The organism is Clostridium sp. CM027 (assembly GCF_024730565.1).
Taxonomy (GTDB): domain Bacteria; phylum Bacillota; class Clostridia; order Clostridiales; family Clostridiaceae; genus Clostridium_AD; species Clostridium_AD estertheticum_B.
The window spans coordinates 2,932,501-3,047,843 of the sequence record NZ_CP077725.1 but is presented as its reverse complement, the minus strand read 5'-3'; the positions used below and the strand labels follow the sequence as shown (position 1 = coordinate 3,047,843).

Annotated in this window: 112 protein-coding genes, 6 tRNA genes, 6 rRNA genes, 1 pseudogene, 4 riboswitches and 2 other annotated features (2 of these 131 only partly in view); of the genes and pseudogenes, 15 read left to right on the top strand and 110 right to left on the bottom strand. The window is 33.7% G+C overall.

Features of this window, described 5'->3' with window-relative positions; translation table 11 throughout:
* The 3 genes from KTC92_RS14530 to KTC92_RS14520 form a co-directional block, all read right to left on the bottom strand.
* A protein-coding gene (locus KTC92_RS14530) for a cell wall metabolism sensor histidine kinase WalK (RefSeq protein WP_258280609.1) crosses the window boundary here: on the bottom strand, nt 1-1,113 show its 5' portion. 309 nt of this gene lie to the left of the window's left edge; only the first 1,113 of its 1,422 coding nucleotides appear in the window; it begins with the start codon at nt 1,111-1,113; its stop codon lies beyond the left edge, outside the window.
* Between the two features lie 3 nt (nt 1,114-1,116).
* A complete protein-coding gene (locus KTC92_RS14525; RefSeq protein ID WP_165413827.1) occupies nt 1,117-1,797 on the bottom strand; it encodes a response regulator transcription factor in 681 nt (226 codons plus the stop codon).
* 633 nt (nt 1,798-2,430) lie between these two features.
* The gene (locus KTC92_RS14520; protein ID WP_220286315.1) at nt 2,431-3,498 is read right to left on the bottom strand and encodes an NlpC/P60 family protein; all 1,068 of its coding nucleotides are present in this window, start codon (nt 3,496-3,498) and stop codon (nt 2,431-2,433) included.
* Between the two features lie 310 nt (nt 3,499-3,808).
* Between KTC92_RS14520 and KTC92_RS14515 the strand changes: the two genes are divergently transcribed.
* From KTC92_RS14515 to thrS, 3 genes are all read left to right on the top strand, one after another.
* Nucleotides 3,809-4,063 (top strand): hypothetical protein, encoded by a 255-nt coding sequence (locus KTC92_RS14515; RefSeq protein ID WP_165413829.1) that lies wholly within the window; start codon nt 3,809-3,811, stop codon nt 4,061-4,063.
* Nucleotides 4,064-4,201: 138 nt separating this feature from the next.
* Entirely contained in the window at nt 4,202-5,125 is a 924-nt protein-coding gene (locus KTC92_RS14510; RefSeq protein WP_258280608.1) for a polysaccharide deacetylase family protein, read from the top strand.
* A gap of 102 nt (nt 5,126-5,227) precedes the next feature.
* Nucleotides 5,228-5,430 (top strand) — a binding site (T-box leader).
* A gap of 134 nt (nt 5,431-5,564) precedes the next feature.
* Nucleotides 5,565-7,502: a threonine--tRNA ligase gene (gene thrS, locus KTC92_RS14505; RefSeq protein WP_165413831.1), complete on the top strand. Its 1,938-nt coding sequence runs from the start codon at nt 5,565-5,567 to the stop codon at nt 7,500-7,502.
* A gap of 53 nt (nt 7,503-7,555) precedes the next feature.
* Here the strand turns inward: thrS and KTC92_RS14500 are convergent, their stop codons facing one another.
* The 12 genes from KTC92_RS14500 to KTC92_RS14445 all read right to left on the bottom strand — a co-directional run bounded on the left by KTC92_RS14500 (nt 7,556) and on the right by KTC92_RS14445 (nt 21,005).
* The gene (locus KTC92_RS14500) at nt 7,556-9,214 is read right to left on the bottom strand and encodes a glutamine--tRNA ligase/YqeY domain fusion protein (protein ID WP_216302407.1); all 1,659 of its coding nucleotides are present in this window, start codon (nt 9,212-9,214) and stop codon (nt 7,556-7,558) included.
* Between the two features lie 201 nt (nt 9,215-9,415).
* Nucleotides 9,416-10,453, bottom strand: a complete 1,038-nt coding sequence (locus KTC92_RS14495) for a Gfo/Idh/MocA family protein (RefSeq protein WP_220286313.1) — start codon at nt 10,451-10,453, stop codon at nt 9,416-9,418.
* 117 nt (nt 10,454-10,570) lie between these two features.
* The gene (locus tag KTC92_RS14490; protein ID WP_258280780.1) at nt 10,571-10,813 is read right to left on the bottom strand and encodes an HAD family hydrolase; all 243 of its coding nucleotides are present in this window, start codon (nt 10,811-10,813) and stop codon (nt 10,571-10,573) included.
* A 185-nt stretch (nt 10,814-10,998) separates the two neighbouring features.
* On the bottom strand, nt 10,999-11,904 hold the full coding sequence (locus KTC92_RS14485) for a metal ABC transporter substrate-binding protein (protein ID WP_258280779.1): 906 nt from the start codon (nt 11,902-11,904) through the stop codon (nt 10,999-11,001).
* Between the two features lie 324 nt (nt 11,905-12,228).
* Complete coding sequence (locus KTC92_RS14480; RefSeq protein WP_165413835.1) at nt 12,229-13,911, bottom strand: ribonuclease J; 1,683 nt, start codon at nt 13,909-13,911, stop codon at nt 12,229-12,231.
* A gap of 607 nt (nt 13,912-14,518) precedes the next feature.
* The gene (locus KTC92_RS14475) at nt 14,519-14,950 is read right to left on the bottom strand and encodes an arsenate reductase ArsC (RefSeq protein WP_220286312.1); all 432 of its coding nucleotides are present in this window, start codon (nt 14,948-14,950) and stop codon (nt 14,519-14,521) included.
* 96 nt (nt 14,951-15,046) lie between these two features.
* Entirely contained in the window at nt 15,047-15,289 is a 243-nt protein-coding gene (locus KTC92_RS14470; protein ID WP_165413837.1) for a hypothetical protein, read from the bottom strand.
* Nucleotides 15,290-15,710: 421 nt separating this feature from the next.
* Nucleotides 15,711-16,892 carry a sodium:proton antiporter gene (locus tag KTC92_RS14465; RefSeq protein ID WP_220286311.1) on the bottom strand — a complete coding sequence of 394 codons (1,182 nt, stop codon included), beginning with the start codon at nt 16,890-16,892 and terminating at the stop codon, nt 15,711-15,713.
* A gap of 64 nt (nt 16,893-16,956) precedes the next feature.
* Nucleotides 16,957-17,022, bottom strand: a riboswitch (Fluoride riboswitch).
* 89 nt (nt 17,023-17,111) lie between these two features.
* Nucleotides 17,112-18,854 (bottom strand): arsenical pump-driving ATPase, encoded by a 1,743-nt coding sequence (gene arsA / locus KTC92_RS14460; protein WP_220286310.1) that lies wholly within the window; start codon nt 18,852-18,854, stop codon nt 17,112-17,114.
* 205 nt (nt 18,855-19,059) lie between these two features.
* Nucleotides 19,060-19,455, bottom strand: a complete 396-nt coding sequence (arsD, locus tag KTC92_RS14455; protein ID WP_165413840.1) for an arsenite efflux transporter metallochaperone ArsD — start codon at nt 19,453-19,455, stop codon at nt 19,060-19,062.
* A 93-nt stretch (nt 19,456-19,548) separates the two neighbouring features.
* The gene (arsB, locus tag KTC92_RS14450; RefSeq protein ID WP_220286309.1) at nt 19,549-20,613 is read right to left on the bottom strand and encodes an ACR3 family arsenite efflux transporter; all 1,065 of its coding nucleotides are present in this window, start codon (nt 20,611-20,613) and stop codon (nt 19,549-19,551) included.
* Nucleotides 20,614-20,660: 47 nt separating this feature from the next.
* Entirely contained in the window at nt 20,661-21,005 is a 345-nt protein-coding gene (locus KTC92_RS14445) for a metalloregulator ArsR/SmtB family transcription factor (RefSeq protein ID WP_216302399.1), read from the bottom strand.
* Between the two features lie 308 nt (nt 21,006-21,313).
* Here KTC92_RS14445 and KTC92_RS14440 point away from each other — a divergent pair, with 308 nt between their 5' ends.
* Together KTC92_RS14440 and KTC92_RS14435 are read left to right on the top strand one after the other, a co-directional pair.
* Nucleotides 21,314-22,255 (top strand): YncE family protein, encoded by a 942-nt coding sequence (locus KTC92_RS14440; protein ID WP_220286308.1) that lies wholly within the window; start codon nt 21,314-21,316, stop codon nt 22,253-22,255.
* Nucleotides 22,256-22,328: 73 nt separating this feature from the next.
* On the top strand, nt 22,329-22,871 hold the full coding sequence (locus KTC92_RS14435; protein WP_216302397.1) for a DUF1003 domain-containing protein: 543 nt from the start codon (nt 22,329-22,331) through the stop codon (nt 22,869-22,871).
* Between the two features lie 105 nt (nt 22,872-22,976).
* Here KTC92_RS14435 and KTC92_RS14430 read toward each other — a convergent pair whose 3' ends face one another.
* The 6 genes from KTC92_RS14430 to KTC92_RS14405 all read right to left on the bottom strand — a co-directional run bounded on the left by KTC92_RS14430 (nt 22,977) and on the right by KTC92_RS14405 (nt 28,482).
* Nucleotides 22,977-23,300 (bottom strand): hypothetical protein, encoded by a 324-nt coding sequence (locus KTC92_RS14430; protein ID WP_216302396.1) that lies wholly within the window; start codon nt 23,298-23,300, stop codon nt 22,977-22,979.
* Between the two features lie 200 nt (nt 23,301-23,500).
* Nucleotides 23,501-24,085 carry a rubrerythrin gene (gene rbr / locus KTC92_RS14425; protein WP_165414776.1) on the bottom strand — a complete coding sequence of 195 codons (585 nt, stop codon included), beginning with the start codon at nt 24,083-24,085 and terminating at the stop codon, nt 23,501-23,503.
* A 148-nt stretch (nt 24,086-24,233) separates the two neighbouring features.
* Entirely contained in the window at nt 24,234-25,763 is a 1,530-nt protein-coding gene (locus tag KTC92_RS14420) for a sodium:alanine symporter family protein (protein ID WP_220286307.1), read from the bottom strand.
* Nucleotides 25,764-25,986: 223 nt separating this feature from the next.
* A complete protein-coding gene (locus KTC92_RS14415; RefSeq protein ID WP_220286306.1) occupies nt 25,987-26,790 on the bottom strand; it encodes a MetQ/NlpA family ABC transporter substrate-binding protein in 804 nt (267 codons plus the stop codon).
* A gap of 50 nt (nt 26,791-26,840) precedes the next feature.
* The gene (locus KTC92_RS14410; protein WP_216302393.1) at nt 26,841-27,485 is read right to left on the bottom strand and encodes a methionine ABC transporter permease; all 645 of its coding nucleotides are present in this window, start codon (nt 27,483-27,485) and stop codon (nt 26,841-26,843) included.
* Nucleotides 27,475-28,482: a methionine ABC transporter ATP-binding protein gene (locus tag KTC92_RS14405; RefSeq protein WP_220286305.1), complete on the bottom strand. Its 1,008-nt coding sequence runs from the start codon at nt 28,480-28,482 to the stop codon at nt 27,475-27,477. The genes KTC92_RS14410 and KTC92_RS14405 overlap by 11 nt, the downstream gene beginning before the upstream one ends.
* A gap of 117 nt (nt 28,483-28,599) precedes the next feature.
* A riboswitch (SAM riboswitch) is annotated at nt 28,600-28,703 on the bottom strand.
* Between the two features lie 93 nt (nt 28,704-28,796).
* Nucleotides 28,797-28,915: riboswitch (SAM riboswitch) on the bottom strand.
* A gap of 543 nt (nt 28,916-29,458) precedes the next feature.
* Between KTC92_RS14405 and KTC92_RS14400 the strand changes: the two genes are divergently transcribed.
* Entirely contained in the window at nt 29,459-31,915 is a 2,457-nt protein-coding gene (locus KTC92_RS14400) for a transglycosylase domain-containing protein (protein WP_220286304.1), read from the top strand.
* A gap of 248 nt (nt 31,916-32,163) precedes the next feature.
* Here the strand turns inward: KTC92_RS14400 and KTC92_RS14395 are convergent, their stop codons facing one another.
* Nucleotides 32,164-33,510, bottom strand: coding sequence for a radical SAM protein (locus KTC92_RS14395; protein WP_220286303.1), 1,347 nt, complete (start codon nt 33,508-33,510; stop codon nt 32,164-32,166).
* 350 nt (nt 33,511-33,860) lie between these two features.
* Between KTC92_RS14395 and KTC92_RS14390 the strand changes: the two are divergent.
* Nucleotides 33,861-34,682 (top strand): annotated as a pseudogene (locus tag KTC92_RS14390) (sensor histidine kinase); the annotation flags it as partial.
* 375 nt (nt 34,683-35,057) lie between these two features.
* Here the strand turns inward: KTC92_RS14390 and glmS are convergent.
* From glmS to cdaA, 7 genes are all read right to left on the bottom strand, one after another.
* Nucleotides 35,058-36,884, bottom strand: a complete 1,827-nt coding sequence (glmS, locus tag KTC92_RS14385) for a glutamine--fructose-6-phosphate transaminase (isomerizing) (RefSeq protein ID WP_220286301.1) — start codon at nt 36,882-36,884, stop codon at nt 35,058-35,060.
* A gap of 479 nt (nt 36,885-37,363) precedes the next feature.
* The gene (gene glmM, locus KTC92_RS14380; protein WP_220286300.1) at nt 37,364-38,713 is read right to left on the bottom strand and encodes a phosphoglucosamine mutase; all 1,350 of its coding nucleotides are present in this window, start codon (nt 38,711-38,713) and stop codon (nt 37,364-37,366) included.
* 381 nt (nt 38,714-39,094) lie between these two features.
* Nucleotides 39,095-39,508, bottom strand: a complete 414-nt coding sequence (locus KTC92_RS14375; RefSeq protein WP_165414278.1) for a hypothetical protein — start codon at nt 39,506-39,508, stop codon at nt 39,095-39,097.
* Nucleotides 39,508-39,894, bottom strand: coding sequence for a DUF2089 domain-containing protein (locus KTC92_RS14370; RefSeq protein ID WP_220286299.1), 387 nt, complete (start codon nt 39,892-39,894; stop codon nt 39,508-39,510). Before KTC92_RS14370 ends, KTC92_RS14375 begins: the two co-directional genes overlap by 1 nt.
* 358 nt (nt 39,895-40,252) lie before the next feature.
* Complete coding sequence (locus KTC92_RS14365) at nt 40,253-41,851, bottom strand: NAD(P)/FAD-dependent oxidoreductase (protein ID WP_216302386.1); 1,599 nt, start codon at nt 41,849-41,851, stop codon at nt 40,253-40,255.
* Nucleotides 41,832-43,106: a YbbR-like domain-containing protein gene (locus tag KTC92_RS14360; RefSeq protein ID WP_216302385.1), complete on the bottom strand. Its 1,275-nt coding sequence runs from the start codon at nt 43,104-43,106 to the stop codon at nt 41,832-41,834. The genes KTC92_RS14365 and KTC92_RS14360 overlap by 20 nt, the downstream gene beginning before the upstream one ends.
* A complete protein-coding gene (gene cdaA, locus KTC92_RS14355) occupies nt 43,076-43,924 on the bottom strand; it encodes a diadenylate cyclase CdaA (RefSeq protein ID WP_165414282.1) in 849 nt (282 codons plus the stop codon). The genes KTC92_RS14360 and cdaA overlap by 31 nt, the downstream gene beginning before the upstream one ends.
* 235 nt (nt 43,925-44,159) lie before the next feature.
* Between cdaA and KTC92_RS14350 the strand changes: the two genes are divergently transcribed.
* Together KTC92_RS14350 and KTC92_RS14345 are read left to right on the top strand one after the other, a co-directional pair.
* On the top strand, nt 44,160-45,194 hold the full coding sequence (locus KTC92_RS14350; protein ID WP_216302384.1) for a hypothetical protein: 1,035 nt from the start codon (nt 44,160-44,162) through the stop codon (nt 45,192-45,194).
* Between the two features lie 78 nt (nt 45,195-45,272).
* Nucleotides 45,273-45,394, top strand: a riboswitch (cyclic di-AMP (ydaO/yuaA leader).
* Nucleotides 45,395-45,949: a cell wall hydrolase gene (locus KTC92_RS14345; protein WP_216302383.1), complete on the top strand. Its 555-nt coding sequence runs from the start codon at nt 45,395-45,397 to the stop codon at nt 45,947-45,949.
* A gap of 130 nt (nt 45,950-46,079) precedes the next feature.
* On the opposite strand, the gene KTC92_RS14340 is transcribed toward KTC92_RS14345, so the two are convergent.
* Together KTC92_RS14340 and trxA are read right to left on the bottom strand one after the other, a co-directional pair.
* A complete protein-coding gene (locus tag KTC92_RS14340) occupies nt 46,080-46,949 on the bottom strand; it encodes an NAD(P)/FAD-dependent oxidoreductase (RefSeq protein ID WP_216302382.1) in 870 nt (289 codons plus the stop codon).
* A gap of 210 nt (nt 46,950-47,159) precedes the next feature.
* The gene (gene trxA, locus KTC92_RS14335; protein WP_216302381.1) at nt 47,160-47,477 is read right to left on the bottom strand and encodes a thioredoxin; all 318 of its coding nucleotides are present in this window, start codon (nt 47,475-47,477) and stop codon (nt 47,160-47,162) included.
* 558 nt (nt 47,478-48,035) lie between these two features.
* Between trxA and KTC92_RS14330 the strand changes: the two genes are divergently transcribed.
* Complete coding sequence (locus KTC92_RS14330; protein ID WP_216302380.1) at nt 48,036-48,815, top strand: DUF3048 C-terminal domain-containing protein; 780 nt, start codon at nt 48,036-48,038, stop codon at nt 48,813-48,815.
* Between the two features lie 179 nt (nt 48,816-48,994).
* Here the strand turns inward: KTC92_RS14330 and cwlD are convergent, their stop codons facing one another.
* Entirely contained in the window at nt 48,995-49,708 is a 714-nt protein-coding gene (cwlD, locus tag KTC92_RS14325; protein WP_220286298.1) for an N-acetylmuramoyl-L-alanine amidase CwlD, read from the bottom strand.
* A gap of 224 nt (nt 49,709-49,932) precedes the next feature.
* A complete protein-coding gene (locus tag KTC92_RS14320; RefSeq protein WP_220286297.1) occupies nt 49,933-51,549 on the bottom strand; it encodes a Na/Pi cotransporter family protein in 1,617 nt (538 codons plus the stop codon).
* A 393-nt stretch (nt 51,550-51,942) separates the two neighbouring features.
* Between KTC92_RS14320 and KTC92_RS14315 the strand changes: the two genes are divergently transcribed.
* A complete protein-coding gene (locus KTC92_RS14315) occupies nt 51,943-52,587 on the top strand; it encodes a superoxide dismutase (protein ID WP_220286296.1) in 645 nt (214 codons plus the stop codon).
* Between the two features lie 115 nt (nt 52,588-52,702).
* On the opposite strand, the gene rpsI is transcribed toward KTC92_RS14315, so the two are convergent.
* From rpsI to KTC92_RS14005, 62 genes are all read right to left on the bottom strand, one after another.
* Nucleotides 52,703-53,095, bottom strand: a complete 393-nt coding sequence (gene rpsI / locus KTC92_RS14310; protein WP_165414269.1) for a 30S ribosomal protein S9 — start codon at nt 53,093-53,095, stop codon at nt 52,703-52,705.
* Between the two features lie 24 nt (nt 53,096-53,119).
* Nucleotides 53,120-53,554 (bottom strand): 50S ribosomal protein L13, encoded by a 435-nt coding sequence (rplM, locus tag KTC92_RS14305; protein WP_165414268.1) that lies wholly within the window; start codon nt 53,552-53,554, stop codon nt 53,120-53,122.
* Nucleotides 53,555-53,718: 164 nt separating this feature from the next.
* Nucleotides 53,719-54,459 carry a tRNA pseudouridine(38-40) synthase TruA gene (gene truA / locus KTC92_RS14300; protein ID WP_165414267.1) on the bottom strand — a complete coding sequence of 247 codons (741 nt, stop codon included), beginning with the start codon at nt 54,457-54,459 and terminating at the stop codon, nt 53,719-53,721.
* Nucleotides 54,460-54,521: 62 nt separating this feature from the next.
* Nucleotides 54,522-55,325 carry an energy-coupling factor transporter transmembrane protein EcfT gene (locus KTC92_RS14295; RefSeq protein ID WP_216302376.1) on the bottom strand — a complete coding sequence of 268 codons (804 nt, stop codon included), beginning with the start codon at nt 55,323-55,325 and terminating at the stop codon, nt 54,522-54,524.
* A 78-nt stretch (nt 55,326-55,403) separates the two neighbouring features.
* Nucleotides 55,404-56,258 (bottom strand): energy-coupling factor transporter ATPase, encoded by an 855-nt coding sequence (locus KTC92_RS14290; RefSeq protein ID WP_220286295.1) that lies wholly within the window; start codon nt 56,256-56,258, stop codon nt 55,404-55,406.
* On the bottom strand, nt 56,243-57,088 hold the full coding sequence (locus KTC92_RS14285) for an energy-coupling factor transporter ATPase (RefSeq protein WP_220286294.1): 846 nt from the start codon (nt 57,086-57,088) through the stop codon (nt 56,243-56,245). Before KTC92_RS14285 ends, KTC92_RS14290 begins: the two co-directional genes overlap by 16 nt.
* 80 nt (nt 57,089-57,168) lie before the next feature.
* Nucleotides 57,169-57,510 carry a 50S ribosomal protein L17 gene (gene rplQ / locus KTC92_RS14280; RefSeq protein ID WP_165414263.1) on the bottom strand — a complete coding sequence of 114 codons (342 nt, stop codon included), beginning with the start codon at nt 57,508-57,510 and terminating at the stop codon, nt 57,169-57,171.
* 12 nt (nt 57,511-57,522) lie between these two features.
* Complete coding sequence (locus KTC92_RS14275) at nt 57,523-58,470, bottom strand: DNA-directed RNA polymerase subunit alpha (RefSeq protein WP_216302374.1); 948 nt, start codon at nt 58,468-58,470, stop codon at nt 57,523-57,525.
* A 63-nt stretch (nt 58,471-58,533) separates the two neighbouring features.
* Nucleotides 58,534-59,154: a 30S ribosomal protein S4 gene (rpsD, locus tag KTC92_RS14270; RefSeq protein WP_165414261.1), complete on the bottom strand. Its 621-nt coding sequence runs from the start codon at nt 59,152-59,154 to the stop codon at nt 58,534-58,536.
* Nucleotides 59,155-59,211: 57 nt separating this feature from the next.
* Nucleotides 59,212-59,604: a 30S ribosomal protein S11 gene (gene rpsK, locus KTC92_RS14265; RefSeq protein ID WP_165414260.1), complete on the bottom strand. Its 393-nt coding sequence runs from the start codon at nt 59,602-59,604 to the stop codon at nt 59,212-59,214.
* A gap of 15 nt (nt 59,605-59,619) precedes the next feature.
* Nucleotides 59,620-59,988 carry a 30S ribosomal protein S13 gene (gene rpsM, locus KTC92_RS14260; protein ID WP_216302373.1) on the bottom strand — a complete coding sequence of 123 codons (369 nt, stop codon included), beginning with the start codon at nt 59,986-59,988 and terminating at the stop codon, nt 59,620-59,622.
* Between the two features lie 129 nt (nt 59,989-60,117).
* The gene (gene rpmJ / locus KTC92_RS14255; protein WP_021122033.1) at nt 60,118-60,231 is read right to left on the bottom strand and encodes a 50S ribosomal protein L36; all 114 of its coding nucleotides are present in this window, start codon (nt 60,229-60,231) and stop codon (nt 60,118-60,120) included.
* A 15-nt stretch (nt 60,232-60,246) separates the two neighbouring features.
* Nucleotides 60,247-60,465, bottom strand: a complete 219-nt coding sequence (gene infA, locus KTC92_RS14250) for a translation initiation factor IF-1 (RefSeq protein WP_125002904.1) — start codon at nt 60,463-60,465, stop codon at nt 60,247-60,249.
* Between the two features lie 7 nt (nt 60,466-60,472).
* Nucleotides 60,473-60,754 (bottom strand): RNA-binding protein, encoded by a 282-nt coding sequence (locus tag KTC92_RS14245; RefSeq protein WP_216302372.1) that lies wholly within the window; start codon nt 60,752-60,754, stop codon nt 60,473-60,475.
* A 14-nt stretch (nt 60,755-60,768) separates the two neighbouring features.
* A complete protein-coding gene (gene map, locus KTC92_RS14240) occupies nt 60,769-61,515 on the bottom strand; it encodes a type I methionyl aminopeptidase (RefSeq protein ID WP_216302371.1) in 747 nt (248 codons plus the stop codon).
* Nucleotides 61,512-62,165: an adenylate kinase gene (locus KTC92_RS14235; protein WP_216302370.1), complete on the bottom strand. Its 654-nt coding sequence runs from the start codon at nt 62,163-62,165 to the stop codon at nt 61,512-61,514. Before KTC92_RS14235 ends, map begins: the two co-directional genes overlap by 4 nt.
* Before the next feature lie 22 nt (nt 62,166-62,187).
* The gene (secY, locus tag KTC92_RS14230) at nt 62,188-63,468 is read right to left on the bottom strand and encodes a preprotein translocase subunit SecY (protein ID WP_220286293.1); all 1,281 of its coding nucleotides are present in this window, start codon (nt 63,466-63,468) and stop codon (nt 62,188-62,190) included.
* Complete coding sequence (gene rplO, locus KTC92_RS14225) at nt 63,469-63,909, bottom strand: 50S ribosomal protein L15 (RefSeq protein WP_165414254.1); 441 nt, start codon at nt 63,907-63,909, stop codon at nt 63,469-63,471. It lies immediately after the preceding gene.
* Nucleotides 63,910-63,927: 18 nt separating this feature from the next.
* Entirely contained in the window at nt 63,928-64,107 is a 180-nt protein-coding gene (gene rpmD / locus KTC92_RS14220; RefSeq protein WP_216302368.1) for a 50S ribosomal protein L30, read from the bottom strand.
* A 12-nt stretch (nt 64,108-64,119) separates the two neighbouring features.
* The gene (gene rpsE / locus KTC92_RS14215) at nt 64,120-64,617 is read right to left on the bottom strand and encodes a 30S ribosomal protein S5 (RefSeq protein ID WP_165414252.1); all 498 of its coding nucleotides are present in this window, start codon (nt 64,615-64,617) and stop codon (nt 64,120-64,122) included.
* Nucleotides 64,618-64,634: 17 nt separating this feature from the next.
* A complete protein-coding gene (gene rplR / locus KTC92_RS14210) occupies nt 64,635-64,997 on the bottom strand; it encodes a 50S ribosomal protein L18 (RefSeq protein WP_165414251.1) in 363 nt (120 codons plus the stop codon).
* A 20-nt stretch (nt 64,998-65,017) separates the two neighbouring features.
* A complete protein-coding gene (gene rplF, locus KTC92_RS14205; RefSeq protein WP_216302367.1) occupies nt 65,018-65,557 on the bottom strand; it encodes a 50S ribosomal protein L6 in 540 nt (179 codons plus the stop codon).
* 201 nt (nt 65,558-65,758) lie between these two features.
* Nucleotides 65,759-66,157, bottom strand: coding sequence for a 30S ribosomal protein S8 (gene rpsH / locus KTC92_RS14200; protein WP_165414249.1), 399 nt, complete (start codon nt 66,155-66,157; stop codon nt 65,759-65,761).
* Nucleotides 66,158-66,189: 32 nt separating this feature from the next.
* Complete coding sequence (locus tag KTC92_RS14195; RefSeq protein ID WP_165414248.1) at nt 66,190-66,375, bottom strand: type Z 30S ribosomal protein S14; 186 nt, start codon at nt 66,373-66,375, stop codon at nt 66,190-66,192.
* A gap of 15 nt (nt 66,376-66,390) precedes the next feature.
* Nucleotides 66,391-66,933 carry a 50S ribosomal protein L5 gene (rplE, locus tag KTC92_RS14190; RefSeq protein ID WP_165414247.1) on the bottom strand — a complete coding sequence of 181 codons (543 nt, stop codon included), beginning with the start codon at nt 66,931-66,933 and terminating at the stop codon, nt 66,391-66,393.
* A 22-nt stretch (nt 66,934-66,955) separates the two neighbouring features.
* Nucleotides 66,956-67,279: a 50S ribosomal protein L24 gene (gene rplX / locus KTC92_RS14185; RefSeq protein ID WP_216302366.1), complete on the bottom strand. Its 324-nt coding sequence runs from the start codon at nt 67,277-67,279 to the stop codon at nt 66,956-66,958.
* A 17-nt stretch (nt 67,280-67,296) separates the two neighbouring features.
* The gene (gene rplN, locus KTC92_RS14180; protein WP_165414246.1) at nt 67,297-67,665 is read right to left on the bottom strand and encodes a 50S ribosomal protein L14; all 369 of its coding nucleotides are present in this window, start codon (nt 67,663-67,665) and stop codon (nt 67,297-67,299) included.
* A gap of 36 nt (nt 67,666-67,701) precedes the next feature.
* The gene (rpsQ, locus tag KTC92_RS14175; protein WP_165414245.1) at nt 67,702-67,956 is read right to left on the bottom strand and encodes a 30S ribosomal protein S17; all 255 of its coding nucleotides are present in this window, start codon (nt 67,954-67,956) and stop codon (nt 67,702-67,704) included.
* A gap of 21 nt (nt 67,957-67,977) precedes the next feature.
* Entirely contained in the window at nt 67,978-68,190 is a 213-nt protein-coding gene (gene rpmC, locus KTC92_RS14170; protein ID WP_165414244.1) for a 50S ribosomal protein L29, read from the bottom strand.
* A complete protein-coding gene (gene rplP / locus KTC92_RS14165; protein WP_165414243.1) occupies nt 68,180-68,623 on the bottom strand; it encodes a 50S ribosomal protein L16 in 444 nt (147 codons plus the stop codon). Before rplP ends, rpmC begins: the two co-directional genes overlap by 11 nt.
* 25 nt (nt 68,624-68,648) lie before the next feature.
* Complete coding sequence (gene rpsC / locus KTC92_RS14160) at nt 68,649-69,314, bottom strand: 30S ribosomal protein S3 (RefSeq protein ID WP_216302365.1); 666 nt, start codon at nt 69,312-69,314, stop codon at nt 68,649-68,651.
* 16 nt (nt 69,315-69,330) lie between these two features.
* Nucleotides 69,331-69,666, bottom strand: coding sequence for a 50S ribosomal protein L22 (gene rplV, locus KTC92_RS14155; protein ID WP_165414241.1), 336 nt, complete (start codon nt 69,664-69,666; stop codon nt 69,331-69,333).
* Between the two features lie 20 nt (nt 69,667-69,686).
* On the bottom strand, nt 69,687-69,968 hold the full coding sequence (rpsS, locus tag KTC92_RS14150) for a 30S ribosomal protein S19 (protein ID WP_165414240.1): 282 nt from the start codon (nt 69,966-69,968) through the stop codon (nt 69,687-69,689).
* 63 nt (nt 69,969-70,031) lie between these two features.
* Nucleotides 70,032-70,865, bottom strand: a complete 834-nt coding sequence (rplB, locus tag KTC92_RS14145; protein ID WP_165414239.1) for a 50S ribosomal protein L2 — start codon at nt 70,863-70,865, stop codon at nt 70,032-70,034.
* 56 nt (nt 70,866-70,921) lie between these two features.
* Nucleotides 70,922-71,215 carry a 50S ribosomal protein L23 gene (rplW, locus tag KTC92_RS14140; protein WP_165414238.1) on the bottom strand — a complete coding sequence of 98 codons (294 nt, stop codon included), beginning with the start codon at nt 71,213-71,215 and terminating at the stop codon, nt 70,922-70,924.
* Nucleotides 71,215-71,835, bottom strand: a complete 621-nt coding sequence (gene rplD / locus KTC92_RS14135) for a 50S ribosomal protein L4 (protein ID WP_216302364.1) — start codon at nt 71,833-71,835, stop codon at nt 71,215-71,217. The genes rplW and rplD overlap by 1 nt, the downstream gene beginning before the upstream one ends.
* A 23-nt stretch (nt 71,836-71,858) precedes the next feature.
* Entirely contained in the window at nt 71,859-72,488 is a 630-nt protein-coding gene (rplC, locus tag KTC92_RS14130) for a 50S ribosomal protein L3 (protein WP_165414236.1), read from the bottom strand.
* A 119-nt stretch (nt 72,489-72,607) separates the two neighbouring features.
* Entirely contained in the window at nt 72,608-72,916 is a 309-nt protein-coding gene (rpsJ, locus tag KTC92_RS14125; RefSeq protein ID WP_071614633.1) for a 30S ribosomal protein S10, read from the bottom strand.
* 409 nt (nt 72,917-73,325) lie between these two features.
* The gene (gene tuf / locus KTC92_RS14120; protein WP_216302359.1) at nt 73,326-74,519 is read right to left on the bottom strand and encodes an elongation factor Tu; all 1,194 of its coding nucleotides are present in this window, start codon (nt 74,517-74,519) and stop codon (nt 73,326-73,328) included.
* 45 nt (nt 74,520-74,564) lie between these two features.
* Nucleotides 74,565-76,628: an elongation factor G gene (fusA, locus tag KTC92_RS14115; protein ID WP_216302363.1), complete on the bottom strand. Its 2,064-nt coding sequence runs from the start codon at nt 76,626-76,628 to the stop codon at nt 74,565-74,567.
* 74 nt (nt 76,629-76,702) lie between these two features.
* The gene (rpsG, locus tag KTC92_RS14110) at nt 76,703-77,173 is read right to left on the bottom strand and encodes a 30S ribosomal protein S7 (RefSeq protein ID WP_165414408.1); all 471 of its coding nucleotides are present in this window, start codon (nt 77,171-77,173) and stop codon (nt 76,703-76,705) included.
* A 143-nt stretch (nt 77,174-77,316) separates the two neighbouring features.
* Nucleotides 77,317-77,697: a 30S ribosomal protein S12 gene (gene rpsL / locus KTC92_RS14105; protein WP_165414407.1), complete on the bottom strand. Its 381-nt coding sequence runs from the start codon at nt 77,695-77,697 to the stop codon at nt 77,317-77,319.
* A 117-nt stretch (nt 77,698-77,814) separates the two neighbouring features.
* Entirely contained in the window at nt 77,815-78,057 is a 243-nt protein-coding gene (locus KTC92_RS14100) for a ribosomal L7Ae/L30e/S12e/Gadd45 family protein (protein ID WP_165414406.1), read from the bottom strand.
* Nucleotides 78,058-78,178: 121 nt separating this feature from the next.
* Complete coding sequence (gene rpoC, locus KTC92_RS14095; protein WP_216302362.1) at nt 78,179-81,712, bottom strand: DNA-directed RNA polymerase subunit beta'; 3,534 nt, start codon at nt 81,710-81,712, stop codon at nt 78,179-78,181.
* 20 nt (nt 81,713-81,732) lie between these two features.
* Nucleotides 81,733-85,446 carry a DNA-directed RNA polymerase subunit beta gene (gene rpoB, locus KTC92_RS14090; RefSeq protein WP_165414404.1) on the bottom strand — a complete coding sequence of 1,238 codons (3,714 nt, stop codon included), beginning with the start codon at nt 85,444-85,446 and terminating at the stop codon, nt 81,733-81,735.
* A gap of 258 nt (nt 85,447-85,704) precedes the next feature.
* Nucleotides 85,705-86,064, bottom strand: a complete 360-nt coding sequence (gene rplL, locus KTC92_RS14085; RefSeq protein WP_165414403.1) for a 50S ribosomal protein L7/L12 — start codon at nt 86,062-86,064, stop codon at nt 85,705-85,707.
* 117 nt (nt 86,065-86,181) lie between these two features.
* Nucleotides 86,182-86,682 carry a 50S ribosomal protein L10 gene (gene rplJ, locus KTC92_RS14080; RefSeq protein ID WP_165414402.1) on the bottom strand — a complete coding sequence of 167 codons (501 nt, stop codon included), beginning with the start codon at nt 86,680-86,682 and terminating at the stop codon, nt 86,182-86,184.
* Nucleotides 86,683-86,716: 34 nt separating this feature from the next.
* Nucleotides 86,717-86,853, bottom strand: a sequence feature (ribosomal protein L10 leader region).
* 37 nt (nt 86,854-86,890) lie between these two features.
* Nucleotides 86,891-87,580, bottom strand: coding sequence for a 50S ribosomal protein L1 (rplA, locus tag KTC92_RS14075; RefSeq protein ID WP_216302361.1), 690 nt, complete (start codon nt 87,578-87,580; stop codon nt 86,891-86,893).
* A gap of 58 nt (nt 87,581-87,638) precedes the next feature.
* The gene (rplK, locus tag KTC92_RS14070; RefSeq protein WP_071614644.1) at nt 87,639-88,064 is read right to left on the bottom strand and encodes a 50S ribosomal protein L11; all 426 of its coding nucleotides are present in this window, start codon (nt 88,062-88,064) and stop codon (nt 87,639-87,641) included.
* Nucleotides 88,065-88,140: 76 nt separating this feature from the next.
* Complete coding sequence (gene nusG / locus KTC92_RS14065; RefSeq protein ID WP_216302360.1) at nt 88,141-88,662, bottom strand: transcription termination/antitermination protein NusG; 522 nt, start codon at nt 88,660-88,662, stop codon at nt 88,141-88,143.
* A gap of 46 nt (nt 88,663-88,708) precedes the next feature.
* On the bottom strand, nt 88,709-88,933 hold the full coding sequence (gene secE, locus KTC92_RS14060; RefSeq protein WP_165414399.1) for a preprotein translocase subunit SecE: 225 nt from the start codon (nt 88,931-88,933) through the stop codon (nt 88,709-88,711).
* Between the two features lie 38 nt (nt 88,934-88,971).
* Nucleotides 88,972-89,121, bottom strand: coding sequence for a 50S ribosomal protein L33 (gene rpmG / locus KTC92_RS14055; RefSeq protein WP_125002828.1), 150 nt, complete (start codon nt 89,119-89,121; stop codon nt 88,972-88,974).
* Between the two features lie 191 nt (nt 89,122-89,312).
* Nucleotides 89,313-90,506: an elongation factor Tu gene (gene tuf / locus KTC92_RS14050; RefSeq protein WP_216302359.1), complete on the bottom strand. Its 1,194-nt coding sequence runs from the start codon at nt 90,504-90,506 to the stop codon at nt 89,313-89,315.
* Between the two features lie 81 nt (nt 90,507-90,587).
* A tRNA-Thr gene (locus tag KTC92_RS14045) sits at nt 90,588-90,663 on the bottom strand.
* A gap of 9 nt (nt 90,664-90,672) precedes the next feature.
* Nucleotides 90,673-90,747, bottom strand: a tRNA-Gly gene (locus KTC92_RS14040).
* Nucleotides 90,748-90,816: 69 nt separating this feature from the next.
* Nucleotides 90,817-91,434 (bottom strand): RNA polymerase sporulation sigma factor SigH, encoded by a 618-nt coding sequence (sigH, locus tag KTC92_RS14035; protein ID WP_165414377.1) that lies wholly within the window; start codon nt 91,432-91,434, stop codon nt 90,817-90,819.
* 99 nt (nt 91,435-91,533) lie between these two features.
* Nucleotides 91,534-92,043: an NYN domain-containing protein gene (locus KTC92_RS14030; RefSeq protein ID WP_216302358.1), complete on the bottom strand. Its 510-nt coding sequence runs from the start codon at nt 92,041-92,043 to the stop codon at nt 91,534-91,536.
* Nucleotides 92,044-92,051: 8 nt separating this feature from the next.
* A complete protein-coding gene (rlmB, locus tag KTC92_RS14025; RefSeq protein WP_258280778.1) occupies nt 92,052-92,837 on the bottom strand; it encodes a 23S rRNA (guanosine(2251)-2'-O)-methyltransferase RlmB in 786 nt (261 codons plus the stop codon).
* Nucleotides 92,838-93,149: 312 nt separating this feature from the next.
* On the bottom strand, nt 93,150-93,956 hold the full coding sequence (gene thyX / locus KTC92_RS14020; RefSeq protein ID WP_220286395.1) for an FAD-dependent thymidylate synthase: 807 nt from the start codon (nt 93,954-93,956) through the stop codon (nt 93,150-93,152).
* Nucleotides 93,956-94,378 (bottom strand): Mini-ribonuclease 3, encoded by a 423-nt coding sequence (locus tag KTC92_RS14015; RefSeq protein ID WP_216302356.1) that lies wholly within the window; start codon nt 94,376-94,378, stop codon nt 93,956-93,958. The genes thyX and KTC92_RS14015 overlap by 1 nt, the downstream gene beginning before the upstream one ends.
* 548 nt (nt 94,379-94,926) lie before the next feature.
* A complete protein-coding gene (locus tag KTC92_RS14010) occupies nt 94,927-96,033 on the bottom strand; it encodes a PIN/TRAM domain-containing protein (protein ID WP_216302355.1) in 1,107 nt (368 codons plus the stop codon).
* 117 nt (nt 96,034-96,150) lie between these two features.
* Complete coding sequence (locus tag KTC92_RS14005; protein ID WP_216302354.1) at nt 96,151-96,624, bottom strand: CarD family transcriptional regulator; 474 nt, start codon at nt 96,622-96,624, stop codon at nt 96,151-96,153.
* A 146-nt stretch (nt 96,625-96,770) separates the two neighbouring features.
* On the opposite strand from KTC92_RS14005, the gene KTC92_RS14000 reads away from it, so the two are divergent.
* The gene (locus KTC92_RS14000) at nt 96,771-97,175 is read left to right on the top strand and encodes a DUF1573 domain-containing protein (protein ID WP_216302353.1); all 405 of its coding nucleotides are present in this window, start codon (nt 96,771-96,773) and stop codon (nt 97,173-97,175) included.
* 37 nt (nt 97,176-97,212) lie between these two features.
* On the opposite strand, the gene disA is transcribed toward KTC92_RS14000, so the two are convergent.
* A complete protein-coding gene (gene disA, locus KTC92_RS13995; RefSeq protein WP_216302352.1) occupies nt 97,213-98,277 on the bottom strand; it encodes a DNA integrity scanning diadenylate cyclase DisA in 1,065 nt (354 codons plus the stop codon).
* 14 nt (nt 98,278-98,291) lie between these two features.
* Nucleotides 98,292-98,429: a hypothetical protein gene (locus tag KTC92_RS13990; RefSeq protein ID WP_216302351.1), complete on the bottom strand. Its 138-nt coding sequence runs from the start codon at nt 98,427-98,429 to the stop codon at nt 98,292-98,294.
* 598 nt (nt 98,430-99,027) lie between these two features.
* Between KTC92_RS13990 and KTC92_RS13985 the strand changes: the two genes are divergently transcribed.
* The 3 genes from KTC92_RS13985 to KTC92_RS13975 are packed head-to-tail and all read left to right on the top strand — an operon-like array spanning nt 99,028 to nt 101,615.
* On the top strand, nt 99,028-99,924 hold the full coding sequence (locus tag KTC92_RS13985) for an ABC transporter permease (protein WP_220286292.1): 897 nt from the start codon (nt 99,028-99,030) through the stop codon (nt 99,922-99,924).
* Entirely contained in the window at nt 99,887-100,642 is a 756-nt protein-coding gene (locus KTC92_RS13980; protein ID WP_216302349.1) for an ABC transporter ATP-binding protein, read from the top strand. The genes KTC92_RS13985 and KTC92_RS13980 overlap by 38 nt, the downstream gene beginning before the upstream one ends.
* A gap of 13 nt (nt 100,643-100,655) precedes the next feature.
* Nucleotides 100,656-101,615, top strand: a complete 960-nt coding sequence (locus tag KTC92_RS13975; RefSeq protein WP_220286291.1) for an ABC transporter substrate-binding protein — start codon at nt 100,656-100,658, stop codon at nt 101,613-101,615.
* Nucleotides 101,616-101,892: 277 nt separating this feature from the next.
* Here KTC92_RS13975 and KTC92_RS13970 read toward each other — a convergent pair whose 3' ends face one another.
* The 13 genes from KTC92_RS13970 to KTC92_RS13910 all read right to left on the bottom strand — a co-directional run.
* Nucleotides 101,893-104,334, bottom strand: coding sequence for an ATP-dependent Clp protease ATP-binding subunit (locus KTC92_RS13970; RefSeq protein ID WP_220286290.1), 2,442 nt, complete (start codon nt 104,332-104,334; stop codon nt 101,893-101,895).
* A 299-nt stretch (nt 104,335-104,633) separates the two neighbouring features.
* Nucleotides 104,634-104,870 carry a hypothetical protein gene (locus KTC92_RS13965; RefSeq protein ID WP_216302346.1) on the bottom strand — a complete coding sequence of 79 codons (237 nt, stop codon included), beginning with the start codon at nt 104,868-104,870 and terminating at the stop codon, nt 104,634-104,636.
* A gap of 280 nt (nt 104,871-105,150) precedes the next feature.
* Nucleotides 105,151-107,229, bottom strand: coding sequence for an elongation factor G (gene fusA / locus KTC92_RS13960; protein ID WP_216302345.1), 2,079 nt, complete (start codon nt 107,227-107,229; stop codon nt 105,151-105,153).
* Between the two features lie 276 nt (nt 107,230-107,505).
* Nucleotides 107,506-107,580 (bottom strand) — tRNA-Asn (locus tag KTC92_RS13955).
* Between the two features lie 5 nt (nt 107,581-107,585).
* A 5S ribosomal RNA gene (gene rrf, locus KTC92_RS13950) occupies nt 107,586-107,702 on the bottom strand.
* A gap of 89 nt (nt 107,703-107,791) precedes the next feature.
* Nucleotides 107,792-110,717, bottom strand: a 23S ribosomal RNA gene (locus KTC92_RS13945).
* Between the two features lie 292 nt (nt 110,718-111,009).
* Nucleotides 111,010-112,527 (bottom strand): 16S ribosomal RNA (locus KTC92_RS13940).
* A gap of 686 nt (nt 112,528-113,213) precedes the next feature.
* Nucleotides 113,214-113,289 (bottom strand) — tRNA-Ala (locus tag KTC92_RS13935).
* Nucleotides 113,290-113,294: 5 nt separating this feature from the next.
* Nucleotides 113,295-113,371: transfer RNA gene (locus tag KTC92_RS13930), tRNA-Ile, on the bottom strand.
* A 6-nt stretch (nt 113,372-113,377) separates the two neighbouring features.
* Nucleotides 113,378-113,494 (bottom strand): 5S ribosomal RNA (rrf, locus tag KTC92_RS13925).
* Between the two features lie 39 nt (nt 113,495-113,533).
* Nucleotides 113,534-113,608: transfer RNA gene (locus tag KTC92_RS13920), tRNA-Asn, on the bottom strand.
* A gap of 5 nt (nt 113,609-113,613) precedes the next feature.
* Nucleotides 113,614-113,730 (bottom strand): 5S ribosomal RNA (rrf, locus tag KTC92_RS13915).
* 89 nt (nt 113,731-113,819) lie between these two features.
* Nucleotides 113,820-115,343: ribosomal RNA gene (locus KTC92_RS13910) — 23S ribosomal RNA — on the bottom strand; it runs 1,402 nt beyond the window's last position.
* The 16S, 23S and 5S rRNA genes sit together here with 4 tRNA genes alongside, the layout of an rRNA operon.

Below are 115,343 nucleotides of genomic sequence, written 5' to 3'. Positions count from 1 at the left end.
ATTTGAAAGCAAGTTAATAATTACCTGTTTTATTTTATCTCTGTCTCCTAAAATGTTGCATTGTTTACTTGTGTTTAACTCTAAGGTCATGTTAATATTCTTATTTTCTGTTATTAATTCAAATTCTTTTACAACTGAAGAAAGGATATCTTTCAAAGAAATTTTCTCCGTGTTTAATGCTATTTCTTCTCCTTCAACCTCTTTTAATGCATTTAAGTTGTCTATAAGCTTTCCAAATCTAATAACTTCTTCATTAAGATAAGTCAATCTTTCATTATCTACGGGGAAAATACCATCAATCATAGCTTCAAAATTATTTTGTAAAATATTAAGAGGCGTTCTGACTTCATGAGATATATCTGATATTAACCTCTTTCTAAGGACATCCTGATGCTGAAGCTTTTCTCCAAGTGTATTTATGCTATTTCTTAAATCTTCAAGTTCTAAAATGCTACTCTTATCATTTGCCCTTGCATTATAGTTTCCATTTGAAAGATTGACTGAAATCTTTGAAACTTGCCTAAGCGGAGTAGAGAATTGCTTCGAAATAAAAAGACTAATTAATATTGTTATTAAAATTGAAAGTACGACACTTAAAATAATACTCTTATTTATTGAGAGTTTAAAATCCACATCTTCTTTGGATAATAGAACTGGTGCGTATTGCCCTATTTCTATGTATCCTACAATCTTGTCCTTAGATTTTATTTCAAAGGTACTTGTAGTATAAACCCCTTCATTTTTGACGTGCATAGTGATATTAGTATTGTTAACTATGTCATTAGCGTTCATTCCCCAAACGGCTTTTTTATTTTCATCCTTAAGAGTAAGGCAGTATCTACTCATATAGGCTTCATGCATAATTTCTATTCCTGAAGTTTCTGACCACTTACCATTTTTTTTATATACTTCTTCTAAATATTTTACTATTCTAATATCCCTCTTATTTTGTATTTCGACTAAGTACCTGTTGAAGGTTCTTGATATTGTTATATTCACCAAAAGTGTAGACAAAAAAAGCGCTAATATAGAGGTGCATACCAAAATAATACTTAACCTTTTTCTTATGCTTTGCGTAAATTTTATACTTCGCATAAAGTTTATAATTCTCATAAATTAATCACCACCAAATTTATAACCAATTCTAGTTACGGTTATTACATATTTAGGATTTCTACTGTCTTCTTCTATTTTTTTACGTATATTTTTAATGTGTACATCTATCGTTCTATCAAAACCTTGAAAATCTATTCCCATTATTCTCTCAATAAGCTGCTCTCTTGTGAATACTTTTCCCCTGTTAGATGAAAGAATATGCACTATGTCAAATTCATTTGGTGTAAGAGCTATTTCTGTCCCGCGTACCTTAATTATCCTTTTGTCATAATTAATTTCTAAATCTCCATTATTATAAACTTTTGTTTCAAACTTATTTACATTAATCCTTCTAAATAAAGCATTTACTCTTGCTGTTAGTTCTCGCGGGCTGAAAGGCTTAACAAGATACTCATCTGCTCCAAGGTTTAATCCTTGTATTCTATCTTCTAATGTACCCTTTGCCGTAAGCATAAATATATGCACTTCAGAAATCTTTCTTAGCACACCGCACACCTCTTCGCCAGATATGTCCGGTAGCATTAGATCCAAAATAACTAATCTGAATTCAATTTTTTCGAAAAGTTTTATGCCTTCCAGTCCCTTTGTGGTGCAATGTACTCTATAGCCTTCTTTTTCAAGATATGCTTTTAATATTTCTGAAACCTTTTCTTCATCTTCAATAATCAATATATTATCCATGTTTAATTACCCCTTCTTTAATCCTAATAGTTGATAGTTACACATTTTTATATTATAAAAGCTAAAAGGTTGTTAACCGTCCCCACTTATTTCTTCAATTAAAAGACAAATAATTGTTAACCGTCCCTACTTGTTTAAATTAAATTCCGATCATTATTATATTCCCCTAAGGTTTAGCATAATCGATATATAAAGGAATTATAATATGAAAGTGAAATTCTGCAAGAAAAAATCAATTGTCTAATGCTGTTATTACTATGATAACCGAAACTCATCCTAATATAAAGATATCCAAATAAAATGTCTTTAAAAATCCATAAATTCAATATTCATCCTATTCAAAGGTTAATAAAGAGCTATTAGTAATCATGGATACTAAGATTTGTAATATGATAAAGTAAATTATAATCATAGAAAAAATTTATCAAAAACTTATGTAGTTGTTGTGAAGATTATCAATTTGGAATTATTTTGTGAAAATAAACTCCTCGTAAAACTTCAAAAACGGTTAACAATTATAACTAATAATTGTTAACCGTCCCCACTATGTTGTATGGTAAACATAAAATTCTCTTTCGTTTGCACGTCACAAAGTAGAAATTTTATGCTTTACTATTTTTAATTATGTATTTTCTATTTCACTCGTCTAGCTGATATAAAATCTGATCTTGTCATAGCTGAAACTTTAACCACATCTCCTGTACTAGGAGCATGTATATATGTATTATTCCCTACATATATACCTACATGATGGGGATTACCAACGCTTCCAAACAACACCAAATCTCCGGATTGAAGGCTATTTCTAGACACTTGTACGCCATCATTTATCTGATCAAAGGTTGTCCTTCCTATGGATACTCCAAAATGTGCATATACATATTGCGTAAATCCTGAGCAATCAAATCCCGCTGGCGATGAACCGCCCCATAAATATGGTGTGCCAAGAAAGTTAGAAGCATAGGCTATTACAGCATTACTTGATGGAGTAGCTGCGCCTCTTGAAGGTGTAAATTTAGGTGATGCTTCCTTTGCTTTTGTTATGTTTTTAGTTGCTAATATTTGTGGATTGCTTGTCCCTCCTGGAAGAAGATTTTCCTTGCTATTTCGCTCAGCCAGTAATTTGTTTTGTGATTCTTTAGTTGCAATCATCTTATTTAACTTCTGCTTATTTTCTACTTGTAAACTCAATAATACCTTCTTTGTCTTGTTTAAATTTTGCTGTTTTTCATTTAATTCTTTTCTGGTATCTTCAAACTCATCCATTACTTTTTTATCATATTCTATAACGGTTTTTATATTTTCTACTCTTGATACAAAATCACCGAAACTCTCTGAATCAAGTATTATGCTCGCATACCCATTAAACCCGTTTATGTACATGGTTCTCATCCTACTATTAAATACCTTCTGTTCTTTTTCAGACTCTTTTTCGACCTGATTAATCTCCACTGCGGCACTTTCAATTGCCTTTTCAGTTTTAGATATTTTATCTTTATTCTCTTCTGTTTTAGCCATGTTTTGTTGAATTTCATTATCAAATTCTTCTATTTTCATTTCGATTTTTTCTCTTTGTCCTTCAATTTTAGATAATGAGTCATTCTTCTGCACCTCTGCATTTGGTCCAACAGCTAATACAGTTACGTTTGAATTAAAAATTAATATCATCATAACTGCAAGATTTCTTAATGCATTCTTCATTAGTACATCCCCTTCATTTGTTTAGAATTTATAACTTCCTAAGAAATATACCACAGTTTTATGTATTTGTTATGAAAATTGTCCATTTTTATGCAATTGGGAAACATTACATAAAATAAACTTCTCGTGAAACCTGACAAAACGGTTAACAATTATATTAATAATTGTTAACCGTCCCCCACTTTGTCTGCAAAAACATTACCTTATTTATTAAAAAAATCCATTATTTATTAATGCAGAAGTTGAGTTATAACACATTGCAGTGTATAATATTGTCGATTGGTAAGTTTTACAAGGAAGGAGAGTAAGAATGAAAAAGAAAAATATTATTTCCATAATGCTTGTTAGTGCCCTATTTTTAAATTCAATATTTTTTTATTTCTTTAATAACAGTAAAATAAATGCTAATAAACTCAAAATTGAATCTTTAAGAATCGAATTTGATTCTCTAAAAGGTGAAAATCAGACTTTAACAAAGACAAACTATCAATTGATTGAAACAGCTTCTAGCGTTTCAGAAAAAGTTAATAGGTTTAAATCATCTCCTTCGGAGCTGAAGTATTAACGACTTCAGAAGGAGCTTTATACTTCCACTGAAGTCCTCTGTTTGTTCGGGGGGTGTAACTCCCACTTATAGAAGTTGGAGACTTCCTTCTGAAATGTCGTTAAACCTATTACAAACTGATATAGATAATATATGTACATGAATATAAAAAAGGAAGGTATTACTATGAGAATTTCAATCATAGAAAAAAAGCACTCATTAAAATTCCTAATAGTAAAAATTTCTATTTTTACTTTATGCATTACTTCGTTTTTAGGAGTCGCAGTTAGCCAAGTAACCGTAGTTTCAAGTGAACATCAACATAGTTTATTGTCGCATCAAATAGCTCAGATTCATGAGGACAATAAGAAGTTAAAATCACAAAATAAGATCCTCGAAAGTACTATCAAAAAGGATGAAGTCTTATATAAATCCAAATTAGATAATACTAAAATAGCTTATTTAACCTTCGATGACGGGGTATCTAGCAACACTTTACAAATTTTAAAAGTCCTAAAAAAATATAATATTAAGGCTACTTTTTTTGTAAATGGTCACCCTGAATCAAGATTTTTGTATAAACAAATTTCTGACGATGGGCACACTTTAGCTAATCACACTTACAGTCATGATTATAATAGTATTTATGCATCGCCAGATAATTTTAAAAAAGACGTAAAAAAATTAGATTCGTTCCTTACTGAAATTACAGGTAAAAAGCCTAGTCATATTTTAAGATATCCTGGTGGCTCTAATAATACTATTAGTCACAGTTACGGTGGCATGGAAATAATGAGCACTGTAATTAGTGAAATGAATAAGGATGGTTATAAATACTTTGATTGGAATGTTGATTCTAGTGATGCTTCCGCTTTTTGTCAGCACAAACATAAGATTATAGAATCAGTTTTAACTCAATCTAGTCGGACTAAACACGCCATTATATTAATGCATGATTTAAATCCAAAAACCACAACAGTTGAAGCCTTACCTGAAATTATTGAGGGTCTTACAAATCAAGGTTTCATCTTTGATGTACTCTCTGAAAATACTTATCCACCACAATTTAAAGTAGTAAAATAGAAAATCTTACCTACTATTTATTTTGTTGAAAACGCCTAAATAACTTTATTTGCTACCTTGACATCTTTAGTGCAAGTGCTATAATTAATATAAATATAATAATTTAATTCTACGAAGAGAAAAGTAAGCCATGGCACATTTACAGAGAAAGGATACCTTAGCTGGAAGTATTCTTAAATGAAATTGGCTGAAGACTGCCTCTGAGTGACTTCAATAAAGTCCGGTAATTCCGTTATAATTATTAAGTGGTTTATTTTATAAACAATTTGGGTGGAACCGCGGGAAATTATAATCTCGTCCCAATTCTATAATTAGAATTGGGACGGGTTTTTTTTGTTTTATAAAAATATAGGTTTAAAGAATTGCGCATAATATTTATGCTAGTGTTATTTCTCAAATATGACTTAACCCTATAAGATAAAAGAAAGGAGCAATACATATGATAAACATTAAATTAAAAGATGGTTCAATTAAAACTTATGAATCTGAAATGACTGTAATTGAAATTGCGAAAGATATTAGTGAGGGCCTTGCACGAGTTGCTTGTGCTGGAATGGTTAATGATGAAATCGTAGATTTACGTTATAAAATCACTAAGGACTGCGATGTTAGTATATTAACTTTTGATAGCGAAGAAGGTAAAAAAGCCTTTAGGCATAGTGCTACTCATATTTTAGCTCAAGCAGTAAAGAGATTGTTCCCTAGTACAAAACTTGCCATCGGACCTGCTATAGATGGGGGTTTCTACTATGATTTTGATAAACAAGATTCTTTCTCAGCAGATGAAATTAAACAAATCGAAGTAGAAATGAAAAAGATTGTTAAAGAAGATCTTCCAATAGAAAGATTCGAGCTTGAAAGAGATGAAGCTATTGCTTTTATGGAAGAAAGAGATGAAAATTTCAAAGTTCAATTAATTGAAGACCTACCAGTTGACGCAAAATTATCATTCTACAAACATGGCGAATTTACAGATCTTTGTGCGGGACCACATTTAATGTCTACAAAGTATGTAAAGGCATTTAAACTTACTCAAGTTGCAGGAGCTTACTGGAGAGGTAACGAGAAAAACAAGATGCTTAGCCGTATATACGGAACTGCCTTCACTAAAAAATCCGATTTAGATGCTCATATAGAGAAGATGGAAGATGCTAAAAAAAGAGACCATAACAAGCTTGGCCGTGAACTAAAATTCTTTACAACATCAGATGTTATAGGTCAAGGTTTGCCTCTACTTATGCCTAATGGCGCAAGGGTAATCCAATTATTACAACGTTTTGTTGAAGATGAGGAAGAAAAAAGAGGTTATGTTTTAACTAAGACTCCTCTTATGGCTAAGAGCGATTTATATAAAATGTCTGGTCACTGGGATCATTATAAAGATGGAATGTTTGTCCTTGGTGATGAATCTAAAAATGAGGAAGTCATGGCACTTCGCCCAATGACATGCCCATTCCAATTTACAATTTATAATGCAGATCAAAAGAGTTATCGTGACCTTCCAATTAGATATGGGGAGACTTCAACTTTATTTAGAAATGAATCTTCAGGTGAAATGCATGGTCTTATGAGAGTACGTCAGTTCACTATTTCAGAGGGTCATTTAGTTGTTACCCCTGAGCAATTAGAAGAAGAATTTAAAGATGTTATAAATTTAATTAACTATGTAATGAAAACACTTGGAATCGAAAATGATATTACTTACAGATTCTCTAAATGGGATCCAAAAAATAAAGATAAGTATATTAACAACCCTGAGGCTTGGGCAGAAACTGAATCGAAGATGAAAGATATACTAGATCACTTAGGAATAAATTATAAAACAGCTATCGGTGAAGCTGCTTTCTACGGTCCTAAGCTTGACCTTCAATTCAAAAATGTTCATGGTAAAGAAGATACTATAATTACAGTGCAAATTGACTTCGCACTGCCAGATAGATTTGACATGACTTATATTGATAAAGATGGAGTTAAAAAACGTCCATATGTTATCCATAGAACTTCTATTGGTTGCTATGAGCGAACACTTGCAATGCTTATAGAAAAATATGCTGGTGCCTTCCCAACTTGGCTTGCACCACTACAAGTTAAGGTATTACCTATTTCTGAAAAATATCATGATTATGCAGAAAAGGTAGTTGCAAAGCTTAAGGAATCAAGAATCAGATCCTCTGCAGACTTTAGAGCAGAAAAAATTGGCTACAAGATTCGTGAAGCTCGTAATGAAAGAGCCCCTTTCCTATTAATAGTTGGTGAAAAAGAGGCAGAACTAAATGAAGTCTCTGTTAGAAGCCGCAAAAATGGTGATGAAGGTGCAACTTCTTTAGACTCATTTATTTCAAGAATTAAAGAAGAAATAGAAACTAAGCTATTATAATTAAAAAAAGCAAGTACAGGATAAAATCTTGTACTTGCTTTTTTTATTAACTTTTATTTATTAATTTTAAATGAACTTTTTAAAGATGCTATTCTGTTAAACACTATTTTATCATCGGTTGTGTATCTAGAATCTACATTAAAATATCCATGTCTGAAGAATTGAAATTTATCTTGTGGTTTTGAATTCTTCATATTTGGTTCTATAAACCCTTGTAATATTTCTATAGAATCCGGATTTATTTGATCTATGAAAGTTTTTCCTTCTTCTTGCTTCTCATCTAAAATTAAAGGCTCATATAACCTAAATTCTGCAGGCACTGCATTTACTACATCTACAAAGTGAATTGTTCCTTTAACTTTTCTCCCTGTAAATCCACTACCACTCTTAGTTTCTGGGTCATAAGTACAATGAATTTCACATATATTTCCGTCAGCATCTTTAATCATTTCATTACATTTTATAAAGTATGCTCCCTTAAGCCTTACTTCGTTACCTATGAACAATCTAAAGTATTTCTTAGGTGGATTTTCCATGAAATCTTCTCGTTCTATATATATTTCTCTTGAGAATGAGACTTGGCGAGTTCCCATTTCTGGATTTTCTTGATTATTCTCAATTTCAAGCATTTCCACTTGAGCTTCTGGGTAATTTGTAATAACTACTTTTAATGGTCTTAAAACTGCCATAGTTCTAAGCGCCTTTGGACTTAAATCTTCTCTTATAAAGTGCTCTAGCATTTGTCCATCTACAGTGCTGTTACCTTTTGCAACGCCAATTTCTCTGCAAAAATTGCGTATAGCTTCTGGTGTGTAGCCACGACGCCTTAGTCCTGCTATAGTTGGCATACGTGGGTCATCCCAAGCATCTACAATTCCTTCGTCTACTAATTGCTTAAGATTTCTTTTACTCATTACTGTATTTGTTATATTTAATCTTGCGAACTCTATTTGTCTTGGCTTACTTTCCATTTCGCATTGATTTACTACCCAATCATATAATGGACGATGATCTTCAAATTCTAAAGTACAAATCGAATGTGTAATACCCTCAATTGCATCTTCTATTGGATGCGCATAATCATACATAGGATAAATACACCATTTATCTCCTGTATTATGATGCACCGCATGAGATATACGATAAATTATTGGATCTCTCATGTTTATATTAGGAGAACTCATATTAATTTTAGCTCTTAGAACCTTGGATCCATCAACGAATTCACCTTTTCTCATACGGTCAAATAGATCTAGGTTCTCTTCCACAGTTCTATTTTTGTATGGACTTTCTTTACCTGGCTCTCTTAAAGTACCTCTGTACTCTTTCATTTCCTCAGCTGTAAGATCGCACACATAAGCCATATTCTTTTTTATTAATAATACAGCACGTTTATACATTTCATCAAAATAGTTTGATGCAAAAAATAAATCATCCCACTTGAATCCAAGCCATTTTACATCTTCTTCTATAGATTTAACGTACTCTTTGTCTTCTTTTGCTGGGTTAGTATCATCAAAACGTAAGTTTGTCTTACCTTTAAATTCATCTGCTAATTCAAAATTTAAAATAATTGACTTTGCATGCCCAATATGCAAATATCCGTTTGGCTCTGGTGGAAAACGAGTAATTATTTTTTTGTGTTTTCCGCTTTCTATATCTTCCTTAACAATATTTCTTATAAAATTTGATGAAGTCGTTTTATTTTCCATATTTGACACCTTCCTTTTAATCTAGCATACTTTATGCTAATCATATCTTGTATGCTTATCATACCTTGTATACCTCACATACCTTGTAAGTTTTACCTATATGCTAATAAATATATCACAAAAACAGTTTTTTTTCTACGTAGCGCGGTATTAAATGTTATGCTTTTTAAGTATCCCGTTTTGTTTATAGTGGTTTAATGCCTATCTCCCATACACCTTATCAATTATTCTCTGGCATTTTAATGCATCTGAGAAATCGCCATCAATGCCATCGCTGCAATTATTAAAAATTTTATTAGCAAAATTTATAAGTGAAGCTGTATGACAATTTTGGAAAAATCCTAGGGAGTTCCTTTTGTCAGCATAATATTTTAATAGACTATCTCCTGATGCTACATTTTTAATTTCTGTTGAGCTACTTTCATATCTATATATTTCAATTTCATAAGGATTGTTAAAATTAATTTTTATACTACCTTTGCTACCATAAACTACGAAATCATCTGTTTGTTCTCTTTCAGTAAATACTCTTGAAACCTCTAGACTTCCGAAAGTTCCATCTTTTAATGTAAAATCACAATTTGCAATTTCATCAACCTCTGCTCTTTCCTTAAAATAAATCCTAGTCTTCGCTTCTACTTCTTCTATATCTCCCATAGTAAATTGTATCATGTCAATTAAATGAACACCTAAATCCAGTAGTGCTCCTCCGCCAGAATTTTTCCCAGTTCTCCAAGTGCCCTTTTTCTTTTCATTTAAATAACTGTCATGATAAGTTCTAACTTTAAAATCTATAATCTTCCCTATGGTCTCTTTTTCAAGTTCTCTTTTTAATAGAGAGAGAGCGGGCATAAATCTATAAACTAAGGCTACAGAATTTATTATATTATTTTTCTTAACAAGTCTCTCCATTTCCATAGCATCAAAAATATTCGTTGCTAGAGGCTTTTCACAGTAAATAGCTTTTCCATACGCAGCTGCTTTTTTTACAATATCAAAATGTGAATCATTCGGGGTACATATATCTATAAAATGAACTTGTTCATCCTTAAGGACCTCTTCAATGTCCGTAACATTTCTCACACAACTTATGGGTATGTTTGTAGGCTTTCTAGTTACAATATGTGTTAAATTTAACTCATAAGGGAGTGAAAACCTTACGTTAGCGTCGTAAACTGCTAATAAGTGAGTTTTTGCTATACCACCATATCCTATTATCGCAAAGTTTATTTTTTTCATAGATTTATACCCCGCTTTCATTTTATGTAAGCTCTACGTTTGTCTTTTCTACAATTTCCTCTGCAAACATAGTATCTCCACCTTACTATATATAATGTATACATAATGTAGCTCATATTATTTTTGATAGAACTTGTCTATCCCAAGATAGAACTGATCAATTATCACATAATCAGCGTTTTTTTTAATTTCCACAAAGGCATTCCCCATTACCACTCCAAGTCCTACATACCCAATCATTTGTTTATCATTCCCTAAAGCCCCTATGCATATAATTTCATGTGGCTTTATTTCTAATTCCCCTGCAAGCTTTTCTATGCCTGACCTTTTACAAGAGCTTTTGTTCATAACTTCTACAATAAAAGGTGCTACTTTTCAAACAGTGAATTTTGTAATTATATATTAAATTCTTGTTAGTTTAATTATACAATAGGAACAAACAATAGACTATAGACATCAAATAGTATATAAGGTTATCTGCTGATAACATTAAGAAATTAAAATTAATTAACCCCACCTTAATTAATCTAAGATGGGGTTAATTATTATTTTAAGCTATTATATATATTGGATAGATTTTCTTTCATACTCTCTATATATGTTTTATTTCCTTCATTACTTTCTATTGTGTATATTTTTTGCACCTTAGCACCTGAATCTTTTGCAATGGCTTCAGATACTCTTGCACTTGCAAGTTCTTCCATAAAAATAACTTTTATTTTATTTTTCTTGGAAAAATCTATTATCTCCTTTAATTTTTGAGGGGTAGGCTCACCTCCTGCAAATACACCTTCTACACTATTTTGCTTTAAACCAAAATCTCTGCACAAATACCCAAAAGCAGCATGACTTGTAACAAAATTCTTATTTGTTACCGCATCAAATTTTACTTTATATTCGTTATAAAGCTTATCAAGTTCACCTGAGAATTCTTGGAAATTTTTCTCATAAAAATCTTTATTTTTTGGATCAGCCTTAACTAATGCTTCTTTTATGTTTTTAGTTTGAATTTTCGCTTCTCTTAGACTCAGCCATATATGTGGATCATATTGACCATACTCCTTAATTTTTTCGCCCTCGTTTTTTATTGGATTTACCCCAATAGATGAATCAACTACAACTAAATTTTTATTATCTATAGCCGTTAAAGTTTTATCTACCCAGGATTCCATTCCAAATCCCGTATAGACGAACAAACTAGCTTTACTTATGTTTTCCATATCCTTTATTTTCGGTTCAAATTCATGTGGTTCAGAACCTTCCGGTACTATTGTTCTCACTTCTACTTTATCTTTTCCAATAGCCTGCACAAATCCCTTTAATGGATTAAAAGACACTACCACTTGTAGTTTTGACTGGTCACTTTGCTTACTGCTTGTAGCATTTGAACACCCAACTAATGTACCTATCATACATGTTAAAAGTATGGCATTAATAATTTTTCTCAATATTTTTTCACTCCTTAAACCTTCACCTGTAGTGCTGTTATATTATTGTTGCTTGTTGCAAATGATTTGCATTTACCTTTATACTATATCCAAGTATTTGCAATCTGTCAACATTTTATTCGACTTTAACAAAAAGTATATAAAAAAAAGTATGTATTATTATAATACATACTTTTTTACTTATTTAAATCATCTCCTGCGAAGCTGAACAGCTGCAACGGAGCTGAATTAACGACTTCAAAAGGAGATTTATACGCCCACTTATAAAAGTGGGCGACTTCCTTGTGAAATATCGTTAAAAATAAAGAACATAAAAATTTAGTTTTCTTAAATTTCCATTATTATTGGTATAATTATAGGTCTTCTCTTAGTTTTTATATATAAGAACTGGCCTAAAGCGTTTCTGATACTAGCTTTTATTACTACCCACTCTTTAATCTTATTATTTAAGCACTGTTCTAATTCTTTTCTCACAATGTCTCTGGCCTCATTAATAAGTTCATTGGATTCTTTCATATATACAAACCCTCTAGTTATTATATCTGGTCCTGCTACTATACTATAAGTTTCTCTTTCTATAGTAACTACCACGGTAAGTATACCTTCTTCTGCTAAATGCTTTCTATCTCGAAGAACAATATTCCCAACGTCCCCTACTCCAAGTCCATCTACCATTACGGCTCCCGTTTGAACTCTTCCTGCTATTCTACATTCGCTTGGGGATACTTCTAATATTTGTCCTGTTTCTGCAATAAAAATCTTTTCAGAATCCATTCCTAATTTCTCTGCAAGCAACGCATGTTGTTTAAGATGTCTATATTCACCATGAACTGGCATAAAATATTTAGGACGAACTAGCGTATGGATTAATTTTAATTCCTCTTGACACGCATGCCCGGAAACATGAATTTCCTCTGTAGTATTATATATTACATTAGCTCCCTTTTTGAATAGTTCATTTATAACATTGTATATGAACTTTTCATTCCCTGGAATAGGAGATGCAGATAAAATAATCAAATCACCTTTTTGTATTTGGATACTTCTATGAGTTGATGATGCCATTCTTGTTAATGCAGCTAGCGGTTCACCTTGACTACCAGTAGTTACTATTGTTACCTTATCATCAGGGTAATTATGAAGATCTGATACAGTAATTATAGCTTCCGGCGGTATATGTAAATATCCGAGATTCATAGCTACTTCAGAAATTCTCTCCATACTTCTTCCACTAAATGCTATTTTTCTTCCATTCGAAACTGCAGCATTAGCAATTTGTTGTATTCTATGAATATTTGATGCAAATGAAGCTACTATTACTCTGCCTTCTGCCTTATAAAATATTTTATTTAGAGTTTCTCCAATTACTTTTTCAGATATAGTAAATCCAGGGCGTTCTACATTAGTACTATCAGCCATTAGTAGTAGTACTCCTTGCCCACCTAATTTTGCAAATCGCTCTAAATCGATAACTTCTCCATCAATTGGAGTATAGTCTATCTTAAAGTCACCTGTGTGTATAATTCTACCAATAGGCGTGTGTATACAAATGGAGCAGGCATCTGCTATGCTATGACTAACCCTTATAAATTCTACACTGATTTTATCTAGCTTTATAATATCTCCCGATTTTACTACATTTAGGGTGCAATCTGCCAATATTCCATGTTCTTGCAACTTATTTTCTACAAGTCCGAGCGTTAGACGTGTTCCATACACTGGAACATTCATTTGTTTTAAAACATATGGTAATGCGCCTATATGATCTTCATGGCCATGGGTTAGAAAAATCCCTTTTATCTTATCTTTATTCTCTAAAAGATATGTTATATCAGGAATTACTAAATCCACTCCATACATATCCACGTCTGGGAATGCTATTCCACAATCTATTATGATAGTTTCTTCTTTGTATTCTATCGCAGTAATATTTTTTCCAATTTCTCCAAGTCCACCTATTGGAATAACTCTAATTTTATTTTTACCTTTACTTTTATAATTATTATTCAATACTTCCCTGATTCCTAAATATTTGGCAATCTATCCATCCAATATTTTCGTTTTGTCGACTAAACATAATGACAGTATCACAGGACTCAACTACTTAGGTCAGTACCACTATACTAATATTAACTTACTATTCCAAGTATTCTCTTCCTATTACCTAGCCATAAATCAGGTTTTTCACCTACCTTTTCTTTTATATTTTTAATAAAATTATATTTCAAAGCGCCGCTTATTATATAAACACCACTCTCTTTATTTAACTATATATTTTATAACACTTTTCTTATCATACTAAACGTTAAATCATCTCCTGCGAAGCTAAACATCTTTGAAGAAGATGAATCGTCGACTCCGGAAGGATATTTATACTCCTACTGAAGTTTTCTATTTGTTAGGGTACGTAACTTCCACTTATAGAAGTGGGAGCCTCCCTTTTGAAATGTCGTTAAAATAATAAAATGTTTGTAATTTCCTAATAAATACATTAACCAATGTTACCTTTACTCTAGTTAAATATAATTATACCATATAACAATTGATTATATCCAATTATTATATAAAAAAGGTTGAGAAGTAATTTCTCAACCTTAAATCATCATCTACGGTGCTATTAAATTATCATCTTTAATGCTGTTAGATCAATTTCGTTATTTTCTATTCTTTTCTTTAGGCTTTTAACCTTTTCTTCGATTATTTTCGCCACTATTATAAATTCTTCATCAGCTTTCCCAGTGGGATCTTCTAGACCCCAATCTTCTTCATACTTGTGTGCCATAATTGGACATGATACATTACATCCCATTTTTATTACAATATCAGCTTCTGGTATATCATCTATTAATTTTGATGCATGAGTTTCATTCATGTCTACATTGTATAAATTCTTTATTATTCTTACCGCATCTTGGTTAATTTGGGGCTTAGTTTCAGTACCTGCTGAATAAGCTTCAAACACAGATGACCCAAATATCTTTCCGAGCGCTTCTGCCATTTGTGATCTACAAGAATTATGAACACATATAAATGCTACTTTTAGTTTCATAACATCATTCTCCTTCTAAAATTTCTATATATAAATATAAGAAAATAACTAGTATAATCACTAGTCATTTTCTTAAAAAATTTTATTCTAAGTTAGTTATTTATCTAACATTATTTGCTTTTTAAATATACCGCCTTGCTTAGTGTAGTGCAAAATATATTCTTTGTCATAAACATTATGTATTTCTAAATTAATAATTCCTTTTGTTACTAGGACTAATTTTATTTTTTTAAATTCATCAAGTTCTTCTTTTTCAAGCATAGTGTAGATAAGCTTTTGTGAATACATAGCCCATGTTTTTAACAGGTCATCTGTTGGCGTGTTTACGTCTATATTCATTTACATTCCTCCTCGTATAATACTAATAATATTATTATATATATTATGATTTTTATCCTACACTCTATTATATATAATTGTTCATATATAATCAACTTTCATTGATATATTATATTGTATTTATTATAATATTTTTTTATAAAGTTAATAGTTATGGTACCCATTTATAATTATTAACCATATTTTTAAAAATAAAACAATTATTATTTAATTTTTATTCTAAAATCTATAAATAGGACGTCTTTTAAGGACATTTCAGAAGGAAAGTTTTCCACGTCTATAAGTGTGGGTTACCTACTCTAACAAATAGAAAACTTCAGTGGGATTATAAATCTCCTTCTGGAGTAGTCAATCCATCTTCTTTGAAGCTGTTCAGCTCCGCAGGAGATGATTTAACACAGTAGTAATATAAATATGAAATCTAGTCGTCTGGCAATAACTTTTCCCCTGCTACTTTAATACCTATAGCTCCAAGTGGTGCGGTTACAAATATGGACAATACAGCAATTGCCAATATAAGTTCTCCGGATTTAACTCCAGCAGCTAATGGTACTGCGCCCATGGCCGCCTGCACAGTCGCTTTAGGAATATATGAGATCACACAAAACAGTCTCTCTTTTGCATTTAAATCAGTACCCATTAATGATACTAATACCCCTATACTTCTTGCTACTAGTCCACCTGCAATAATAATTAAACCTAATACACCTGATGATGAGGCAACATATATATTGACCTCCGCTCCAACTAATACGAAAAGTAAAATTTCTGCAATTACCCAGACCTTATTAAGTTTTAATGACATTCTATTAGCTACTTTAGCGTATTTTTCTAAAAGGATAAAACCAATAGTCATTACGCCTAAAAGACTTGCAATGGGTACTATATTTTTAAAAACATCTTCAATTCCTGTTAGCATAATTGCTGCAGCAATTATTATTAAAGTTTTTTTAGTATCTCTCATGTGATATTTTTTAAATGTCACTACTAATAAAGCTCCTACAATGACACCAATTGCTATTCCAATAAAAATAGATATGGGAATATCCAATATTTTCATTGGTATATTTACATTTTTACCGCCATATGAACCTAAGAAAGTTGAAAATATAGTTATCGCAAAAACATCATCAATAGAAGCTCCTGCGAGTATTATGGTTGGTATGCCTTTTTTTTCTCCTTTCCCTCTAGATATAAAATTAAGCATAGGTGGAACAACTACTGCTGGTGAAACTGCAGCTATTATAAATCCAAGCATTCCAGCCTCAACTTTTGTTATTCCAAGTACATAGCTTGCTATAAACATAATACTAAGCCCTTCAAAAATACCAGGTATGCAACTCATTTTTAAGGCAGGAACCCCGACTTTGTTTAAAGTATCCTTTCTAATCCCAAGGCCCGCTCTTAGCAGGATAATAATAAGTGCAATTTTTCTTAAATCTGGTGAAATTCTAAGTATATCCGAACTTATTATATTTGTACCATAAGGTCCTAGTAACACCCCCAAAATTAGCATTCCAAGCAGTCCTGGAAGTTTTAATTTTTCAAATAATTTATTGGCCATTAGTCCTAGAATAATTATAATCGCTAAACTCATTGCCATATTACAATCCCTCCCTTTTCTTTGATGTTTTTTACAAAACAAAAGACTCCTACTTAGCATAAACCACTAAGTAGGAGTCATTAATTGCAAAATTGCAATGGTTAAGGTGAACTCCATCACCTATCTTATAAATATATTATACTCCACAAATAAATTAAATCAATAGTTAGACAAATGAAAATGAATACCAATCCCACCGAAGTTCCTGCTATCTAGAATTTATAGTAATAACTCATTTAACTTGTCACCTTTAATTTCATCAGGACTCCACGCGATGAGCGCAAATTTACCGTTTGCATGCGCATCAACCTTGTTAATCCATTCAATTTCATTGCTTGCCTTTGCGGCTAACAATTTATTGGTTGTACCTGTCGCATGTAGTGATGAGTTTATAACCCACCATTTTGTCGCAATTTTTGCACGTTTTAAATCTTCTTCAAGACGAATTGCTTCATATACAGGTGTAGCTTCAGCAAGAGTTACAATGATGACTTCAGTTTCATCAGCATTTCGGAGCCTTGGCAACAGTTTTTTCACAGATTGTGGAATATCGCCTTGTGAGCGTTTGATTTCTTGGTTATAGCTTTGAGTTGACTCAAGTAGCAGTAAAGTATGCCCTGTTGGAGCGGTATCGATGACAACGATCTGATCGACCGCTTTTTCTACTATTTCTGCAAATGCTCTAAATACTGCAATCTCCTGTGTACATGGAGATCGGAGGTCCTCCTCAACATAAGCAATATCATCATCTGCCATAGTTTCTCTTGCCTTAGACAGCACTTCATCCTTATATTTTTCAAGTTCAGCCTGCTCATCAATGTGGCTCATCGTAATATTACTACTCTCATTAATAACAAATTTGAGATGGGCTGCAGGGTCAGTTGTGGTAAGGTGTACTTTTTTACCCTTTGCTGATAATCCCAAAGCAATGGCCGCCGCAATTGTAGTTTTACCTACGCCACCCTTGCCCATAGTGAAGATTACCTTTTTGTTGCTTTTATACAGTTCTTCAATAACATCTTTTAACTGAGGAATGGTTTCAGCGTTTATCTTTTCATTGCTGACACTATAATTATCTTTGGTAAGAAGTGCCCTGACATTTTCCATACCTGTTATATTGTAAGCTCTGAGGGGTACCATGTAGGTAGTAATTCCCTGAAGTCCCTGTGGCATTTCCTTAAGTGACTTTTGCTGTTTTTGATACAGACTTTCGGACACGCTGTCATCATAAGAGCTCATCACACCATTAATTATCATTGTTTGATTGTTTATACCAATCTGCGAAAGTTCTTTTGATGCTCTTTCCGCCTCTTTAAGTGGTGTCATTTCAGGCCTAGAGATAATCATAAGTGTTGTTAATTCTCCATCGGATAATGTTTCTACTGCTTTTTTATAGATTTCTCTTTTACTCTCTAGACCAGAAAGCTGGCCTAAACAGGATGCACCATGTGTGTTTTCGCTAATAAAATTACTCCAAGCCGATGGTAATTGAAGCATTCTAAGTGTGTGACCAGTAGGCGCAGTATCAAATATAATATGGTCATATTCCTCCTGCAATCTTTCATCGGTTATGAATTTTGAAAATTCATTGAACGCTGCGATTTCAACAGTGCAGGATCCAGAAAGTTGTTCTTCCATGTTTTTAAGCACTGCATCTGGCAACTTACCACGGTAAGGTGCGATTACGCTCTCTCTGTGCTGGGCTGCCGCTTGAATTGGGTCAAGATTAGCAACAACGAGATTTGGAACTCCCTTAATTGGGATACCTTTATTTGTCAGCTCAGTGTTAAAAACATCCTGCAAATTTGATGCAGGATCAGTGCTTATAAGAAGCACCTTTTTCCCACTGTCTGCAAGGATGACTGCTGTAGCGCAAGCGGTTGAAGTTTTACCTACACCACCTTTGCCTGTGTAAAATAAATATTTTGTAAGTTTAATATTTTGCGGATTAAAAATTTCCATGTTTATTTACCTCCAGCTTCATTATTAAGTACTTTTGTAATTTGGCTTGTATTTGATACGCTTCGGTTACATTATTAAATCATCTCCTGCGGAGCTGCATATTAACGACTTCAGAAGGAGATTTATACTCCCGCTGAAGTTTTCTATTTGTTAGGACATGTAACTCCCACTTACAGAAGTGGGAGACTTCCCTTCTAAAATGTCGTTAACAGCATTTCCCACCAGAACAGCCACAATCCCCTGATTTAGGAGTTACTTTTATTTTGAAAGTCTTTCGCTCTTGGCCTAAAAAGCTAACTTCTATATTTAGAAATTTAACTAGTTCTTCATTGCTTGGGTACTTACCTATTAACACGATTTCACCGTCCAAAACAGTAACCGGCAACCCATCAATGCCCTTTTCATTTATAAAGTCATTAACTACTTTGTTATTCACAAATTCCTGTGGTGAACTTGTGAGGTTAAACCTCTCAACCTCAACTCCATTTTTCTTTAATGCACTAAGGACAGTCGAAATCCTAAGAAGCTCTGGATCTACGCCTACGCCGCAAAGTCCTGTTGAGCAACACATAGCTGGTTCAAATATTTGCATTTTTTTCATTAATAATCTCTCCAATCATTTTTATTATTTTAATACTTTTTATTATTTTATTACTTTTTATTATTATTATCACTTTTAATATTTTTAATATTCTTAATTATTATGAACTACTGGTTGTGGAAACCACTGCTTGGTTTTGTTTGCTATTCTTACAAGAATCAGCATTACTGGCACTTCAACTAACACTCCTACCACTGTAGCTAGAGCTGCAGGAGAATCCATGCCAAACAGAGAAATGGCAACAGCAACTGAAAGTTCAAAAAAGTTTGATGCCCCAATCATTCCAGCAGGTGCGGCAATATCATGCGTTAGTCTTAATTTTTTACTTGTTAAATAAGCAATAAAGAAAATCAAAAATGTTTGAATAGTTAGTGGTACAGCAATTAGTAAAATGTGCATTGGATTGTTTATTATAGTTTCACCTTGGAATGAGAATAACAATACCAACATAAGTAGCAATCCAACGGTAGTTGCATTATCAAACTTGTGGAGGAATGTATTTTCAAAGTACTCTGTGCCTTTTTTCTTTGTTACCGTAATTCTAGTTAAAATGCCCCCAACTAGTGGAACAACAACAAACAAAACAACTGATAAAATGAGTGTATTCCAAGGAACTGTGATGTTACTGACACCTAAAAGAAATTTCACGATAGGTATAAATGCAACCAGAATGATTAAATCATTTGTGGCTACTTGCACAACAGTATATGCAGGATTACCTCTAGTAAGGTGGCTCCACACAAATACCATGGCAGTACATGGAGCGGCCCCAAGTAATATGGTTCCTGCAAGATATTGTGTAGCTAGTTCCGGTGTTATAAATGCTTTGAATACTACAAAAAAGAAAAATGAAGCTATTGCATACATACTAAATGGTTTTATAAGCCAATTCGTTATCCATGTTACATATAACCCTTTAGGGTTCTTTCCTACATTTTTAACGCTTTGAAAGTCTACCTTCATCATCATGGGATAAATCATTACCCAAATGAGTATAGCAGTGGGGATGGAAACCCTGGAGTACTCAAACTTATTTAAGAATTCCGGAATCCCTGGAATAAACTTGCCAATAAGCACACCTACGCTCATACAAATAGCTACCCAAACAGTCAAGTATTTTTGAAAAAATCCAATCTCTGGTGTTTTAACTTCACTCATAATTAATCACTCCTCCTAAGATCATCACCTGTGGTACTGAAATGTCGTTAACTTTGTGTTTTACAATCACATAAATTTTGTAGTTTACATTTATCCCGTTTTTCACAATCGCTATTATAACAAGATATCTGTTTGAGTTCCTTTATTAAATAAGCAAATAAGTCTGGGTTTTTCTCTATAAATTTATTATCTATTTTGTAGTATGTCCATTGTGCCTTTTTGTAACTTTCTAATATCCCACACTTTTTAAGTGATGTTAAATGCCGTGAAACATTTGACTGCGTCATATTTAGACACTCTTCGATTTCGCATACACACATTTCACCTTGAATAATAAGTGCCATTATACGAAGTCTGTTTTCTTCCGCTAATGCTTTAAATATATCAACCACTCTTTTCCCTCCTACTTTTTCTTGTATCTTTATATGTTCCTATAATCATATAGTATGTCTCTAAAACCCCATTTGTTACAATGGGATCTAACCGAATATTATTTTGTTACTAATTCGTACATGAACATCTACTCATATACTATACCAAATAGAATTTATTGTCAATAGCTTCTATGTGATTATTTAATACATATTAAATAATTTACTTTCCTAACATTCCCACAGTTGTCAATTATTTAACAATATAGTATAATCTAATATTGTCAGCATCGCTAAGCAAACCCAAAGCAAAAGGAAGGGGTTTTTAAATGAAAGTTTGTAAAATATGTATATTTATCTTAGCTTTATTTTTTATTATAATAGAATGTTCTATTAAGCCAAAAGAAGCACTAAAAATGACGGCACAGGTAGCTGTGCATACAACGGATCCCATTAATTGTAAGGTAAAAAAATTAGACTCATCAAATGCTATTTACGATAAGCCATTATCTAACCATATTCCTATTACAACTAAAAAAAACAAATATGAACTACTATTTGATTTACCAGATACAGGTGTTATGCAAGGGCTTACATTCCATAATGGATATTTTTATTGTAGTTTTGATTTAAAAAATGGAAGTGGGAAAATAGTTAAATATAATCTAACAGGAAATAAAATCTCTGAAACAGACCCTATGGCTATGGGTCATTCTGCCGAAATTGCATATAGAGCTAGTACAGGAAAAATTTATGTTGCAAATGGAGGCGGCATTAATCCAACTCATGTTTATGTAGTTGATTATGATTCAAGTACAATACAAGCTGATTTAAATTATTCAAGTTTAGGAACATCGGCATTACTTGCAATAGATAATGTCCATGATTATTTAATATTGCATACCGTTTTAAATGGTGGTGATAATGGAACCCCTATGTTTACTATTATAAATTTAGCTGATATGAGTACAGTGACTACCTTTCGTATTCCTAATCAAGGCGTTCCACAAGGTTTAGATGTTGATGGGATGTATATTTATTTATATACAGATAATAAAGTTACAGTATTTAACTATGAGGGTAAAATAATTACCTCTTATCCTATAAATAAAGCAGGAGAAAGTGAAGGCTTAACAATGGCAACAGATCACGGAACTTCATATCTATCTATGGGATATAATCACCCAAATAGAATTTATATTCTAAGAAGCAACGAAAATAAAAAACTTCATAATTCGCAAATACTTAATAAATCAACGCGAAAAATCTAAAGGAACATATCTTTAATTTATATCAATTTCCCTATTAAAATAGGGGTACTTAGACAACTAAGGGGGTATTACTATGTCAAATGGAAATGATACTTTAGATACAGAAATAATTGTAAACGAAATATTAGAGCAAGGAGAGATTTTTAACGATATTGAAGAAGATCTATTGCATGACTTAATAGGAAATAAGATATCCAAAGATACTACGATTACTCATAAACAAACTCTTACTTTTGGAAACAAGATGGCTGATAAAATAGCCGCATCAGTAGGCAGCTGGGGTTTTATAATTGCAGCATTAGCAATTATAGGAATATGGATAGTATTAAATATCATCTTAAAGAATTCATTTGATCCCTTTCCATTTATACTTCTTAATCTAGTACTATCGTGTACTGCCGCTATACAAGCACCTGTAATAATGATGAGTCAGAATAGACAGGAAGATAAAGATAGAATAAAATCAAAAAATGATTATAAAATAAATCTGAAATCAGAGTTGATCGTTCAAGATTTGCATAAGAAAATAGATTTATTAATTGAAGATCAAAAAATGTTAGTTAAGAATCAATCTATAATGCTTGAATATATTGAAAGTTTACAAAAAACAAAATAACTGAGTAAAAACCCAAAATTTCTTGAAAGCGATACTCGCATTGTTGATACAAGTTTAGTTCAGTGTTTACTTTAAATCTATTGAATTCATATTTTGAGTTATATTTTAATTTTTAAAATCTTCATCAGATCTATTTTTTATAATTTTTTCAAGTTTGTCTGCACGTTCATTGTAATTACTACCAATTGTGTTTTTAACATAATAAGCAAACCGTTTTTTCATGCCTTTCTCATAGCCAATTCCATCCTCTGGATATTTATGATTGGTAATTTCAATTCCATTCTTACCATTCTTGATATATAGAACTACGGGAATTGCTATTCCACTTTCTAGGATTAGCTTATCTCCCTCTTTAAAATAACCTTCCTTTAATAACCAAATATATATTTTATCTTTATCTTTCCCCAGAACCGTAAATGCACTGTACATTTTCCCTTCTCTTGCTACATTAATATATGTCGTTAAATAATTTACACTGAATATTTATACATTACAACTACCAAGTCAAAGCGTGATATAGAACAACCCCCAAATTAATTAAATCAAAATGGGGGTTGTTTTTATTTTTTATATTAAGAATCCACGAAGGTTGCTACGGCATTTTTAATACTGCATCATTTGAAATGCTATTAATATTTTTCAGAGAATATTTCAAAATATGCTTGAGGATGTACACAAGCTGGGCATATTTTCGGAGCACTTTTTCCCTCAAAAATATAACCACAGTTTCTACATTTCCAAATAACTGATTCTTCTTTATTAAATACTGTATTATTTTCTATATTACTTAATAGTTCTCTATATCTTTCTTCATGATGCTTTTCAACATCAGAAATTTTTCTAAAAACAAACGCGATATCATCAAAGCCTTCCTCCTGCGCAACTTTCGCAAATGCTGGGTAAAGATCTGACCACTCTTCATTTTCTCCATTTGCTGCTGACAATAAATTTGCTTTAGTATCTCCAAGACCTACAGGATATGTGGCATTAATTTCTACCACTTCTCCATTTAAACTTTCATTTAAAAACTTAAAAAATCTTTTAGCGTGTTCTTTTTCATTATCTGCTGTTTCTATGAATATATTAGCTATTTGTACATACCCCTCTTTTTTCGCTATAGATGAATAATAAGTATATCTATTCCTAGCTTGTGATTCACCTGCGAATGATTTCATAAGATTTTCAGCTGTTTTTGTACCCTTTAATGTTTTCATAAAATGCCTCCTTGTTTTTCTACTTAAAGAAAATAATTACCTCTATTAGAGTATACCCTAAATAGTATACTTTGCTTCTTTTAATCCATACTATTTTAAGAAAGTTTACTAAATTACCTATTAATTAAGTTTATTCTAAGTATGTACCTTATTTCCAAACATCAGTATCAACACCAATAGATTTTGATTTGAATTTAGTTCCATCGGTTTTTTTATAATTTTTCAATATTTTTAATGCATAGTTAGACCCAATTAATATAATTGGAACATTTACATAAACTAAAACAATATTTACAAAATCACCTATGTACCATAAATTTGTAAGTTCTAAACCAGCAAGAACTGTTAATGCGCCAAATGGAACAAAGAATAATGCACCAACCAAACGTATTCCCATAATAAATTTCTTATTTCTAGATATTAAATTTGCGGAGACTTCTGCAAACAATATTAAACCGAGCAATGTTGTAAATGCAAACATTCCATAGCATAGCGAAACAATAATTGTAACTGTTCCATCTAATGCAGTACCAGGAACTAAGTATTTGATTGAGGATAGGTAAACTGTAAGTTTCGACGCTTCTATACTTTCCCATGAAACTCCAGCAGTGCCTGTCCAAACATGTGCCATAACAATAACAAATCCAGTCATACTACATATTACCATTGTGTCAAGAAAAACTCCTAGACATTGTACAAAACCTTGTTCTGCAGGATGTTTATTCTCCGCTGTAGCAGCCGCCATTGTAATTGTTCCTTGCCCAGCTTCATTGGACATTAACCCACGCTTAATTCCTTGAGCTAAAGCTACACCAAATGCCCCACCAAATAATGCATTGGGCTTAAATGCTCCACCAATCACTTCTTTAAAGAAATACGGAACTTTATCTAAATTAACTAATATTATTAAAATAACTATAAGTGTATAAATAACTGCCATAATAGGTACTAGTATATCTGTAACTGCAGTAACTCTTTTTATTCCTCCAATTACAGTCAAAAGAACAGTAATTATTAAGACTATTGCTATACCATAATAAACTGTAGATTGACGTCCAAAGGTTTTTCCAGCTATAGTATCAGCTATTGAACCGAAACTTGTAAATAAATGAAAAGCTTGAGATGGGATAACAAACAGTGCATATATTATAAAAAGTGAAGACAGTACAATACCTACCCACCGTTTATTGCCCAAAATCTTTTGACCATAAAATGGAAGTCCACCTACGAACTCCTTGCCATTTTTCTCTTTAAAAAGCTGTGCAAGTACAGATTCTACAAAAGCCGTGGACATACCAAAGAAAGCTGAAACCCACATCCAAAATAGTGCCCCTGGTCCGCCAACAGATATTGCACCTGTAACCCCCATAATATTACCTGGACCTACACGCATAGCAGAACTTAGTAAAAATGATGCTAATGAACTAACCCCAGTATCTGTTTCCTTTTTTGTAGCAAGAATCTTAATTCCTTTTTTAAATGCCATAACTTGAATAAATCCAGTTTTAAATGTAAGATAAATTCCTGTTCCTAAAAGTAAAATAACTGCAAAGGCAAAATTACCTAAAACCGGGATGTTTTGATACCACTTAAAATTAGTTGGAAATTCCCATAGAAAATCCGCAATAGGAACTATAAAATCAAAAAAATTATTTATTGCTTGAAATAATACACTCATTTTTAAACCTCCATATTATAATGTTATCCTTATTTGCATTTTAGAATTAATTACTCCAAAAATTATTTGCATACGGTAATTATACACTAATAAGGTATAAAATGAATTTTTTAAAAAATAAAAGTATAAAAATGTCGTTAAACTTTATGCTTTACTATAAAAAAATCATCTTACTTTCGACTATTACGCCCAAAGCAAAATGATTAATGGTTTTATATTTTTTTTAGAAAGCAGGAATTATATCTCCTTTATATTTATCTTCAATAATTTTTTTAACTTCTGGAGAATTTAATGCCTTTGAAAGTGCTTCTATATGAGGTTTAGTTTTATCTTCTTTTCTAACTGCAAGCACATTTGCATAAGGCGAATCTTTTGATTCAATTGCTAGTGCGTCTTTTGTCGGATTTAAATTGGCTTCTATTGCAAAATTTGAGTTTATAACTGCTGCATCCACATCTTTTAAAATCCTTGGAAGCTGAGGAGCGTCTAATTCAGTTATTTTAAAATTCTTTTTATTTTCAGTAATATCAAGTTTAGAAATAAGATCTCCACTTTTTAGTTTTAATAGCCCTTCCTTCTCAAGCACTCTAAGTGCTCTTGCTCCATTTGTAGGATCACTTGGAATGGCTATTTTAGCTCCATCTTTTAAATCACTTAGCTTTTTATATTTATTAGAGTACACACCCATAGGTTCAAGATGAACCTTTACAGTATAGTCTAGGTCCACTCCCTTTTCTTTACTAAAGGATTGCAAATAAGGAATATGTTGAAAGAAATTAGCATCTAATTGTCCCTCGGCTAGTGCAGTGTTTGGTGTTACATAGTCAGTAAATTCTACTATTTCGAGAGTATATCCCTCTTTTGCGAGAATCGGCTTTATAGCCTCTAATATTTCTTTATGAGGCACTGGTGACGCACCTACTTTAATGATTTTTTTCTCAGTTACATCCGCCTCTTTTTTTGCTCCACATCCACTCAGTGTAAAAATCACAACTATTGTTAATAATATGCTTAATATTTTTTTCATTTTTAATTTCCTCCTCTTATTTTTCTTTTAATATTTTTATAATTCAAAACTTATTTAATCATTTTTCTGTACAATATATTTCCTAAGGCTTGAATTACTTGCACAACTGCAATTAATATAATTACAGTGTATATCATGATATCTGACTTAAATCTATAGTAACCATATTTTACGGCTACATCTCCAAGTCCCCCTCCACCAATTGTCCCAGCCATAGCTGAGTAACCTATAATGTTTATTATTGTTAACGTAACTCCAAGAACTATAGACGGCATTGCCTCTTTTAACATAACCTTAAATATAATTTGATAGGTTTTTGCACCAAATGACTTAGCTGCTTCAACAATTCCATAATCCACTTCTAAAAGTGCAGATTCTATTATTCTTGCAGCAAAAGGTGCTGCACCAAGCGTTAGAGGAACTATAGCTGCATTAGTACCTATTGTTGTTCCAACTATAAGCTTAGTTAAAGGGAATATAGATATCATTAGTATAATAAACGGAAAAGACCTAAGTACATTTATTACTAAATTTAAGATTTTATAGATTAAAGTGTTTGGCCTTAGGCCAATAGGTCCAGTTATAATTAATCCTACTGCTGAAATAAACCCTAAAATAACTGTAAAAATCGTGGATAATGTTACCATATATATAGTTTCTTTTAGTGCAGGTAATAAAATATCTTTAAATAGCATTTATACTCTCTCCCTTGTGCTTCTCAAGCTGCACAGAATAATTAATGAGCTCCCACTCTATAGATTTTTCATCTAAATAATTTAATATCTTCTTCTTATTCTCTTTACTTGCATTTATTATGAGACTTCCCATTACGTTATCCCTAAATTTTTCAAGCCTGCCCCATACTATTGAAAAATCAATATTTAACTCCCTGGCAATTGATGTTATAAGGCAACTCTGGGTAATTTCCTTTGTAAAAAATATTTTAATGTTATATCCAGTGCTAGGCAGTAATTCTTCCTCTCCCATAAGTGTTTGCATTTCCTTTGTTGGCCTAATAAATAGTTCATCGGTAATGCCATGGCTTTTAATTTCCCCTCCTTCTAAAAGAATAAATTTATTACAAATTTCTTTGACCACTTCCATCTGATGGGTAACTACAATAATTGTTATATTAAATTTGTTATTGATAGCTCTTAAAAGCTCTAATATAGATTTTGTAGTTTTAGGATCTAGTGCAGAGGTAGCTTCATCACAAAGTAATATTTTCGGATTAAGTGAAAGCGCTCTTGCAATTCCAACTCTTTGCTTCTGCCCTCCGCTAAGTTGTTTTACATTGGTGTTTGCTTTATCCTTAAGTCCTACTAACTCTATTAAGCTATCTACTCTTTTTTTAATAAAATTTTTATCGTTTCCCCATATTTCTAGTGGAAATGCTATGTTTTCAAAAACATTTTTACTGTTAATAAGATTAAAACTTTGAAATATTATGCCTACATTTTTCCTAAACTCGCGAAGTTCTTTCAAACTTAGCTGTTTCACCCCTTTTTCCATTATATTAATGGTACCTGTATCATAGGTTTCAAGCCCATTAAAGCATCTAAGTAAAGTGGATTTACCAGCTCCACTGTGACCAATAACACCATAAATATCACCCTCCTCCACTGTAAATGAAACATCATTTAACACTTTAACCCCTGAAAAACTTTTACTTACACCTCGAACTTTAATCATGATATCCCTTCTCCTTTTCATTTCTTATAATTCATCTTTACCTTTTGATCCTTTCTTTAAACATCACTCTAAAAAAATAGAGCCCAAGAATAAACTTGGGCACTACTTCCAAACTTATTCTTATCTTGCAGCAATGCTGCAGGAATTAACACCATGTATCATAATATGATACTGGTTGTCGGGGTTCATAGGGCCAGTCCCTCCACCTCTCTTGATAAGACACTATTAAATTTTATTTACATCTATTCAAAAAAACAAAAACCTCTTTCATCATTATATAATGATGAAAGAGGTATAAAATTACAAAGACACCTCTCTCATCTTCCGCTAATTTACAATGAAATTAACGCAGGATTTAGCACCTATTCAGACAATACGTCTGATGGTTGCCGAGATGTCATCGGGCCAGTCCCTCTATCTCTCTTGATGAGAATTAACTTATTTATTAAATTAGATTTATAATATCACTATATGAATGCTATGTAAAGAAGTTTTTATATACACCTTCTCCAAACATCATACAACTGTCTAATGATGTTTCATCATAATATATATTTTGTTCATACTTTATATATAACATAAATATTCATGTTACATTATTTATGTTATAATATATTGTAATAATTATATTGTTCTAGGAGGATACATTGTATGGCTAATGTTTGAAATGCCAATAAGAAATAATTAACATCAATAGAAATCACATCATATAACTTGGTGTTATTGACAAAATTGTAAAATAATTGTATTATACACACATAAACTAAGCACTTTTTTAATAGTATAAGAGAGACCCATAAGGTCTCTTTTATGTGACCTAGTATTAGAATTCAGTAATAACAATTGAATATAGGACTAAAAACAGGAAATACTTATGGCGACCAAGTAAGCCCCCCCTTTACAGTATGTATGAAGCGTGGTCATTTAGGGCTAACCCTGGACATTTTTTGTATAATAAAAAAAGGAGGAGATATTAATGGATGATAATAAAAATGTAGAACCCATAAAAACAGCACCGGTTAAAAAGAAACTTTGGAAAAAAATCGTTAAAGGTTTATTGATATTTTCTGCAATAATTTTCGTATCGGCTACGATAACTTTAGGATATGGTTATATTAAATATGGGCCTAAAATAGAGGCAACTATAAAAGATGCTAACAATATAGCACAAACCATAAACGAAACCTCCTTTAATACCCGAAAACCAACACAATTTTTTGATACTAATGGTAAACTATTAAAAGAATTTAAGACCAATACATATTATTACACAAAAGAAGCAGACTTAAATCCCTATGTAGGTAAAGCTGTCACTTCAATAGAAGACCAAAGATTTTATAAACATGGTGGTATAGATTATAAAGGTATAAGGAGAGCTGTCTGGGTATATATAAAATCCAAGGGAGCTATCGTACAAGGTGGTTCAACAATAACGCAACAACTTGCAAGAAATGTATTCCTTACATTTGACGTAACCTTGTCGAGAAAATTGGAAGAGTCTGTTATAGCAAATAAATTAGAAGAAAGATATTCAAAAGATCAAATATTAGAGTTTTATGTAAATAATATAAACTTCGGCAATGGATGCTATAGTATTGAAAGTGCTTCACAATTTTACTTTCAAAAGAATAATAAGGATTTAGATTTATCTCAAATAGCTATGCTTGTTTCAATACCTAATAATCCATCTGTTTATAACCCCGTGACTCAGCTGGACAATGTTATAAAGAGGAGAGACTTAGTCTTAGATAAAATGCTAAGCTTAGAACAAATTTCACAAAATGATTTTGATACAGCAAAAGCAGAAGTTATTAAATTAAATATTAAACCTCGTACAGCACCTGAACCTATGAGCTATGATATTCAATATGCTGTTCACAATGCAACCTTAAAGTTAATGGAGCAAAATGGTTTCGTTTCTAAATATTCTTTTAGTAATGATAATGATAGAAACACTTATTTCACTAAGTATAATGATGAATATGAGTCTAAAGAAAAACAACTTCTTAGTGGAGGATATAGAATAGATACATCTATTGATACTGCAAAACAAGAAAAATTACAAAGTGTAGTAGATAGTCATTTGGCTCAATATACAAGCACCAATAACAAAACAGATTTATATGAAAAGCAAGGTGCAAGCGTTACTATAGATAATAATACTGGAGAAGTAGTAGCTATAGTTGGAGGTAGAAGCCAAGATGGTAACACCTTTAACAGAGCCTTCTTAGGTGTAAGGCAGCCAGGTTCCGCTATAAAGCCATTAATCGCATATACCCCTGCATTTGAAAAAGGCTACATTCCCGCTAGTGAATATGAAGACAAAGCCTTTGATAATGGTCCCGCTAATGTTGATTTTAAATACAGAGGTTCTGTATCTTTAAGATATGCAGTTGAGATATCTATAAACACTATCCCGGTTAGATTAGTGGGAGAAATGGGCGTAAAGAATTCGTTGAAATATTTACAAAACATGGAGTTTAAATATACAACTCCTCAAGATATTTACCCTATAATTGCTATAGGTGGTTTTACAAAGGGTGTTACGCCAGTTGAAATGGCTTCAGGTTATTCAACCCTTGCAAGAAACGGCGAATTTATAAGTCCGACTAATGTACGTAAAATAACAAATACAATAGTTAATGAAGTATTATTTGAAAATAAACATAAGCAAACTACAGTGTATGATAGTGGTGCCTCTTATCTTATGACAGATACTTTAAAGGGTGTACTAACAAAAACAGAAAGTCATGCAAATTTAGCCCTTAGTAACTATCCCTTTACTGCAGGTAAAACAGGAACTACAGATCAATCAAAAGATGCTTGGTTTGTAGGATATACACCTTATTATACAACCTCTGTATGGGTAGGAGATGATATTCCAGCGCCACAAAACATGTATGGAGCTCAAGAACCAGGTCAGATATGGAAAGAATATATGGAGTACCTACACCAAGGTCTAGAACAAAAAGACTTTACTCGTCCTAATACAGTAGTTGATAGAAATGGGGTATTAATGAATACTCTATATATCAAATTAAATGAAAATGGTAAAATAAAAGCAGAAAAGAAAGTCATAGAAAAACCAAGTGATGATGATGTAAAAAAAGCAAATGATGATGCTGCAAAAAAAGCAAGCGATGATGCTGCAAAAAAGACAAGCGATGATGCTGCAAAAAAAGCAAGCGATGATGCTGCAAACAAAGCAGCTGCGGATAAAGCAGCAGCAGACAAAGTAGCTGCTGACGCAGCAGCTGCAAATGAAGCCGCAGCAAAAGCAGCTGCAGACAAAGCAGCTGCAGACAAAGCAGCTGCAGACAAAGCGGCTGCAGACGCAGCCGCAAATGAACAACCACCAGCCCCAACCCCAGCTCCAGACCCAGCTCCAGCCCCAACCCCAGCCCCAGACCCAACCCCACCCCCTGCACAATAAACCAGCGCGAACGTTAAATCATCACCTACGCTGCTGCACTATTAATGACTTTCCTTCTGAAGTGTCATTAATCAGTAATTATATTTTATTTTAAAAGAGGGGAAGTATTTAAAAATACTTCCCCTCTTTTTTTACCACTATATTTAAGCATACCGTTGATATCCTATATACAAATCCTTTCTTAAACAATCGTATTGGAAGATTATGAGTTTGCCTTCTTTTCTCAAAATTTTATTAGTTTCCGCCACCTACTTTGTTCTATAAGCCAACCAGCTAGAAAATCTTCCTATATTTTTAAAAGAAACTATATTGCACAAGATCTCAGTTAGTTTTCCAAATTTTCTATAACAAAAATTAAATGTTAAAAATGGAATCCATTGTTTTTTGGATTTCGGCAGTCTTTTCATTATGTTTTTAAACGTGTACACCTCTTTATATATCCATAGATAGCCATTATATAATTCTTCTGCTGTCATACTCCTGGGTTTATATACAACTTGGGCAGTATTATAATTAGACAAATTAAAATCTACTATTCTATTTTCCTCGAATAATGATAAGTATAACTTTGTGCCAGGATAGGGGGTAAGAATATGGGATGTTACCGTTTCTATTTTATTTTTAACTACCCATTCTAATGTACTCTTAAATATTGAGGCATCATCTTCATCTAATCCGAAAACAAAACTAGCATTTATCATTATTCCTCTTTTATGAATTTCATCCACAAGCTTCTCATATCTATTCACACTATTTTGTACTTTATGAACACTTTTTAATGACTTACTGTTTATACTTTCAAAACCTATAAAAAGGCTTTGACAGCCTGCCGCCTTCATTTCATCTAATAGTTCAGGCATGTCAACTATATTAGAAGTAACTGCTGCATTCCACTTTAATTTAAGAGGTTTCATTTCCTTTAATAATTCTTTTGTCCATTTTGGATTTCCAACAAAATTATCATCAATAAACATTATATGTCTTGTTTTTAATTTATTTATATCTTTAATTACATCATCTATAGGTCTATTAATATAGGTTTTAAGGACATTTTTGCAACTATTATAGCAGAAATCACATTGAAATGGGCATCCCCTGCTTGTGCTAATTATATTAGTATATAAATATTTTTTATTATCAATAATATCATAATTAGGTGATACTATTTCTTCTCCCGAAATATTTTCCATATCATAATATATCTTTTTAAGCGAATTGTTTTCTTTATCCTTAAGTATCTTTACCCAAACTCTCTCAGCCATTCCCACACTTATTGCGTCAAAACTATCAACAGTTCCCTCTGGATCTGATGTTATGTGTATCCCCCCCGCAATTACTGTTACACCACGCTTTTGGAACTCCTTTGATATTTCTACTGCTCTATTCATAACATCTACAGTAACAGTTATAACCACCAAATCTACCAGCTCATTGAAATCTATCTTTTCAACATTTTCATTCTCAATATTAACTTCATGCTCTTTTGGCGTAAGATTTGCTATTGTTAATAAAGCTAACGAAGGAGACATTCTTGTTTTTAATTTTGTATCCATAGGTCTTTGTACCATTGCAGGTTGAATTAATTTGATTTTCATATAATCCTCCTCAAATAAAGCGATATCGCATAATATTCTACGCTAGTGAGACGACCCTAATAAATTATACCATTACATACCATAATTAACTTACTATTTTTTCTATTTTCCCCGCCCGTATAACTTTCTCCTGCGTGACTCCACATAAGAGATTGAAACGTGGGATTTCTGCTCTTCTTATTTGGAGTCACTTCTCGAGTATGTATTAATCTTGTTTTCAAAGTTAGAATAGGGATAAGTCTTTAGAAAATCTTTAGAATTACCCCAACATTATCTTTAAAAGTTAAGAGTGTCATAAAGATATGAAATTGAGAGAGGTGGTAAGAAAAATTTATAATGAGATGACCTACAAATATAATAAGCTTTTTGAAGCTACATGTAAAATAGCGGAAGGCAATTTAGATGTAACTATTGAAGAAAATTTAGGTGTATTCAATGATTTTAAGAAAGAAATCGAAAGTATACAAAAGGGCTTTAAAAAGGCAGTTATCGAAGAGGTAAAGAGTCAAAAAATGAAGACAGAGCTTATTTCCAATGTATCTCATGATTTAAAAACTCCTTTAACATCTATTATTACTTATACAGATTTATTAAAGGATGAAAATCTTTCAGCAGAAAAGCATAAGGAGTATTTAGATACATTAGATAGGAACTCACAAAGATTACAGGAATTAATTGAGGATTTATTTGAAGTGAGCAAGGCTACAAGTGGAAATATAAATTTAAATTTAGTTGATGTGGATGTTGTGGCCTTAATGAAACAAACCTTATTAGAACTAGATGATAAAATATCAGCAGCATCACTAGTAGTAAAAACAAAGTATCCAGAAGGAAAAGTAATATTGCATTTGGATAGCCAGCGTATGTTTAGAGTGTTTGAAAACCTTATAATCAATATAACAAAGTATTCTATGAAAGGTTCTAGAGTTTACATTGATATTGTTTCTAGAGAAGATAAAATTGAAATAACATTGAAAAATATGACAGCTATTGAAATTGAATTTAATGTTAATGACATAGTGGAAAGATTCGTAAGAGGAGACAAAGCACGTAACACAGAAGGTTCGGGACTTGGACTAGCCATAGCCAAAAGCTTTGTAGAACTCCAAGGTGGACAATTAAATATAACTGTGGATGGGGATTTATTTAAGGTTACAGTTACATTTAATTAGATCATCTCCTGCGGAGCTGAACATCTTTAAAGAAGATGAATTGACGACTTCGGAAGGAGATTTATACTCCAACTGAAGTTTTCTATTTGTTAGGGCAAGTAACTCCTACTTATAGTAGGTACTCCCACTTATAGAAGTGGGAGGCTTTCCTTCTGAAATGTCGTTAAATGAAGAACAAGTGTAATAAAATATATACTTTTTTTGCTCATAAAAATAAAGCATGAATAAAAATATATTTATCATATATTTTTTCATGCTTTATTTTTAAAAATTTATACGTTAAATCATCTCCTGCGGAGCTGCAATGTCGCTAAACAGCAATCAGTTTAAGACTTTCTTAAAACATACACATGTTTGTGTATCATCTATTTTTTCTTATTCCACCGTTACTGATTTTGCAAGATTTCTTGGCTTATCAACATCGCAACCCTTTTGAATTGCCATGTAGTAAGATAATAATTGTAGTGGAATTACTGAAATTACTGGTGCTAATATATCCATTACTTTTGGTATATAAGTTACGGAGTATACTGATTTTTCAATTTCAGTGTGTCCTTCTGGCGCAAAAGCAAATACTTTTGCTCCTCTAGTAGCTACTTCTTTTATATTACTTACCATCTTATCAAATAATTCTTCTTGAGTAGCTAGTGCTATAACTATAGTTCCTTCTTCCATAAGCGCTATAGGACCATGCTTTAACTCTCCTGCCGCATAGGCATCTGAATGGATATATGATATCTCTTTAAGCTTTAATGAACCTTCCATTGCAACTGCATAGTCAAGTCCACGGCCTATAAAGAACATATCTCTATGCATATAAGTTTTCGCTGTGAATTTTTGAACAGTTTCCTTATTTTTAAGCACCTGCTCTGCCTTTTCTGGAAGCTCTAGCATAGCTGCTTTAATTTCTTCTAATTCATCTACGCTTAATGTTTCGTTATTCTGAGCAAAGAATAATGCTATTATATACATCGCTATAAGCTGAGTTACATAAGCTTTAGTAGATGCAACTGCTATTTCTGGTCCAGCCCAAGTGTATAGTACGTCGTCTGCTTCTCTTGAAGCTGCGCTACCGACTACATTAGTTACTGCTATAACTCTAGCACCTTTTGACTTTGCAAGCCTTAAAGCGGACATAGTGTCTGCAGTTTCTCCTGATTGACTAATAACTATCATCAATGTATTTTCGTCCATTATTGGGTCTCTATATTTAAACTCAGAAGCTATATCTAATTCTACTGGTATTCTTGCAAGTTTTTCTATAACATATTTACCTACAACTCCTGCATGGTATGCAGTTCCACATGCTACTATATATATTTTATTTAAATTTTGAATTTGCTCTTTAGTTATAGTTATTTTATCTAGAGATATTGGCTCTCCTAGAACTACTCTTGAAGTCATTGTGTCTCTGATTGCCTTTGGTTGTTCATGGATTTCTTTTAGCATAAAGTGCTCATATCCACCTTTTTCAGCGGCTTCTGCATCCCAAGTTACATGGAATACTTCTTTCTCTATAACTTCGTTTTCAGCATTAATAAGCTTTATTCCATCACTTGAAATTACAACAAATTCGTTATCTTCCAATAAATATACTTCTCTTGTGTGGTTTAATACTGCTGGTATATCTGAAGCTACAAAAAATTCATCTTTGCCAATACCTACTATTAACGGACTATCTTTTCTTACTGCCACTAATTTATCTGGTTCATCACTTGATATTACTGCTATTGCATAGCTACCTTCCATTTTAGTAGTAGCCTTCATTACCGCTTCAACAATATTTCCATCAAAGTAGAAATCTATAAGATGTGGTATTACTTCTGTGTCAGTTTCAGATGTAAATTTATATCCTTTTGTCATTAACCATTCTCTTAAACGTATATAATTTTCTATGATCCCATTGTGAACTACACTAATAGTTCCTTTTTCATTAGTATGTGGGTGAGAATTTTCATCTGATGGTTTACCATGAGTGGCCCATCTAGTGTGTCCTATACCCACTTGTCCAATAAGCGGCTCTTCTAATAATTGAGCCTCTAAATTTGCAAGTCTTCCTTTGCACTTTGTAACGCTTAAAACTCCATCATTTATAATTGCGATTCCTGCTGAATCGTATCCTCTATATTCTAATTTACTAAGACCTTCTACCAAGATTGGTGAAGCCTGTTTTTTTCCAAAATATCCAACTATTCCGCACATATTCATCTTCCTCTCAAATTTAAAATTTTACACAAATCAACACTAAAGTGCTTTATTACCTTTAGTGCTATTCGTAATATTTATAAAGGTTTTAACACCAGATTGATCTTGTAACGAAAATCACTAATCGCTTTTATCAACCATTAACGGTAGTGCGCTACCGCGGGGCATCCGCCGAAGATTCGATACTCCCCATCCTCGTCAACTCATAATGCATAATAACTACTAATGCTCATTATGAGTCCTGGCGCTTTAAAATCATCTAATTCTCTCTATCCTCCTTTACCATAATATTTACATTCACAAATACGTAAACTGAAAGCTTATGAACCTTTCACATAAGCTTTCAGTCTATTATATTCATTTTATAGCCTAAACGTCAATGCTTTTAATGATAAGTTAACTTAATAGTTACTTTTTTCTACTATAATTCATGTTATTTTCCATATTATTTAGTAATCATGAAATTTTATACTATCTTACTTATTTGCTTTTTCCTGGATTAATTTCGCAAGAGCATGCGCCATTACATCTAATTCACTTTGTACTTTACCCTCGAGCATTACTCTCACTAAAGGCTCTGTACCTGAAGGCCTTATAAGCACTCTTCCACAACCATCTAATTTTTCTTCTATTTTTCTAATCTCTTCAACTATTTCACTATCAGTTTCATGTATGTCCTTTTTATCATTAGGTACTGTTGCGTTAACTAATACTTGCGGAAGTTCTGTCATCATTGCTGCAAGCTCCGATAATGGTTTTCCTGATTCTTTAATAACAGTGGCTAATTGAAGTCCTGATACAAGTCCATCCCCTGTAGTATTAAAATCCAGGAAAATTACATGTCCTGATTGCTCTCCACCTAGGCTATAACCCTCTTCTTGCATTTTCTCAAGTACGTACCTATCTCCTACTTTAGTTTTAACTGTAGTTATGTTTTCTTCCTTCATCGCAATATCAAGGCCCAAATTACTCATAACTGTTACTACTACTGTATTTTTAGTTAATTTACCAATATCCTTTAAGTGTTTAGCACAAATAGCAATTATAAAATCTCCATTTATGAGATTTCCTTTCTCGTCTACAGCTAAACATCTATCTGCATCACCATCAAACGCTAGTCCTAAATCGCAATTATTTTCTTTAACAAAAGCCATTAAATGCTCAGGATGAGTAGATCCACAGTCTCTATTTATATTTATGCCATCTGGATCATTGTTAATAACTAAAACCTCAGCTCCTAGATCTCTTGTAGCTTTTACTGAAGTAATATGCGAAGCCCCATTAGCACAATCTAATGCTATTTTAAGTCCTTTTAAGTCTCCTGAAATAGTAGATTTAGCAAATTCTATATAATCCTCTACAGCACTGTGATTAACTGTTTTCTTACCTAAATCACCTGCTATTGGTGATGGTACTCCTTTAAAATCACTTTCTATGACTGCTTGTATTGTATCCTCTAATTCATCAGACAGCTTGAACCCATTGTTGTTAAAAAATTTTATTCCATTATATTCTACCGGGTTGTGAGAAGCTGAAATAACAACCCCTGCATCTGCTCCATATTTTCTAGTTAAATATGCTATAGCGGGTGTAGGAACTACTCCAAGACATATTGCCTCTGCCCCTACCGATAAAATCCCTGCAACTAAGGCCGATTCTAACATATCTCCCGAAACTCTTGTATCCATTCCTACTAAAATTTTAGGTTTATGAGCTCCGCTTGTTAATACAAACGCTCCTGATCTTCCTAACTTATATGCAAGCTCCACTGTTAATTCTGTATTTGCTATACCACGTACTCCATCTGTCCCGAACATTCTACTCATATTTTTCTACCTCTTTCTCAATATTATATGGATTTATTACAGGTCATCCTAAACAAAACAACTAATCAATTTGCTAGTGTTTTATTTTTAAACCCTCATTGGCCTTTTTTTATTTATATTAATTCACTGAAAACTACTTTCTAACTTAAATTATATTTATGCGGAAAATTCATTGTTTTATTTTACTATTTATGTACATATATATCAAAGCTTTTTTTGCATAAATGAATAAAACTTAATCATATTATACTACAGGTATAAGTATTTGTAAAAAAAGTCTCAGTATTTTACAATATACTTATCAAAAAAATAGCCCAACTCACTTATTTGGGTTGGGCTAAATCATCTCCTGGGTAGCTTCACAGCTTCTAAGAAGCTGACTTATTCTATAACAATCTCAACTGCGTCTCCATCTCCACTTTTTATATCTACAATTTTCCCATCCATTCCATTATCTATGGCATCTAATATACTTTGAGTCATTGCATCCATATCTACATTTTCCATGCCATCTACATTTACGTTTGGAATTCTTCCAAATGTTTTTATCATACCGCTTACAAATTTCAGTGGAATGTTAATATTTGCATTGTCATTTCCCTTAGATTTTATCCTTATTTTAAGCATTTTAGCATGTGTTCTGCCTTTAGTGTGGCTATTATTTGCTGCTACTTTATCCAAAATAATAAATTCTTTACTTTCTCCATTTAAAGCGTCTATAAGCTGCATAGCTTCTTCTGAATTAATTTTACCTTCTTCAACCATTCTTAATATTCTTGAGATTTCTTCATTCATTATTTCCCCTCCTTTTTCTGAAATGTTGTTAGCATTATTAATGCTTCATCAGCAGTAATTTCACCTTTGTCTAACATATCTAATACATCCTTTTTATCAGTGGCTGGTTTTTGCTTTAAAAAAGTATACCCAAGTGCTTCAATAACCTCATCTAGCTTTGCTGTAACTGCCTGATATTCTATGCCAAGCTCTTTTTCCATATCCTTAATGTTTCCTCTAGCTTTTAAGAATACTTCAACAAAATTTAACTGTTCACTATTTAAATAATCAAATCTAGATAATTCAAATTGGTTTTCTACCACAGTATTACATCCATCACATTTCAATCTAGTTGCTTTTAATCTAGAGCTACAAACTGGACATTTACTTAATATTTTGCATGCCATGTTTTACCACCTTCTTCCATTGTATTCATTATATTATCATTAATTGAAATATTCAACATAGAAATTAATTATTCCAGTATTTTTAACGATATTTCAGAATGAAAGTCTCCTACTTCTATAAGTTGGAATTATATGCCCTAACAAATAGAAAACTTCAGTGGGAGTATAAATCTCCTTCTGAAGTCGTTAATTCATCTTCTTCATAGCTGTTCAGCGACCCAGGAGATGATTTAAGGCAGGTGTTACAAAAAAATAACTAGCTGGTATGCTAGTCAATTTTTTTGGAGCTGCCTATATAGATTATTTTATAAAGCTAGAAAACAAACCACGCTCTAAGCCACTTACTAAGGATGAGCTCTTATTCAGGTTTCCATTTCTTCATTATACTTTCCGCTGTTTTTAATCCATCAACTGCCGCAGAAATTATTCCACCCGCATATCCCGCTCCTTCTCCTGCTGGGTATAATCCTTCTAGAGATATACTTTGTAATTCCTCATTTCTATCAATTCTTACTGGCGCCGATGTTCTTGTTTCAATACCAGTCATAACTGCGTCTTCTCTTGCAAAACCCTTTATTTTATAATCAAATTTAGGTAAAGCCTCTTTTATAGCATCTGTTACATAACTAGGCAAACACCCAGTAAGATCAGCAAATTTATATCCCGGTGTATAGCTTGGTTTTATACTCCCTATTTTGTTACTGTCTATTCCTTTAAGGAAATCTCCAACTAATTGCACGGGTGCATTATAGTTTGATCCTCCAATTTTATAAGCTAGTGCTTCATAATGCCTCTGAAACTCAATACCAGCAAGTGGGTCGTCTGTTCCAAAGTCTTTAGGTCCTACAGATACCACTACAGCTGAGTTTGCATTAGCCTTATCTCTCTTATATTCACTCATACCATTTATTGCAAGGCATCCCTGCTCTGAAGCTGCCGAGACTACTTGTCCGCCTGGGCACATACAAAAACTATATACTGCTCTTCCAGATTTTCCACTTGTATAAGTAAGCTTGTAATCAGCACCTTTTAACCTTGGGTGGTTAGCATATTTTCCATATTGATTTTCATTGATCATATCCTGAGGATGCTCTATTCGAACCCCCATTGCAAATGGCTTACTAGACATAAATACGCCTTTTTTATATAACATTTCATATGTATCCCTGGAACTATGTCCTGGAGCTAAAATTAAGCTATCACAAGGCAACTCTTCCCCATTTACTATTATGCTTTTCACCTTTTTATCTTTAATTTTTATATCGGAAAGCTTACTATTAAATCTTACTTCTCCACCTAGTTTAATAATACTTTCTCTTATATTTTTCACAACTTCTTTTAACACATCTGTACCTATGTGAGGCTTGCCAATATACAATATTTCCTCAGGTGCACCAGCTTTCACAAATTCCTCTAATATGTAGTCACATCTAGTGTCCTTTATTCTTGTAGTTAGCTTTCCATCTGAAAAGGTTCCCGCTCCACCTTCACCAAATTGCACATTTGATTCTGTATTGAGCACCGCCCTAGTCCAAAATTTGTTTATGCTTTTTGTTCTAAGCTCTACCTGTTCTCCTCTTTCAATAATTAGAGGCTTGTATCCCTTTTGCGCCATAAGAAGCCCAGCAAACATACCTGCTGGACCCATTCCTACGATTATAGGTCTATGCTGCATCTCACTCGTTCCAAATTCAAACTCAGCATTATACTTAACTTCTTCAAGTTTAACATCTTTATGATTTGCCCTCTCTACAATTTTTAATTCATCATCCATTTTAATACAAGCAGCATAATTAAATTTAATGTTATTTTTTTTCCTAGCATCTATGGATTCTTTAGCTATTCTAAAATCTTTTATTTCGTTCTCATCAACTCTCATTATTTTTGCTGCCTTTGTTTTTATAGTATCTATAGTATCGTCTATATCTAGGACTATGTTATTCACTCTTATTGTCATTTCCTGTCATTACCTCCGTTTGTTTCTTCGTAATAGTTACTAATATTTTATCTTGGTCTTGTGATATTAAATTTACTCCTTCTGGCATACTTGCCACTACTTTCACAGAGTGTTCTCCTTCTACTAAATTAGCTAAATCTACTACGGCGCTAATTTTTGTCAAATCCAAAGAATCCATAACTGCCTGCGTACCTGAAACCAGTAGTGAGTCATTATTTTTTTCGAGTTTCACTTGATATTTTTCATCTAAATTAATATATTTGATGTCTTGACTTATTTTTTTTTGCACTACCTCATCTATATTCTTTTTCACTACCTCATCTAAATTAATCTCAGCCTTTACTAAAGCAGTACCACTAACTAAACTTAATCCACCTGGAATTAATACTTTAACATTCATCGTAGTACTTTTGTTTATTTTACTTAGGTCAATAGCTTCCGTGTTTAAATTTCCCACTTGTTTAAGTGCATCTACACTTCCTGTTACATCAAACCGTTCTGGTTGCACTTTTATGCTCTTTAGCGTAAAATTAGGATTCAAAACTCCTATGGTTTTCACCGTTACTCCTACAGACTTAGTCTTCCTTATAGGAATCTTAACATCTATCTGAACTGGGTTTACAACCACTCCTTTTACTTCCTTACCTTCTTCATCTACTGGTTTAAGCGTGTATGTTTTTGCAATATTTGATTCCACGTCTTGTATATTAACTTCTACTAATATTTTTTTCACTACATTTACAAACTTTGACCCACCTACTACTTTAGCATTACTTTGGGATATTTCTGGTTCAGATGCATAGAAGCCTTCTTTGGGTTTTCCACTTGTAATTACATTTATAGGTAGATTAGATTCAATCCGTTTATCTAAGTTTACCTTTATAAAAAGACCATTACTATTTACCACTGTTATATTATTAGGGCTTTTTCTTATTTCAATAGGAATCATTTGTTCTCCAGTTTTAAGAGCATATGCACTTAAATCTGCAACTAATGTGAAATCTTCTGCTTTCTTACCCAAAATTATACTAGTACTAGCCCCTTTGATATTTATGGATGTTGTTAAATCTTGCCCTGGTACTAAAACGAGATTTGACTGGGTTAATACATTTGTATTTAAAAGCTGTACAGGTATGTTTTGAAGCTTATAAGCAGTAAGTGGATTTTCTGTGCTTGATATAAAAAGCCATAAAGCAAAGGCAGCTATTACGCAGCAAATTTTAATTATAAATTCTTGTTTTCCGTTTTTATCCATGCCTTTACTCTCTCCTTTAAGGTTATTTTTTTAGTTTGTCTTCTTTTTATTATTTGAAGAAGTATTTTTTTAAGCTTATCCTTGTCATAGTTCCTTAGCAATCTTCCATTCATTGCTATAGATATAGTTCCTGTTTCTTCTGATACTATTATTGTTAGAGCATCTGAAGTTTCTGTTATTCCTATTGCCGCTCTATGCCGCGTCCCTAGTTTCTTACTTATTACATCATTATTTGTTAAAGGCAGAAAACATCCTGCCGCGATTATTCTATCATTTCTAATTATTGTAGCCCCATCATGAAGGGGGGTATTAACTACAAATATATTTTCTAGTAAAGCTGTAGATATTACAGCATCCAATGCGGTTCCTGTTTTAATAATTTCTGCAATACCTGTCCTTTGTTCTATTACTATTAGTGCCCCTGTTTTACTTTTTGATAAAATTTCAACGGCATTGACAATTTCAGTTATAACCTTCTCCATTATTTGTTCATCTTCAAATACGTGTTTATCAGCAAAAGCGGTCCTTCCGATGTGCTCTAACGCCCTTCTTATTTCTGGTTGAAAGATGATAACAATAGTCAAAACACCAATTGTTATTGTCTTATTTAAAACCCAATTTAATACTGTTAAATTAAGCAATTGGCTTATCGGAATAAGCACAAAAATAAAAATCATTCCTTTTAATAACTGTATAGCTCTTGTTTCTTTCATTAGCATGTAACTTTTATAGAATATAAACGCCACCACTAATATATCCAAAATTGAAAATATGCTTATATTTTTGATTGTGCTTATCATTAATTTAAATACTTCCATAAAGCCCACACCCCTCTACTAAAACTCCTATTTACAATTATACACCATGATTTGCTTTATTAGTATATATTATAATTTAATTTTATTATAACAATTAAGCACACATTTCAAAGTAATTTTATTCAACATATACCACTTTTACATTCTAAGAGTATAATTCTGTAACTAAACTAGAATAATATATGTATTAAATTAATATATGAATACAAGACAAATAATAAGGGAGTGAGTTTTTTTGAACGAGCAAAAAGAAAATGTAGATATTATAGATACTAATAACAAAAGAAAAACATTTAAAATCATACTTTTTCTATCTATTATCATGATCTCCATAGGTATTTCCTTAACTATCTATTACAAATCTATAAATAAGGTATATGATTCCTATAAAACTGCCTTAATAACTAATATTAATATTATTAATACGGTTAATAACAATACAGGACGGTTTAATAGTGGCCAAACAATAGATGTTGGTTATGCCAAAGAACAATTGCCTAGTATTATTAAAGATTTAGCTAAGCTCCGCGATAATTTATCAAATTCAGAACCTACCGCGAAATATAAAAAAGATCATGAAAATTTAAAATCAGGCTTAGACAAAAACCTATTAATATACAGACAAACACTAGCAATTTTAAATAATCCTTCTGGTCGAGATGTAGAAAAATCCGTGGAGGATCTTAAAACCTTTAGAAATGATTGCATGAATTTTTACTCCTTAGTAGATATTCGTAATATTGAAATAACACTGCCAAGAACATCTTTAGTCTTCATTGATAATGTACTTAATTACAGTTATAGCGCCGTAATGATAAGAAAAGAAACAGATATTAAATCGGAACAAACTCAGGAATTTATCAATAAAACTGATAGCTTATCCGTGGATTTTTTAGATGCTAAAACTGATTTTTACTCAAATGTAATAAAAGCGAGAAAAAAAGAGATATCCTATGATGACCTTTTGTCGCTAGTAGATAGTGATTTTACAAAATTAAGCGAAATGCAAACTACATTTAAAGGTTTATCTGTGCCTCCTGCGGCTATTACTACTTATGAATCCTTCAAACTTTTATTAGATAACCAGGAAAGCTATTTAAGGGATTTTAAACTTGCGCTAACAAGTGAGAAAGTTCAAACTTTAAGTACGGCTGTAGACACCGCCGCATTAGATGCTCTATACAATTCTTCTAATGTGCTATTTACACAAGTGGAACGTTCTTATAATGATTTTATTAAAGTCTATACTCAGCTAAAGAATAATAAATAAATACGCATATATTTTATAACTTCATTGTTTTTCGTTATAATATAAAAATTCAGCGTATTATTTTCGTACTCTTGGTCACACTATTATTAGCCGAAGTAAAAAATACGGAGGAACCAAGCATTTGGGGTGAATCACTTATTGTGTAGGTTAAACCTTTCCCGAACCCGTCAGCTAACTCCGTAGGCAAAAGGAGAGATACTATGAAAAAATTTGCTTTTTTATCTTGTATGCTAACATTATTATTAGTATTGCCTAGTTTAAGAGTAAATGGTAAAAATTTATACTCATTTGATTCAGAAATTAAAGATTTATATAACGATAAACTAGAAGCAGTAGCAGTATTTAAACAGTCAAATAGCTCAATTTACATTACTGATAACGACATTTATTTAATGTCGCAAGTTGTATACGCCGAGAGTTGTGGTGAACCTGATATCGGCAAACTCGCAGTAGCATCCGTTATACTAAATCGTGCTCGTGATGGTCATTTCCCAAAATCTATTTCTGGTGTTATAAATCAAAAAAACGCTTTTTCTTGTGTTAAAGATGGGAAAATAATTCACAATGGCAAAGCGAATGTTATTCCCGATTCTGCTTGTTACACTGCTGTATTAGATGCATTAAAAGGTAAAGATCCTACATATAATGCTGTTTTCTTTTATAACCCTGAAATATCTACTTCTCAGTGGATGATAGGTATAAAAAAAACAAATGTAAAAACTATAGGAAATCATGTTTTCTTTGTAGTTAAATAAAAAAAAACTGTAGTTATAAGCTACAGCCAGGTAGCTCACTTTAGTTAATTCTAGCTACAGCTAGTTCTAACTACAGTTAGCTACCTAATTTTATTGTTAATAACATAAAAATAAATAGTCAGCATCTATCTTATTTATTTTTATGTTCTTTATCTAAATAGGTAACTGCACTTAATGCTGCTACTAATCCTTCACCTGCAGCCTTAATATACTGATATGGCTTACCTATGCAGTCGCCTGCTGCAAAACATCCTTCTATATTGGTTTTCATACTTCTATCAACTTTTATATGTCCCTCTTCGATTTCAAGACCTGGCACCAATTGACTAGGAGACACACTATCTCTTAGCATGAAAATTCCATCTGTAGTTATCTCGCCCTTCTCTAAAATAACCTTAGTTACCACATCCTCACCAACTATTTCTAAAGGCTTATTTTTTATTATCTCCACGTTAGAATTTAAATCGTATTCCCCTTTGTACATAGGGATATAATATGTTTTTCCACTCAATTCACTTACATAATTAGTTTCTTCTTCACTTTCTTTATTATATCCGACTATAACAACTGTTTTTCCTTTATATAATGGAGCATCGCAAGTAGCACAGTACCCTACTCCTTTTCCTAAAAACTCTTCTTCTCCTTTTAATGCTTTCGTGTATTCTATCCCCGTAGCTAAAATTATTGCTTTAGCCTCATATATTTTTTCATTTACCATCAAAGCAAAATAATCCCCCATGGCATAAACATTATTTATTCTCTCATTTACAATACCTATCCCCATGGCAGCAACATGTGCTGCAAATTCATTCTTAAGGTCCTTTCCTGAAACGTTATAGAACCCTAAAAAATTGTTTACCTTTGCTGCTTTTACTAGCTTTGGACTTAATTCTTTGCTTCCAAAAATTATTATGTTTTTATTTCTAATTTTAGCACTAATAGCTGCTTCAAGGCCTGCTGGGCCTGTTCCAATTATAGCTATATCATATCTCTCACCCATAATTTCTCCTCCTTATGTTTTTATCCTAGTATCTGCCATTCTACTTATTTGTCCCTATGATAAATAAAAATTCTTCACTTAGAAAATGGAGATATTTATTTAAATTATAAAAATTTAAAATATCTATCTCCAAACATTTCTATTTAATACTTACATTACTTTATTTAACTTTATTACCATATCAATCATCATTTTTAGTGCTGTAATATTTTATATATGATTTTCTATTATTTTCTTTAAGTCTGCTTTAGGTCTGAATCCTACCATAGTTTCTTTAACTGCTTCTTTGCTAAATACCATAACTGTTGGAATACTTGAAATTTTATACTTTGATGATATCATAGGACTCTCATCTACATTTACTTTTGCAAATTTAACTTTTGTTCCCATTTCCTTTGCTAATTCTTCAATTACTGGAGTCAACATTTTACAAGGTCCACACCAAGGCGCCCAAAAATCAACTACAACTATATTATCTGAATTTCCAATTTCCTCATTAAAATTTTTATCATTAACTTCTTTAATCATATTATTACCTCCAATTATTATACCCCACCAGGGTATATTTATAGCTTAATTGTATACCTTATTATTTTACTAGTCAATAATATTTCAAACTTAAATCTGTTGGATTTAAATTTTTTTTGTATAACTGTCATTGTTGTAAAATTTCTAAATTTATATACACATTTCAGAATTAGTATACCCAAACCAAATCTTAAAAATGTCCGAAATACCTTTGTATCGTTATTTATTTTTATGTTCCTAACATCTTTTTCACTATAGCATTATTATATTGTGTTTTTTTATTCTTACTTATACTTTGATTGTACTTATGATTAATCTAATTATATCACAGGATTTATTTTTTTTAATATAATTAGATTAATAATAATACAAAATATATTATTATTTTGTATTAAAATTTTAATTATTTCATATTATGATATTAATGCCACTAATTATAAAGAGGTTCTCTGAATAAAGAAAATCTCGTTAATCTTCTAATAATTTTACTACTTACGACCTGTTCCTAGTTAAATAAGACTATTAAAATATTATATATAGACACTATGGGAGGACCTTATGGCAAAGAAAAATTTTACTTTTATCATATATTTTTTAAGTTCTATTTTAGTATTAGTTCTTTCACTATTTGTTTATAGGTTTACTATGCATATTTGTTACCTTAATTTACATGATCAAATAACTACACCAAAATATACAGGTGAAAGAGTTTCTAAAACTTATTCTGCCCAGCTCAAAAAAATTGCAACTTTTATTAATACTACTAATGAACCATCTATTAAGGGACTTAGTAATGCAGATTTGATCCTTGAGTTTTTAAGTAAGTCTAATGGCCTTACTTATAAAGCTATGTTTAGCCAAGAAAGTGCTAAAAATGTTAGTTCAACAATTAATTTAAAAGATTATTGTAATTCATATTTACCAATATTAAAATTTTCCAATAACGTTGAAACAAAAGCCCTTAAAGGTATCAATGCAACTTCCATTTTTATAAGTTTTAATGAAGATTCATCTTCAAATTTTTTATATCAAAATGGAGAGTATTATCATTATAGAGGCTTAAACATTGATAATGATAATAATACTCCTGTAAAGCTAACTAATGTTATTGTGCAATTTGTACACGGTAACATTGTAAATGATGAAACCTTAGCTTCATCTGAATCTTGTGGCACCGGATTATTGTTTTGTAGCGGAAAAGCTCAAGATATTAAATGGGATAGGAAGAATAATTCTAAAATAAATATTACAGACCGAAAAGGAGACCCTATTTCACTAATGCCAGGCCCTACATGGTGGACTTTTATTGATGAAACCTCTTCTATAGCCTACGATTAGCAATTAAATTATCCTTTTTAAATCTGTTCATCGTCATCTTCAAAGCTGTATTATTATGAAAATTTAATTTCAAACCAAAAAGCATATTTCTAAAATAATATGCCTTTTTAGGTTACCCACATTTAAATAAGTATTATATTATTATTCAAACTAGTCCAAACTTGCTCCATTATACTTATTTACTCTTTTGGATTACTTTTAAAAAACTCGTCTACAGATTTGCTTATGGAGTCTGCAATTTTTCTTTGATATTCATCTGACTTTAATTTTTGTTCTTCTTCATTGTTTGATAAAAATCCACATTCCACTATAACGCTTGGCATATTGTCATTCACCCTTAATAACTTGTAAGCATTTTTAGCAGGCTTCTGTATTCTCTTATTATTGGGATCCAAATCTACCCTAAGGTTTTTTTGAATTGTACTAGCTAATGTAACGCTATCTTTATAATCTGAGTACCATACTTGTGCTCCATAATATTTACTCTGTGAAAAATAATTTAAATGAACGCTAATTAACATATCACAATTACTTGATTTCTTTAAATCACATCTATTTTTTAAATCTTCATTGTAATTTGACCTTATAGTTCCACTTTTTGAATAAGATCCTGTATCTTCTTCTCTTGTCATAACTACCTCATATCCTGCTTTTTTTAAGCTCTCTTTAAGCTTTTTTGCTATACTTAAATTTATATCTTTTTCTACAGTACCATTTTGAGAGCTTGTGCCACCATCCATCCCTCCATGTCCGGCATCGATGAGTATTTTTTTATTCCCTTTACTAGCATTCATAGTTTCTTTTGAAAAGCTTAGATTTACGCCTATAAAGCCTACCATCCCTACAATGATTACTATGATAATAGCTACTAATTTGTTATTTTTATACCTCAATTCATCCACCCTTTTATTTATTAATATATGTTAACTTTATTCAACTTGCAGATGATTTATTAGTATTTTCATATTTGCTTTAGATCCTTTTTTATAAAAATCTATATACAGTATTTATATTTACAATTTAACGGAAAACAAAAAGCACCCGCTAAAAATTATAGCGACTGCTTTCTGCTTTCCTCAAGTTCTATGTAAATATATTTCACTTATATAAATTATGATTATTTGTTTATTACCACTTCTGCGATATTGGTTGCATGATCTCCTATTCTTTCAAAATTGCTAATAATATCTAGGTACATTGTCCCAACTGTAGCCCCGCATCCGCTACTATTTAATCTTCTTATATGTGATGATCTTAATTCGTTTTCTAAACTGTCAATTCTACTTTCTATTGCCATAACGGATTCTGCTTTCATAATATCATTGTTTTCAAAACTCTCAATACTAATTTCTAGGGCATTTACTATGTATTTATACATTCCATCTAACTCTTCTATAGCTTCTTTTGAGAATTTCAAATTCTTTTGAATCTTTTCACTAGTTAAATCCACTAAATTTTCAGCATGATCTCCTATACGCTCTATATCATTTACTACATTGAACATAGAAGTTACTATTTTAGTTTGTTCCTCCGATAATTGTGTTGATGAAAGCTTTACTAAATATGATGTAATTTCATCTTCAAGTAAGTTTATTAATTTTTCATTTTCATAAACAGCTCTTATATTACTTTCGTTATTGTTAGTAAAACACTCCATAGCAAGCTGTACATTTTCTTTTGCTAAGTTAGCCATTCTAACTACCTCTTGCGATGTTTGCCCAACCGCAATAACTGGTGTCTCTAGTAATCTATCATCTATATACTTAACCCCCATTATTACAACTTCATCTTCTCCAGGTATAATCTTGTTAACAAGTAAAACGAGATATCTAATAAATGGCACCATAATTATGGTATTTGTTATATTAAATATTGTATGGGCATTCGCAATTTGTCTTTTTATACCTATACTCCCACCCGGTGTTATAACTTGTACAAGTTGTATTACTGGGTTTATTAGTGGAATAAAAATTAATGTACCAAATATATTAAAAAACAGATGTATTAGAGCTGCTTTCTTTGCTGTTTTAGACGTTCCTATACTCGATAATAAAGCCGTTATACATGTGCCTATATTATTACCAAATAAAATTGGTACCGCCACTCCGAGTGGCAGTGCTGATGTAGAAGCTAATGCTACTAAAATACCCGTGGACGCAGAAGAACTTTGGAGTACTGAAGTCATAAGTACTCCTGTTAAAATTGCTAAGATAGTATTTCCTTCCAATTTCATTATTAAAGTTGCAAAAGCTGGCGAATTGGCTAGTGGAGACATAGCATTCTTCATTAATTCCATTCCTAAGAAAAGAATACCAAAGCCTAATATAATATTGCCTGTTTCCCTACCCTTTTTATCTTTTGAAAATAATATTGTTAAAGAACCTATTCCTAAAAATACTGGCATTATATTATCAAGTTTAAATGCAATTAGCTGCGCTGTTATAGTGGTTCCAACATTCGCTCCCATAATTACCGCCGCTGCCTGATATAGGTCCATAAGTCCTGCATTAACAAAACCAACTACCATTACTGTAGTTGCACTACTGCTTTGAATAACTGCTGTTATTGCAGCTCCTGTAGCTACACCTTTAATAGGATTAGATGTTATTTTATCAAATATCTTTTTGAGTTTTTCACCTGATGCATTTATTAACCCATCACCCATCATTTTCATTCCATATAAGAATAACCCGACGCCTCCAAAAAGGCCTATAACCATATTTATAGCCTGCATAAAATTCCTCCATGTCTAATGTATTATAAGTATTTTAATCATTCACACAAATAATACTATAGGTTTATACTTTATGTTAAGTAATTTACGACATATTTAACATAGACTTTAAAAAACTTAACACAAACATAACATATGAGGTATTTACTTTTAACGACATTCCAGAGGGGAAGTCTCCCACCTCTATAAGTGGTAGTTATATACCCTAACAAATAAAAACTTCAGTGGGAGTATAAAGCTCCTTCTAAAGTCGTCAATGCAGCTTCTTCAAAGCTGTTGAAGCTCCACAGGAGATGATTTAACTATCCATATAAAATAATATTATAATAAATTTCCATTACATATCATATAATTAAAATATAATGGAATAAAATATTTTATAGAGGTGATCTAATGTACAATTTAAAGCCTTACATTTTTGATTTTAAATCGGTGAATGGCTTTTCCAAGAAGCAGCTAGATGAGCATTACAAACTATATTCGGGTTACGTAAGCAAATTAAATGAAATTTGGAACATTCCCTATATACCCGGTAATTATACTGATAGCAATGCTACTTATTCCAAAATGCGCAGTTTAAAACTGGGCGAAACATATGCACTGAATGGGGTAAAGCTTCACAACCTTTATTTTGAAAACATGACTGGGGGAAGTAACACCCCTTATGGTCCCATATTTAATGCTATAATAAATCAGTTTGCGACCTATGATGATTTTATCTCCTATCTTACAAATGTAGGATTATCCATGAGAGGTTGGGTAGTTCTCTCTATTGATTCGCTTGATAGCAAATTACACATAATAGGAAGCGATTCACACGATACTGGAGCAGTATGGCAATCTTTCCCCATATTAGTAATGGATGTTTATGAGCATGCATATTTCATGGATTTTGGAACAGATAAGAAAAAATATATTTCTACGTTTATTGAAAATATAAATTGGAGTATTTTAAATGACAGATTCGAAAAATACGTTTTTTCAATGAGATCGGCGAATATGAACCAACATAGATATTATCCATATAGTCTTTTTTAATAGATAACTTTCTAAACATTTGTAAGTTATAGGTGATTTTAAATCATTTTATAAGTTTAAAAGAAATAAAATCCCCCAAACATGATTGTTTGAGGGATTTTTGACTTTATAAAGACTATCTCTTTGAGAACTGAGATGCTTTTCTTGCTTTTTTAAGGCCGTATTTCTTTCTTTCTTTCATTCTTGGATCTCTTGTTAAAAATCCTGCTTTTTTAAGCTCTGGTCTTAAAGTTTCGTCAGCTTTTAATAAAGATCTAGAAATACCGTGTCTTATTGCTCCAGCTTGACCTGTATATCCACCACCATTTACATTAACTAGAATATCAAATTTATCTTTAGTTCCAGTTAATACTAAAGGTTGGTTAACTATAAGAATTAAAGTTTCTAATCCAAAATAATTTTCTATGTTTCTTTTGTTTATAACAATTTTACCTTCGCCAGGTACAAGTCTTACTCTAGCAACTGATTTTTTTCTTCTTCCTGTTCCTATATATTGAACCTTTGCCATTATGTATCCTCCCTCCGAATCTAATTAGTATTTAAGCACTAGTGGTTCTGGATTTTGTGCTTCATTTTTATGTTCTGATCCTCTGTATACAGTTAATTTTTTAAGTGTTTGACGACCTAATGGTCCCTTTGGAAGCATTCTTCTTACTGCTTCTTCAAAAATAAACTCAGGTTTTTTAACTATTGCTATTCTATATGGAACTTCTTTTAATCCACCTGGATAAAAAGAGTGATGTCTTAACATTTTTTGGTCTAATTTCTTACCAGTTAAAACTATCTTATCAGCATTTATTACAATTACAAAGTCACCTGTATCAACATGTGGTGTAAATGTTGGTTTGTGCTTTCCTCTTAATATAGCTGCTATTTGACTAGCTGCTCTTCCTAAAACTTTTCCTTCTACATCTACAACGAACCATTTTCTTTCTACTTCTAGTGGTTTTGCTAAGTATGATTTCATTATTTTCCCTCCCTGAACTTTTAACAATTAACTTCCTATGCTAAAGATCCGGGGCTAGTGGATCTTATACACGATATTTTATACAAACATTAATAAGTATAATACATTCTACCGGGTGTGTCAATGTTTTTACACGTGCTGTTTGAATTTTATTGATTTTTATTTTAATAAAAAACTTCCTCCAAACATAATCCCCCGGGTGGAGCAGATTTTCCAGCCTTTGCTCTCTCTTTTGACTCAATTATATCTTTAATTTCATTAGGTTTAATTTTTCCTTCTCCAACCCTAATTAGCGCTCCAACTATTATTCTAACCATATTATAAAGGAATCCGTCAGCAGCAATATATATTTTTATAAGTTCTTCATCCTTTATTATATCTAGTTGCGAAATAGTTCGTACAGAAGTTTTAACCGAACTGCCCAGATTTTTGAATGCAGAAAAATCATGAGTACCTATAAAATATAACGCCCCTAGTTTCATAGCATCTACATCTAATATCTCTTTATGGTTATATATGTAATTACGTCCTACGGCAACAGACTCTCGCCTATTAAGTATAGTGTAACTGTACCGCTTCCCTTTACTATTATACCTTGAATGAAACTCATATGGAACCTCAATAGAATGTAAAATCACAATATCTAAGGGGAGCTTACTATTTATAGCTCCTGTGAATTTTTCCGCAGATATTTTACTATCAGTATAAAAGTTTCCTGTATACCCTTTTGCATGAACTCCGGCATCTGTTCTACTAGACCCCGTAATTTGAGTTTTTTCACCTGTAATCTCTTCAATAGCAAGCTCTATTTTTTCTTGAATAGTTCTAACATTATTTTGCTTTTGCCTTTGCCAACCTGAATAGTTTGTTCCATCGTATTCTATTATGAGCTTTATATTTTTCACTATTCCACGTCCTTTTCTATTTATACCTAGGATTTAATAATCCTTTGCACTTTAGTAGAATATTATGTTCTACTAACAATAGTAATAATAAACAACAGTGTAAAAGCAAAACTTGCAACATAATCTTTTTTTGTTATCTTTAGTTGTTTCATTCTAGTTCTTCCTTCTCCACCTTTGTAACATCTTGATTCCATAGCCATTGCTAATTCATCAGCCCGCCTAAAAGAACTTATAAACAAGGGTACTAAAATAGGGATTAAACTTTTTGCTCTACTTATCAAATTCCCAGACTCAAAATCAGCACCTCTTGCCATTTGTGCTTTCATAATTTTATCAGTCTCATCCATAAGAGTGGGAATAAATCTTAATGCAATAGTCATCATCATTGCTAACTCATGGGCTGGCACGCCTATTCTTTTAAATGGATTTAAAAGATTTTCTATGCCATCTGTTAACTCTATTGGGGATGTAGTTAATGTCAATATTGATGTTCCCATAATTAAAAACACAAGTCTAAGAATCATAAACGCTGCAACTATTAGACCTTCTTTATAAACATTTATAAACCCATAGTGAAAAATTAAATTTAACTCTTTCCCGCTAGTCATAAAAATGTTTAATACTGCTGTAATAAGTAATAAAACTAAAATAGGCTTTAACCCATTATAAATGTACTTAAATGACAAATTAGCTATTATTATTGTGGCTAAAAGAAATATAATTATAAATAGATAGCCTATAAAATTATTTACCAAAAATAGGTCCACAATAAACAAAAGGGATATTAGTATCTTAAATCTTGGATCTAATTTATGTACAAAAGACTCCCCTGGTATATATTGACCTATTGTAATATCTTTGATCATACAAATTCCTCCACTGTGCTGAAAGAAGCACATATTACTGCTTTATATATGATGTCTTCTTAATACAAAAAATTTATACTAATTCTTTTTTAATATTCTAAGCAATTCTTGTTTAGCTTTTTCTAAGGTAAATATATCTTGTGATAAATCGAATCCTTTATTACGTAGTTCCCTAATTAAGTATGTTGCCTGTGGCACTGCTAGACCTACACTTTCTAATAATTCTATTTCACTAAATACCTTCTGTGGCGACCCGTCTAGAATACACTTTCCTTTATCCATTACTACAATTCTATTAGCAACCTTGGCCACATCTTCCATACTATGCGATACTAAAATTATAGTCATGTCATTTTGGTTGTACAATTCAACAAGCTTACTTAAGATATCGTCTCTTCCTTTTGGATCGAGTCCTGCAGTTGGTTCATCTAAAATTAAGACCTTTGGCTGCATAGCCACTACTCCTGCAATAGCTACTCTTCTCTTTTGACCACCACTTATTTCAAAAGGTGATTTGTCCTTATACTCTTCATAATCCAGTCCAACAATTTCCATAGCTCGCTGAACTCTTTTGTTTATTTCATCATTATCTAAGCCTAAATTTTGTGGCCCAAAAGCAATGTCTTTTTCAATAGTTTCTTCAAAAAGTTGATATTCAGGATACTGAAATACTAGTCCAACCTTTTTTCTTATGTTTGTCAATTTCACATTTTTGTTTGTTATATCTATGTCGTCTACTAATATTCTACCTGATGTTGGTTTTAACAGTCCGTTTATATGTTGTATTAGGGTAGATTTCCCTGAACCTGTATGCCCAATTAGTGCTACAAATTCCCCTTGCTTTATTTCTATAGATACATTATCTATAGCTTTTTTTTCGAAAGGAGTTTTTGGCATATATATATACGTTAAGTTTTCTATTTTAATTGACATAATGCATTCACCATCTCATTTATAGTTAATATATCTGTTTCTATATTAATACCACTTTGCTTAAGTTCATACGCGAGTTCTGTCACCATTGGAACATCTAAACCTATTTTTTTCATAACAGGTACATTTCTAAATATTTCTTTAGGTTTTCCATTCATTACGATTTTGCCATTATCCATAACTACAATTCTATCAGCTTCTACTGATTCTTCCATGTTGTGGGTTATTAAAATTATTGTTATGCCATGTTTTTTGTTTATTTCTTTAATAGTTCTAATAACTTCTTTTCTCCCAAATGGATCAAGCATAGCTGTTGGTTCATCAAAAACAATACACTTCGGCCTCATAGCAAGAATACCAGCGATAGCTACCCTTTGTTTTTGACCACCTGAAAGTAAATGTGGAGCATGTTTTGTATATTCGTACATTTTTACATTTTTTAATGATTCATCCACTCTTTGTCTAATTTCTTTAGGATCTAGGCCTAAGTTCTCTGGACCAAATGCTACATCTTCTTCTACAATCGTTGCAACAATTTGATTATCTGGATTTTGAAATACCATGCCAGCTACATTCCTAATTTTCCATAGATTAGATTCTACAGAGGTTTGCAATCCATCTACATAGATTTCCCCTTCAGTTGGTATTAAAAGTGCATTTACATGTTTAGCAAAGGTAGATTTTCCTGAGCCGTTATGACCTAATACTACTAAAAATTCACCCTTGTTAACCTCTAAATCTAATCCATCTATGGCTACTTTAGGTTGTTCATCTTCACTTCGAGGGTACTTATAAACAAGTTTATTACATATAACCATTTTTTCACCCATAAGTGTCACTCCCTACGTTTATAAATATGAATATGAAAATGGGGATTAAGTTTGTTCCCACTTAATCCCCTTTTCTCAAACTATACTAATTCTATTATGCTCATTTCTGCTGCGTCGCCTCTTCTTGGACCCATTTTCATTATCCTAGTATATCCGCCGTTTCTCTCAGCATACTTGGGTGCAATATTCTCAAATAAATCTTTAACAACGCTTTCTTCAGTAATAAATGCAAGTGCTTGCCTTCTAGCATGAAGATCTCCTCTTTTTCCAAGAGTTATCATTCTTTCAGCAAATTTTCTAGTTTCTTTTGCTCTAGTTACTGTAGTTTCAATTTTTCCATATTTCAACAAATTAGTTGCAAGACTTCTAAACATTGCAATTCTTTGATCAGTGGCGCGTCCTAATTTACGATATTGTGCCATGTGTTCTCCTCCTTACTCTTCAGTTAGTTTTAAGTTCAAACTCAAAGCTTGAAGTTTCTGTTCAACTTCTTCAAGTGATTTCTTACCTAAATTTCTAACTTTCATCATATCATCCATTGATCTTTCTGTTAGTTCTTGAACTGTATTAATTCCAGCTCTTTTTAAGCAATTATAGCTTCTAACGGAAAGGTCAAGTTCTTCAATAGTCATCTCAAGAACTTTTTCTTTCTTATCTTCTTCTTTTTCAACCATTATTTCAACATTATCAGCATGATCTGTTAATGTCATAAATAACTTAAAGTGTTCGATAAGGATTTTAGCTGATAAACCAATAGCTTCATCTGGTCTAATTGTTCCATTAGTCCAAATTTCAATAGTTAATTTATCATAATCAGTAATCTGGCCTACTCTAGTGTTTTCAACAGCAAAATTTACTCTCTTAACTGGAGTGTAAATTGAATCTACTGGTATTGTAGCTATTGGCAATTCATCTGTCTTGTTTTTACTCATAGACACATATCCTCTACCTTTGTTAACAGTTAGTTCCATGTATAATTTAGCATCATCATCTAATGTTGCTATATGTAAATCGGTATTAACGACTTCTATATCTCCATCAGTATTAATATCTGCTCCAGTAACTACTCCAGGTCCTTTAGCATCAATATAAATTGTTTTAGGACCTTCTCCCTCCATTTTAAGTGCTAAGCTTTTGATGTTTAGAATTAATTCTGTAACATCTTCTTTAACACCTTTAACAGTGGAGAATTCGTGAAGTACTGTATCAATCTTAACTGCACTTGTAGCAACTCCAGGTAATGAAGAAAGAAGAATTCTTCTTAATGCATTCCCTAAAGTTATACCATAGCCTCTTTCCAATGGTTCAATTACGAATCTACCATAAGAACCATCTTCAGCTGTTTCTACACATTCTATTTTTGGCTTTTCTATCTCTAACATAATAAACCCTCCTCTTTTTTAATTGGCAACCTATTATGAGGGCAACTGATTCTATATTAATGACTATTTGCTGTATAACTCGACGATTAACGTTTCATTAACAGGAACATCTATATCTTCCCTAGTTGGTTGTGCTAAAACTTTTCCTTCAAATTTCTCTAAGTTAGCTTCTAACCAATTTGGTAAAGCTTTAGGATTTTCAATGAAAACCTTAAACTTCTCAGTAGCTCTGCTCTTTTCACATGCAGATACTACTTCATTTGCTGTTAAACTGTAAGAAGGAATATCTACCTTTTTACCATTAACTAAGAAATGTCCGTGAGTTACTAGTTGCCTAGCTTCTTGTCTTGAATTTCCGTAACCCAATCTATAAACTACATTATCAAGTCTAACTTCTAAAAGTCTTAATAAGTTTTCACCTGTTATTCCTCTTAACTTGTCAGCTTTTTCATAGTATCTTCTAAATTGACTTTCAAGCACTCCGTATATTCTCTTAGCCTTTTGTTTTTCTCTCAATTGTAATCCATAATTAGACATTTTTTTCTTACTCTGTCCATGTTGTCCTGGTGCATAGCCTCTTCTGGCAAATGCACATTTATCTGTAAAGCATCTATCACCCTTAAGGTTTAGCTTCATGCCTTCTCTTCTACAAAGTCTACAAGTAGCTCCAGTATATCTTGCCATTCAAATTACACCTCCTATTTACTCTACTAATTAATTTACTAATTACTATATTAAGTACTATACTCTTCTTCTTTTCGGTGGTCTACATCCATTATGTGGAATTGGAGTAACGTCTTTGATTAATGTAATTTCTAATCCAGCCGCTTGAAGTGATCTAATTGCCGCTTCTCTACCTGCTCCTGGTCCTTTAACGAATACGTCAACACTCTTTAATCCGTGCTCCATAGCTGCTTTTGTAGCAGCTTCTGCTGCCATTTGAGCTGCAAATGGAGTACTCTTTCTTGATCCTCTAAAACCTAATCCACCTGCACTTGCCCAAGATAAAGCATTACCAGCTGCATCTGTAAGTGTAACGATGGAATTATTGAAAGTAGACTTTATGTGTGCACAACCGTGCTCAACATTTTTTCTTTCTTTTTTTCTTCTACTTCTTTTAACTTTTTGAGCCATTACATTCCCTCCTTACTATTTCTTCTTACCCGCCATTGTTTTCTTAGGGCCTTTTCTTGTTCTAGCATTAGTTTTAGTTTTTTGTCCTCTTACTGGAAGACCTTTTCTATGTCTTATTCCTCTATAACATCCAACTTCCATTAACCTTTTTATATCTAGTGCAACTCTTCTTCTTAAGTCACCTTCAATAATAAAGTTCTTAGTGATGTATGTTCTTAATTCATTAACTTCTTCTTCAGTTAAGTCCTTAACTCTTGTGTCAGGATTTACTCCTGTTGTTTTAAGGATTCCCTGTGATTTAGTTAAACCAATACCAAATATATATGTTAAACCTATTTCAATTCTTTTTTCCCTTGGTAGGTCAATACCTGCTATTCTTGCCATTTACTGTTTACACCTCCCACGTAATTGTTGTTATAATTTATCACATCTATAATTAAAAACGATATGATAAACATTTATTAATATATTAGCTTTGATATTTAATTCAATATCATTTGTAAATAAAACCGATTAACCTTGCTTTTGTTTATGTTTAGGATTTTCACAGATAACCATTACTCTTCCTTTTCTCTTTATAACCTTACATTTTTCACACATAGGTTTAACTGATGGCCTTACTTTCATAGCTAACCCTCCTTATTACTTGTCTCTCCAAGTTATTCTCCCACGAGTCAAATCATATGGGGAAAGTTCTACTGTAACCTTGTCTCCTGGTAATATTCTTATGAAATTCATTCTTAACTTTCCTGAAATATGAGCTAATATTTTATGCCCACTCTCAAGCTCAACTTGAAATATTGCATTGGGCAAAGTTTCTAATACCACACCTTGCATTTCAATTATATCATCTTTTGACATAAGGTAATTAAACCTCCTTACCAATATCTGCAGACTGCAAAAATATTTTAATTTTAGAATTAGTAACCTCTTTATTAGATAAAATTATATCTCTAATTTCCTCAGCTACTGTGTGAGTAAATTTTAGATGTTTAACCTTCTTTTTCTTAGGCTTCTCAATCTTTCTTAACTCTCCATCAGAAATATACACATATTCGTTATTTAGTATTCCTACCACAATAAAATTTCTATGCATATCCCTTCCCGCTTTAGAATGTACTACCTTACCTATAAGGCTATTTTTCTCCAAATCATTCACCTCTATTAGTTCAAAGTTAATATTTCAGGACCATTTTTTAAAATAGCAACAGTATTTTCATAATGTGCAGATAAACTGCCATCTCGCGTTACTACCGTCCACTTATTAGACTTTACTTTGACATAATGCTTTCCTATATTTATCATAGGTTCAATTGCAAGTACCATACCATGAACTAACTTAGGTCCTCTATTTGGAACACCATAATTAGGAATTTCTGGTTCCTCATGCATTGACTTACCAATTCCATGACCTACAAAATCCCTAACCACAGAATATCTATGGCCTTCAGCATAACACTGAATTTGCGCAGATATATCTGATAATCTATTACCGATTATAGCTTTTTCAACACCCTTAAAGAAACTGTTTTTAGTGACCTCAATGAGCATTGTAGCTTCATTGGATACTTTTCCTACTGGAAAAGTTCTAGCAGCATCTCCATGATAGCCATTTAATATGGCACCACAATCTATGCTAATTATGTCTCCTTCAAGTAAAATACGGTTAGATGGAATCCCATGAACCACTTCATCATTAACAGATGTACATATGGAAGCTGGAAATCCACAATAACCCTTAAAAGATGGTTTAGCACCTTGTTTTACTATGAACTCTTCAGCTAATTTATCCAGTTCTGCAGTGGTTATTCCAGGTTTTATTACCTGTTCAATTATTACAAGAGCTTCTGAAACCACTTTACCCGCACTTCTCATGTATTGAATTTCCATATCACTTTTTATGTTTATCATTTTTTTATTTCTTCTAAGATACCACAGATACTTTCAAACACGCTGTTAATTTCTAGCGTCCCATCAACTACTGATAGTAAGTTTTTATCATCATAGTACTTTATCAATGGTTGTGTTTGAGCCTCATATATGTCTATCCGTTCATTAACGGTTTCTTCAGTGTCATCAGCTCTTTGTACAATATCACTTCCACACAAATTACATTTTCCGTCCACTTTCGGCGGATTGAATGTAATATGATAGCTAGCACCGCATGTAAGACAAACCCTTCTACCAGTCATTCTACCTAGAATAAATTCTCTAGGCACCTTTATTAATAACGCTGTATCAAGGGTGTTACCCTTTCCGTCTAATAAAGTTTTTAAGGCTTCACCTTGATTAACAGTTCTAGGATAGCCATCTAGTAAAAATCCATTACTACAATCTTCATTATTTAACCTATCCTTGATTATATCTATAGTCAATTCATCTGGGACTAAGTGCCCCTTATCAATATGTTTCTTAGCTTCAATTCCAAGAGGGGTTTTTTCTGAAATATTCTTCCTGAATATGTCCCCTGTTGATATATGTGGTATGGAAAATTTATTACTTATGGATTTTGCTTGCGTTCCTTTTCCGGCTCCCGGAGGACCTAACAAGATTATTCTCATAGTATCATCTCCTGGTAATAATTTATTTAAGGAATCCTTGGTAATGCCGCATTACTAATTGTGATTCAAGTTGTCTTAAAGTCTCAAGAGCAACATTCACCATAATTAATAACATTGTACCTCCAAAATATATTCCCTTAAAGTGAGTATATCCCTCTATAAAAATAGGGAATATTGCTATAACAGCGGCAAAAGTTCCTCCCAGTATCGAAATCTTAGTCAATACCTTATCGATATAAGTTGCTGTATTCTCACCCGGTCTAATTCCTGGTATGAAACCTGATGATTTATGCATATTTTCAGCCATTTCATCTGGTTTAAATGTTACCTGAGTATAAAACCATGTAAAGAATACTATTAATACAAAATACACCAATGAATACTTCCAACTGTTTCTTTCAAATATGCTCCAAGGACTTCCTACAATGAACTTTGCAATTGAAGATGTCGGTTTAATCTGTGCTATTGTTTCTGGGAATGTCATTACTGACATTGCAAAAATTATACCGATAACTCCAGATGCAGTTACACCAATTGGAATATGAGTTGATTGTCCTTTAAAAACCTTGTTTCCAACAGCTTTTCCAGCATATTGAACTGGAATTCTTCTTTCACCTAAACTTGCTATTACTACTGCAACTAATAATGCTATAGCAACTACAATAAACATCATAACCTCTACAAAATTTACAGTGCCTGCCTTCTGAAGTTCAGCAATTTTATACACCGTTGAAGGTAATCCAGATACAATATTAATAAAAATTATTAATGAAATACCATTACCTATACCTTTACCTGTGATTTGTTCACCTATCCACACCAAAAATGTTGATGCAGTAGTCATCGTTAGTATCACTAAAAATATGGCTAAACTAGATGTATCTGAGAATGCTCCAGTACCTGCAATAACTGCATACATACCGAGGGCCTGTAAAGCACCCAGCACTATTGAAACATATCTAGTAAGATCTTGTATTCTCTTACGTCCTTCAAGCCCTTCTTTAGAAAGTTGCTCTAAATACGGGACTGCTATTACGAGTAACTGCATTATAATTGATGCGTTTATGTATGGACCAGCACCCATAGCAAAAATGCTAAATTTACTTAATGCACCACCTGACATCATATCATAAAAACTAATTAAAGTTCCACCATTACTAGTTAAGTCTACAAGTTTGCTAGCATCTACACCAGGAACAGGAATATAAATACCCATCCGCATAATTGCAACCATAAGTAGCGTGAATATCATACGCTTTTTTAAATCAGGAACTTTCCAGGCATTACGTAGGGTTGATAACATTTATATCACCTCAACTTTTCCTCCAGCTGTTTCAATTTTCTCAGCTGCTCCTTTAGAAAATCTTGATACTTTTACAGTTAATTTCTTTTCTAAATCACCATTTCCAAGTATCTTAACTCCGTCATATGCTTTTCTTATGACTCTTCTCTCTAATAGCAATTCTGTTGTAACTTCTGTACCATCTTCGAACATATTCAGTCTATCTACATTTATACAAGAATATTTTTTCGCAAAAATATTTGTGAACCCTCTTTTAGGTAATCTTCTGTATAAAGGCATCTGACCTCCTTCAAATCCTGGTCTTGTTCCTCCACCTGATCTAGAGTTTTGTCCATCTTGACCTCTTCCTGCAGTTTTTCCCCATCCTGAACCAGTACCTCTACCGATTCTCTTAGGAGATTTTTTGGAACCTTCCGCAGGTCTTAAATCTTGAAGTTTCATGTCAACACCTCCTCTTTTTTATACTTGCTCTACTTTTACTAGATATATAATTTTGTTTATCATACCTTTGATCTGAGGAGTTTCCTCGTGCTCAACACTATTTCTTATTTTTTTTAATCCTAAAGCATTAACTGTAGCTATGTGTTCTTTCTTTCTACCTATTAAGCTTTTAACCAATGTTATTTTAACTTTAGCCAAGGTTTTCCCCTCCTATCTTAAAATTTCTTCTACGGTCTTGCCTCTTAATTTAGCAACGTCTTCTACTGTTCTTAAACCTGCTAAACCTTCGATAGTAGCATTAACCACATTTCTTGCATTACTAGAGCCTAAAGATTTAGCTCTAACATCCTTTAATCCTGATAATTCTAGAACTGCTCTAACTGGACCACCAGCTAAAATTCCTGTACCTTCAGCACCTGGCATTATGTGTATAACCGAAGTACCAAACTTTCCATCAATAGTATGTGGAATAGTTGTTCCAACCATAGCTACATTTATTAAGTTCTTTTTAGCATCTTCTATTCCTTTTCTAATTGCTTCAGGAATTTCTACAGATTTACCCATTCCAACGCCAACGTGTCCGTTTTCGTCTCCAACAACAACTAGTGCGCTGAATCTGAAGTTTCTTCCACCTTTAACAACCTTAGCAACTCTGTTTATATTAACTACTTTTTCTTTAAGATCTAATGTGCTAGGATCTATTTTCATGTGTTTCCCTCCTTCTCTTAGAATTTAAGTCCAGCTTCTCTTGCTCCCTCAGCGAGAATTTGCACTCTACCGTGGTATACATATCCGCCTCTATCAAATACTACTTCTTCTATTCCTTTTTCAAGCGCTCTTTCAGCAATCATTTTTCCTACTAATTTAGCAGCATCTTTATTGCTTCCTATCTTTTGTTCAAAAGCTTTATCTACGCTTGAAGCAGAAACTAGTGTGATTCTTGCAACATCATCTATTACTTGAGCATATATGTTCTTTTCACTTCTATATACAGCTAATCTAGGTCTTTGTGCTGTACCAGAGATCTTTTTACGAACTCTAAGATGACGCTTAACTCTTGACTTTTGTCTATCTTCCTTCTTGAACACATCATTCACTCCTTCCTACTTTATTTACCTGTTTTACCTTCCTTACGTCTGACAACTTCGCCAGCATATCTAATTCCTTTTCCTTTGTAAGGTTCTGGTTTTCTCCAAGCTCTTATTGTTGCTGCAACAGCTCCAACTAATTGTTTATCAGTACCTTTTACTATAATTTTGTTAGCATCAGGTAATTCAAATTGGATTCCTGCAACTGCATCTATTTCAACTGGATGTGAATATCCAAGACTTAATGTTATTTTAGTGCCTTTTAACTGAGCTCTATAACCAACACCAACTAACTCAAGCGTTTTTTGGTATCCCTCTGTTACTCCAATAACCATATTGTTTATCAATGATCTTGTTAATCCATGAAGAGCTCTATGTTCTTTTACATCGCTTGGTCTTGTAACTACTACAGTATTATCTTCCATAGCTATATTCATTTTAGTACTCATGCTTTGAGTTAACTCACCTTTTGGTCCTTTTACATTTACAACATTCATTGGTGAAACTGCAACAGTCACTCCATTAGGTATAGCTACTGGAAGTCTTCCGATTCTCGACATACTTACACCTCCTGTATTCTTTTTAGACACATAACAATTATTAATTGCTACGTCTCGTATGTTCCTTTTAAATACTAACCAATTCTTAATTGTTTAGTCTCTATCTTACTTTAGGCACATAACAATTTTGTTTTTCCATGAATTATCTATTATTACTATGTACATAATAACTCAATACTGTTATGCATCAAAATTATTATATTACCAAATGTAACAAATAACTTCTCCGCCTAAACCTAATTTTCTAGCATCTCTATCTGCTACTAGACCTTTTGAAGTTGATATTATAGCAACTCCTAATCCGTTTAGTACCTTTGGAATATCCTCATTTTTAGAATATACTCTTAAACCCGGCTTAGATATTCTCTTAAGTCCAGTGATAACTCTTTCCTTGTTTTGACCATACTTCATTGCAAGTCTCATCATTGGAACAACGCCATCATTATACTCTTCAATGTTTTTAAGATATCCTTCTTGAAGCAATATATTTGCAATTTCCTTCTTTATAGTTGAAGAAGGTATTTCTACTATTTCATGTCTAACAACATTTGCATTTCTTATACGTGTTAGCAAATCTGCGATTGGGTCAGTCATAACCATTTTTCGTGCCTCCTTTCATTAGAATGTTCTAATTACCAACTTGCTTTTCTGCAACCAGGAATTTCTCCCTTGTGTGCAAGCTCTCTAAAACAGATACGGCATATACCAAATTTTTGTAAAACAGAATGTGGTCTTCCACAAAGTCTACATCTTGTATAAGCTCTAGTTGTAAATTTAGGTTCTTTTTTCCATTTTTCTATTAAAGCCTTACGTGCCATATGTTTCCCTCCCTATTATTGAGCAAATGGCATTCCAAGGAATCTTAATAACTCTCTTGCTTCCTCGTCTGTCTTTGCTGTAGTAACAAATATTATATCCATTCCTCTAATTTTATCAATTTTATCATAATCTATTTCAGGAAATATAAGTTGTTCTTTAATCCCTATAGCGTAATTCCCTCTTCCGTCAAATGCTTTAGAAGAAGCTCCTCTAAAATCTCTAACTCTAGGTAATGCAACGTTCATTAATTTATCTGCAAATTCGAACATTTGAGTTTTTCTTAATGTAACTTTACAACCTATTGGAGTATTTTCTCTTAACTTGAAGTTAGCTATTGACTTCTTCGCTCTTGTTATAATTGGTTTTTGACCCGCTATAATCTGCATATCGCTAAGAGCTGCATCTAAAACTTTAGAATTGTCTTTAGCTTCTCCAACTCCCATATTTAAAACAATTTTTTCAAGCTTTGGTACTTCCATTATATTTTTATAACCGAATTTTTCCATTAGCGCTTGAACTACTTCATTATCATATTTTTCTTGTAGTCTTGAACTCATATGTTAAACCTCCTTTCAGGAATTAAAATGTTTCTACACATTTCTTACAAACTCTTACTTTAGTTCCATCTTCTAGAATTTTGCTACTTATTCTTGTTACATTTTTGCATTTTGTACAATATAACATAACTTTTGAACTATTTATAGCTGCTTCTCTGTGAGTTATTCCACCTTGCATATTTTGTTTGCTTGGTTTTTGATGTTTTGTAATTACACTAACATCTTTCACTAAAACTTTACCAGTTTTAGGGTATACAGCTAAGACTTCGCTTATTTTGCCTTTGTCTTTACCTGATATAACCATTACTGTATCTTTTTTTCTTACGTGCATTTTTTTAACTGCCATGTTAGACACCTCCTATCTTATAGAACTTCAGGCGCTAATGATAAGATCTTACTGAAGTCTTTATCTCTTAACTCCCTTGCAACAGGTCCGAATATACGAGTTCCCTTTGGGGTTTTGTCGTCTTTTATGATAACAGCTGCATTATCATCAAATTTAACGTATGATCCATCCGCTCTTCTTAATCCTTTTACTGATCTAACTATAACTGCCTTAACTACTTCACCTTTTTTAACAACTCCACCTGGTGTTGCACTTTTTACGCTAGCAACTATTGTATCGCTGATGTTTCCCCATTTTCTCTTAGAACCACCTAATACTCTAATACACATAATTTCCTTTGCACCAGAATTATCCGCAACTTTTAATCTCGATTGCTGTTGTATCATATCAAATACCCTCCTTTCAGTTGTTAGACCGAAATACTATTTAGCTTTTTCAACTATTCCAGTAATTCTCCATCTTTTATCTTTAGACAATGGTCTAGTTTCCATAATTGTAACTTTATCATTGATTTTAGCTTCATTTTTTTCATCATGAGCTTTAAATTTTGTTGTTGTGTTAAGTATTTTTCCGTATAGTGGGTGACGAACTTTTGTTTCAATTGCAACAACTATTGTCTTATCCATTTTATCAGAAACTACTTTACCTGTTCTTGTTTTTCTATTATTTCTTTCCACAAGAGCAACCTCCTTTCAGTTTTACTGTTCAAAAGCTTTTATTTCTTCTTGCCTAAGAATGGTCTTAATTTGGGCTATAGATTTTTTCACTTGTTTAATTCTCATAGGGTTTTCTAGTTGCCCTGTAGCTAACTGAAATCTAAGGTTAAATAATTCTGCCTTTAGATCAGACATTTTCACTAGCAAATCTTGAGGATTACTTTGTCTTAATTCTTTTAATTCATTAGCCTTCAATGACTTCACCACCCATTTCCTCAAAATCTTTTCTAGATACAAACTTAGTTTTAATTGGAAGTTTGTGTGAAGCAAGTCTCATTGCTTCTCTAGCAGCTTCTTCTGTTACTCCTGCAATTTCAAATAAGACTCTACCTGGTTTAACAACTGCTACCCAATATTCTACTGATCCTTTACCAGATCCCATACGAGTTTCAGCCGGTTTTTCAGTTACTGGCTTATCAGGGAAGATTTTTATCCAAACCTTTCCGCCTCTTTTTACTTCTCTATTGATAGCAACTCTGGCAGCTTCTATTTGATTACTTTTAACCCAGCCACATTCCATAGCTTGTAATGCATACTCACCATATGCAATAAAGTTTCCTCTTGTAGCTTTTCCTCTCATTCTACCACGTTGAACCTTACGATGTTTAGATCTCTTAGGCATTAACATGTCTTATTCCTCCTTCCTTACACTTCTACGCTTTTATTTCTTCCTTAACGATTTTCTTTGTAGGAAGAACTTCGCCTCTATATACCCAAACTTTTACGCCAATTTTACCATATATTGTATCTGCTTCTGCAAATCCATAGTCTATATCAGCTCTCAAAGTTTGTAATGGTATTGTACCTTCATGATAGTGTTCAGTCCTAGCTATTTCTGCTCCGCCAAGTCTTCCTCCACATGAAATTTTAACACCTTTTACGCCAGATCTCATAGCTCTTTGAATTGTTTGTTTCATTGCTCTTCTAAAAGAAATTCTCTTTTCTAATTGCGAAGAAACATTTTCAGCCATTAATTGAGCGTTGTTTTCAGCTTGTTTTACTTCTACTATGTTAATTAAAACATTCTTATCTGTTATAATTTTTTTCATGTCTAACTTTATAACTTCAATTCCAGAGCCACCTCTACCAATAACCATTCCTGGTTTAGCAGTGTGTATGTTGATTTTAACTCTTTTAGCAGCTCTTTCAATTTCAATTTTAGAAATTCCAGCTGTGTAAAGTTTACTTTTTAAGAATTCTCTAATCTTAAAATCTTCAACAAGATTATCTGCAAAATTCTTTTTATCTGCATACCATTTAGAACTCCAGTCTTTTATTACACCAACCCTAAAGCCGTGTGGATGTACTTTTTGTCCCACGCTAAAACCCTCCTTCTTATGATCTTTCCGTAACTATAATAGTTATATGGCTAGATCTTTTTCTTATTCTATAAGCTCTTCCTTGTGCACGCGGTCTAAATCTCTTAAGTGTTGGACCCTGACATGCATAAGCCTTAGCAACGTATAGTCTATTGATATCTAAATTTAAATTGTTCTCTGCATTTGCTACAGCTGATTTTAGTACTTTAGTTACTACTTCAGCTGCATTTTTTGGAGTGTATTGTAATATAGCAAAAGCTTCATTTACATTTTTATCTCTTATTAAATCAAGAACAATCCCGATTTTCATTGAGGACGTTCTCACATATTTAGCTATAGCTTTAGCCTCCATGATTGTCTCCTCCTTCCACACTATTTTACTCTGCTTGTTTTTTCTCTAACAATGTGTCCTTTAAATGTTCTAGTTAAAGCAAATTCGCCTAATTTATGTCCTACCATATCTTCTAAAACATAAACTGGTACATGTTTTCTTCCATCATGTACTGCGATAGTATGCCCTATCATTTGCGGGAAAATAGTAGAACTTCTTGACCAAGTCTTTATTACTTTTTTCTCGCCATTTTTATTCATTTCGTTAATTCTGTTTAACAAAACTTCTTGTACATAAGGTCCTTTTTTAACTGATCTACTCATTTTTGTGGCCTCCCTTCATACACCGTAACCATTGTTTTAAAAAGAATTTAAATTCTCTTCAAACTATTTTCTATTTTTTCCCTTGACAATAAATTTGTCAGAGTATTTTTTGGTTTTCCTAGTTTTATATCCTAGTGCCGGTTTACCCCATGGAGTCATCGGACTAGCGTGACCTATAGGAGATTTACCTTCTCCACCACCATGTGGATGATCGCAAGGATTCATTACTGAACCTCTGACTGTAGGTCTAAACCCTAAGTGTCTTTTTCTTCCTGCTTTACCTATGTTAACAATACCATGAGTTACATTAGAAACCGTTCCTATAGTAGCTCTACAATTTACTCTAACATATCTTACTTCACCACTTGGAAGTCTTACTTGAGCATATTCTCCTTCTTTAGCCATAAGTTGCGCTGAAGAACCTGCTGATCTTACAAGTTGAGCACCTTTTCCAACCTGTAGTTCTATATTATGAATCGTAGAACCTGTTGGTATATTAATTATTGGAAGAGTATTCCCAACTTTTATATCAGAATCAGCACCGGATACAATTACATCTCCAACTTTTAATCCAACTGGAGCAATTATGTATCTTTTTTCACCATCAGAATATGCAACAAGAGCTATGTAAGCAGATCTATTTGGATCGTACTCAATTGTAGAAACTTTTGCTGGAATATTATCTTTAGTTCTCTTGAAATCTATTAGTCTGTAACTTTGTTTTGCTCCACCACCTCGGTGACGAACAGTTATTTTACCTTGATTATTTCTACCACCTGATCTTTTTGTGCTTACAAGAAGTGATTTTAATGGCTTATCTGTTGTTATTTCTGCGAAATCAGCCATAGTCATATTTCTTCTTGAAGGTGTGGTCGGTCTAAATTTCTTAATTCCCATGTGACTTTCCTCCTTCTTTCTCGCTTATCTGGCCTCTGCCAATACCTGCTTAATAATTACATTCCATCAAAAAACTCAATTGTCTTGCTTTCTGTTGTTAAAGTAACAATAGCTTTTTTGAAGTCAGCTCTTTTTCCAATGTGAACCCCAACTCTTTTAGTTTTACCTATATTTCTTAGTGTTCTTACATTTTCAACTTTAACTCCAAATACTTCTTCTACTGCTTTTTTAACTTGAGTTTTATTTGCATGAATATCAACTATAAAGGTGTATTTTTTTTCCGCCATTACAGCCATACTTTTTTCAGTAATTATCGGTTTTCTTATAATATCATGGCTAGTTAGCTTCATTATATATACACCTCCTCAATTTTAGATACAGCATCCTTTGTAACTATGAATTTTTCATACTTTAGTATGTCATAAACATTCAAATTATTTACTGGTGATACTTGTACTCCAGGTATGTTTCTTGCTGATTTATAGATATTTTCTTCTGACTTTTCAACAACTATTAAAGTTTTTTTAGCATCAAAAGCTTTTAAAACCTCTAACATTGCTTTAGTTTTTGGTGAGTCAAATTCTAAACTATCTATAACTATCATTTCATTTGAAGCTACCTTAGCTGATAAAGCTGATTTGAAAGCAACTCTTCTCATTGTCTTCGGTACAGACATACGGTAATCTCTTGGCTTTGGAGCAAATACTATACCACCATGTATCCATTGTGGTGCTCTTATAGAACCTTGTCTTGCTCTACCAGTTCCTTTTTGTCTCCAAGGCTTTATACCACCGCCTCGAACCTCAGCTCTAGTTTTAGCTGATTGAGTTCCTTGTCTTTTATTTGCAAGTTGTGCTACTACAACTTGATGCATAGCATCTGTGTTGACTTCAACTCCAAATATATTTTCATTTAGTTGAATATCTCCAACCTTTTGTCCTTCTTTACTAAATAAATCTAATGTAAGCATTCTGCATCCTCCTTTCTTTAAAGTTACGCTTTAACAGCATTTCTTATTACAACTGTGCCTTTGTTAGGTCCCGGTATACCACCTTTAACTAATATAATGTTCTTTTCAGGCATTACTTTAACTATTTCAAGGTTTATTACTGTTCTACTAACATTACCCATATGACCTGGCATACGTTTGTTTTTAAACGTTTTTGATGGATCGGAAGATGCTCCCATTGATCCAACTGCTCTATGGAATTTAGATCCATGACTCATTGGTCCTGTATGCTGATTCCATCTTTTAATACAACCTTGGAATCCTTTTCCCTTAGATATTCCTGATACGTCAATTTTATCTCCAGCAGCAAATATATCTGCCTTAAATTCTTGACCTACTTCATAAGCACTTATATCTTCCATTCTAAATTCTTTTACGAATCTTTTTAAAGATGTTCCTGCTTTAGCAAATTGTCCTTGCATTGGTTTGTTAACTAACTTTTCTCTTATGTCACCAAATCCAACTTTAATTGCATTGTAACCATCATTTTCGATAGTTTTCTTTTGAATAACAACACATGGACCTGCTTCAACAACTGTTACTGGAACAACTCTTTTATTTTCATCAAATATTTGAGTCATACCAAGTTTTTTACCCATTATTGCTTTTTTCATGAAAATACACCTCCTACTTATTAGCGGACCACATTAGTGATCATAACAGTTAGTAATATTAATTTAATGCTTACGTACAGTAATTATACTTATACGCTTAATCGCACTTATATGTACGCTTATAGTTTTATTTCGATATCAACACCAGCTGGTAAGTCTAATCTCATTAAGGCATCAACAGTTTTAGGTGATGGACTAATTATATCTATTAGTCTCTTATGAGTTCTTATTTCAAATTGTTCTCTTGAATCTTTATACTTGTGTGGAGCTCTCAACACTGTAATTACATCTTTTTCTGTAGGTAGCGGTACTGGACCAGCTACTTTAGCTCCTGTACTTTTAGCTGTTTGAACAATTTTCTCAGCTGATTGATCTAATATGTTGTGATCAAAAGCCTTTAATCTAATTCTGATTTTTTGTTTTATCATTATTATTTCCTCCTTTTCATCGCACGCTCTACTTCTTACGTGCAACAGCGGATGTTCTGTAAACTGCTCCGGGTGTTTCATGTAATAAATGCATGAAACAATCGTAGGAACCCCGTCGTCCGATTCAAGATCAGGACATGCTCGGTGAAGAATTACCCGGAAGTCCGGCAACCTCTTACCTCATCACTGTTACCACAATACAACTTCTAAAGTATACAACACTTCTTTTGCTTTGACAAGTATTTTTTCACTATTATTTCATAATTTTTATATTTGTGGTTCCTGCTTATATTTATACAAAAGTTTTATTGTATTTAAAAGGAGAAGAGCGTCCTCTTCTCCTTAATAATAAAAGCTTTTATTATTATTGAAATTCATCAATTGATGGTTATAAATACATTGTAAATTATTATTTAACTATTGAAGTAACAACTCCTGAACCTACTGTTCTTCCACCTTCTCTGATTGCGAATCTTAATCCCTCATCCATTGCTACTTGAGTGATTAGTTCAACATTCATGTCTATGTGATCTCCTGGCATTACCATTTCCATTCCGTCTGGTAATTTTATTGATCCAGTTACATCAGTTGTTCTGAAATAAAATTGTGGTCTATATCCGTCGAAGAATGGAGTATGTCTTCCGCCTTCTTCTTTTTTAAGTACATATACTTGACCTACAAATTTATCATGTGGATGTATTGAACCTGGCTTAGAAAGTACTTGACCTCTTTGAATATCTGTTCTTTGTACTCCTCTTAGTAATGCTCCGATGTTGTCTCCGGCCATTGCTTGATCTAAAAGTTTTCTGAACATTTCAACTCCTGTACATACAACTTTTCTTTTATCTTCGCTAAGTCCTACGATTTCTACTTCTTCTCCAACCTTAAGTATCCCAGCTTCAACTCTTCCTGTAGCAACTGTTCCTCTACCTGTGATTGTGAATACATCTTCTACTGGCATTAAGAATGCTTTATCTGTTGCTCTTGTTGGTGTTGGAATGTAGCTATCTACTGCTTCCATTAATTCAGCTATGCATTTTGATGCTTCTTCATCAGTTGGGTTTTCTAATGCTTTTAATGCTGATCCTGTTACTACTGGAATGTCGTCACCAGGGAAGTCATACTCACTTAATAATTCTCTTACTTCCATTTCAACAAGTTCTAATAATTCTGGATCATCTACCATATCTGCTTTGTTTAAGAATACTACTATATATCCTACTCCAACTCTGCTTGCTAATAGTATATGCTCTCTTGTTTGAGGCATTGGGCCATCTGCTGCACTAACAACTAGAATTGCTCCATCCATTTGTGCTGCGCCTGTGATCATGTTCTTTACATAATCTGCATGTCCTGGGCAATCAACATGTGCATAATGTCTATTATCTGTTTCATACTCAACATGTGATGTATTTATTGTAATTCCTCTTTCTCTTTCCTCAGGTGCTTTGTCAATTTGGTCAAACCTAGATACTTCTGCTAAACCTTTAGTTGCGAGTACTGCTGTTATTGCAGCTGTTAATGTTGTCTTGCCGTGATCTACGTGCCCTATTGTTCCAATGTTTACGTGTGGTTTGCTTCTTTCAAACTTTGCCTTTGCCATTTTGTATTCCTCCTTATATTTGCATATTATCTTATATTTTGCTCGTTATTTACTTCCTATAACTTGTTCTTGAATACCCTTTGGAACTGGTTCGTATGCAGCAAATTCCATACTGTATACTCCTCTACCCTGAGTTCTTGATCTAAGCGTCGTAGCATATCCAAACATTTCTGATAATGCAACCATTGCTCTAATTACTTGAGCGCCTGATTGAGCTTCCATTCCTTCTATTCTACCTCTTCTTGAATTAATGTCTCCCATAACGTCTCCCATGTACTCTTCTGGCACTGTTACTTCGACCTTCATTATTGGTTCAAGCAAAACTGGATCTGCTTTTGCCATACCGTTCTTGAATGCCATTGAACCAGCAACCTTAAATGCCATTTCGTTTGAGTCAACATCATGGTATGATCCATCAACTACTTTAACTTTAAAGTTAAGAACTGGGTATCCACCAAGAATACCATTCTTTGATGCTTCTTTAATTCCGTTCTCAATTGGAGATATAAATTCTCTTGGAATAGATCCACCAACCGTACAATTTTCAAATGAGTAAGGTTCAGTAGTTGGTATTAACTCTATCCAACAGTGACCGTATTGTCCACGTCCACCTGATTGTTTAATGTATTTACCTTCTGCTTTAACTGCTTTTCGTATTGTTTCTTTATAAGCTACTTGTGGTTTTCCTACATTACATTCAACCTTAAATTCTCTTTGAAGTCTATCAACAATAATTTCTAGATGAAGCTCGCCCATACCACCAATTATTGTTTGACCTGTTTCTTGATCAGTATAAGTTTGAAAAGTAGGATCTTCTTCAGAAAGCTTTGCAAGAGACATACCCATTCTTTCCTGACCAGCTTTTGTTTTTGGCTCAATAGCTACATGGATAACTGGATCTGGGAAGTCCATGGTTTCAAACAATATTGGATGATCTTCATCACATAAAGTTTCTCCAGTAGTTGTGTTTTTAAGTCCAATTACTGCACCTAATTCTCCTGAACGTAATTCTTCAACTTCTTCTCTGTGATTAGCATGCATTTTAACTAGTCTACCAACTCTTTCTTTTTTACCTTTGTTAGCATTTAATACATATGTACCAGTTTTCATTACGCCTGAGTAAACTCTTGTAAACGCAAGTCTGCCAACAAAGGGATCTGTAGCTATTTTAAACGCTAATGCTGCCATTGGCTCATCATCACTTGGGTGTCTTTCCATTTCTTCACCAGTATCAACATCTTGTCCTTTGGTAGCTGGTATATCAAGTGGTGACGGCATGTATTCTATAACAGCATCTATCATCATTTGAACGCCTTTATTTTTATATGAAGAACCACAAATTACAGGTACTATTTCATTCTTAATTACACCTTTTCGTAATGCTGCTTTTAATTCTTCTTCACTTATTTCTTCACCATCAAGATATTTCATCATAAGCTCTTCATCTAGTTCAGCTATTGCTTCAACCATAGCCGATCTGTATTCTTCTGCTAACTCTTTCATATCTTCTGGAATTTCTATTTCTTCTATTTGTGTTCCTAAATCATCTCTATAGACTTCTGCAACATTTCTAACTAAATCTATAATACCTAGGAATCCTTCTTCTTTACCTATTGGAAGCTGTATTGGAACTGCATTAGCATGAAGTCTTTCTCTCATCATGTCTACAACGTGATAGAAGTCTGCACCCATTATATCCATTTTGTTAACATATGCCATTCTTGGTACCTTATATTTAGTCGCTTGTCTCCATACTGTTTCTGATTGTGGTTCTACTCCGCCTTTTGCACAGAATACAGAAACTGCACCATCAAGTACTCTTAAAGATCTTTCAACTTCAACTGTGAAATCTACGTGCCCTGGTGTATCAATGATATTTATGTTATAACCCTTCCAGAAACAAGTTGTAGCCGCAGAAGTTATTGTTATACCTCTTTCCTGTTCTTGTACCATCCAGTCCATAGTAGCTCCACCATCATGAACCTCACCAATCTTGTGTGTTTTTCCTGTATAGAATAATATACGCTCAGTTGTTGTTGTTTTACCAGCATCAATATGAGCCATAATACCTATATTACGGAATTTTTCTAAAGAATATTCTCTACCCACTATTTGCGCCTCCTGTCAACGAGTGATTTTAAATTTGACAAAACTGTCTTGGCAAAGCCAAAACAGTTTTAATATTAATACCTGTAATGAGCAAAAGCCTTGTTAGCTTCAGCCATTTTATGAATATCTTCTCTCTTCTTTACTGCTGCTCCAGTATTGTTTGCAGCTTCGAGTAATTCGTTAGCAAGTTTTTCTCTTGCATACTTCTCTCCTCTATTATCTGCAGCAATAAGCAACCATCTTAGTCCTAATGTCTGTCTTCTCTCAGGTCTAACCTCGATAGGCACTTGATAATTAGCTCCACCTATTCTTCTAGCTTTTACTTCAAGTAATGGCATAACATTATTTAATGCTTCTTCAAAAACCTCTAAAGGTTCTTTGCCTGTTTTTTCTTTGATTATGTCAAAAGCCTCATAGCATATTTTTTGTGCTACTCCTCTTTTACCATCCTCCATTACATTGTTTATTAACTTTGTAACGACTTTGCTGTTGTACATAGGATCTGGTAATACATCTCTTTTTGCAATATATCCTTTTCTCGGCACTTTACTTCCCTCCTTAACAATTTTAATTAACTCATAGGTACTCGATATCTCTACCGCAAAGTACTCTGTACTCCTGCAAATGTATGTAAATATAAATTTTCATATATATAAATGCTGAAGACATTGCACCTTAATTCAAAGCATTATTTTTTTTGCTTTGGTCTCTTAGTACCGTATTTAGATCTACTTTGTAGTCTGCCCGCAACTCCAGCAGAGTCTAATGTCCCTCTGATGACGTGGTATCTAACTCCTGGTAAATCCTTAACTTTTCCACCTCTTATAAGTACAACACTATGTTCTTGTAAATTGTGGCCTACACCTGGTATATAAGCAGTAACTTCGTATCCGTTTGTAAGTCTAACTCTTGCTACTTTTCTTAATGCTGAGTTTGGCTTTTTAGGAGTTGTTGTTTTAACTACTGTACAAACTCCTCTTTTTTGCGGACAGTTCTTCAATGCTGGTGCAGCTGATTTTGTTGCTAATGTCTTTCTGCCTTTTCTTACTAATTGATTGATAGTTGGCATGATTTCACCCCCTCATTTTTGTAAGCTGTTCTTCATTTATATCAATGCAGCGTAACATAACTAAATGGCAATGTTACCGCATGGATATATCTATATTATTTAGTTGCTAGCATTAATTTAATCTTCGAAACGCAATGCTGTTGCTGATGCAACATCTATATCACAAAGATTTCCTAATTCTTTCATTGTGTCTACAAATATTATTTGTAGGGAATTAACCTTGGCTAGTTTTAGAATAGGATCAGTAATACTACTATCAGCATCTTTGGCTATATACAAAACTTTACCCCGACTATTCTTTAACGCTTTTAGGGTTTGTTTAACTCCAACGACTTTCTGACCTACAATTTTACCTACCATTTCTAACCCCCTTCACAATTATAATCAAAAGATTTACCTAATTAAGATGCATCTACTCGATTTAAATCACACACAAGGTGTATTTTATCATTTTACTATCACCCTGTCAACTAGTTACAACCTATACTTCCAAATCATTTTCAATTTCTACCTTTTCATCATCTTCAGTATTGATTTTTATTGTTCTATATCTTGTCATTCCAGTACCCGCAGGTATCAGTTTACCAATTATTACATTTTCTTTTAATCCAAGCAATGGATCAATTTTACCCTTAATAGCCGCATCAGTAAGTACTCTTGTTGTCTCCTGGAATGATGCTGCTGACAAGAATGATTCCGTTGCAAGTGCCGCTTTAGTTATACCTAATAGAGAAATTTTCCCCTGAGCAGGTACGCCACCTTCAGCTTCAATTTTTGCATTAGCATCTTCAAAAGCAAATATATCTACTAAGTTCCCTGGAAGTAGTTCAGTATCTCCAGATTCCTCAACCTTTACTTTTCTTGTCATCTGTCTCACAACAACCTCTAAATGTTTATCATTTATATCAACACCTTGAAGTCTATAAACTTTCTGTACCTCTGACGATAAATAATTTTTAACTCCGTTAACGCCTTTTATTCTTAAAATATCGTGCGGATTAACTGAACCTTCAATTATCTCATCTCCGGCCTCAATTCTATCACCATTTGCAACTTTTAATCTTGATCCAAAAGGTATATCATAACTTAGTTCTTCCCCTGCATCACCAATTACAATGACAACTCTCTTTTTCTTAGTATCTTCCATTTTAACGCTACCGCATACATCACTTACTATTGCGAGTCCCTTTGGTTTTCTAGCTTCAAATAATTCCTCAACTCTTGGAAGACCTTGGGTTATATCTGATCCTGCTACTCCACCTGTATGGAATGTTCTCATTGTAAGTTGTGTACCCGGTTCTCCTATAGATTGAGCTGCAATTATGCCTACGGCTTCGCCAATGTTAATCTTTTGAGACGTTGCCATATTCATTCCATAACATTTAGAACAAACTCCAATTTTAGCCTTACATGTAAATACCGATCTAATCATAACTTTTTTTACACCAGACTTTTGAACTTCTTCTGCTAACTTAATATCCATATACTCATTCTTAGGAACTATTACTTTGCCTGTTTTTGGATGAATAATATCTTCAGCGGAATATCTTCCAGTCAATCTTTCAACTAACTGTTCAATTACTTCACTTCCATCACGAATTTCTGAAACTTCAAAACCTTCATCCGTTCCACAATCTTCGTGTCTTACGATAACATCCTGGCATACATCAACAAGCCTTCTTGTTAAATAACCTGAGTCAGCTGTTTTAAGTGCTGTATCTGCGTTACCTTTTCTAGCTCCATGTGTTGAAATAAAGTACTCTAATACACTTAGTCCATCTCTAAAGGATGCTCTAATAGGTAACTCAATTATCTTACCAGATGGATTAGCCATAAGGCCTCTCATACCTGCTAATTGTTTGATCTGACTCTTAGACCCTCTGGCACCTGAATCTGCCATCATGAATATCGGATTGAATTTATCCAAACTATCCATTAGTGCATTTGCCACATCTTCTGTAGTTTTAGTCCATTTTTCTATTACTCTTTGGTATCTTTCTTCCTCGGATATAAATCCTCTTCGATACATCTTCTCAATTTTTTCAACAGTTTCATCCGCATCTTTTAACAATGCTTTTTTAGCCTCTGGAACCACCATGTCAGATGTAGCAACCGTAATTGCTCCAATTGTTGAGTAATGATATCCCTTAGCCTTTATTTTGTCTAGCATCTTAGAAGTTTCTGAAGGCCCATATTTTAAGTAGCATTTATCAATAATACTACCAAGATTCTTTTTACTTACCAAGAAGTCTATCTCAAATTTCAATTCATTTCCAGGAATGCTTCTATCAATAAACCCTAAATCTTGAGGTATAGTTTCATTGAAAATTAGTTTTCCAGGTGTAGTTTCTATAATTGAAGTTATACTTACACCATCAACGGTGCCAAATAACTTAACTTTAATTTTAGCATGAATATCAATATCCTTTACTTGATAAGCCATTATTACTTCATCTGGCGATGAGAATGATCTTCCCTCACCTTTAGCACCATCTTTATCAATAGTTAAATAGTAAGCTCCTAAAACCATATCTTGAGTAGGTACACAAACCGGTTTACCATCTGATGGTTTCATAATGTTATGTGCAGCAAGCATTAAGAACCTTGCTTCAGCTTGAGCTTCAACAGATAGAGGTACATGTACCGCCATTTGATCTCCATCAAAGTCAGCATTATAAGCCGTACATACAAGCGGATGTAGTTTAATAGCCCTACCTTCTACAAGTATAGGTTGGAAAGCTTGAATTCCTAGTCTATGAAGTGTAGGTGCACGATTTAATAGTACTGGGTGATCAGCTATTACTTCTTCAAGTACATCCCATACTTGAGGCATAACTCTCTCTACCATTCTCTTAGCACTCTTAATATTATGCGCTACTCCACTTCCAACTAGCTTTTTCATAACAAAAGGCTTAAATAATTCTAAAGCCATCTCTTTTGGAAGACCACATTGATACATTTGTAACTCTGGTCCAACAACTATAACTGAACGGCCTGAGTAATCAACACGTTTTCCAAGTAAATTTTGCCTGAATCTTCCTTGCTTTCCTTTTAACATGTCAGATAGAGATTTTAAAGGTCTGTTCCCTGGTCCCGTAACTGGCCTTCCTCTTCTTCCATTATCAATTAATGCATCTACAGCTTCTTGGAGCATTCTTTTTTCATTTCTAACAATTATATCTGGAGCACCTAAATCTAGAAGTTTTTTTAGCCTATTGTTACGGTTTATTACCCTTCTATACAAATCATTTAAATCAGATGTAGCAAATCTTCCTCCGTCTAATTGTACCATCGGTCTTAAATCAGGAGGTATAACTGGTATTACATCGATTATGATCCATTCAGGTTTGTTTTTAGATTTTCTAAATGATTCTGACACATCTAGTCTTCTTATACTTCTGATTCTTTTTTGTCCTGTACTCGTTTTTAGGTCTTCTTTTAATTCCTTAGATAATTCTTCTAAGTTTATATCTTGTAAAAGTACTTTCACAGATTCTGCACCCATACCAGCTACAAAACTATCATTTCCAAATTTATCAATAGCTTCTCTATACTCTTTTTCACTAAGGATTTGTTTTTTAAGTAGTGATGTTTCTTTTGGATCTAATACTACATAAGAAGCAAAATAAAGAATCTTTTCTAGAGATCTAGGTGACATATCTAAAATAAGTCCCATACGAGATGGTATTCCTTTAAAATACCAAATGTGAGATACTGGGGCAGCAAGTTCGATATGCCCCATTCTTTCACGTCTTACTTTAGATTTTGTAACTTCAACACCACATCTATCACAAACTATTCCCTTATATCTTACTCTCTTGTATTTTCCACAGTGACATTCCCAATCTTTAATTGGTCCAAATATTCTTTCACAAAACAACCCATCTCTTTCAGGTTTTAAAGTTCTATAGTTTATAGTCTCTGGTTTTTTTACTTCACCTTTTGACCATTCTCTGATCTGTTCCGGTGATGCTAATCCTATTTGAATAGCATCAAAATTATTAAATTCAAACAAGGGTTCATCCTCCCTTCATATTAATGTTCATCATTAAAATCATTTAATTCTAAGTCTTCACCAAATTCTTCTGCCGGTATTTCATCATAATTTATATCAATGTCCAGTTCTTCATCTTCATCGATAAGCTCAATGTACTCTTCCGTTGGTGCTTCAGGAATTATATCTTCTGATCCTTCTATGTTAACATTTAAATTTAATTCTTCCATTTCATCATCAACTGATTCCTTCAGTTTAATTTCTTCTAATTCATCAGTAAGAACTTTAACATTTAAACACAACGCTTGTAATTCCTTTATAAGAACTTTAAAGGATTCAGGCACACCAGGTTCTGGAATATTCTCGCCTTTTACTATTGCTTCATATGTTTTAACTCTTCCTACAACGTCATCGGATTTAACTGTTAAAATCTCTTGTAATGTATGAGCTGAACCATAAGCTTCTAATGCCCAAACTTCCATTTCTCCAAACCTTTGGCCACCAAACTGTGCTTTACCACCTAATGGTTGCTGAGTTACGAGAGAATATGGACCTGTAGATCTAGCATGTATTTTGTCATCTACTAAATGATGTAACTTTAAGATATACATATATCCAACAGTAACTCTGTTGTCAAATGCTTCTCCTGTTCTTCCATCATATAAATCAGTTTTTCCATCTGTATTATATCCTGCTTTTTCCAAGCACGCTTCAATTTCTTCTTCAAGCGCACCATCAAATACTGGCGTTGCAATATGCCAACCTAATTCACTAGCTGCCCATCCTAAGTGGACCTCTAATACCTGGCCTATATTCATACGAGAAGGAACACCTAGTGGATTTAAGCATATTTGAAGTGGCCTTCCATCAGGTAAAAACGGCATATCTTCTACTGGTAATACTCTAGATATAACCCCTTTATTACCATGTCTTCCTGCCATCTTATCGCCTACAGATATCTTTCTCTTTTGAGCTATATAACATCTAACTAGTTCATTTACACCTGGTGGAAGTTCATCACCATTTTCTCTAGTGAACACTTTAACGTCAACTATTATTCCAGCTTCGCCATGTGGCACTCTAAGTGATGTATCTCTTACTTCTCTTGCCTTTTCTCCAAATATTGCCCTTAATAATCTTTCCTCTGCGGTAAGTTCTGTTTCTCCCTTTGGAGTTACTTTTCCAACTAGAATATCTCCAGATCTTATCTCAGCACCTATTCTTATTATTCCGCCCTCATCTATATCTTTAAGTGCATCTTCGCCAACATTAGGAATATCCCTAGTTATTTCTTCTGGTCCAAGCTTTGTATCTCTTGCATCTGATTCATATTCTTCAATGTGCACCGATGTAAATATATCATCACGAACAAGTTCTTCAGATATTAACATCGCATCCTCATAGTTATAACCTTCCCAAGTTACAAACCCAATACGGATGTTCTTACCTAATGCTATTTCTCCAAGGTCAGTTGAAGGTCCATCTGCTAAAACAGTATTTACTTCAACTTTTTCGCCTTTATTAACTATAGGTTTTTGATTTATACACGTACCCTGATTAGATCTTTTAAACTTTAGAATTTTATAAACATCTAATCCACTATCTGAATCTCTTCTTACCTTAATTTCGTTAGCACTTACATACTCAACTGTGCCGGCGTTTTTAGCTTTCGGAAGTACACCAGAATCTACTGCAGCTCTATATTCTATTCCAGTAGCTACAATTGGCGATTGTGATTTAAGTAGTGGTACTGCTTGACGTTGCATGTTGGAACCCATTAGCGCACGACTAGCATCATCATTTTCAAGGAATGGAATCATTGCTGTAGCAACAGAAACTATCTGTCTTGGCGATATATCCATAAGATCTACTTCTTCTTTTGGAACAACCATTACTTCTTCTTTAGCTCTTACAGTTACTTTTTCATCTACAAAAGTACCATCTTCGCTAATTGGTTCACTTGCCTGTGCTACTAGATATGCATCTTCTTCATCCGCAGTCATATACACAATTTCGTTTGTAACTACTGATGTTTTCTTATCTACAATCCTATATGGTGTTTCAATAAACCCATATTCATTAACTTTAGCGTAACTCGCAAGTGAATTAATAAGTCCTATATTGGGTCCTTCTGGAGTTTCTATAGGGCACATTCTGCCATAATGCGAGTAATGAACATCTCTAACCTCAAACCCAGCTCTCTCCCTAGAGAGACCGCCTGGTCCTAGTGCAGATAATCTTCTTTTATTTGTAAGTTCTGATAATGGATTTGTTTGGTCCATAAACTGAGAAAGTTGTGAACTTCCAAAGAATTCCTTTATAGCTGCGGCTACAGGCCTTATGTTTATAAGCGCCTGAGGCGTTATTCCTTCTTGGTCTTGGATTGTCATTCTTTCTTTGACAACTCTTTCCATTCTAGATAAACCAATTCTAAATTGATTTTGTAAAAGTTCACCTACAGATCTAATTCTTCTGTTTCCTAAATGATCAATATCATCAATATAACCGATATCGTAAGTTAGTCCTAACTCGTAGCTCACTGTAGCATACATATCATCTTTAATTATATGTTTAGGTATTAATCTAGTTTTATTAGCTTTTATTTGTTCTTTAATTGATTCTTCATCACTAAAATTATCCAATATCTCTTTTAATGTTGGATAATGGACCATTTCCCTAATATTAAGATCAGAAATATCAAAGTTAACTACTTTATTAATGTTAACAAAGTGATTTCCTATAACTCTTAACACCTTATCCTCTACTTGAAGATCTACTACATTAATTCCTAAGTTTTGAATTTCTAGAGCAACTTCTCTATCTATCTTTTGACCTTTTTCAACTATAACTTCGCCAGTTGTAGGGTTAACAATATTTTCAGCAGCAATTTTGTTTGCAATTCTGTGATTAATTGATAACTTCTTATTAAATTTATATCTACCAACTCTTGATAAATCATATCTCTTAGCATCAAAGAATAGTGAATCAATAAGAGATACCGCACTATCCACTGTAGGTGGTTCGCCTGGCCTTAATCTCTTATATATTTCTATCAAAGCTTCTTCTCTTGTTTTAGTATTATCTTTTTCTATTGTAGCTTTTAGTCTTTCTTCTTCACCTAATAATTGATGTAAGTCTAAATCGCTACCATTATCCATCATAGCTCTGGCCAAAATACTTATAGGCAGTTTTCTTGTCTTGTCAATTCTAATATATACAATTTCATTAGAATCTGTTTCATACTCGAGCCATGCTCCTCTGTTTGGGATTACCGTTGCAGAGTAAAGTTTTTTTCCAGTTTTATCAACAGAATAATTGTAATAAACCCCTGGTGATCTAACCAATTGACTTACTATAACTCTTTCTGCTCCATTTATAACAAATGTTCCTTGTGGTGTCATCAGTGGGAAGTCTCCCATAAAGACTTCTTGTTCCTTAATTTCACCTGTTTCATTATTACGCAATCTAACCTTAACTTTTAACGGTGCTGCGTAAGTTGTATCTCTTTCCTTACATTGTTCTTCAGTATACTTAATGTTATCTGTATCAAGTTTGTATCCTACAAACTCTAGAACAAGATTCCCAGTATAGTCTTGAATAGGATTTATATCGTCAAAAACCTCTTGAAGTCCTTCTTTTAAAAACCAATTATAAGAGTCTAACTGTATCTCAATTAAATTTGGCATATCAGTTACTTCACCTATTTTTGAAAAACTCATTCTTGTTCTTTTACCTAATTGGACAGGATGTACCATCAGCTTTCACCCCTTGTATAAACTAAAATAACCAAAAACACACTTTCCCCTAGGACCTTATGCTTTTGGATTCACATATTTATTATGTTATTATAACCATTTTTGTTAATTCAATTCACATTAACCAGTAATTTCTTTTTTAACGTTAAACTACTAGTTTTAATGCATTACGCTATATTATCATAAGTATAATTCTATGTCAACATAACATTTTAAAAAAGGGCACTCTTATCTAAAAGTACCCTGTTTATGATAAAATTATTTTATTTCTGCTGCGCCGCCAACTTCTTCTATTTTAGCTTTTAATGCTTCTGCATCTTCTTTGCTTATAGCTTCTTTAATTGCCTTAGGTGCTCCATCAACTATATCTTTAGCTTCTTTTAATCCTAATCCAGTTATTTCTCTAACAACTTTAATAACTTTAATTTTGCTAGCGCCTGCACTAGTTAAAATTACGTCAAATTCAGTTTTTTCTTCAACAGCTGCTGTAGCAACTCCTGCAACTGCAACTGGTGCAGAAGCACTCACTCCAAATTCTGTTTCACACTCTTTTACTAATTCATTTAATTCTAAAACACTCATATCTTTTATAGCTTGAATAATTTCTTCTCTTGTCATTATAAATGCACCTCCGAATTTTTTTCATATAAATATTGTTTTGTACTTACCTTTTAAAAAAGGCATGATTTGAATCAATTAAAAATCGCTATGTAGTTCAGCTTAATATTTGAAATATTATTGAGCTGATTCCTTTTGCTCTTTAACTGAATTCAATAGGTATGCAAGATTTGATAATGGAGCTTTGAAGCTTCCAAGTAATTTTGCAATAAGAACATTTCTTGGTGGTATTGATGCAAGAGCATTAACCTCGGCACCATCGAATATTTTACCTTGAATTATGCCTGCTTTAAGCTCTAATTTTTTATGAGTTTTTGCAAATTCATTTAAAACTCTAGCTGCAACAGTTGCATCTTCATATCCAAATGCCATTGAAATAGATCCTTGTAGGTGAGTTTCTATACCTTCAATTCCTAATTCCCTAGCCGCTAGAATAACTAAAGTGTTTTTATAAACTTTATATTCTACCCCAACTTCTCTAAGGTTTTTTCTTAGTTGCGTATCTTCTTCTACATTTAGACCTTGATATTGACTAAATACTACACCTTGAGCTTTTGCTAATTTTTCTTTTATTTCTGCTACTTTTGCTTCTTTTACTTGTCTATTATTGCTTAACACTATATATCCACCTCCTAACAGTTTTTAACTGCTTTATAAAAAATTAAAATCTCTCCGTAGACACGAAGAGACCTAATATATGTATACAAGTATACTTATAGGAATCCTCGGTAGGCATGTTGTCTTTTACGCTTTCGCACCTACTATCTACGGAATATCATTTATTTCACTCTGGAAATTGTATCATGTTTAACCCTATTTGTCAATACTAGTCTAATACTTTAGCTTGATTGACTTTTATTCCAGGTCCCATAGTGCTTGAAACTGATACTGATTTTAAGTATTGTCCTTTAGCTGCTGATGGTTTAGCTTTAACTACTGCTTCCATTAAAGCATGAAAGTTTGCAACTAATTTGTCAGCACCAAAAGATTTTTTACCAAGCGGTACATGAATTATAGAAGTTTTATCAACTCTATACTCAACTTTACCAGCTTTTATTTCATTTATTGCTCTAGCAACATCAAATGTAACTGTTCCTGACTTTGGATTTGGCATTAATCCCTTAGGTCCAAGTACTCTACCTAATTTACCAACAACACCCATCATATCTGGAGTAGCAACAACTATATCAAATTCAAACCAATTTTCTTTTTGTATTTTTTCAACTAATTCATCAGTTCCAACGAAGTCTGCTCCTGCAAGTTCCGCTTCTTTAGCTTTCTCGCCTTTAGCAAAAACTAAAACTTTAACTGTTTTACCTGTTCCATGAGGAAGTACTACTGCACCTCTAACTTGTTGGTCTGCATGTCTTGGATCAACACCAAGGCTTACAGCGAGTTCTATAGTTTCATCGAACTTAGCTTTAGATGTTTTCACCACAAGTTCCATAGCTTCTGTTGGTGTATATAGAGCATTTTTATCTATAAGCTTAGCGCTTTCTATGTAATTTTTTCCCATAATAGTATCCTCCTTCGTGGTAATAACGGTTTTTACCTCCCACGTAATTAATTTAAAATTATTCTTCTACAACTATTCCCATACTTCTTGCTGTTCCAGCTATCATACTCATTGCAGATTCAATTGATGCTGCATTTAAATCTGGCATCTTAAGTTCTGCTATTTCTCTTACTTTAGCTTTAGAAACTGTAGCAATTTTGGTTTTGTTTGGAACACCAGAACCGCTTTCTAATCCAACTGCTTTCTTTAACAATATTGCTGCTGGTGGAGTTTTCAGTATGAAACTAAAAGATCTATCTTGATATACTGTTATTACTACTGGTATTATCATACCTGCTTGATCCGAAGTTTTCGCGTTGAATTCTTTACAGAATCCCATGATATTAACTCCGTGTTGTCCAAGTGCTGGTCCAACTGGTGGTGCTGGGGTAGCTTTTCCTGCAGGAAGTTGAAGTTTTATCATCCCTGTTATTTTCTTAGCCATGAATTTATACCTCCTATATTGTGGTAAACGGATTAAAAATCCTCCCACTTACTAAAACTTTCGTTTTATTAAGTATCTAGTCTAGTTTTTGTATTTGATTGAATTCTAGTTCAACAGGAGTTTCCCTGCCAAACATATTTATAAGTGCTTTAATTTTTTGCTTTTCCAAATGAATTTCTTGTATTAAAGCAACAAATCCTTCTAATGGTCCAAATGTCACCTGAATATTCTCACCTATTTCGTAGTCAACAACTATAGTTTTTTCTGCTATACCCATAGTTCTAACTTCATCTTCAGTAAGAGCTACCGGTTTAGAACCCGGTCCTACGAACCCAGTTACACCTCTGGTATTTCTAACTATATACCAAGATTCATCTGTCATAAGCATTTTAACCATAACATAACCTGGAAACACCTTTTTTAAAGTTATTTTCTTTTTTCCATCCTTTACTTCAACTACTTCTTCCATAGGTACTTGAATATCATGTACATATTCTTCAAGATTTCTATTTTCGATCGCTTTTTCTAGGTTGACTTTAACTTTATTTTCATAACCAGAATATGTATGTACAACATACCATTTAGCTTTATCTGCCATAGCTCAAGGGGTGGAGTATTCCGTCCCCCTACCTCCTTCCTTTACCTTATTTAAAGATTAGTTTATAGAGGTTCTTAAAACCATAATCCAACAAACCTATTAAAATCACAAAAATAAAACAAAAACTTGTCACTGCAAAAGTTGCCTTTTTAACATCTTGTTTTGAAGGCCAAGTTATTCTTTTCGCCTCTGCCTTAAGTTCATTGAAAAACTTCACTATACCTTTTTGGTTTGATTTTTCCTTTACTTTAACATTCCCAGTAACAGCCATTTTATTCACATCCCTACTGTTTTGTGTTTAATGCTGTATTATTTTGTTTCTTTATGAAGTGTATGTTTGTGGCAGAACTTACAGTATTTCTTCATTTCTATTCTGTCTGGGTTATTTTTTTTGTTTTTCATTGTATTGTAATTTCTCTGTTTGCAATCAGTACAAGCTAAAGTTACTTTTACTCTCACAATCTACACCTCCCGGTTTTCCATCTATTTAAGAAAGCTCATACTTATTAAGCGCTAAGCTATCTTTAGCATTTTTGTTATACTTAAATAAGTTATCACAATTTAATACATATGTCAATGAATTAGTTCAAGGTGTTTTTTTATTAAACAATTTTCTTTCTTCTAATTCATAATGCATTTTTTTGTTTGTATTATTTAACTATTGAAGTAACAACTCCTGAACCTACTGTTCTTCCACCTTCTCTGATTGCGAATCTTAATCCCTCATCCATTGCTACTTGAGTGATTAGTTCAACATTCATGTCTATGTGATCTCCTGGCATTACCATTTCCATTCCGTCTGGTAATTTTATTGATCCAGTTACATCAGTTGTTCTGAAATAAAATTGTGGTCTATATCCGTCGAAGAATGGAGTATGTCTTCCGCCTTCTTCTTTTTTAAGTACATATACTTGACCTACAAATTTATCATGTGGATGTATTGAACCTGGCTTAGAAAGTACTTGACCTCTTTGAATATCTGTTCTTTGTACTCCTCTTAGTAATGCTCCGATGTTGTCTCCGGCCATTGCTTGATCTAAAAGTTTTCTGAACATTTCAACTCCTGTACATACAACTTTTCTTTTATCTTCGCTAAGTCCTACGATTTCTACTTCTTCTCCAACCTTAAGTATCCCAGCTTCAACTCTTCCTGTAGCAACTGTTCCTCTACCTGTGATTGTGAATACATCTTCTACTGGCATTAAGAATGCTTTATCTGTTGCTCTTGTTGGTGTTGGAATGTAGCTATCTACTGCTTCCATTAATTCAGCTATGCATTTTGATGCTTCTTCATCAGTTGGGTTTTCTAATGCTTTTAATGCTGATCCTGTTACTACTGGAATGTCGTCACCAGGGAAGTCATACTCACTTAATAATTCTCTTACTTCCATTTCAACAAGTTCTAATAATTCTGGATCATCTACCATATCTGCTTTGTTTAAGAATACTACTATATATCCTACTCCAACTCTGCTTGCTAATAGTATATGCTCTCTTGTTTGAGGCATTGGGCCATCTGCTGCACTAACAACTAGAATTGCTCCATCCATTTGTGCTGCGCCTGTGATCATGTTCTTTACATAATCTGCATGTCCTGGGCAATCAACATGTGCATAATGTCTATTATCTGTTTCATACTCAACATGTGATGTATTTATTGTAATTCCTCTTTCTCTTTCCTCAGGTGCTTTGTCAATTTGGTCAAACCTAGATACTTCTGCTAAACCTTTAGTTGCGAGTACTGCTGTTATTGCAGCTGTTAATGTTGTCTTGCCGTGATCTACGTGCCCTATTGTTCCAATGTTTACGTGTGGTTTGCTTCTTTCAAACTTTGCCTTTGCCATTTTGTATTCCTCCTCAATATAAATAATTACACTTTTGTGCAAGTAAACTCATCCTAGTGTATTGTACGGATTTAATAGTTATGGAGCCCATAACCGGAATTGAACCGGTGACCTCCACCTTACCAAGGTGACGCTCTGCCGACTGAGCTATATGGGCATTAAATTTTGGAGCGGGAAACGGGTATCGAACCCGCGACACCCAGCTTGGGAAGCTGGTGCTCTACCACTGAGCTACTCCCGCCGACGTACAACTTAAAGCTATACACCAATTATTGATTATACTACTGTTTATTTTTTTGTCAATGTATTTTCACCTTTTGCTTAGACATTTTTCTAATTTTCTTTTTACTCTTTGTAGCGCATTATCAATAGACTTTGCATGCCTATCTAAATCACAAGCAATCTCTTGATAAGATTTACCATCTAAGTATGACATCAACACTTCCATCTCTAGTTCTGAAAGAACTTCCCCAATTTCATTTTGAATGCTTATTACTTCTTCACGGCTTATAACTAGCTCTTCGGGATCAGTAATTTTAGCACCTGATAACACATCCAATAATGTTCTGTCTGATTCCTCGTCATATATTGGCTTATTTAAAGATATATATGTATTAAGGGGAATGTGTTTTTGGCGAGTAGCTGTTTTTATTGCTGTAATTATCTGTCTTGTAACACAAATTTCTGCGAAAGCCCTAAAAGAAGATAATCTATCTGCCTTAAAATCTCTAATGGCCTTATAGAGACCTATCATTCCTTCTTGATAAATATCTTCTTTATCAGCCCCAATCAAAAAATACGACTTAGCCTTGGCTTTAATAAAATTCCTGTATTTATTAATTAAATATTCTTGTGCTCTAACATTTCCATTTTGTGCTTCAATGACTACTTCTTCATCCAATCTTTCTTCAAAGCATGAAGTATCCATACTAGCTCTAATGATTTTTTCCAACAAATATCCCCTCCACACCAAACATGTGTCATATAGATGATTATACCTTAGTGCAATTTCTATAGTCAAGAAAATTCAATGGCTCCTGCGTATTTTTTCAAGTTTTTTTAATGTTTTTTCATCTATTCTCTCTTCTAACCAATTTCTTTTTCCTAAATGCTTTTTTTCGATATTTATTTGAATCTCTTTTTGTGTACTAATTACTTCGTGATAAAATTCAATGGAAGACATTCGAGTGGCCCCTCTTTGAAAGGTAACTTGCTGCTCTAGCGAGTCTGACGTGACAACGCAGACTTCGGATTTTCGTCCTATATTATTGACCATTCTCTCAATATAATCATCTGCCGTTTCGCCCTCTTTTGTAAAAATCACAACTAAATTTCCTTGTCTTTCTTTTTTTTGAAGGCTACCTTTAACCATTTGTGCATCAAAAACTATAAATATTTTATACCCTTTAAATCCCGAGTGATTTTGAAGAGTGTCAATAAGCTGCAGGCGTGAAGATTCGTAACTAAAATCTTTAATCTTTTTAAGATTTGGCCAGCTATTTATAACATTATACCCATCAACAAAAACTGTTTTCACTTTTTACCTCATTTAATCTTTTGCTTCATAATTTCATACATTATTATACCACCTGCAACCGATGCATTTAAAGATGTTATTTTCCCTGCCATGGGTATTTTTACTAGAACATCACATTTTTCTTTTGTAAGTTTAGAAATGCCTCTACCCTCACTTCCAATAACAAGGGCTACCGCACCAGTTAAATCAGTATTAAAAACATAATTTTCGGCATCCATATCCGCACCATAAACCCATACTCCGAGTCCTTTTATTTCTTCAATAGTTGCATTTATATTAGTTACTTTTACTATTTTCATATGTTCAATTGCACCAGCTGATGTTTTATACACTGTTGGTGTAACTCCCACATTTTTTCTCTTAGGTATAATTATTCCGTGAGCTCCGCATACCTCTGCAGTTCTTATGATAGACCCAAAGTTATGTGGATCTTCAATTTCATCTAGTATAATTATAAAAGGCTTTTCTCCTCTTTCTCGCGCATATTCAAATATGTCATTTAATTGAAAATATTTGTAAGGTGTTACTATAGCAATAACTCCTTGATGTGATGAAGTTTGTGATATTTCATCTAGTTTTCTTCTATCTACTTCTTTCGTAACAATTCCTTTTTCTTTGGCTAATGCTAGTACCACGCTTATAGATCCTACCATATCACCTTTGGCAATAAGAATGTACTCTATGGTTCTATCTGATTTTAGCGCTTCTATAACTGCATTTCTTCCTTCAACTAAATCCTCTCTAATGATTTTAGTCTCAACTTCTTTATTAACATTGCTATTCTTAGGGCTTATTTCAGTTCTTTCCCTAGCAAATTTTTTGTTTTCTGGTGCATTCTCTTCACTTTGTTTGTTTCTTTTATTACCTACTCTGCCTTTATCTTCTCTACTTTCTTTTGTACCCTGCTCGTCACCTCTAAATCTTCTGGAAGACGCTCCACCTTTATCATATTTACTACTTGAAAACCCTCTACTTTCTTTCGCACCTTTTTCGCTCGTCCTAACCCTTTTAGACCCTGTTCCAGTTTTCTCTTCCCTACTACTTCCAAATCCACTGTTTCCTTGATATTTTTTATTATCGCTCATTTCAAATACCTCTCTCTTTATCTATTTAACTTCATATTCTTTTCTTATTTCCATCATTTTTCCACAACTCATACCGCCTTCAGGGCATGGTCCACTAACACAACTTGGCCCTGCATATTTAAAAAGTACAGGTGCTACACTCCTCGCTTGCATCAGCATTGTTTTTGCCATTTGACGTATTTCCCATTGAGCTCTAGTACAACATCTCTGATTAAAGAAATGAATTAATTCTCTAGCATTCATAGTAACTATCATTTTAGTTTCACAAGCATTTGGAAATACATATCTCGCATCTTCGATAGCCTTTTTCTCAGCTTTGCCCTTAATAATTGTATATTGTTTTTTCTCAATTTCTTCAGTATTTATTAATTTTTCATCCTTTAAATATTCTTTTAAAAGATTAGCCAATTCATTTCTACACAATATCTCTACTAACTGATTATACTCCTCTTGAATGCGCTTCATAGATTCTATGAATATTATTTTTGCTTCTTCATCTTTTTCAATATTGGGAGGAATTATATATTCAAATTGTTCAAGCTTTACATATCTCTGACTCTGTTGAGAATATGATGCCACCCTATGTCTCACTAATTGATGGGTCAAACTTCTAGATATGCCCTCAATTGCAAAAGTAAAGCTCACATGTTCTATTGGCGAATGATGGCCATAAGTCATTAACATGTCTAACAACTTTTGTGTTTTTTGTTCATTCAAACCTTCTAGTATTTCATCAACCCCAACTTGACTATAACAGAGTTTAGCTGCCGCTGCTATAATTTTTTCTGGATTAGGCGTATGTTCAATTAATTTAACCTTAAGCACAATTACTCAGCCCCCAAATCGTGGTTTATAATCTTCTCGAAAATATAGTTTAGTCTTTCATTCTTTTCACTTAAATATAGAAATCCCACTAAAGCTTCAAACCCCGTAGCCCATTTATATTCATTTAAATCTCCATTTTTAGGTGTTGTGCCACTTTTAGAGTTTCTAGCTCTTTTAAATATACTGAGCTCTTCTTCATTTAGATTTTCTATAAAGAATTTCATATACTCACTTTGCGCATGTGCTTTTACATGTTCAACTGTTTTAATATGAATTTTATGAACATTCATATTTCTATTTTTTTCCACAAGATAGGTTCTAATAAATACCTCATAAACTGCATCTCCAACTAATGCAAGCACTAGTGGATTTATCTGTTTAACTTGTTCTACTGTAAATTTACCCTTTAGCATATTAAATTCCATGCTTATTCTCCTTTTTATTTATTAGACATTTCTATGATAAAAGGTAGTAGCCATTGTATGGTGGCTTATAACACGGCTACTACTTTTTATCGTTATAGGTATTTCTATATCAATGTACTTACTAAGGTCCTGCCCATCTTTACCGCTTATATCTTTTATCCTTGAATTTATTATTTACATGATACACATTTAAAATAAAAAACATCAAAAAAATGATAAAGCTCACCCTGTTTTAGGGCGAGCTTTATCACGGTACCACCTAAATTTGTACTCATTTTTTAACGGTTATTCTACCGGTAGTTTTGCTACAGCTCCGAAACGGGTTAAAAACTTTGAAAGTCTCTCAACCTACTATTTAATTTAGATTTAATATTTTTTATAGTTATTAATCAATATACACATTAAATATGCTACTGTCAATAGTAAAACCATCATCTAAGTTGTCACTAATAGCTTATAACATATTCGTTTATAAATGTTCTAGACCCATCATTAATAAGTACAATAGCATCGTTTTTACTTATAAAAAAGTTACTCACACAATATGACTAACTTTTTACCAAAGAATCCTTATTTTTAGCAAAAATCATTCTACCTGCTGCCGTCTGAAGTACTGATGTTACAATAACAACTATATTTTCACCAATATATCGTCTTCCACCTTCAACAACAATCATTGTACCATCATCTAAATAAGCTATCCCTTGGCCCGATTCTTTTCCATCTTTCATCACTTGAATTTTCATTTCTTCCCCTGGTAGAACTACTGGCTTTACTGCATTTGCAAGTTCATTAATATTTAAAACTGGAACTCCTTGGAATTCAGCTACCTTGTTAAGATTAAAATCGTTAGTAATTACTTTACCATTCAAAACTTGAGCTAACTTAAGAAGTTTGCTATCTACTTCTGCAATATTGGGAAAGTCTTTCTCCCAAATTTCAACTTCTATATTTAATTCCTTTTGAATTTTGTTTAGTATATCTAATCCTCTTCTGCCTCTATTCCTTTTAAGCCCATCTGATGAATCAGCTATATGCCTAAGCTCCTCCAATACGAAAGTTGGTATTACTAGTGGCCCTTCAACAAAACCCGTTTGACAAATATCAAATATTCTACCATCAATTATTACTGATGTATCTAGCACCTTAGGATTTTCATTAGTAAATCCTTTGATTTTCTTATCTTTGAATCCATCTTTCCTTTTAATGCTTGTAAAGAAGGATAATATTTCATCTCTTTTTCTAGCGCAAATATCTGCTCCTAAAGCTGCCATTATAACAGTAAAAATAACTGCAATAATATTCCATATAAGAGATTGGTACTTAAATAATCCCGCAAACAAAGATGCTATTACAAGCCCTATTATTGCCCCTCCTGTACCAAAAATAATTTGAGAAGTCGGCATTTTTTGTGTGCTTTTCTCCACATGATCCATAAACTTCATTATAAAAGATACGATTATAGGAGATATTAGAAATAAAATAACTCCAAAAATTAAAGTAGAAAAAATAATGAATATTATTCCTTGAATTGTACCATTTTTTAAATAATTAAGCCCACCTAAATAGCTTGTGCTTAGAAGCATATCTCCTATTAAGTACCCCAAAATTAGTCCTATGATTGTAAAAAGTCCTCTCAAAATTTTTTTTAACAAAAAATTTCACCTCCTTCTAAATTATTAACACTTATTTGGATTTATATCCTGTTATTATCTAATATATACTATAAAGTTGTGCATTTCAATAAAATGCACCCTAGAATTAACAATTTGTTAAACGAAATCCCTTATTTTGTTTAACGCTTGTTCCATATTAAGTTCAAACACTAACATTATTTCACTGGCTACCATCCCTTCAACTCTTTCTAGAATCTTTAACTCACCCGGTGGAAGCATATCTTTCTTCTTTAAATAATATAAATCCCTAAGTACCTCGCACATTTTTAGAGCATTACCACTTTGGATTTTTTTCTTGTTAAATCTATATCTATTATTCCAATTACTTTCTATACAATTGGACCTATTTGATATTGTATTTAAAACTGTTTCTAATTCTACTTTATTTGAAATGTTTCTTATTTTATGTTTCTCTATTTTATCTATCGGAATCATAAAATTCATATTATCTAATAAAAGATATATATTTATATATTTACATTTTATATTATACAATTCTTCACTGTTTATATTCTGTACATACCCAGCACCATAATATGCTACAAATATTTTTTGGCCAATATTTAACATAACACGCCCCCTATTAATAAAACTCCTGTTGCTTTATTATATATTCATAAGGTTAAATGCGTACTTAATTTATTGACAAAAACGTAATGTAAATCCTATAATAAAGATAGTATAGCTACTTAAATGATTAAAAGGAGTTGAACTTAATGAAAGATTGTATTTTTGATAATTTTCAAAACTCTGTGGATGAGTCCCTATTACGACACAAAAGTATTTTGGATATAATCACCAAACTTCAAGAGTCTCAGGCTAGAGTTAACAGAGCTGTTGCAAAGTCTGTTACCAATTGTGGTTGTATTGGCGTGGAAGCAAAGAAGCAATATACTCCTGCTGATATAGATGATTTAGATTTGGATACTCTTAGTGCTTCACTTGATACCCACATGCTAGGTAATCTTTGTGAAAACTGTAGAGAAGTCTTAGAAAAAGAATTAGGAAACAACCTTTTTTATATTGCTTCTTTATGTAATCTTGTAGACTTAAACTTATATGATATTCTTTTAAAAGAGTATAACAAAATAAGTACCTTAGGTAAATATACTATGCGTTAGTAAATATAGCATAAAATAAGTTAAAACTTATTTTATGCTATATTTGCTTATCTAACATAAATTGCTCTTTTAACCTTCTTAACCCATTTTTAATAGCTTTAGCCCTTGCTTCCCCAATACCTTCTACGCTATCAAGTTGTTGATAAGAAGCTTCCATTGTAGTTTTTAATTCTCTAAAGTGCTTAACTAAATTTTCTATAACATTTACAGGTATTCTAGGTATCTTACCAAGCATTCTATATCCTCTTGGAGAAATTAGAGTATCTACTAACGGAACACCTATATATCCAATAATCCTAGAAATAAAATCTAAATCCATGAGCTCTTCAGAACTCATATTTTCTATTTGGCTATATATTTGCGTATAATCCATACCACTTTGACAATAATCCCTTATTAAGAGTATCCCATCCTCCTCAACACTTCTAATTAACTCATTTAGTTGCATTGAAATTAGTCTGCCCTCATTTCCTAGTTCACATATATGCCTTTCAATTTCACCAACTATCCTCATAACCATTTCTGTTCTTTGTATTGCTGATATTACATCAAACAAGGTTGCTAAATCTTGAAATTCTAAAAGATTTAGATTACTTACTACTCGCTCAAGAACTGAAACATACTTTTCTAATGTCTGAATAGCTTGATTTGCCTTCGCTAAAATAATACTACTATCTCTTAAAACATATTTTATATCATCTTTGTATACAGTTATGATGGTTCTTCTTTGTGATATTGCAACAACAGCATACCCAGTCTGCTTAGCTATTCTTTGAGCTGTCCTATGCCTTGTCCCTGTTTCAAAAGTGGGTATTGTAGGGCTTGGCATGAGCTGAGTATTAGCATATAATATTTTTTTCAAATCACTGCTTATTACTATGGCTCCATCCATCTTTGCTAGTTCATATACATAAGCAGGGCTATAGTCCGCATTTATTCGAAATCCGCCATCTACGATGTCTAATATTTCCTTACTGTCTCCTAAAACAATAAGCCCTCCCGTTTTAGCTCTTAAGATATTTTCAAGTCCTTCCCTAAGCGTCGTTCCAGGGGCCATTCTTTTTAATATATTCATAAGTTCCTTGCTTTTTTCTTCTCTCATCTTTTTCTCCCTACTTAATAAATAGTGCCATTAAAAAATCTTATAATATCTTTTAATGAAGCCGTCCCTATAATATTAATATCCTTAGCATTAATTTTCTTTTCGCACTTATACAATAATTGTTTGTCGAGCTTTATTTCCTTACTTTTCACGCTAGACAATACCAAGCCCTAACTCTCCAGAAGTCCCATCTAAATTTAGTCGCCCTACTACATTAACATAAATATCACAATTATAAAAAGTAACCCTTTATTTTTTTCTAAACTAGTCTCTTAAATAAAAAAACTAGAAGCATTTAATATTTGAGTAGGCCTTCTTGTCTCATTATAATATTATACAAGATTAAATAAATTCTTACAAATAAAATAAATTATATTATTTATATTTGCATAAGGTTGTACACCCTATAAAACCGAAATAATAAAATAGTTTTAACGAAAAAATATTCTTGATTATTAAAGATAAGAATGGTATTATAAATATAATATTTTTTTAAGGAGAGATTAATTATGAAAAACTTATTAAATCAAAAAATACAATTTGTCTTTAGTCGCCAATTTACATAGGATTTGTACCTAAAAATTAAACATAGGTACAGGTCCATTGATGCTTGCATCAAATGATTTGTATCTATGTTGACTATGATTATAAGTTTTTCATAAGTTATATGAAAAAAGTCACATAGATATTCTATGTGGCTTTTTTTTGTATTTTAAATATCTTTTCTTAATTTTACAAAGGAGGATTTTGATGGAAGTCGCAACAGGAATATTAGTACAAAGCTTAATTTTATCAATCATGGTATTGGGGGTGTATATAAGCTATAAAATTTTGGACTTTCCGGACTTATCTGCTGATGGAAGTTTTTCCTTAGGGGCAGCAATAATAGCTGTAACCTTAAAAAGTGGAATTTCTCCTATTTTAGGCTCAGTGCTTGCGCTAGCTTCTGGGTGTATAGCGGGGTTATTAACGGGAATACTCCATGTTAAATTTAAAATATCAAACTTACTTTCAGGCATTCTAGTAATGGGGATTTTATATTCTCTAAACCTACGGATTATGGGAAAGGCAAACATTGCCCTCTTTAATGATGAAAATATTTTTTATGATTTCAACCCTTTAATTGTAGCTTTAATCTTAGTTGTAATATTTAAAGTTGCTATCGATATGTTTTTAAAAACAGGATTAGGATATGCATTGAAAGGTGTGGGCGATAACCCACAAATGATTAAATCTTTAGGCGTAGAAATAGGTAAAATAAAAATATTAGGACTTATGATATCTAATGGACTTATAGCTTTTTCTGGAAGTATGATGGCTCAATATCAAGGATTTTCGGATATATCTATGGGCATAGGTACATTAATTTTAGGTATAGCTTCTATAATCATTGGATCATCTATTATTAAAAACGGCAAGTTTATAAAACAGACAAGTAGTGTAATTATAGGCACTCTAATCTACCAAATTACCATATATTTAGCTATGAATTTTGGACTTACACCTGTGGATTTAAAAATGGTCACATCTTTTGTAATAATTTTATTTATAACAGTTGGTGGTAGAGGTAATAGTGAAAGTAACAAATCTATACGGGGGTGGTTATTAAATGTTAAAAATACAAGATTTATCAAAAATTTTTTATAATTCTTATTTAGGTGAAAATGTGTTATTTAAGGGCATTAATTTAGACATTAACGAAGGGGATTTTATAAGCATAATTGGTAGCAATGGAACAGGTAAGTCCACATTATTAAATATAATTTCTGGATTAGTTAAAGAAAGCTCAGGTAATATTTTTCTTGAAGGAAATGATTTAACTAAAATGCCTGAACATAAAGTAACAAGAATTGTAAGCAGGGTTTTTCAAAACCCATCCTTAGGAACATGTCCATCCATGACCGTTAGAGAAAATTTATCTCTGGCCTTAAACAAGGGTAAATTAATTAATTTTAAATATTGCCTTAGATATAAAACTAAAGAACTGGAAGCTCTTTTAAATGGAATATCATTAGATCTAAAGAAGCTTTTAGATGTGAATGTAAATTATTTATCAGGGGGACAAAGACAAGCTCTATCATTGATAATGGCAAGCCTATCTGCTCCTAAATTACTGTTGTTAGATGAACATACTGCAGCATTAGATCCAAAGACATCTAATGAGATAATGGAGTTAACTCAAAAGATTGTAAAAGAAAAAAATATTACTACATTAATGATAACTCATAATTTAAAGGATGCACTTCAGTATGGTAATAGGCTAATAATGCTACATAAAGGTGAAGTTATTTTAGATTTAAATGAATCCGAAAAGAAAAAATTAACAATAGAAAGTATATTGAAAAAATTTGAATACGCGGTATAAAGGAGGTTTTATTGTGAAAAAAATGTTAGCTACTACACTAATAATTACATGCATATTAACCGGATGTACAAAAACGAATGAAAAGAAGAAAGTTATAAAAATAGGTATAAGTCAAATAGTAGAGTATGTTGCACTAGATCAAAGTAGAGAAGGATTTATAAAAGCACTAGAGGATAATGGTTATAAGGAGGGAGACAATATAGATATTGATTATCAAAATGCCCAAGGAGATATAACTACGACCCAAACTATCGGCAAAAAGTTTGCATCTGGAAAGAAGGATTTAATTTATGCAATAGCTACCCCTTCAGCACAGGGGTCATATAATGCTACAAAAAAAATCCCAATAATAATTACGGCCGTTACTGATCCTGTGCAAGCTGGAATAATAAAGTCTTTAGATAAGCCAGAAACTAATGTTTCTGGGACTTCAGATTATTTACCAGTGAAAAAACAATTGGAGTTAATAAAGGAATTGATGCCCAATGCTAAAAGAATAGGAATTTTATATAATACAAGTGAAGTAAATTCACAAGTACAGGTAAATGAGCTAAAAAAAGCAGCTAAAGGTTATGAAATTGTTACTTCCGGAGTAACAAGCACTAATGAAGTTAATAGTGCCATAAGTAGCTTACTTACGAAAATAGACGTTTTATATGTACCAACTGATCAGTTAATAGTGTCATCCATGCCTATAATAGTAAAAAATACATTGGAGGCAAAAATACCTGTTATAGCATCGGAAAAAGGCTCCGTAGAATCTGGAGCATTAGCTACTGTAGGAATAGATTATTATAAGTTAGGATATGAAGCAGGTAACATGGCAGTTGATGTACTAAAGGGTAATGATATATCTAATATGCCAATTAAAATCTCTGAAGAAACAGAAGTGTATATAAATAAAGATACATTAAAATCATTGAATATATCTATGCCAGAAATTAAAAATGTTAAATATATAGATAATAAATAAGCATTTTTATATAAAATATTAATGTGCCTATGTTGTTTATGAAAAATCTTTTATTATTTAAATTGTAGAATTACATTACCATAATCCAATAGTTAGCGATACAACTGATTCACATGTTGTGTATAACAGAATATAATTGCATATCCTGAATAAAACTAAGAAAAACCGTATACCTCTTGTGTGCAGTTTTCCTTAGTTTTATTTATTTGTAAGTTTAGTTATAAACTGAAAGTAAAAAAAATTATGTTTTTTAAGCATATCCTACACATAAACAACATTAAATATGTAAAGTCTTAAAAATCAATTCACTATTTTTCATAAGAACACTTACATTATCACCTTTATTAATATTACCCTTAAGTATTTCTTCAGAAAGCTTATCTTCCACAGTATTAGTTATTTCTCGCCTTAGTGGTCTAGCTCCATAAGTAGTATTAAGTCCCGCCTTAGCTAAATGCTTCTTAGTTTCCTCATCAAAAGTAATATTAATTTCAAGATCTTTAAGACGCTCTTTTACTACCTTAAGCATTAATCCTACTATTTTATATAAATCTTCATGTTCTAGCGAATGAAATACGATAATTTCATCTATTCTATTTAAAAATTCAGGTCTAAATGAATGTTTTAGCTCTTCCATTATATTTTCTTTCATCTTTTCATATTTAGAGCTTGCTTCATTATCCTTTATATCGAAACCTAGAGACCTCTGTTTTTTTATACTAGACGCGCCTACATTTGATGTCATTATAATTACTGTATTTTTAAAATCTACTGTTTTCCCTTTTCCGTCTGTTAGCCTTCCATCCTCTAATATCTGTAACAAAATATTAACTACGTCTGGATGAGCTTTTTCAATTTCATCAAAAAGTATAACTGAATAAGGGTTTCTCCTCACCTTTTCCGTTAATTGACCACCTTCATCAAAACCTACATATCCTGGTGGCGAACCCATAAGCCTTGAAACAGTGTGCTTATCCATATATTCTGACATATCTATTCTTATCATGTTATTTTCATCACCAAACATGGCATCTGCTAAAGCTTTAGACAATTCTGTTTTTCCTACACCAGTGGGACCTAAAAATATAAAAGATCCTATAGGTCTCTTTGGATCCTTTAACCCTACCCTTGCACGTCTTACAGCTCTTGAAATAGATTTCACTGCCTCACCTTGTCCTATTACTCTCGTGTGGAGTACCTCTTCTAACTTTAGTAGCCGTTCCGATTCTTTTTCAGTCAATTTTTCTATAGGTATATTAATCCACCTTGATACCACATTAGCAATTTCAAGCTCTGTAACTATTAGCTCATCCGCTTGATTTTGAGTTTTCCAATTGTTTTTTGAATTATACAATTTATCCTTTAATTGTTTTTCGATATCTCTAATCTTAGCTGCTTTTTCAAAGTCCTGCACTGATATAGCATCAGCTTTTTCTTTACAAATTCCATCTATTTTTTCTTCTAAATTTTTCAAATTTTCTGGAGCAGTTAAATTTTGAATTCTTACTTTTGCACCAGCCTCGTCTATAAGATCTATTGCTTTATCAGGTAAGTATCTATCTGATATATATCTATGTGATAAGCTAACAGCTGCTTCTATTGCACTATCCGTAATCTTTACTCTATGATGTGCTTCATACTTATCTCTTAATCCTTTTAATATTTCAACAGCTTCATTTTTGCTTGGTTCTCCTACAATTATAGGTTGAAATCTCCTCTCGAGTGCTGCATCTTTTTCAAAATGCCTTTTGTATTCATCTATAGTTGTTGCCCCTATGCATTGAAGTTCTCCTCGAGCGAGGGCCGGTTTTAATATATTAGATGCATCAATAGCTCCTTCAGCTCCTCCTGCCCCAATGATAGTATGAATTTCATCTATAAATATAATAACATTTCCTGCGACGACTATCTCTTGCATAACCTTTTTAAGCCTTTCCTCAAACTCTCCCCTGTATTTAGAACCTGCCACCATTGAGGATATATCCAAAGTTATAACCCTTTTGTCTTTTAAAATTTCAGGAATGCTACCGGAAGCTATTCTTTGTGCTAGTCCCTCTGCTATAGCTGTTTTCCCTACGCCTGGTTCTCCTATAAGGCATGGATTATTCTTCATTCTTCTGCATAAAATCTCTAAAAGTCTTTGAGTTTCATTACCTCTACCTATAACAGGATCAAGTTTACCTTGTCTTGCCATCTCAGTTAAGTCTTTACCAAAACGTTCTAAGTTTGGAGTACCCTGTTTTTGCTTTTCTTTTGATAAACTACCTTTTGGAGTATCTTCAGAACACCAATTATTTAGTATACCATTTCTAAGTTTATTAAAGTCCGCTCCTAAATTAGTCAAAATTGTATATGCAACACCTTCTTCTTCTCTAATCAAGGCTAACAAAATATGCTCTGGACTAATATAATTATGATTCAAATTTCTAGCTTCCAGAAGACTTAGTTCTAGTAGCCTTTTTGTTCTTGGAGTTAGAGGTATCTCGCTACTTCGCATTTCTATGTCTCCTTCTCCCTCATACTCCATTACTAATTTCTTTACTCCCTCAGACGAAATTTTCATATCATCCAATGATTTTTTACATACTCCGTCTTCATCCTTTAGAATTCCTAGCAATATATGCTCTGTCCCTACATAACCATGCTTTAATTGCTTTGCCTCCTCTTGAGCATATACTAAAATCTTTTGTGATCTTTCTGTAAATTTATTAAACATCATGTTAAAACACCTCACTTGCAATGGATTTACTTCTTCCTTTAATTATGACCAATTGCACCCAGTTTTATCCTAAAAATACCAATATCGAAGTGAGTTTCATACTTTACTATCTATAAGAATAAAAAATAAGCATAAATAACACAGTACTCTATTTAATAACTCCTATAAAATCAAAAACAAATTTCGGAAAGTTTTATTTCCTAATTTGTTTTTTTAAAATATTCAAACATTAATAGTGATGGCCTTCTTAAATATATTATGCAAATAGCTCACTTACATAATTGCTCTTAATTTCCTCTTTACCTTCCCTTTTGTGATGTGATGTAATATTTGCCATTTTCTTTATCTCCTTGTGTTACAACGGTAAAAGAATTATTTTCCAACATTTCACATAATATTTTCATTTCATCAGCATTTTTCATTTTTGAAATAATTGTGAACTTATCATTTCGCTCTATTATGCCCATATAATCATGAATGCTGCTGTAATCACTTAAGTTAATTTCTCCAGGAATGTCTAATTTATATTCAGACATTTAATTCTCCCCTCTTTACTATATTTCACATTAGGTTTTGTAATTTTGAGCAAAATATGCGCATTTATTATAATTTACTTTTATTCTTTTTCTATACCTAAAAATTCATAATTAAATCATCTCCTGCGGAGCTGCACAGCTTCGAAGAAGATGAATTGACGACTTCAGAAGGAGATTTATACCCTCACTTATATGAGTTGGGAGACTTTCCTTCTGAAATGTCGTTAAAACAAAGAAATAAAACCGTAGCTACCTATGGTTTTATTTCTTTATTTTATTTCTATTCCAGGTTCTTGCTAGCTTCAATTATTTTATCAATTCCATCCTGAGGCACTTCTTCATATCTTTCAAACTTGACTCTAAAATTTGCCCTAGCACCAGTCATTGAGCGTAAATCTGTTGCATAATCAAATAATTCTGATTGAGGTACTTCTCCTATGACTTTCTGACCTCTTTCAACAGACTCCATCCCCAAAATTCTACCTCTTTTCTTGCTTATATCCGTAATAATATCGCCCATATAGTCCTCTGGACATGTGACCTCCACATGCATAATTGGTTCTAATAAAACAGGATCTGATTCCTTAAGGCCCTTCTTGTAAGCTAACGACGCTGCCATTTTAAATGCCATTTCAGAAGAATCTACAGCATGATACGAACCATCATGTAACGTTGTTTTAAGTCTTATAACTGGGAATCCTCCAAGTACACCATGCCTAATGCATTCCCTTAACCCTTTTTCAACAGCAGGTATATACTGCCTTGGAACTGTTCCACCAACCACCGCATCAATAAATTCTAAATCATCTGCACCGTCTATTCTAGGCTCAAATTTAATCTTTACATCACCATACTGGCCATGTCCTCCGGATTGCTTTTTATGTTTTCCTTGGACATCAGAAGTTCTTTTAATTGTTTCTCTATAAGCAATCTTTGGAATTTCTAATGATACTTCAACTCCAAATTTATTTTTCAATTTACTAACTATAACCTGCAAGTGGGTAGATCCTAATCCTGAGATTATAGTTTGTGCATTTTCTGCGCTCCTAGATATTGAGAATGTAGGATCTTCTTCTAACAATTTTGTTAATCCATTAGATATTTTATCTTCATCACCTTTAGCTTTAGTTACAATAGCTCTTGAAAAAACTGGTTGTGGGAACTCCATAGTATCAAACATTATTAGTTTCGCTCTATCACAGAGAGTATCTCCAGTAGTCGTGCATTGAAGTTTTGCAACTGCACCTATATCCCCTGCCGCAATTTCTCGAGTTTGAAATTGTTGTTTTCCTTTTAAAAAATACATAGCACCTATTTTTTCTTCTTTATTTTTATTAGTATTATATACTATTGTGTCACTTTTAGCTTTTCCAGTAATAACACGGAACATAGATAATTTACCTACAAAAGGATCTGCAATAGTTTTAAATACTAATGCTGAGAATGGACCCATATCATCAATTTTGACTTGCGTATATTTATTGTTTTTCATACCTTTTGCAATGTACATAGTTGTTTCAATTGGAGAAGGGAAGCATTCAACCATATCTTCTAGCAACGTATTCATTCCTATACCAAGTAAAGCAGATCCACACATTATAGGTGTAATTTCTCCCATAGAAGCTCCTTTTATAAGACCTTGATATATTTCTTTTTCACTTATAGAACCCTCATTGAAATATTTTTCTAATAGAACTTCATCTGTTTCAGCAACTGCTTCCATAACCATCTGTTTACACTCATCCACTTTATCTATTAATTCTTCTGGAATATCACTATCTTCCATCCCATGTGTTTTAGGATTAAATATTTGAGCCCTTCTAGATATGACATTTATTACGCCGCTAAAATTTTCTTCACTACCTATAGGATATTGAATTGGTACTGCGGATATTCCAAATGTTTCTTTTATCTGTTGCAAAGCAACTTGAAAATTACTATTTTCCCTATCTAGCTTATTAATAAAAAATGCTCTAGGTAGCTTATGATCATTGATATATTCCCAAGCCTTCTCAGTTCCAACTTCTACACCTGATACCCCACAAACAGTTATCATTGCCATATCTACAGCTCTTAGCCCCTCAATCATTTCTCCTTCATAATCAAAATATCCAGGCATATCTACTAAATTTAATTTTATATTTCCCCATTCACTTAAAGCCACTGATGTAGAAATAGACGTTTTTCTTTTCTTTTCTTCAATATCGTAATCACTAATTGTAGTACCATCATTAACTTTTCCGAATCTATCTATAGCTTTAGTGTAATATAATATTGATTCCATTAATGTGGTTTTTCCTGAACCACTATGTCCAACAATTCCTATATTTCTTAGATTTTTGCTTATATATTCTTTCATATACGATACCTCCTAGCTTTTCGTTAGATATATATTCATATATTCTACCTTTAAATAAAAAGCCTTTGTATATAGCTGAATTTTATAATTATTACTTTCTAAAAAAGATAAAAGTATCAATAAAATAAATTTATTGATACTTAATTATATATTTAAACTAAATATAAGTTATTACTAAAGCTCATATCTATTTTTTAAAATTTGTATATTATTTATTATAATTTTTCAAAAAATAAAAAAAAGCTAATAATTAGCTTTGTATACTTTAAATAAAAATGGCTCCGCGAAAAGGATTTGAACCTTCAACCTATCGGTTAACAGCCGAGTGCTCCACCGTTGAGCTATCGCGGAACATTACCTAGCGACAACCTACTCTTCCACAAGGTCACCCCTGCAGTACCATCGGCGCATTGAAGCTTAACCTTCGTGTTCGGTATGGGAACGGGTGTTACCTTCATGCCATAATCACTAGATTGAGAAAATAAATATTCTCTCAAAATTGCACAGTGAACTAGTCTTCTCGCTTACGCTTGAAGTATCGCTTTATTTCTAATTATATATTTAGGTCAAGCCCTCGACTTATTAGTATTAGTCAGCTGAACATGTTACCATGCTTACACCTCTAACCTATCAACCTGGTGGTCTTCCAGGAGTCTTACTAACACCGCACTTACGTGCGAGTTATGGGAAATCTCATCTCAGGGTGGGCTTCACGCTTAGATGCTTTCAGCGTTTATCCCTTCCAAACATAGCTACCCAGCGATGCCACTGGCGTGACAACTGGTGCACCAGAGGTTTGTCCATCCCGGTCCTCTCGTACTAAGGACAGCTCCCTTCAAATTTCCTACGCCCGCGACGGATAGGGACCGAACTGTCTCACGACGTTCTGAACCCAGCTCGCGTGCCGCTTTAATGGGCGAACAGCCCAACCCTTGGGACCTACTTCAGCCCCAGGATGCGACGAGCCGACATCGAGGTGCCAAACCTCCCCGTCGATGTGGACTCTTGGGGGAGATCAGCCTGTTATCCCCGAGGTAGCTTTTATCCGTTGAGCGATGGCCCTCCCACGAGGTACCACCGGATCACTAAGCCCGACTTTCGTCCCTGCTCCACTTGTAAGTGTCGCAGTCAGGCTCCCTTCTGCCTTTGCACTCTTCGCGCGATTTCCAACCGCGCTGAGGGAACCTTTGGGCGCCTCCGTTACTTTTTTGGAGGCGACCGCCCCAGTCAAACTGCCCACCTAACAATGTCCTGTGACCAGATTCATGGCCTCCAGTTAGAACCTCAGTACTGTCAGGGTGGTATCCCAAGGATGACTCCACACAGGCTGACGCCCATGTTTCTCAGTCTCCCACCTATCCTGTACAGACAATACCGAAATTCAATGCTAAGCTACAGTAAAGCTCTACGGGGTCTTTCCGTCCAATCGCGGGTAGCAAGCATCTTCACTTGCACTACAATTTCGCCGGATGTGTTGTTGAGACAGTGCCCAAATCATTACGCCATTCGTGCGGGTCGGAACTTACCCGACAAGGAATTTCGCTACCTTAGGACCGTTATAGTTACGGCCGCCGTTTACTGGGGCTTAAGTTCATACCTTCGCTTGCGCTAAGTAATCCCCTTAACCTTCCAGCACCGGGCAGGCGTCAGCCCCTATACATCAGCTTTCGCTTTAGCAGAGACCTGTGTTTTTGCTAAACAGTTGCTTGGGCCTATTCTCTGCGACCTACTTACGTAGGCACCCCTTCTCCCGAAGTTACGGGGTCAATTTGCCGAGTTCCTTAACAACAATTCTTCCGATGGTCTTAGGATTCTCTCCTCACCTACCTGTGTCGGTTTGCGGTACGGGCACCAATATCCTCGATAGAGACTTTTCTTGGCAGCGTGGAATCAGATACTTCGGGAATAAATTCCCTTCCCCATCACATCTCAGCGTTAAGAGCAAACGGATTTGCCTGCTTGCTCCGCCTAAATGCTTAGACACACATCCAATAGTGTGCACATCTTATCCTCCTGCGTCATCCCATTTCTAATAACGTCCATTGGTGGTATCGGAATATCAACCGATTGTCCATCACCTACGCCTTTCGGCCTCGGCTTAGGTCCCGACTAACCCTGAGAGGACGAGCCTTCCTCAGGAAACCTTAGGTTTTCGACCGTTAAGATTCTCACTTAACTCTCGCTACTCATGCCAACATTCTCACTTCTGTACCGTCCACCACTCCTTACGGTATGACTTCAGCCAGTACAGAAAGCTCCTCTACCGCGTACACAATTGTGTACACCCATAGCTTCGGTGGTAAGTTTTAGCCCCGGACATCTTCGGCGCAGGATCTCTTGACTAGTGAGCTATTACGCACTCTTTAAATGAGTGGCTGCTTCTGAGCCAACATCCTAGTTGTCTTAGAAATCCCACATCCTTTTCCACTTAACTTACACTTTGGGACCTTAGCTGATGGTCTGGGCTGTTTCCCTTTTGACTACGGATCTTATCATTCGCAGTCTGACTGCCGAAATAAAAGTATATGGCATTCGGAGTTTGATAGGGTTCAGTAACTGTTGTCAGCCCCTAGCCCATTCAGTGCTCTACCTCCATTACTCAATTAATCGACGCTAGCCCTAAAGCTATTTCGAGGAGAACCAGCTATCTCCGAGTTCGATTGGAATTTCTCCGCTATCCACAGCTCATCCCATGGTTTTTCAACACCAACGTGGTTCGGACCTCCACGGAATTTTACTTCCGCTTCATCCTGGCCATGGATAGGTCACCCGGTTTCGGGTCTACGACATGCAACTATGCGCCCTATTCAGACTTGGTTTCCCTTCGGCTCCGTACCTTAAGTACTTAACCTTGCTACATATCGTAACTCGTTGGCTCGTTCTACAAAAAGCACGCCGTCACACATATAAAGTGCTTCGACCGGTTGTAGGCACACGGTTTCAGGTTCTATTTCACTCCCCTTCCGGGGTTCTTTTCACCTTTCCCTCACGGTACTTCTTCACTATCGGTCACTAGGTAGTATTTAGCCTTGGGAGGTGGTCCTCCCAGCTTCCCACAAGGTTTCACGTGTCTCGTGGTACTCTGGATTAGATCTGACTGTTTTTCCTTTTCATTTACAGGCCTATTACCTTCTGCGGAGCAGCTTTCCAGCTATCTTCAATTAAGGAATTGCAGTATTTATGATCTATCCTCAACCCCCAGATCAAAGACCTGGGTTTGGGCTCTTTCCCTTTCGCTCGCCGCTACTTAGGAAATCGATGTTTCTTTCTCTTCCTCCGGGTACTTAGATGTTTCAGTTCCCCGGGTCTACCTCTGCATACCTATTTATTCAGTATGCAGTACATAGTTGTTACTATGTGGGTTCCCCCATTCGGAAATCTTTGGATCACAGGCTATTTGCGCCTACCCAAAGCTTATCGCAGCTTAACGCGTCCTTCTTCGGCTCCTAGTGCCAAGGCATTCGCCATGCGCCCTTTGTAGCTTGACCTTGATTCTGTCTATTTACATAGACGGTTATATTAATTTTGCGAAATTGTATTAAATCAATTTATAAACTACTTGCGTAGTTTTAATTTTTTTAAAACAACTTTTTTCACTGTGCAATTTTCAAAGAACATTTTAAGAAAAACTATTCATTATCTAACTCCTAAGAGTTAGATAAAATTAGTCTCTCAAAATTAAACAGAGAACTAGGTACGATTAATTACAATAGATATTTTTGAAGAATAAATTAATATTCTTCTATTGCATCGACCGAAGTCAATACATCTACTCCCTAGAAAGGAGGTGATCCAGCCGCAGGTTCTCCTACGGCTACCTTGTTACGACTTCACCCCAATCATCAATCCCACCTTCGGCCGCTGGCTCCTTACGGTTACCTCACGGACTTCGGGTGTTACCAACTCTCATGGTGTGACGGGCGGTGTGTACAAGGCCCGGGAACGTATTCACCGCGACATGCTGATTCGCGATTACTAGCAACTCCGGCTTCATGTAGGCGAGTTGCAGCCTACAATCCGAACTGGGATGAGTTTTTGAGTTTGGCTCCACCTTGCGGTCTTGCATCTCTTTGTACTCACCATTGTAGCACGTGTGTAGCCCTAGACATAAGGGGCATGATGATTTGACGTCATCCCCACCTTCCTCCCGGTTAACCCGGGCAGTCTCACTAGAGTGCTCAACTTAATGGTAGCAACTAATGATAAGGGTTGCGCTCGTTGCGGGACTTAACCCAACATCTCACGACACGAGCTGACGACAACCATGCACCACCTGTCACCCTGTCCCGAAGGACTTCGCCCATCTCTGGGTTATGCAGGGGATGTCAAGTCTAGGTAAGGTTCTTCGCGTTGCTTCGAATTAAACCACATGCTCCGCTGCTTGTGCGGGCCCCCGTCAATTCCTTTGAGTTTTAATCTTGCGATCGTACTCCCCAGGCGGAATACTTAATGTGTTAACGGCGGCACCGAGGTTCGACCCCCGACACCTAGTATTCATCGTTTACGGCGTGGACTACCAGGGTATCTAATCCTGTTTGCTCCCCACGCTTTCATGCCTCAGCGTCAGTTACAGTCCAGTAAGTCGCCTTCGCCACTGGTGTTCTTCCTAATCTCTACGCATTTCACCGCTACACTAGGAATTCCACTTACCTCTCCTGCACTCTAGACACCCAGTTTCAAATGCAGCACCCAAGTTAAGCTCGGGTATTTCACATCTGACTTAAATGTCCGCCTACGCATCCTTTACGCCCAGTAAATCCGGACAACGCTTGCCACCTACGTATTACCGCGGCTGCTGGCACGTAGTTAGCCGTGGCTTCCTCCTCTGGTACCGTCATTATCGTCCCAGAAGACAGAACTTTACAACCCGAAGGCCTTCATCATTCACGCGGCGTTGCTGCGTCAGGGTTTCCCCCATTGCGCAATATTCCCCACTGCTGCCTCCCGTAGGAGTCTGGACCGTGTCTCAGTTCCAATGTGGCCGATCACCCTCTCAGGTCGGCTACGCATCGTCGCCTTGGTGAGCCGTTACCTCACCAACTAGCTAATGCGCCGCGGGTCCATCTCAAAGTGGAATTTTCCGAAGAAAAATCCTTTGATGTTTCGATCATGCGACCAAAACATATTATGCGGTATTAATCTCCCTTTCGGGAGGCTATTCCCCTCTTTGAGGCAGGTTACCCACGTGTTACTCACCCGTCCGCCGCTAATCCACCCCGAAAGGTTTCATCGCTCGACTTGCATGTGTTAGGCACGCCGCCAGCGTTCGTCCTGAGCCAGGATCAAACTCTCAATTTAAAAGTTTACACTTTTTTAGTTGAAATGATTAATCTGCGACAACTGTTAAGTTGTTACGCAAGCTCATTACATACTTTTAGTCTTACGACTAAATTTTACTTTATACTAAAGTAATTAACTGGTTTAGCGAAATATTATTTCGCTATCTTTACCTATTTCTCTGTTTAATTTTCAAAGACCAATTTGCTTTGTCATCATGTGACGACTTCTACTATTCTACTAGGCATTTCTTGTTTTGTCAACAACTTTTTAAAAATTATTTTCATTTGAAAATATATTAAATAGTTATCAACAGTTAGCTTATCGTGCCACTTGTTTGTGACGACAAGGAATATTGTATCATAATAATAAAGTTGTATATTTGTTTTTTTTGTTATATATCCACGTTATTCTCCATTTACTCATTCTTTCATTATAATCCTTTGTTTTATATATATTGACACGCATGGTCAAGTATATAAGAAATTGTTTGTATTTAAGCATTTTATTTATTTATTTATAAACGTTATTAAGAATTTTTATATTATAGAATTTCTAACAACATTAATAATCCACTTAAATCATCTCCTGCGGAGCTGCAATCTTGGAATAAAATCAGCCGCTGCACAGGAGATGATTTAACCCAGTTTTTTTACTAACAACTTATTTATCTCCACAAAAAAAACAGCCCATATTGGACTGTTCTTTGGTGGAGATAAAGGGAATCGAACCCTTGACCCCCTGCGTGCAAGGCAGGTGCTCTCCCAGCTGAGCTATATCCCCACATATGGTGGACCTTCAGGGACTCGAACCCCGGACCGACCGGTTATGAGCCGGTAGCTCTAACCAGCTGAGCTAAAGATCCATATTTACCTGGCGACAACCTACTCTTCCACAAGGTCACCCCTGCAGTACCATCGGCGCATTGAAGCTTAACCTTCGTGTTCGGTATGGGAACGGGTGTTACCTTCATGCCATAATCACCAGATTTATTAATATCCGTCATATGTTATTATATTTTAAAAAATGGCTCCGCGAAAAGGATTTGAACCTTCAACCTATCGGTTAACAGCCGAGTGCTCCACCGTTGAGCTATCGCGGAACATTACCTAGCGACAACCTACTCTTCCACAAGGTCACCCCTGCAGTACCATCGGCGCATTGAAGCTTAACCTTCGTGTTCGGTATGGGAACGGGTGTTACCTTCATGCCATAATCACTAGATTGAGAAAATAAATATTCTCTCAAAATTGCACAGTGAACTAGTCTTCTCGCTTACGCTTGAAGTATCGCTTTATTTCTAATTATATATTTAGGTCAAGCCCTCGACTTATTAGTATTAGTCAGCTGAACATGTTACCATGCTTACACCTCTAACCTATCAACCTGGTGGTCTTCCAGGAGTCTTACTAACACCGCACTTACGTGCGAGTTATGGGAAATCTCATCTCAGGGTGGGCTTCACGCTTAGATGCTTTCAGCGTTTATCCCTTCCAAACATAGCTACCCAGCGATGCCACTGGCGTGACAACTGGTGCACCAGAGGTTTGTCCATCCCGGTCCTCTCGTACTAAGGACAGCTCCCTTCAAATTTCCTACGCCCGCGACGGATAGGGACCGAACTGTCTCACGACGTTCTGAACCCAGCTCGCGTGCCGCTTTAATGGGCGAACAGCCCAACCCTTGGGACCTACTTCAGCCCCAGGATGCGACGAGCCGACATCGAGGTGCCAAACCTCCCCGTCGATGTGGACTCTTGGGGGAGATCAGCCTGTTATCCCCGAGGTAGCTTTTATCCGTTGAGCGATGGCCCTCCCACGAGGTACCACCGGATCACTAAGCCCGACTTTCGTCCCTGCTCCACTTGTAAGTGTCGCAGTCAGGCTCCCTTCTGCCTTTGCACTCTTCGCGCGATTTCCAACCGCGCTGAGGGAACCTTTGGGCGCCTCCGTTACTTTTTTGGAGGCGACCGCCCCAGTCAAACTGCCCACCTAACAATGTCCTGTGACCAGATTCATGGCCTCCAGTTAGAACCTCAGTACTGTCAGGGTGGTATCCCAAGGATGACTCCACACAGGCTGACGCCCATGTTTCTCAGTCTCCCACCTATCCTGTACAGACAATACCGAAATTCAATGCTAAGCTACAGTAAAGCTCTACGGGGTCTTTCCGTCCAATCGCGGGTAGCAAGCATCTTCACTTGCACTACAATTTCGCCGGATGTGTTGTTGAGACAGTGCCCAAATCATTACGCCATTCGTGCGGGTCGGAACTTACCCGACAAGGAATTTCGCTACCTTAGGACCGTTATAGTTACGGCCGCCGTTTACTGGGGCTTAAGTTCATACCTTCGCTTGCGCTAAGTAATCCCCTTAACCTTCCAGCACCGGGCAGGCGTCAGCCCCTATACATCAGCTTTCGCTTTAGCAGAGACCTGTGTTTTTGCTAAACAGTTGCTTGGGCCTATTCTCTGCGACCTACTTACGTAGGCACCCCTTCTCCCGAAGTTACGGGGTCAATTTGCCGAGTTCCTTAACAACAATTCTTCCGATGGTCTTAGGATTCTCTCCTCACCTACCTGTGTCGGTTTGCGGTACGGGCACCAATATCCTCGATAGAGACTTTTCTTGGCAGCGTGGAATCAGATACTTCGGGAATAAATTCCCTTCCCCATCACATCTCAGCGTTAAGAGCAAACGGATTTGCCTGCTTGCTCCGCCTAAATGCTTAGACACACATCCAATAGTGTGCACATCTTATCCTCCTGCGTCATCCCATTTCTAATAACGTCCATTGGTGGTATCGGAATATCAACCGATTGTCCATCACCTACGCCT

What these genes read in the sequence shown, in the direction of transcription:
- rpsD (WP_165414261.1), bottom strand. Translation starts at nt 59,154, where the DNA reads ATGGCAAGATATACTGGAGCTACTTGTAGACTTTGTAGAAGAGAAGGC.
- KTC92_RS14195 (WP_165414248.1), bottom strand. Translation starts at nt 66,375, where the DNA reads ATGGCACGTAAGGCTTTAATAGAAAAATGGAAAAAAGAACCTAAATTT.
- map (WP_216302371.1), bottom strand. Translation starts at nt 61,515, where the DNA reads ATGATAAACATAAAAAGTGATATGGAAATTCAATACATGAGAAGTGCG.
- rpsK (WP_165414260.1), bottom strand. Translation starts at nt 59,604, where the DNA reads ATGGCTCAAAAAGTTAAAAGAAGTAGAAGAAAAAAAGAAAGAAAAAAT.
- KTC92_RS14470 (WP_165413837.1), bottom strand. Translation starts at nt 15,289, where the DNA reads ATGAATATAGACGTAAACACGCCAACAGATGACCTGTTAAAAACATGG.
- rplB (WP_165414239.1), bottom strand. Translation starts at nt 70,865, where the DNA reads ATGGGAATTAAGAAATTTAGACCGACCACACCTTCAAGAAGAAATATG.
- rplA (WP_216302361.1), bottom strand. Translation starts at nt 87,580, where the DNA reads ATGGGAAAAAATTACATAGAAAGCGCTAAGCTTATAGATAAAAATGCT.
- KTC92_RS14420 (WP_220286307.1), bottom strand. Translation starts at nt 25,763, where the DNA reads ATGAGTGTATTATTTCAAGCAATAAATAATTTTTTTGATTTTATAGTT.
- KTC92_RS14275 (WP_216302374.1), bottom strand. Translation starts at nt 58,470, where the DNA reads ATGTTAGAGATAGAAAAGCCAAAAATAGAATGTGTAGAAACAGCTGAA.
- thrS (WP_165413831.1), top strand. Translation starts at nt 5,565, where the DNA reads ATGATAAACATTAAATTAAAAGATGGTTCAATTAAAACTTATGAATCT.
- KTC92_RS14440 (WP_220286308.1), top strand. Translation starts at nt 21,314, where the DNA reads ATGAAAGTTTGTAAAATATGTATATTTATCTTAGCTTTATTTTTTATT.
- rplQ (WP_165414263.1), bottom strand. Translation starts at nt 57,510, where the DNA reads ATGGCACAATATCGTAAATTAGGACGCGCCACTGATCAAAGAATTGCA.
- rplM (WP_165414268.1), bottom strand. Translation starts at nt 53,554, where the DNA reads ATGAAATCATACTTAGCAAAACCACTAGAAGTAGAAAGAAAATGGTTC.
- rpsS (WP_165414240.1), bottom strand. Translation starts at nt 69,968, where the DNA reads ATGAGTAGATCAGTTAAAAAAGGACCTTATGTACAAGAAGTTTTGTTA.
- trxA (WP_216302381.1), bottom strand. Translation starts at nt 47,477, where the DNA reads ATGATTAAAGAAGTTAATGATAAAAATTTTAATGAGGAAATTGGAAAT.
- KTC92_RS14340 (WP_216302382.1), bottom strand. Translation starts at nt 46,949, where the DNA reads ATGGGTGAGAGATATGATATAGCTATAATTGGAACAGGCCCAGCAGGC.
- KTC92_RS14375 (WP_165414278.1), bottom strand. Translation starts at nt 39,508, where the DNA reads ATGAATGAAGAAATCTCAAGAATATTAAGAATGGTTGAAGAAGGTAAA.
- KTC92_RS14005 (WP_216302354.1), bottom strand. Translation starts at nt 96,624, where the DNA reads ATGTTAAATATTGGCCAAAAAATATTTGTAGCATATTATGGTGCTGGG.
- KTC92_RS14000 (WP_216302353.1), top strand. Translation starts at nt 96,771, where the DNA reads ATGAAAGATTGTATTTTTGATAATTTTCAAAACTCTGTGGATGAGTCC.
- KTC92_RS14100 (WP_165414406.1), bottom strand. Translation starts at nt 78,057, where the DNA reads ATGGTAGGTAAAATTGTAGGTCAGAAAGTCGTTGGAGTTAAACAAACC.
- KTC92_RS14285 (WP_220286294.1), bottom strand. Translation starts at nt 57,088, where the DNA reads ATGGGTGAAAAAATGGTTATATGTAATAAACTTGTTTATAAGTACCCT.
- KTC92_RS14525 (WP_165413827.1), bottom strand. Translation starts at nt 1,797, where the DNA reads ATGGATAATATATTGATTATTGAAGATGAAGAAAAGGTTTCAGAAATA.
- rplK (WP_071614644.1), bottom strand. Translation starts at nt 88,064, where the DNA reads ATGGCTAAGAAAATAACAGGGATGATAAAACTTCAACTTCCTGCAGGA.
- rpsL (WP_165414407.1), bottom strand. Translation starts at nt 77,697, where the DNA reads ATGCCAACTATCAATCAATTAGTAAGAAAAGGCAGAAAGACATTAGCA.
- cdaA (WP_165414282.1), bottom strand. Translation starts at nt 43,924, where the DNA reads ATGGAAGTATTTAAATTAATGATAAGCACAATCAAAAATATAAGCATA.
- KTC92_RS14520 (WP_220286315.1), bottom strand. Translation starts at nt 3,498, where the DNA reads ATGAAGAATGCATTAAGAAATCTTGCAGTTATGATGATATTAATTTTT.
- KTC92_RS14430 (WP_216302396.1), bottom strand. Translation starts at nt 23,300, where the DNA reads ATGTACAGTGCATTTACGGTTCTGGGGAAAGATAAAGATAAAATATAT.
- rpsI (WP_165414269.1), bottom strand. Translation starts at nt 53,095, where the DNA reads ATGGCAAAGGTTCAATATATAGGAACAGGAAGAAGAAAAAAATCAGTT.
- KTC92_RS13965 (WP_216302346.1), bottom strand. Translation starts at nt 104,870, where the DNA reads ATGTCTGAATATAAATTAGACATTCCTGGAGAAATTAACTTAAGTGAT.
- fusA (WP_216302345.1), bottom strand. Translation starts at nt 107,229, where the DNA reads ATGAAAGAATATATAAGCAAAAATCTAAGAAATATAGGAATTGTTGGA.
- KTC92_RS14290 (WP_220286295.1), bottom strand. Translation starts at nt 56,258, where the DNA reads ATGTCAATTAAAATAGAAAACTTAACGTATATATATATGCCAAAAACT.
- KTC92_RS14015 (WP_216302356.1), bottom strand. Translation starts at nt 94,378, where the DNA reads ATGGAATTTAATATGCTAAAGGGTAAATTTACAGTAGAACAAGTTAAA.
- KTC92_RS14465 (WP_220286311.1), bottom strand. Translation starts at nt 16,892, where the DNA reads ATGGCAATGAGTTTAGCGATTATAATTATTCTAGGACTAATGGCCAAT.
- KTC92_RS14360 (WP_216302385.1), bottom strand. Translation starts at nt 43,106, where the DNA reads ATGGATAAAAACGGAAAACAAGAATTTATAATTAAAATTTGCTGCGTA.
- rpmJ (WP_021122033.1), bottom strand. Translation starts at nt 60,231, where the DNA reads ATGAAAGTAAGGCCATCAGTTAAACCTATGTGTGAAAAATGTAAGGTT.
- rplE (WP_165414247.1), bottom strand. Translation starts at nt 66,933, where the DNA reads ATGAGTTCAAGACTACAAGAAAAATATGATAATGAAGTAGTTCAAGCG.
- arsB (WP_220286309.1), bottom strand. Translation starts at nt 20,613, where the DNA reads ATGAGTGAAGTTAAAACACCAGAGATTGGATTTTTTCAAAAATACTTG.
- KTC92_RS14410 (WP_216302393.1), bottom strand. Translation starts at nt 27,485, where the DNA reads ATGCTATTTAAAGATATTTTATTACCTGCACTAAAAGAAACTATATAT.
- rplW (WP_165414238.1), bottom strand. Translation starts at nt 71,215, where the DNA reads ATGAAGCTAACTAGCCATGATATTATAAGAAAACCGATAATTACTGAA.
- KTC92_RS14415 (WP_220286306.1), bottom strand. Translation starts at nt 26,790, where the DNA reads ATGAAAAAAATATTAAGCATATTATTAACAATAGTTGTGATTTTTACA.
- KTC92_RS14405 (WP_220286305.1), bottom strand. Translation starts at nt 28,482, where the DNA reads ATGATTAAAGTTCGAGGTGTAAGTAAAAGTTTTTCAGGGGTTAAAGTG.
- rplX (WP_216302366.1), bottom strand. Translation starts at nt 67,279, where the DNA reads ATGGCAGTTAAAAAAATGCACGTAAGAAAAAAAGATACAGTAATGGTT.
- KTC92_RS14435 (WP_216302397.1), top strand. Translation starts at nt 22,329, where the DNA reads ATGTCAAATGGAAATGATACTTTAGATACAGAAATAATTGTAAACGAA.
- KTC92_RS14515 (WP_165413829.1), top strand. Translation starts at nt 3,809, where the DNA reads ATGAAAAAGAAAAATATTATTTCCATAATGCTTGTTAGTGCCCTATTT.
- rplP (WP_165414243.1), bottom strand. Translation starts at nt 68,623, where the DNA reads ATGTTAATGCCTAAGAGATCTAAACATCGTAAGGTTCAACGTGGTAGA.
- rpsH (WP_165414249.1), bottom strand. Translation starts at nt 66,157, where the DNA reads ATGGTTATGACTGACCCAATCGCAGATTTGCTAACACGTATAAGAAAT.
- KTC92_RS14235 (WP_216302370.1), bottom strand. Translation starts at nt 62,165, where the DNA reads ATGAGAATAATCTTGTTAGGTCCTCCGGGAGCCGGAAAAGGAACGCAA.
- KTC92_RS14295 (WP_216302376.1), bottom strand. Translation starts at nt 55,325, where the DNA reads ATGATCAAAGATATTACAATAGGTCAATATATACCAGGGGAGTCTTTT.
- rplC (WP_165414236.1), bottom strand. Translation starts at nt 72,488, where the DNA reads ATGAAAAAAGCAATAATGGGTAAAAAACTTGGTATGACTCAAATATTT.
- KTC92_RS14495 (WP_220286313.1), bottom strand. Translation starts at nt 10,453, where the DNA reads ATGAAAAAAATAAACTTTGCGATAATAGGATATGGTGGTATAGCAAAA.
- rpoB (WP_165414404.1), bottom strand. Translation starts at nt 85,446, where the DNA reads ATGGTACATCCTGTCCAATTAGGTAAAAGAACAAGAATGAGTTTTTCA.
- KTC92_RS14500 (WP_216302407.1), bottom strand. Translation starts at nt 9,214, where the DNA reads ATGGAAAATAAAACGACTTCATCAAATTTTATAAGAAATATTGTTAAG.
- KTC92_RS14330 (WP_216302380.1), top strand. Translation starts at nt 48,036, where the DNA reads ATGGCAAAGAAAAATTTTACTTTTATCATATATTTTTTAAGTTCTATT.
- rplO (WP_165414254.1), bottom strand. Translation starts at nt 63,909, where the DNA reads ATGAAACTTCAAGATTTAAGACCTGCGGAAGGTTCCAAAAAATCTCCT.
- KTC92_RS13970 (WP_220286290.1), bottom strand. Translation starts at nt 104,334, where the DNA reads ATGATGTTTAATAAATTTACAGAAAGATCACAAAAGATTTTAGTATAT.
- KTC92_RS14370 (WP_220286299.1), bottom strand. Translation starts at nt 39,894, where the DNA reads ATGGCATGCAAAATATTAAGTAAATGTCCAGTTTGTAGCTCTAGATTA.
- secY (WP_220286293.1), bottom strand. Translation starts at nt 63,468, where the DNA reads ATGTTATCAACCCTACGTAATGCCTGGAAAGTTCCTGATTTAAAAAAG.
- sigH (WP_165414377.1), bottom strand. Translation starts at nt 91,434, where the DNA reads ATGGATACTTCATGCTTTGAAGAAAGATTGGATGAAGAAGTAGTCATT.
- glmS (WP_220286301.1), bottom strand. Translation starts at nt 36,884, where the DNA reads ATGTGCGGAATAGTTGGATATTTTGGAAAAAAACAGGCTTCACCAATC.
- secE (WP_165414399.1), bottom strand. Translation starts at nt 88,933, where the DNA reads ATGGCTGTTACTGGGAATGTTAAAGTAAAGGAAAAATCAAACCAAAAA.
- arsA (WP_220286310.1), bottom strand. Translation starts at nt 18,854, where the DNA reads ATGGAAATTTTTAATCCGCAAAATATTAAACTTACAAAATATTTATTT.
- rplV (WP_165414241.1), bottom strand. Translation starts at nt 69,666, where the DNA reads ATGGAGGCTAAAGCTATAGCTAAATATGTGAGAACGTCCTCAATGAAA.
- rpsM (WP_216302373.1), bottom strand. Translation starts at nt 59,988, where the DNA reads ATGGCAAGAATAGCAGGTATTGACCTACCAAGGGAAAAAAGAATTGAA.
- arsD (WP_165413840.1), bottom strand. Translation starts at nt 19,455, where the DNA reads ATGAAAAAAATGCAAATATTTGAACCAGCTATGTGTTGCTCAACAGGA.
- KTC92_RS14395 (WP_220286303.1), bottom strand. Translation starts at nt 33,510, where the DNA reads ATGAAAATCAAATTAATTCAACCTGCAATGGTACAAAGACCTATGGAT.
- tuf (WP_216302359.1), bottom strand. Translation starts at nt 90,506, where the DNA reads ATGGCAAAGGCAAAGTTTGAAAGAAGCAAACCACACGTAAACATTGGA.
- rplL (WP_165414403.1), bottom strand. Translation starts at nt 86,064, where the DNA reads ATGACAAGAGAAGAAATTATTCAAGCTATAAAAGATATGAGTGTTTTA.
- KTC92_RS14510 (WP_258280608.1), top strand. Translation starts at nt 4,202, where the DNA reads ATGAATATAAAAAAGGAAGGTATTACTATGAGAATTTCAATCATAGAA.
- KTC92_RS14365 (WP_216302386.1), bottom strand. Translation starts at nt 41,851, where the DNA reads ATGACAATAAGAGTGAATAACATAGTCCTAGATATAGACGATACTATA.
- KTC92_RS14400 (WP_220286304.1), top strand. Translation starts at nt 29,459, where the DNA reads ATGGATGATAATAAAAATGTAGAACCCATAAAAACAGCACCGGTTAAA.
- nusG (WP_216302360.1), bottom strand. Translation starts at nt 88,662, where the DNA reads ATGGCAGATAAAGCTAAATGGTATGTTGTACATACATATTCTGGTTAT.
- glmM (WP_220286300.1), bottom strand. Translation starts at nt 38,713, where the DNA reads ATGAGTAGAATGTTCGGGACAGATGGAGTACGTGGTATAGCAAATACA.
- rplF (WP_216302367.1), bottom strand. Translation starts at nt 65,557, where the DNA reads ATGTCGAGAATCGGAAGACTTCCAGTAGCTATACCTAATGGAGTGACT.
- rpsE (WP_165414252.1), bottom strand. Translation starts at nt 64,617, where the DNA reads ATGAAAATAGATCCTAGCACATTAGATCTTAAAGAAAAAGTAGTTAAT.
- rplN (WP_165414246.1), bottom strand. Translation starts at nt 67,665, where the DNA reads ATGATACAACAGCAATCGAGATTAAAAGTTGCGGATAATTCTGGTGCA.
- rplD (WP_216302364.1), bottom strand. Translation starts at nt 71,835, where the DNA reads ATGCTTACATTAGATTTATTTAGTAAAGAAGGACAAAAGGTTGGAGAT.
- KTC92_RS14345 (WP_216302383.1), top strand. Translation starts at nt 45,395, where the DNA reads ATGAAAAAATTTGCTTTTTTATCTTGTATGCTAACATTATTATTAGTA.
- disA (WP_216302352.1), bottom strand. Translation starts at nt 98,277, where the DNA reads ATGAGAGAAGAAAAAAGCAAGGAACTTATGAATATATTAAAAAGAATG.
- KTC92_RS14320 (WP_220286297.1), bottom strand. Translation starts at nt 51,549, where the DNA reads ATGCAGGCTATAAATATGGTTATAGGCCTTTTTGGAGGCGTCGGGTTA.
- tuf (WP_216302359.1), bottom strand. Translation starts at nt 74,519, where the DNA reads ATGGCAAAGGCAAAGTTTGAAAGAAGCAAACCACACGTAAACATTGGA.
- KTC92_RS14475 (WP_220286312.1), bottom strand. Translation starts at nt 14,950, where the DNA reads ATGAAACTAAAAGTAGCATTTATATGTGTTCATAATTCTTGTAGATCA.
- KTC92_RS14315 (WP_220286296.1), top strand. Translation starts at nt 51,943, where the DNA reads ATGTACAATTTAAAGCCTTACATTTTTGATTTTAAATCGGTGAATGGC.
- KTC92_RS13980 (WP_216302349.1), top strand. Translation starts at nt 99,887, where the DNA reads ATGTTAAAAATACAAGATTTATCAAAAATTTTTTATAATTCTTATTTA.
- rpsJ (WP_071614633.1), bottom strand. Translation starts at nt 72,916, where the DNA reads ATGATAAAACAAAAAATCAGAATTAGATTAAAGGCTTTTGATCACAAC.
- rbr (WP_165414776.1), bottom strand. Translation starts at nt 24,085, where the DNA reads ATGAAAACATTAAAGGGTACAAAAACAGCTGAAAATCTTATGAAATCA.
- KTC92_RS13985 (WP_220286292.1), top strand. Translation starts at nt 99,028, where the DNA reads ATGGAAGTCGCAACAGGAATATTAGTACAAAGCTTAATTTTATCAATC.
- infA (WP_125002904.1), bottom strand. Translation starts at nt 60,465, where the DNA reads ATGTCAAAAGATGATATAATTGAAATGCAAGGTGTGGTATTAGAAACT.